The organism is Rhizobium sp. No.120, from assembly GCF_054558365.1.
The window spans coordinates 834,273-945,845 of sequence record NZ_BAAJNQ010000001.1; the positions used below are offsets into that span (position 1 = coordinate 834,273).

Here is a 111,573-nt window from a genome sequence, read left to right on the forward strand (position 1 = left end):
TTTTTATTGGGCACCTTTTGCATGCAGTATAATCAACCTTACGATCAAGCATCCAATCCAAACGCACCATACGTCAATGGCAATCCAGCAGCCGGCGTTCAGGGTTCCATTATCCCGGGGGCTGCCGTCGAGTATCCGCAGAGAGAGCTCGTCGCGTTGATTCAAGACGCTGGCCTGACACCAAGTAACGGCGATCTGTCTCAGGCAGCTAAGGCCATTCAATCCGGCAAACTCAACTATGCCGTCGCAGGCGGCTCTGCGAATGCTCTTACCGCAACGCTGACGCCAGCGCCGGATGCGCTCACGGCTGGCTTGCGGTGCTTGCTGTTAATTTCGACCGCAAACACGACTGCAGCTACGCTCAACGTGAACACCTTGGGGGCAAAGCCGATCACACGCGTCGGGGGAGCAGATCTACAAGCCAATGATCTCGTGCCAGGTCTTGCTGAGGTGAGTTACGACGGGACGCAGTTTGAACTCCTGCGGATCGGTCCAGGTTCCTCTGTCGCCCGCAATGTCCAAATTTTCAATGTTGCAGGCACTTTCTCCTTCACTGTCCCGGCGGGTATCTATTGGCTTTACCCCGAGTGTTACGGCGCGGGCGGTGGAGGGGCAATACAGAACATCGGCACAGGATCAGCGCACGGAGAAGGCGGCGGCGGCGGCGGGTGTGCCTTGGGCTGGATCGCCGTGGTGCCTGGGCAGGTCATCACAATTATTGTGGGGGCGGCGGGATCAAACAATCTTACAGGTGGCAACGGTACAGGCGGAGGAACATCATCTGTTGGCGCCTATATGTCGGCAACAGGTGGTACAGGCGCGACGAACGGTGGATCGCCGGGAGCCGGCGGCATGGGCATCGGCGGTCAAATTAATCTGGTGGGCGAGCCCGGCTTTGACGGAAACGATGCAGCGCTATCAATACCAGCTTCAGGCGGCAACGCGGCTGGTCCTTTAGGGGGCAAGGGAGGGCGTGTCATGGGCACTCCTGGACCGATCGCAACATGGCCAGGCGGCGGCGGCGGCGTTCAAGCGCTGGGCGCAGCGATGACCGAGGCTCCGCCGAATGTTGGCGGCGTGATTTTGAGGTGGTGAAATGAGCAAGTTTTTCGCGCGAATTGAAGGCGGAGCCGTCGTCGAGCTCATTACGCTTCCCGATGAAATCGAACTATCCGATGCTTTTCACTCCGAGATCGTGGCGACTATCATGGCCTGCGGTGAAGCGGTCAAACCGGGGTGGCGGTATGATGGCAACGCGTTTTCGGCGCCGGTAGGGCCATCATTTGTGGATATGAAGGCGCGGAAACAGGGTGCTGTTGAGGCGAAGGTCGTCTCGCTCCTCGCGGCCGGAGCGCCGGTCCCAGGAGGGCTTCATGTAGCGCTTGACGACAGCAGCCGCGCAGACATGGCGGCGATGGCGACAACTGCTATTGCCGCATCCGCCGGTGCCGTAGTTTGGCCGGACAGTTATAAAGAAGGTTGGATCTCGATCGAGAACAGCCGCATTCCGCTGGCGGCGCCCGCCGCTGGATTAGCGCTCGCTGCTGGCGTCGGAGACTATTATGCGAAAGTTCGTCAGAACGGCCGCACTCTCAAGGACGCCATCGCTGCCGCCGCGGACGAGACCGTGCTCGGCTCCGTCGACATTGGAAGCGGCTGGCCTGCGATCGCGGAATAGTTCGATGCGCCTGCAAGCCTAGCGATCAGTTGGACTTCCACGATTGATGCTGCGAACACCGCAGCCCGAGTTACGTGGCCGACACCTGCATCTTGATGCGTTCGGCAACGCCTTAGCGCCCAATCACAGGATAAAACAATGAATTTGAAGAAGCTGCTGCTTGCGGCCTCGCTGGCGTGCGCCTTTGCGACCGGCGCCTTTGCGCAATCGGCATCGGTGTCGATCAATAATCTTCCCTCCAGAAGTCTTTCTTATATCGTCGGTCACGACGGCAGCGGATCGGCCGGTAGAGAGCCAGTTACGGACTTCCTGAAGCCAGCCACGACGTCCCCCACCACGGGTAATTTGGCCTGCTGGGGGACGACTGCCAATCTCATTACGGATTGTGGTGCCGCTGGCTCGATGTCGCAGCAGAATGCGAACGCCGTCGCCATCACAGGCGGTGCCGCGACCTTCACGGGCGTCACGACTGCCCCGACGAAGTCTCAGGGCGACAATTCCACCAATGTCGCTACAACTGCCTATGTCGATATTGGCCTTGGCACAAAGGCCGGCCTTGTCGGTGGTGTAGTCCCGGTTGCGCAGGGCGGCACAGGTGCGCCGACAGCCGCCGGCGCACGCTCCGCATTGGGGGCGGCTGCTTCCGGAGCCAACGCCGATATCACATCGCTATCGAATCTGACGACGCCCCTGTCTGTGGCGCAGGGCGGCACTGGCACCACGACCTCGACAGGTACGGGTTCCGTTGTTCGCGGCACAGCTCCTTCGATCTTCAACCCCACACTGACGGGCACAGTCACAATCGGCGGCGTCACGCAAGTATTTCCCGCGTCAGGTTTGCTCGCCGGCACATCGGATACCCAGACATTCACTGGTAAGACCTTCGATACCGGCGGGTCCGGAAACGTCTTCAAGATCAACGGCACGCAGATCAGCGCAGTCACGGGCACTGGTTCTGCCGTACTGGCGATCAATCCCACGATCAGCGGTGCAGCGCTCTCGGGCGGCAGCATCAACAATGCGCCGATCGGGGCCACCATCCCCAACACAGGTTCGTTCACGACGCTTGCGCTGAGTGGTGCCACGACGCAATCTGCTACGAGCCAGTTCTATCAGAACTTTGGCGCGAACGTGAACCGCGTTAATGACCGTCTGTTTGTGGGGCCTGCGGCACTTAATAACGGGACGAACGTTGCATCGCAGCCTGATTGGCTTACGCAGTATCAGTTGGCGAAGGGACGCACTTACGGATATGTGCAAACGTCTCAGCTCGCCGTGCTGAATGCGTCTACCGCGAAAGACTCGCTCACGACTGCTGTATTTGGTGCTCAGACCACGGGGCGCACGACTTCCGGGTCTCAGGTAATTGCTGCTACCGGCATTGGGGTCAACAACAATTACGGCAACACTGGCGCGGCCGGCAACCAAGCGTGGGGCGGTTATTTCGAGGGATGGCGCGATACCTCGACCGCCGGCAACGGTGGCGCATACGGCATCGAAGCAGATTCGATCAATCTCGTCGGCGTGGCGGACACCGATCCGTACTTGCAGTCCAGCGACCAGACCGTTAGTGCGCAGCTTGCATCCGGCGGAGAGATTGTCGGAGCTTTCGACGCCACCGCTGCAGTAAATATCCAGAACAATGGTGCAGCCTACCGCAAGGGCATTGTTATCGGCTCGAATGCGATCAGCGGCGATGACGGCACCACTGGAGTCGGTATCGCAGTTGCTCTCGCCAAGGGACACACTATTCAATGGTATGCCCTTTCTGGCGGGGTGGGTGTTCCGACGTCCAGCATTTTGTCAAATGGAACTAACCAGGCTGCTGGCATCTCAGAGCTGTTCAGCGACAATATAGTTTCGTTCCGAAATGCATCGGGTAAGGCCATCCTGAACATTCAAGGCGTCGCCAGCGGCGTCAATGGTGTTCAAGCCCTCGGTGCGGCCACGGGACAGGCTGTGGCAGTCCAGGCGGTGGGAGACGACACGAATATCCCCATCCAGATCCAGGGCAAAGGCACTGGCGATGTACGGATCAAGGGTGCCGGAACAAACAGCAATGCTCAGACGGGAGACGTCGGCGAATATGTCTCGAACTCGACAACGGGCGTTTCGCTAACGAGTGCAACGACAGCCAACATCACGTCCATCTCTCTGACGGCTGGCGATTGGGACGTGACCGGCACTTGCACGTTCGTTCCTGCGAATACGACGGCGCCGACGCTCATGCAATGCGGCGCCAGCACGACGTCAGCTACTTTAGGCGGCTTGGGCCAAAATTCGTTTCTGGGTGTCACGTTCCCCACGAACGGTCAGAGCCAGGGTTTTGTTGCTCCCCGGCAGCGCATTTCCGTCGCATCGACCACAACGGTTTATCTAGTGGGGCAATCCTCGTTCACGGTCAGCACCATGACCGCGAACGGCTTCATCAGCGCCCGACGTGTCCGCTGATCGTTATCACCAGCGCTTATATCAGAGAGAGCTGGCTAAATAAGCTGATATTGTCGCCCACGGCGGGATGTAGTTTTGAAAATCTCTGCTCCTCTCGCCTTTGAACGACGCACCTTGATCATGTGTGGAGAAATGGTCACTTCGCCCATCGTATCGCCGAGTGCCATTTCCTCCATGAGATCTATGGCAAGGTTCGCGAGTGAGTGATGTCCTGCCCAAGGATGATCGGGGCTTTGATAATCCTTGAAAAAGCTCCAGCTCCAGTCTTCGATTATGTAAAGACCTTCTGGTCTCAGTCGGGGAAACGCAACCTTGAAGCTCTCCTTTGTCTGATCGTAAAAATGAGACGCGTCATCAACCACAAGGTCAAGTTGGCCGCCAAAGTCCCGCTCTACTATTTCTGCTAGGCGTTTCGCATCATCCTGCGACGTCCCGTAATGAACAGACGCTCGGCCGTTCCGCTTTTGCACGTAAGCATCGAGCGCGGGGATGGGAACCTCCGACAGTTCCACGGCGGAGATTTTGTCGGGCCTAAACACCTGGTCGAGGAAAACAAACGAACCGCCTTGGTATACGCCCAGCTCCAAAATCCGTCTGAAATCCTCTCCTTCGTGTTGAAGGTACTGAGTGAGGAATGAGCGGGACTTCATCATGGTGAAGTCAGACTGCGTCGACTTCCTTTTGCTGCCGCCATGTTCATAATTCAGGGTGATCTTATTTCCGCCTATCGCGAACGTTGCATCATCTAGCCATTCAAGTTTGGCCCTGCGGTCAGATGCTAGGCGGTTCAATACGTTCTGAAATTTCATGCTGCCCCCCTTAATCAACCTGAAGTCGGAGGAATTTCTACAGGCGCTGGAGACAATTTGCAACAAAGGGACGCAGATACTCAGTCTGACACAATAATACCGGTTGAATGCAAACGTTCTTGTAAACGAAAAGCAGTATCTGCTTAACAACCATCGCAGGCGTCCTTCGGGGCGCCTTTTTCATTGGAGCCTTAAATGGACCGATCGAAATTCTTCGACGCGGTGCGCATCGCTATTTTCGGCGGCCGCCTGTCGACAAATCAGGTCAATGGCACCGAGGCCATCATTGACGCTTGGCAGGCCAAGCCGTTCGACACACGATGGCTCGCGTATATGCTTGCGACCGTTTTTCACGAGGCGGACAACACCATGTGCGCCATCTCGGAAAACCTCAACTATTCTGCCTCGGGGCTTCGCGCGACGTTCCCGAAATACTTCACCGCCTATCAGGCCGTGGCATATGCGCGGCAGCCGCAGCGCATTGCGAACCGTGCCTACGCGAATCGCATGGGCAACGGCAATGAGGCCAGCGGCGACGGTTGGAAATATAGAGGCCGCGGTTTGGTGCAGATCACCGGGCGCGACAACTATGCGAAGTACGCCATTGCCGACGACCCGGACAAGGCGCTTGACCCCGTAAAGACCGTCGAAATTCTGTTTGATGGCATGACCAATGGCCGATTCACCGGCAAGAAATTGTCGGATTTCTTCAACGACACGAAGACCGATTGGCTCGGCGCGCGCCAGATCATCAATGGCACCGATCGCGCCGCCGATATTGCCGGCTACGCGAAAAAATTCCTAACAGCAATTGAAGGAGCGTCGTGATGGCAGAGCCAGGCATGATCTCTAAGTTCTTCATGGACCATAAGGCGTCCGGTGATTGGGCGGCCCGCCGTCGTATCATCTTCATCGCCCTGATTTGGTCCGGTATCGCTATGAGCGCGATCACTGGCTGGGCCATGTTCCATGTCCAGACCAATCCGCTGCTCGACACGGCCTTCATAAACCTGAACGGCCTCATCGGCCTGATCTTCGCCTCCTACGTCTTCGGTTCGATCGCCGACGACAAGAACAAGGCCAAGCAGCCCGGCGCGCCTGACAACACGGCGCCGTCGACATGATCGCATTTTTGAGCACAAGCATTGGGCGCTGGATCGTCGGCGCCCTGCTATCCGTCCTTGCGCTTGTCGGCGTCTATTTCGTCGCCGACCACCGCGGCTATCAGCGAGCCGAGACGGCCTATACTGCCCAGATCGAGCAGATGAAGGCTGACGCAGCGACGGCGCGCGCTAACGAAATCGAGCGCCAGGACGCCGCCAACAACGCCGCAAAGCAAGCCGAAGCCGCGCGCATCGCACAGATGCAGGCTGACGCCGACGCACTTCAAACCCAGATAGAGGAGCTCCAGCGTGAAGCTCATCAAGACCCTGACGCTGGTAAGCCTGCTCTTGGCGCTTCCGGCGTGCAGCGCATCAACAAGGTACGTTAGCCCACCGCCAGCGCCACAGCTGGCAAAACCGGATTCGGCACTGACAAAGGATTGCAACAATCCAGTCGACATCGGCGCCGGCGCATTGACGCAGGAGCAGACGGAAAGTTTTTGGATCAGAGACAGGCAGTCTCTGATCGACTGCAGACGCCGGCATGCCGCACTGCGGGATTTTTATGCTGAACGAGATAGCAGACTGGCAGGGCAGAAATGACGTCTGAGGACATCATAAAGTGGGTGATGTTTTTCCTGGCTGTATCCGGCGCGGGTTGGGGCGTCTGGTGGAAGATCGACGGTAAGGTCGAGAAGGTGAAAACCGAAGCAACCGAAAAAATCGACAAACTGAATGCCGATCTCCAAGAATCCAAAGAAGAGCTTGCCGACCACAAGCTGCACACCGCCGAGACCTACATCACCAAGCAGGGACTTCGCGAGACGACGGAGCAGATCATGGGCGCCATCAACGGCGTGAAGACTGCCGTCGAGAACATGACCTTGCGCGTCGATCGCATCGTCGAGAATCAGAATAAGCCGACACGGACGCGCTCAAGCTGAATCTAGCCCCTATCCTTCACAGGGTAGGGGCTTTTTTTGTTTTCGCCGTCAGAAAGCTCATGCTTCTCTAATCTCATTGGGAATCTGTCACCGGTTCGTTATGACAAACAGTTTGCGCAGCTCTCGATTAATGTATCGGCATCCACGCGACGGGCTATCAAGCTGGTTCCTTGAAGCTGACTTGCGTCGAGCGATTATGCTCTGAAGGGAGCTATTGGAGACAGCGGCAGGATATCGCTAGACGTAAACAGCCCCGCGGGGCAGGGCGCCCGGCCGAAGGCCGAATCGGCCAGATCTTTTTGCGCCACCGCTTTCACAAAAAAGCCCGACGTTAAGTCGGGCTAAATTTAGTGGGAAAATATCAAAATACGACGCCTCATCAGGCCTCTCGTAGTCTGAAATTGCCCTGCCAGGTGGGGCCAGGCAGGACGGCTACGTAGCACTATTTGCGCGAGTCGGGGGGGGCGAACGGGAGTTCAGTAACTTGCGCAAGTCGAAAGTATCACTCTGTATTGATTTTGTGAATAGCGTAAGTTGTTTCTGAAAAAGATCAGCGTATTTCGCTGCTAATTACGCCGACTATTCAGATCTCGCGGACCAATTTCGACCATCTATACATAGGAAACTCCAAGCGCGTGGGCCTTACAGACACGCGGCCGGATGCTGAGCGCATATCTGATCACGGGAATTTTGACAGGTCGCCATATCGCGGCTGGCGGTAGTCCAGCCAGCGATGCTCGAAGCAGAACCATTTCGTCTCGCCCTTGCCGATATCATAACCGAAGCCGCCCCACTGCTTGCAGCCGGGATGCTCGCAATAGTGATTGACGTGGACGGTATCCATCGGGCGTTCGAGTTCTTCGGCCATCTAGTTCAGATCGCCCCGAGTTGACCGGCTAAGCGATCCCTCCATATTTCCCGCGAAGTTTTCCAGGGTCTTCATGGCGTATGCGAAGCGCGTCGCTTGTGAAGGGCCGGAGGCCTCTGAAGCCGCTTGGATGTCGCGCACGACATTGCCGATCACGTTTCCAACGAAACCCTTTATGTCGCCGGTGCTTGAGCCAATGCTACCTAGCAAGTGAGCTATCAGCAGCTCGTGCATCACGCAGCGACCATCGAGTTCGGCAACTCGTCTTTCAAGCTTTTCGATTCTTTCGTCGGTCATTTTTCACCTCCTGCGGTTTTCACGGCTGATAGCAGTACCAGTTCGTCATCTGGCAACGGCCGCTGAAGCGCCTTCGCTTCCTCCCATGGCGCGGTAAGCCAGGTCTCGACTTCATCCTGGTTGCGAAGGATGGCAGGCATTGCCTTGTAGTGGATAGGTTCGACGATGGCGTTCGGCTTGCAGGTCAGGAATCCATAGAGATCGACCGTGATCTCTCCCTCCTTGACCTTCCTCACAGAACGCCATTGTGGCACCCATAGGCCCGCAAAGAACATCAGCGGCTCGTCCGCGCTGCCTGCGAACCAGGCGTTCGGCGTCCTTCCTCCCTCGACCTTGCTTGCCGGATCTGGCTCGGCAAAACGCGTGAAGGGCACGACGCAGCGGTTTTCGACGCCAAACCACCGTTTCCAGTGTTTGCTGTCAATGTTGCGGACGTTCGTCACACCGCCATCAGGCTCCATCCTCAGAAGCTCATCGAAGTTCACTTGCTTGCCCTTGGCGCGCAGCTTATCGGCACGCTTCGTGGCGGCGTCGAGAAGCACATTTTGAGGAGAGGGAAGACCCCAGCGGACCTTGACCATTTCCCGGCCGGCCGGCGTATTCCGCACGATCGGCCCCATCTGGTCCGGATAAAGATCAAGCTCCGGCTCAAGGTTGCCAATGCTGTCGATCATCGCTCGCGAGATCTGCCGAATGGCTTCCTGGTTGGTCGTGACATTATAAAGGTTGCACATGGTCTTTCCCCCTAATCCCGTGGCGGCGAGCGGACGATGATCTTTGCCGAACCTTTGACGCCGCATTTTTTGCAGACAAGCTTGCCGGCGGCGTCAGAAATCAAGGCTCCCTTTCCCAACGATTTCTCAAGTCGCTCACGATCGAGCTCGTTTTTTCGTCCGCAGCTGCAATGCACGTAGAGCCTATGCCATTGGCTCAGATCGGAAAAGCGAAGTTCTCCACGCTTCTGCTCTCGGGGATCGATGTACCCCATGCGCTCCGCCCATTCGCCTGGCGAGAAGTGAAAATGCATCTTGCATCGGTCATAGAACGCGTTCTCAGTGCGCTTGCACCCCAGCGACTTCGCGACCAGCGGCGGGAGCGATGGCATAGTCAGATTGCCATGCGCCTCCAGGAGAGCGGACGGCTTCAAGCGCTTCAGGATCTCGCAATCCTCGCAGATGAAATCGACCGTTTCCCCCTTATGATCTGCGAGCATGTTTGGTGGGGAAGTGGCAGGTTCAACGTTGCGCACGTCTCCGCTCCCGCCGCAGCGCGGCGAGCCTTCTCTTCATGTTTTCTGTCTATCTTAGGCGGCGTTCAGGTCTGCGATTTCGCCATGCTTCGCGAGCAGCCGGGGCGACGACATATCGCCGGTCTCTTCGTCGACCATGACAGCATAGGCCGCAACGCCGACAAAGCGAGCGGCCATTGCCGAAGCGATCTTCTCCGCAGATGGAATGCTGGTCGCCTGCCGCATCTCACCCGGCACAAGGTTGCCACGGTTTTTTCGATACGGCAGAACAATGAATTTCTCGGCGGTACTCATGGCGTCTTCCCTAGTTTGTTCTATAAATGTTCTCATTTTGCAGAAGAGTCAATATCCACCGGAAAAACCGATTCTTTGCGGCGTGGCGTTTTACGGGCCCATTGATTCTAAACGGCTTTTTCCGGCGCGAACGGCAGGGTTTTACAACTAAGTGCTTGCGACCATATGCATTAGATCGAGCTTCCCAAGCTGATGATGAAGCGGCTAAATGCTTAAATCGGTTATTCACTAGGCGGAATGCAAGGCGGCATTCGCTTGTGATTATCTCGCAAGCTGTGGTTGCTAACGACATCTGAAATGTGTTCGTTGTGCTCAAATCTACTTAACGGAACAAATGTCAATGGACGAACAAAATGCAGAAATTTGCTACACAATCGTCCTTCCGGTCAGAGGACCGATCGAACCGACGCTTTACATTGTGGATGGCAAGCAGATCCGTGTCAGCTATCCCTCCGAAATTCAAATCGACTCGTCGTGGACAATTCAATTGCCTACAACCAGTACAAGATTTGATGTGACGTGGAGGGACAGGAAAAATCGGACACGCGCTCGGCTTGAAAGCAACAGTTTTGAGCGCTACTTACCGCTGCAAGATGCGTTATATGCTGCCAACAAGCTTATCGAAGCTTTTAAGCTCGTAAGGGTAGGGCATGCTGATGGATTGCGGCTCCGCTCGGTTGGCAAGGGAGATACTCTTTTCTATACAGTGACAGTAAATGGCGCTGGTATTGGGATCGTAAACCTCGCACTAAACCTTAGCGGCAACTTCGATCCTCACGGCACGACTGAGTTGGCCAAATGCCATGTGGCAGGTGATTCTTTCGTCTTGGGGAGAAGATATCTCCGATCTTTCGACCTAGCTGATCATGGCTATCATTCCGAGGCCGTGATTATCGCCCATTCAATTTTAGATGACACCGTCCAGACGATGATTGAAAATCTGTTAGCGTCCAAAGGCTTGGTTGATTCTGATGCGCGCGATCTTATAGTCCGCGGAATAAAGGAAAGGCGACTTAAGACTTACCTTGGGCCGCTTCTCAAAATCCTGGTCGGCAAGTCCATTAGCGATATGTGGGCAGATGCAGATGCCTGCCTTGATTGGCTGAATAAGGTTCGAAACGGAATTGCGCATCGAGGGGGCGTGTGTACGTATAGTGACGCCGCCTGGGCAATTTTTGCATCAATGCGCATTGTGTCTGTACTTGCGCACAATAACGCCGTTTTGGCAGAGTTCCCACAGGGCATGATGCGCCACGCGCGCATAGAAGCCAGCTGGACCATCAGCCCGCCATCGTGGGTACCGACGTCAGATCAAGTCGAAATTGACGAATTTGATCCGCATTCAGCCGCTTGAAGTTGCCGCGTCGCGTTTTCGGCGGCCAAAGCCCCACCGAGACGGGCCAGCGCTACCAATACACTGTTCTCGGTACCTCTCCGGTGCGGCCAGAATGATGCTATAGAACAGAGATGAGAATCGCCGCCGCCACCATTGTCGCCCTTATGTTCGCAAGCCCGGTTTATGCGGGTAAGCCGGTCACGGCACAGATCTCTGTCTGCTTCACGCCTGGCGAACAGTGCGAAACCAAGATCATCGATGCGATCGACCGCGCTCGCTCATCCATCCGTATCCAGGCATATGGCTTCACGTCCTTCCCCATTATCCATGCGCTGCAGCGCGCCGCGGGCAGGGGCGTCGAAGTCCTCGCGATCCTCGACAAGACAAATGAGCGGAAATATTCGGGCGCGACACTGCTCGAGGCGGCCGGCGTTCCGGTCTGGATCGATTTCGAACCTGCGATTGCCCACAACAAGGTGATCGTGATTGACGGTTATCTGACTATCGGCGGGTCGTACAATTTCACCGCCGCAGCCCAGAAGCGGAACGCAGAGAACGTGACGTTCACGGAAAGCACGGAGCTCGCGCGTCAGTTCATTTCGAATTGGGATAGCCGACTAAAGGTATCGAGAGCTTTCGAGCAGCATGGCCAGGACAACTGAGCTCATGTAAAACAGCGAGAAGTGTAAGCCAGAGAAGGCCAGGCAATGCAGGCGGGAATTGGGTTTATCAATCGCATTTTCGCGTTTACGTTGGCCTTCGCGCTCCTGGCACTTCTAATCCTGCTCGCGGTCGCCTTTTTGGCATTGGTTACGGCCGCACAGGTCGTCTGTCCCTTTGCTCAATGCACCGGCGAGGCACAGGATCTCTGGGGATATGCGGCGCTTTCCAGTATCGCCGGTATTCCTACAATTTTGCTTCTGGCTTTGATGTTTTACTTTGGCCGACGTCGTTGAAGGTTGGTGGTGCTCGCCGATTCCAGCGACAGTCCGGGACGTGGAAGGTACACTCAGTTCTCAATTTGGTTTGCCACCTCGTTTTTTACGATTGGGCAGCCAATCCTTCAGTTTAAGGCCATTTACTGCGCTGCCGCCGACCGCAACAGTCAACATTCCCAAAATCATCATGAGCCAATCACGTGGGTATATCCAGAGTGCCAAGTAGGAGCCGACAAATAGGAGAATAAAGTATCTCCAGGTGAGCCATGCCCTACGCAATATACCTCTGAAATTCAGCTGGTTTCGCTTCGGCCACATTTAACGAATCCCTCGGGCGGCGTGATAATTGAGCAAGAGTTTTTATAGCAGTCTGGTTGTTACCGCTGGCCATATGCAGACAATTGCTAATTAGGAGAGCCGGTTGAAGATGTTGGAGTGCTGATCTGTCATTCAATATTGTATTTGGCCGCTACAGTGGGGCAGAGTAATTTGAATTGCGCTACCAGCGGCGGCATGCCGGACGCGCATGATGTGTCCGCATCCTCAGGCAAGGGGAACGATACCGTTCTGGGGTTTCGCTTAGGTGAGAAGAATGTAAGCTCTCTTGTAGAGCAGTTGGCGACCGATCGATAGCTCTGATTGCCTACCTCGTGCTGATACTGGGATATACACTGCTCGACCGTGAGCTTGCCGCCATACTTTATTGTCTCGCCGCCTGGGTCCCGCTCGCAGTACTCGGCGAAATCCGCTTGGGTGACTATTCCCGTTATCAAGGCTCGCTTGCTATCTACGCCGGAGCGCTGGACTAAGGTTGCGCCCCATCCACTGCAAGATGCGAGTGGAAAGTCTGCGGCGTAGGCTGAGGATGACAAGCCGAAGAGTATTGTTGCAATGATAGATAGACGAGATTTCATTCATCCCTCCAGTTCAATCGTGCCGCATATAGCTTTTTTTCCCCTCATGGGTGATACAGAAGCGGCCGCCGCGGGGACCTATGCAATATTTGCCGCTATCGCAGGAACAATCTCCCGTCTCTGTCGGCGCCATCTCAATCGACCCTGATCCCATGAGGCCCGCAGCTATCCCGAGGCCGCTAGTGTAAGCTGGGCAGGATTTTTTGCTCCCGCTAACTGATCCGTCGTTACAGACAAAGGTGTTTCCCTGGCAATGGTTGATGCCGCCCTTGTGTCCGCTGCAGGGGGTGTTGGTCGCTTCCGCTTGCGCCGAAATTCCTAGCGCGACGGCCAAAGCAATAAAAACAGTGATTTGCAGAATAAGCCTCGACTATACACCTTCTCAGTGAACCGACATTTCATCGGAATCGCGTTAAAGTCGAGAATAATTTACAGCATATGAAATCTGAACCGGGATACCGGACCGGTCTCGCGAGCTTTTGAGAGATCAACCAGCTAGGCTGATATTTTGCGGAAGGCGAGGAGGTTTCTAGAAAAGGGCAGGGTTGGCGGCTACCCTCGAAGGGGTAGCGTTCAAGAATTCGCGCCGGTGTCGGGCGGAAGCTCAGGGCCTCAACGAAAAATACTCGCGATAAATTTCTCGTGCTGATCTTACACTTCGCTTTCGATCTCGCTCTTATCGCTACGAACGCGAATATTATCAGCAACGTATTCGTAGCCGTTCCAAAGTTTCCCACCCTCATTTCTTTGGATGAACATACCGCCGCCATTGATCCTGCTCACGATATTCGCGTGAAGGGTCTGACTGATACGGAACTGTGTCGGCTCGATATACGCAAGCACAGCCGGATCATTAATTTTGTCAGCCATCAGATCGATGTATTCGTTCCGTCTGATTCCGATGTCCAAAACCGGCTTGCCAGCCAAGCCCTCCGCTAGACTGTCGAATGACATTATTTTCAGATCATCGCTTTGCTGAGCCATGATCTTCGTCCGCCTTAGGTCGTTTCCTTCATACTCATCGCGGCGGCCATAGACGATGACGTACTTATGCTTGATGGGATTCTTGGCCATGTGGCTGGGCACCAGCAGCGCCGATAGCGAACTCCGAAATGACTGCTCGTTTTCGCGAATAAACCATGCTTTCCAGTCCGTGATCTGATGCAGGGCGCGTTGGAAACCAGGGGCAAACTCGTTGGTGTTACCTTTGAAATATTTGGAAGACGGCTTCTCGATTTCGATGTGAACGGCATTCCAATGCGTCGTGCTTTTGGAGAGGAAGAAGAAGTCGGACTTATAGTCGGACCCCAGCGCTAGCTTCCGCAGCACCACGCGGCAGGAGACGCCGTGATTCTGAATGAACTCCCTCGGGATCAACCGAGTGTTTGCCTCCATGTACTTTTGATAGACCTGCTCTTTCTCGTTCTTGTCCAATAACTCGAGATATTCGACTCGCAAAGCTTCTAGTTCATCGGGTGTAGATGCCAACATTGTGCTCCTCCGAGTGGCGACGACCTGTAGTAAGGGAGGCGCATGAGCGCTGCAATCTCGATTTCTGATCGGGCGAGTTGCGCCGAGCTCATGGAAATCGACGAGAATCTGCAGCGCGCAGAGCTTTCACCAGCGCAGGAGGCTGCGCACGTAGCTCGGCGCAAGGCGATTTATGAAGAGATCTACGGCCCAGCAAAAGCCGTTGGTGGTAGAGCATCCGCGCTTGCCCAAGGAAGATCAGTAGCAAACGCAGAATCTGCGTTTGCTACGTCAACCGCCGAAACCAGTGGCAGGTCCGTTAAGGCAATACAAGTTGCAGCGCAGCGCGGCACTGCCCTTGGCGCCGATATCAACCGCATCGCTAACACGAGCCTCGACAAAGGCGTCGAGATGGACGCGCTTATCAAACTCCGCGAAACTGAGCGTGCGGACCTGATTGCCCGTGTTGAGGCGGGCGCAAGCTAGGAGCCGCGGCGCGACCTCAACCTTCCTTCATCGGTATCTTGGCTTCGTTGACGGCATCGATGAACGCTCGGCGAGCATCCTCTGGGGTTCGCTTGCCGCTGATTACGTCGGCGCAGACGGACAAGGCACGATCCAGCGCGGGGGCTTCCTCAAGCGGCCAGTCCTCGATCATTGCCCAGGAGGCTGCTTGGGTCGTGTCGATGATGACCCATTCGTCGGGGCTCTCAAGAGCGAGCGTGACCGCCTTGCTCCATTTTCTGTGCGTCATGGGGAAACCTCGAATTTGTGGCTGCTTGGCATCGGCTCATAGGCGGAATTTCGTACGTTGCCACCCACTTTGATGATGTCGATTCGGCAACGCCACGGTACGCGGCGGCTTCCGTTGGGCTGATGGGGCGGGGTTGGTTGTTCATTTCTTCTTTCTCGCCTTCGCCTCGGCCAGCCGCGCAGGGAGCTGAGCTGAAAAATAGCCATCGTTTGCAGTCGCTCGCTCGATTGACAGCTGGAGCTTCGTTTTCCGTGTCGATTGCCGCGCGGTAGACGGTCCACTCGGCATCAAGTCCCGTTTGGAATGGCGCTTTAGGAAGCTCTCCACCTCTTCTGGCGCTATCGCCACGTGATTTCGCTCTGTGCCTCGACCAACTTTGACGTAAACAAGTTCGCCATGGCGGATCAGATCGCGGATCGTCGAAACGGAAGTCGCCAGGAGCTCGGCAACCTCGTCGATCGGGAGTAGCCGGCGAATAGGTTGTTCGCGCGCTCCGGCCATGAAGGCAAGCTGCACGTCCTCAAGGCGCCAGCCCCGATCTGGGTCAAGGGGCTCGGTGAAGCGGACGTAATATTGCGCTGACTTCTGAATCCAGGCTTCGTTTTTCATATCACCCACCACACAACCAATTACGTCTGTTGTCGTCAGCACGAATGCCGATCGCCTTTGCCCCGGTGGTGGACGGGATGCCTTTGCGGATTGGTGGGCCGCGAATGGAAGCTATTGCGCGGAGATCAGGCGGTCAAGAAGTCGGTGCGGTTTTTCACGCTTGGGGGTGATTCCTCACCGCGATCGCCAAATCGATCAGTTGTATCTGGCCGCCAGCGCGGGACAAAAACATTCTCAGTATGTTCAAGTCGACCTTCAGTCCTAGCGATCCAGCTTCCCTCAGCATGTTGTTAAACGAGCGCATCGCGCCGACAATATCCCGGGTCATCTCGGCCTGTTCATCGGTCATCAAAGACCGCTGATGTATCCACTCATCGGGTAGGTTCCAATCATCCGACATCGCGATTCCTATCCTCTTCAGCCGCCCGCGCCGGGCGGCGCGTCATTTTCAAGATTCTCGGGGTATTGAACAACTTCGCTTTCGTCGACGTCAATTGTTGTGCTGTTTGGCTTATGCAGTGAGACGCCTGGTCCGCTCGCGACGCCGCCAGCCTCTAGGAATTTGACGCCCGCCGTTTCGAGTGCCGTGCGGACAGCGGCAACGTTGTTCCGCATGCCGGTGGCCGCGCCTTCGCTTGCCTCCATGCGCTTCAACGTCGGCACGGAGATGTTCGCCGTTAGAGCGAGTGTTGCCTGCGACATGCCAATGAGAGCGCGGGCGGCCGAAATTTGCCTGCCAGAGAGCATGAAATGATCCTTTAGTATCAAAGATATCCAAAGGTGTTGACTAACGCATCACCTTGAGCTAAAGGTATCACGTAGCCACCACAGTGACAATGAGGAGCGATACAGTGCAAGCGCATACGCATCCAGAAAGAACTCTTTTGCCGCGCGGTCTAATCGGCAGACGACGCCGCGTCTACACCGCCGACTGGACTTTTAAATTAGACAATTTTGTCGACTACCACGGAGAGAGCGCCGTCGTGGTCGGCCGCCACCGCACGATTATGGGCGTCGAGATTTACGCCATTATTCCTGTGACCACAGCGCCAAGCCGAAAATACGTCTGTGGTCGATCCCTCAAGCATATTCATTGATTTTTGAACTCTGCGCGCCGCGCTGATCCACTAAGCGCCTTGCCCTGGGCGCCGGCCTGTCGCTGTTCGCCGCAATGTCGGCGGCAGGCCACCAATACCACCGCCACCACAAGCGCGCCGCCGGCCTCACCAACCGGCGGTTTTTTGGTCGAGATGTGTTACCGTTCTCCAATGAAGACGGCTCTGAAACGACGCTATTTGCTCACGCTCTTCGCAAAGCAGGACGGAAGATGCTGCTATTGCGACAGGCATGTCATTCTTTCCTATCGCTGGCGCGACCAGCAGAGGCCCGACGCCGCCGCCATCGAGCACCTGCAGCGCCGGGCGGACGGTGGATCTAACCACCCAGATAACCTGGCTATGGCGTGCAAGGAGTGTAATGACGGCAGAGGAGAGGTTGACTGGTTGACCTACCGTTCTTTCAAGCGGGGCGAGATCAGCAAGTTCGTGAGATGCGTCGCGCCGCGCTCATCACCAGCCCGGTCACCACCAGCGTGAGTCATTTGACGCCGCGTCACGGCCCATGACATAGCCGATTGCGAAAGCGAGGGCGCCGATCGTCAATACGATCCCGGCGGCCGTGCGCGGATGCTCAGCGGCGCCCGTGGCTACTGCCGTGCTTTCACGCACAACAGCGTCCCTGGCATCCCTTGCGACCTTCCGCGCGCCTGTGGGCGGCTCTGTCGGTTTGCCGGTGAAGCCGGCACTTAGTTCGTCGGTCATGATGTCCTCCTTCTTTGTGGGAAGGAAAACACGTGTGGGGGAGGGATGTTCCAGCGAAAGTGAGGGCAATAGAGTGGCGCACGCCAACTGGCGAAACGAACGCTGCCGGCAGCTCCTGGCGCGTGCCGAGCGGTAGTGCCGCAGTCGACCCTTCCCGGTTGGGGATTCGAACAGCGGGAGACCGGGCGCGGCCTTAGATTGTTGCATTCCTGAAATCAGCCCTGTAAACGCCTGGGCCGGCAGTAGGGCGCCAATCCGAGGGGAGGCCGACGCGCCCCGACCATATGGAGCGCTGGATATGCTACCAGCGCCGTCGGCTAAACCCGGAGGGTAGCCCGGCAATAGTTTATACCGGCACTGCGAACGCTAAGCCGCGTGGTCTATCGCACCAACGTGCCCCACTCAGGTAGCCACATAGAAACATCGTCTATGATCACCGCAACGTGGCTGAATGGTGTTTGAGGCAGAATTGATTGGCTTGGGAAAGTGCGGCGGAAACCGGGTATTGGTGATTCCTGTTGGCTTTGTAGAATTTTCCATCTGGATGCTGAAATGTTGGAAAATCGATTGATGCGCCCAGCTTGCCATCGACGTTCGTAATGCGAACGGTGATCGCGTCGTCGGCCAAAGCATTCACATGATTGAATGTGTTGCTAGATGCCATAGGTGCCCTCGACAATTTAGGCTCCAATATCGCTACCATACCATCGTGAAGCTGCATATCAACGCATTTGTCTACAACTTAAAATATTAACCTAAGATCATAAGAAAATTGGGGGTAGCTACCAAAGGATCTGGATTGCCTGATCGTTAGGCAAGACTGCAGCGCCGCCCATAGGCCGAGCTTCGGCGAGGCTTTCCGGCCTTACGACTTGGAAGGCCCTTGGTATCGCAAAGTGTAGATCGCGGGATCTTCACCGCTTTCTATGCGGCGGATCATCATGCTCAAGGAGCTCTTGGCGCCTTCAAGTGAGCCCGCAGATCCCGCGAACCTCCCGCTTGACGAGCGTAACCACCAATACCAGCCGCCGTCAGTTTGGGGAGACAGACCTCCCTCGTATCCAGCTCTTATGAGCCGGAGATCATTTTTACCAATCTTGGTGAACTCGATAGGTGTGGTATTCATTGACGATAATCAGCTTCGCTTCCGGCAGGCTGTTAAACGCACGGCATGAGTGTGATCGAGCTTCGAGGGATAATCAATACAATCCCTCAGCCCAAGTAGAGCATGGAATTTGTTCGCCGCCCGATCAGCATAACTGCTGGTCGGGCTTATCGTTTGGAGAGTAAGGTTCGCGTCTGCGCAAACTTTTTCAGAGTCCGGGTATTGGGTGTTGTGGGCTGGGCAAGTGCAATTGCTTCGCCAGCTTTTGCGTTTCCTCATGAAGTTCTTTGGCTTTCGTCTGTATATCTTGTGGCGATGGGCCAGGGGTGACTGCAGAAAGAGGATTAGGAAAATTGAGACCCGGCGGCGGGTGGTTAGCTAAATCTTCTGCCATTTTGGCAAGTTTGTCGGCCTGCCTATTTATTTCTGCAGCGCGGTCGCCAAGCATATCCGCAATGTTAGGCGGAAGCGCAGGCAGAGGAAGCTTCATGAAGTTTCCCCAATTTGGAATATTGTCGCGCATATAGTCAACGGCGGTAATTACAAGGTAAACGACAACCAGAAAACGGATAAGTCGAAACATTTCCGGTGGCCCTCCCGGTTAAATACTCAACTTATACTACGGATCATTTGTACGAGAAAGGGTGGCCAGGCAGGGCTAGGCCCTCCTCGTGGCCCAATCCCACTCAGCGAAATCGGTAAGAGCTGACATCTATCAGCCATCGCTACGGCGAAGCTTCCCGACCAACGTCCCCCCGATGGAGAGTGAGCTAAACCTCCATTCACAAATATCGGTTGCTGCGATCGTTGCAACGGGGAGCCAGTTCTGGCCATGGCTTCACTCGTGGCAGAAGATGCCACGCTGCCGCTCCGGGATTAGCCACCCTTCATAACAGGTGCTAAACGGATCAGTCTTGAATACGCTTGACGACATCGACTCGCTGACATGTGCCGGTGGCCGGAACGACATCGAGCTTTTGCCCGACCGCAAAATTGTCGTTCGGCACGCCCAACTCGATTATCATTTCGCATGGAAATGATTTTCCTGCATGCCTGCGGGTGAATTCGATTCGACCTTCCGTTATGGTTTTACGCCCAGTCTCACGGCCTAATCGATCTGTCATAATGGCCTCCCGGTTCCATACTTCCGCGATAGTCGCGACTGCATGCGGGAAGTGACTGATACGCCATGACCAGATCCCAAAGACAAGAATCCCGAAGATCAGACAGCTTCCGGCAACCACAGCAAGTAGCCATAGTTGCCCAGCGGACTCGTCGCGCGGAGCGTCTTCGATCGCTTCTCTCATCTCGATGAAATCGATGTTGGGATCGGAAGGATCGTTCATGCCATTTTCCCTACCGCAGCTTTTTCGTGCCGAGCTCCAGGAAAGTCGCGCAAACGTTGACTGAAGGCAAGACGGTCGAACCGAGCGTCATGAAACTAACTCGGCCAGCATTTCAGCCAGAAATTGAAAGAAGAGTGCGGGTGAATATGCCGCCGGCCAGCTGACCACCAGACCAACAAACCCAAGCGCGATCGCCGCAACCAGTCCATGCTTATGCCAGCCCCATGCTGCACCGAACCCTACAGCTGCAGAAATTACGCCGAACGCCCAAACACACCGAAAAATGATGTTCAAAAGCTTTGGCATTTCTGCGCCCTCAGCGTTTGCGATTTGTGGGAGCCGTCGCGGGGGAGGGCGAGAGCGCCGGAAAGCCCTGCGGCGTTAGGACTTGCTGTCAGGTGAAGGTAGAAGGTGGTGAAGAATGCCGACCCCCTTGTCAGAATAGCTCGGTAGTTTGGGTCAAAAGCGCGGCGCGACGAACTTCGATCGCGGCGTTGAGGGCGCGAGTGATATTTGTCCCGCTGAAGTGCATACCAATAATTCTGACTTGGTCCCATTCCTGTACTGGGCTGGTAATTCTCGCAAACAAAGGCCCCCAATCCGATGATCCGATTTTAAAAATCGATGTTAAACCAAGCGTTTCGAACACGAAAACGTTGGCGCCGTCGACTTCCCCATAGAACGGTGACTGTGCGATCACTCGTGATAGATCAGCACCCTCCGCAACCAGTGCGCGGTGACAGCCCAGAACCTTCAGGTCGACAAACCTAGAAAGCTCGTCGCTGACACGATTCGCCAGGAGAGAATCGATGGTCATCTTTTCAATTTCAGCTCCGAGCTGAAGCCCCGGGTGCCGGTCAGAAAACGAGAACCGAAGCAAGCTAACCAGGAGGCCCAAAAAGAGATCCGAGACGGTGCCTTCAACCCGATAGAACACCAAGTCTTCCCGGCGCCAAAACTGATGAGATCTGGCCGGAAGGTCAGCCCACCTTGACAACAGTTCGACCAGCTTTTTGTCGAATTTGCCAAGATAAGCATCGCAGCTTGCGCACAAAATTTTCCTGTCTGAGGACAATGTCTGGGTAGAATATGAGCGTGGCGACTCCAGATGGACTGATTGCACGGCGGCACCAGGTGCTTTGAAGTCGACGATCAGGCGCTTCATGCTATCAGGCAGCAAATGCGCGTTGCAGAGCGGCTCTTCTTTACCGCAGAATTTGCAATAGCCGAACCACTTGCCGGCTCGTATTTCTTTCATTGTGGCCTCAGATGGCTGAGCAAAGCATAGCGCACAAGGAACAGCCGCGCATCGCAGTACTACAGCTAGCGTGCGCGCGGACATCAGCAATGGTGCGAGAAAGCCCTCCCACTTGAATAAGCAGGAGGGCTTCGCATTACAGACCGAAGAAGGCAATGATCGAAGCCATGCTGATCTTCAGATCAAGCTTCAATCGAAATGACTTCGTCGACTGACTGGCTTCGAGAACCAAAGAAGCGTTCATACGCATCTCCTATCCCTTTGTGCGAAGTCCTTGGTGAACCGCGTATCGCACGCCAGACTTTATTGAGGTTTTTTCCGTTTCCTCGCTAACAACGCTTATCGCATTGGTGCTTTTCAGCCCGGGGCTACCTCAAGCGCGCGGCTGTCTGTCGTACACTACGATGTGGAGGCCGCAACTCAGCCGTTCAATACCGCGTTGCAAAAAAAATGCTCCATAGATGGTCTCAACATCTTTTAAAGGACAAATTCCCTCTTGGCGCGAACTATTCAGTTTACCATTTCGCTATTATGGTCGTCGGATATTGAATCGCGACTGGCATCGTTTCGGAGAAGAAGATGGGCGTCATTTCCGCTAGTTGCACTGAGTGCAAAGCTAACGATGTGTCCATGCGAATTACTGGACATTCTTCCCCTCAGATGACTGGCAACCAAGTCGGCCGTTACCCTTTCGGATACGTTATGGTGGTTTGTTCGCGATGTGAAAAGCCGTCGCTTTTTGTCGTCGACTATAAAGGTACAGCAACCTGGCAAGGAGTGGCGAATTCGCTGCAACAGGCAATGGTGGCCCCGCTAACGAATAATCTTTCTGCCACGGAGCATCAGATATCCAGATTTAAGGTGAACGTCGCCGGCTCGCCGTTCCCCGATCATCTTCCCGACGATGTTTTGAAGGCTTTTCAGCAGGCCGAAACAAACTTCGACCTTGAGAACCACGAGGAAGCCGCCGCTACAATGTATCGGCGAGCGCTTGAGCGAGCTTTGAAGTTTAGTCACCCTGCCTTGACCGGTACCCTTGCCGCAAAAATCAAGACGCTAGTCAGTAATGGCGAACTGCCGAGGTCCTTGGGCGATTGGGCGGATGAGATCCGACTCATAGGAAATGATGGGGCACACGATGACGGCGTAACCCGCGAAGAACTGAAGGCGGCGCGAATGTTCTGCGATTCGTTCCTTCGGTATCTCATCACCCTTCCTACCGAGGTCGCTTCAAGGCGGGCTCAACCGAGATGATGACGAATCTGCGATATCTCGCGGCCACGTTGGTGTGCGCGCTTTCCCCCAAGTAGGAGGTGCCTCTTGGAGGCGGCTTCACTCGGATTTTGATGGTGGCTGGCCGGCGCTCGCTTTGAAAAATGTGTATGCAGTCTCAATCCATTGAGCGCCCGGGACCTTGCTTACGATGGGTACTAATCCGGCGGCTCCGGCGATGAGTACCGCCAAAAGTGCTTTTGCCGCCTGCTTTTTTGCTTCGGACGCAATCTCGCCGCCAAATGACAAAACGCGTCTCGTAACTGAAGACCAAATGTTCTCCACGGTTCGCACCAGAGAGAACACATCTCGCTTATCAGGCGGCGTTTGATCGCTAACCCAACCTGTAACGGTTTCAAGCGCATCTGCTACGGACGGGTCCGCAGCTTCCGTCTCCCTCAATTGCTCGGCCAACCGCAAAGTGTTCTCGGTCATTTTCGCGATGGTGCCTATATCGAGATGCAGTGACATTGCGTTCTCGCAGTATATGCGCCATTCTTCGAATTGAGAGAGCGCGGCGAAAACCATTTCGATGTGCCCGATCAGGAGACCGAAAAGGGCGGAGGACATCTCTCCCACGTCAGCATTTACAAGTCTATTGCAGATCTGTGCATTTGCTCCGACCTGAACAATATTTCGGTTGGACGCTAGGCTGGACTGAAGTCTTAAGAACGCGTCTCGGAGGCGAGGAGATGCATTCGTCCCGGCGAGATCTCTATTAACGTACTCTCCGTGCTCAAAAGCAGTTTCAAGTGCGGCAAATGCGATATCCTTTTCGCGTTCATGCGGCTTTATGGGCTGATCTACAACTGCGAGCACTTCTTTTTCGAAAGCAAATTTGAAGGCGGCTGTCTTTTGGCCAGGAGTTGCCTCAAGGACGTCCTTTGGTCCAATTTGATTCAGGCCAATCTTAAGGCCAGCGCTTAGGTTTAGAAGGCCCAGATTATCTAAAGCGATTGCCCTCATGACGGTAATCAGACGGTCGTCGCGCAAATGCCCGCTCATGGTGCGCCGAGCAACTTCTCGCAATTCTTCAATTTGAGTTTCTAGCTTGGCAACTCCATCAACTCGAAGGGAATCGACTTTACTGAGCAGCCTTCTGACTTCAGATTTCAATGTAATGAGTTGTTGTAGAATCTGATGAGTGCCATCTCGAGAGCCGTCTATCTCGAGCACGGACTTCTCGACACGTATAAGCCTCTTTTCCATCTCTTGCAGAAGATTACGAAGCTTATCCGCCTTCATCTCTACCGCCTTTAGCGCTTCAACATGAGGTTACTCGCTTGAGCGAGTAGACGCTAGCGGAACTACTGAAAGAGCATATTGTCCACAGAAAGTTGCTAACGGTGGCCGCTACATCGTAATAATGTCTAGCCACTTCCATCCGGCGTACTTGTCGCCTACCTCCTTGATGTCGGTGTAGCGCTTTAGCGAATTCCAGGTCCGATGACCGGAGACACTGGCGGCAAGCGGGATGGTTCGACCCATTTCAAATAAGCGCGAAATGCCCTCATGCCGCAAAGAGTGAAATACCAAACGCTCTTCGTCCGGAGTTTCCTCCGTATTGATGCCCAGGAAGGCGGTAGCGCGTGTGAAAGCGGCGCTGATCGTATCGGCGTTATATGGAAATATCTCCTTGCTCGTCTTCGGCATTGATTTGATGATGGCCATTGCCTCAGGCACCAATTCGCACCAGACGTTATTTCCCTTTTTCTGGCCTGGATGCTTTAAATCGCGAACGAGTACACGGCTGTGCGCCTCATCCAGATCATCCCAGGCGATGCGTGTGATCTCTTCCTGGCGCCGGGTGGAGAAAATTGCAAAAGCGATCAGCTTGCACATCGGAGCAGAATCTGGGGAGCGGATCTGACGATCGGCAAAATGCTGCATGAGAATATCAAGTTCATCGAGGGTAGGGCGGCGCACGCGCTCTTCCGACTTGGAGATTTTCTCCAATCGTTTCAGCGTACGCTGCGCAGTCTGCATCTCGGCGTAGTCGAGATCGATGTCCCAAGCTGCCTTGGCATCTCGAAATACGGCGGCCAGGTGCGAAATGTAGTTGCCTACCGTCTGAGGCTTTCGGCCGCCTGCGAGCAGTTCGTCTGCGAATCCAACGATGTCATTGCTGCGGATCGTTCGGCTGGCCTTCAACGCAATAGGGTAGGTTTTGATGCTTCTTAGCACCTGCTCCTTTGTTCGGCCGATTGTCCGCTTCGCAGCAACATACTTGTCTATGGCATCAGCCAGGGTCGCATCTTCTTTGGAGAGCTGCTCAATAGCACCAGGCTTGTCAAGTTCGGCTTCCCGCCAACGTATCCATGCCTTGGCCTCGCGGTCCTTATCGAAAGTCTTTGCCTCGCGCCAAACTATGACTCCACCTTTTTTTCGGAGTATTTGCGCGGTATACCCGGTTGAGCCATCCTTGCGTTTGCGTGCGTTTATCGTTCCCATCGGTACAACATTCCTGCGCTTAAGTGCTACATTGTTGTACCGCAGGCTGAAAAGCGCTGCAACGGCAAGAAAAAGCCTGACAGAAAATGACAAACGACAACGGTGTCAACGACTTGAATTTATACGAAAAATCCAGGAAAACTGGCCGCAAGATCTTTGCGGTAGCCCCTATGATCGACTGGACTGACCGCCATTGCAGGTACCTGCATCGGCAGATAAGCCGGCATGCGCTTCTCTATACCGAGATGGTGGTGGCCGATGCGATCATTCACGGGCCGCGCGACCGGCTGCTGGGGCATGATGTCAGCGAGCATCCCGTTGCACTGCAACTCGGTGGCTCCGATCCGGCCAAGCTTGTCGAGGCGCTGCGGATCGCGGAAGCCTATAACTATGACGAGATCAACCTGAATGTCGGCTGTCCCTCGGATCGGGTACAGTCAGGCACCTTCGGCGCCTGCCTGATGCTGACGCCGGAGACGGTGGCATCCTGTATCGCCGCGATGAAGGCGGTATCGAAGGCGCCCGTCACAGTGAAATGCCGGATCGGCGTCGATGAGCAGGAGCCGGAAGAGGCCTTGCCGGAGCTGATGACGCGCGTGCTCGATGCCGGTGCGGACGCGATCTGGATCCATGCGCGCAAGGCTTGGCTGAAGGGCCTGTCGCCGAAGGAGAACCGCGAGATCCCGCCGCTGGATTATGACATCGTCTATCGCATGAAGCAGCGTTGGCCCGAGGTCTTCATCGGCATCAATGGCGGCATCCAGAGGCTGGATCAGGCGGAAGTGCATCTCGCCCATGTCGACGGCGTCATGCTCGGCCGCGCCGCCTATCAGAATGCCGCCATTCTTGCAGACGTTGACCATCGCTTTTTTGGCGAACCGGCCGCCGAGGCTGACTGGAACGGGCTGCGCGACCGGATGACGGATTACGTGGAGCGCCATATCGCCAATGGCGGCCGCCTGCAGCATGTCGCGCGGCATATGGTCGGCCTCTTCACCGGCCTGCCGGGCTCACGCCGCTATCGCCAGATCCTATCCACCGACGCCAACAAGACAGGCGCGGGGCCGGAGGTGATTGCGGCCGCCTTCGCGGCAGTGGATTTCAGCGCTGAGTCGGAGCGGGTCAGCGCTTGAGATAGAGCCCGAGCCTGCCACAGAACTCGTCCGGGTAAACGAAAAACGGCGCGGTTTGCACCGCGCCGTCCGAAACCTTATTCAGGCAGTCACCCGAGGCTTAGTTAGCCTGGATGTTGACAGCCTTCGGGCCCTTGCCCATGCGATCCGGCTCGGTGTCGAAGGTTACCTGCTGGCCTTCGCGCAGCGACTGGATGCCGGAAGCCTGAAGAGCGGAGATGTGGACGAAAACGTCCTTCGCGCCGCCGTCAGGAGTGATGAAACCAAAACCCTTGTCCTGGTTGAAGAATTTTACGGTGCCCTTGGTGGCCATGGGGGATAGTCCTTTACCCATCAGTCTTAGTTTATCCGGATGAACCCGGACGGCTTTGCTTCCGCAACATGCGAAAGCCAGTCGAGAAGTCACGTACGGGGAAAGAACGTCTGCGCGGGTCAGAAGACCCAACCGCTGCCTGCCGCAAGCGGATCACCAAATCAGTCCAGTCACCGGCATGCAAATGCCCGAGCATGCATATGGGTGACAGGGTTTGTGGAAAAAGGCAAGAGGTGTTTTAGTCGGCAGCCGTAATGAAAGACAAATCAATAGGTTGAAAGGCGATCGCCTCGATTGCCCGACGAATCCACTATTTGCAGCCCATATAATGAGGAAGCTGCCTATTCCTGAAACTTAGGTCAAAATTGATTTTGTAAGAGAGGCAGCCGTTGCAGGTCTTGTAAAAGTCGGTACTTTCCAAGGTCACAACCTTTGATAAGGACGCTTAGGTGGGCGCATGGCAGAATTGAGCGATGTTGATGTGATGGGGCTGGCTTTGGAAGAGGCAGAAGCCGCTCTAGAGAAAGGCGTCTTTCCCGTTGGCGCCGTCCTAGTGGCGGGAAGCCGGATTTTGGGGCGGGCGCATAAAACCATGATATCGAATCACCTGAATCATGCGGAAATGAACCTGTTTCATCAGGTATTTACTGGTGATTACACCTTGTCGCGAAGCGATAAGCTGACACTTTATACAACGCTGGAACCTTGCATCATGTGCTTCGGCACTATGCTCCATTTGCCTATAAGCCGCCTCGTCTTTGCCATGTCCGATGCATATGGTGGTTGTGCGCATACGAAACTGGAGAATTCTCCCCCTAGGCATATTTCAAGAGCGGTAGAAGTCGTCGGAGGCGTTCGCCGCCAGGAAGCGTGCGAGCTGTTTGCGAAGTTTCTTGAGACGACGACCGAGGAATTCTGGCTGACGGGCGGTGCTTCGCATTTTCAGGCAGCCGTAAGAGCCGATCTTCCCGCCTTACAAGGTTGACGCATGCTCCTGGACGGGCGTTGGGGAATACCAACGCTAGCTCGGTGTAAAGACCGTGCAAGGCTCCGCAATCCCTCGCAGTTCATGATTGCCCAAGGCCAGCAGGGGCATCGCCGTCTCGGCCGCGACCGACCCCGAAACGAGGATATTGTGTCCGAGCGGCTTGCAGAGGCCCTCCAGTCGGCTGACGAGGTTGACGGCGGGGCCGATCGCGGTGAAGTCCAGCCGGTCGGCGGCGCCGATGTTGCCCCAGAGCATGTCGCCGAAATGCAGCGCGACGCCAAAGGGGAGCGACGGCAGACCCTGACTTACCCGCGTCGCATCGAGATGTGCCATGCCGGCGCGTATGGCGGTGGCGGCGCGCAAGGCGGCTTCGCAGGCTTCCTTCGGTGTTCCAGTGACTGGGAAGATTGCCAGTACGCCGTCGCCCATGAATTTCAGCACTTCGCCGCCGAAGGCATGCACGGCGCCGGCGACGCGATCGAACCAGGCATCGAGTGACGCGATCATGACGGTCGGTTCCGTCGCTTCGGAAAGAGCGGTGAAATCCCGCAGATCGGCGCAGAGCAGAGCTGCGCGGATGGTCTCGCCGCTACTGCGGCTGAGCGCGCCGGCCTGCACGCGCGCCGCACTTCGGCGGCCAAGATAGGCTTCGAGCAGGGTCGATAAAGTGGCGCGAGCGGCCAATCCCGCCAAGGGGGCTGCCGCAAATCGGGCGATCTCGCGCAGGTTTTCTGCTTCGGAGGCGCTGAACGGCCGTGTGCCGGCCCATGCAAGCACGGAATTGCCCGGCGCAATCCCGATCGTCTTCTCGCATATCGGGCCGAAATCGCCGAGCCAATCGCGACCGGCCTGTCCGAGTGCTGTGCCGGCGAAGCCGAGAGCTTCGGTCACCGCGCCGGTTTCGGCACGCCAGAGCCATGTATGCTGCGTAATGATCGGATGCGGTGCGGCCAGCGTCAGGGCACTGCCGGCAAGCGGGAGGCCGGCAGCCGACAGGTGTCCGCCCAGATCAGCCAAGAAGCGTTCGGGGCTGGGCGAGGTACCGGCTTCGTCAACCAGCCAGGCAAGGGGCGCGGGCAAATCCATGCGGCGATCATGCCATGGAGCTTGCCGGCTGTCATCCGTGCCGGTGAGGCCATGCCGACGGCTTTGGAAAACAGAATGACACTGGCAATTGCTGTCTCTAGTCGGTGATATCGCGGATATCCGAGCATCTAGCCCGATGGCGCCGCGCTCAGATTTCCGTCAGCTCCTGCCGTCGTGACCGCGCATGGGGTCCGGACCGGGATCGCGTCCTGCGGCCACTGCGGCCATGCGATCGAGATAATGCGCCCAACCTTTTGCATGCGCTTCGCATTGTTCGACGGTCGGCAGGCCGGTATGGGTGAGACGCACCAGCGTCCCGTCGGGTTGCTCGATCAGATCAATCTCTACAAGGGTCGATTCGGGAGGCACTTCCTCGCTGCCTTCCCAGCCGAAGCTGTAGGCGAGGCGATGAACCGGCACGACTTCGCGGAAAGTGCCCCGCGCGGCACGGGCGCCAGTGACGTTGACGAGATAGATGCCGCCGGGCTCCGGCTCCGTCCGGGCTTCCGTGCCCATCCAGCGCAGGATCTTTTCGGGGTCGGTCAGCAGTGCGAATATCGCAGCAGGCGGCGCCGAGACATGGGTCTCGCGACGGACGATCAAAGGCTCGGACATCGGTCTTTCTCCCAGGTTTCTATCGCTTCCCATCGGACCGGTATGTGCTCAAACGCCTTCCGTCTCCTCCGTGGGTCTCCTCATATGATGGCATGTAGCGGCTGCGGCTTCGTCAGCAAGGCATTGCTCCATGCTTGAAGGCCCCAGTCTTCATAAAATCGGCAGCATCGGGCGGATAGACACCTGATGGACGCCGTCGCTCATCGCCCAGGCCGACCCGTCTTGCCTTTCGTCCGCCCTTTACGCTGCTTCTCGTCCACCGGGTCCTCATAGGAGCCGACGCCCGGTTTTGCCCGGGTGATCGGCTTGTCGGGCAACTTGCCCGTGACAGGCTTTTCGGTGCGGCCGACGGTCATCTCGTCCAGCGTATTCTTGCGGAAGAGCGGCGTGCCGGCATCGCCGCCCGGACCCATTTCGTCAAGGCTTGGCTTGGCGAAATAGGAGCGAGAATCCGGCGCCGGCGGTGCGCGCTTGCCCGTTGCAGAACCGCGACTTTCAAGGCTCTTCGCCTCCTCGCGGGCGAGCGGGTCGTCCATAGCGGCGAGTTCGACGGCCTTGAGGCGCTTGATCTCGTCGCGCAACCGTGCCGCCTTTTCGAAGTCCAGATCGGCGGCGGCATCGCGCATGGATTTTTCCAGCGCATTGAGATGGGCCTGTAGATTGTTGCCGACGAGATGGCCGCCATCGGCAAAGCCCTTGCCGGAGGCGCCACCGATATCGGCGCGGACATGGTCCTTCTCGTAGACGCTGTCGAGGATGTCGGAAATCTTCGCCTTGACCGATTCCGGCGTGATGCCGTGTTCCTTGTTGTAGGCCATCTGCTTTTCGCGGCGGCGATTGGTCTCGTCCATGGCGCGCTGCATCGAGCCGGTAATGGTATCGGCATAGAGGATGACCTTGCCGTCGACGTTACGCGCGGCGCGGCCGATCGTCTGGATCAGCGACGTTTCCGAGCGGAGGAAGCCTTCCTTGTCGGCATCGAGGATGGCGACGAAGCCGCATTCCGGAATATCGAGACCTTCGCGCAGCAGGTTGATGCCGACGAGCACGTCGAAGGCACCGAGGCGAAGATCGCGGATGATCTCGATGCGCTCCAGCGTGTCGATGTCGGAATGCATGTAGCGCACGCGCACGCCCTGTTCATGCAGATATTCCGTCAGGTCCTCGGCCATGCGCTTGGTCAGCACGGTGCAAAGCGTGCGATAGCCCTTGGCGGCGGTTTCGCGGATTTCGCCGAGCACGTCGTCGACCTGGGTGCGGGCCGAGCGGACCTCGACCGGCGGATCGATGAGGCCTGTAGGCCGGATGACCTGTTCGGCGAAAACACCGCCGGATTGCTCCATTTCCCAGCCGCCGGGCGTTGCCGATACCGCGATCGTGTCCGGGCGCATGGCATCCCATTCCTCGAAGCGCAGCGGGCGGTTGTCCATGCAGGAGGGGAGGCGGAAGCCGTATTCGGCCAGCGTCGCCTTGCGGCGGAAGTCGCCTCTGTACATGCCGCCGATCTGCGGCACGGTGACGTGGCTCTCGTCGATGAAGATGATGGCGTTGTCGGGAATATATTCGAACAGCGTCGGCGGCGGCTCGCCGGGATTGCGGCCGGTCAGGTAACGCGAATAGTTTTCGATGCCCTGGCAGGAGCCGGTGGCCTCGAGCATCTCGATGTCATAGCGGGTGCGCTGCTCCAGGCGCTGCGCTTCCAGCAGGCGGCCGGCCCTTTCCAGCTCGGCAAGGCGGAGTTTCAGCTCTTCCTTGATCGCCTTGATGGCGCCGTTCAGCGTCGGGCGCGGCGTGACATAGTGGGAATTAGCGTAGATCTTCACCGATTTCAGGTCGCCGGTCTTCTGGCCGGTGAGGGGATCGAATTCGGTGATGGCGTCTATTTCGTCGCCAAACATGGAGATACGCCACGCGGCATCCTCCAAGTGGGCCGGGAAGATTTCGATCGTGTCGCCGCGAACACGGAAGGAGCCGCGCGTGAAGTCGATGTCGCGGCGCTTGTATTGCTGCGCCACGAGGTCGGCTAGCAACTGCCGCTGATCGAGCCGGTCACCCACATTCATTTGGAAAGTCATGGCGGTGTAGGTCTCGACCGAGCCGATACCGTAGATGCAGGAGACCGAGGCGACGATGATACAATCATCGCGTTCCAGCAGCGAACGCGTCGCCGAGTGGCGCATGCGGTCGATCTGCTCGTTGATCGAGCTCTCCTTCTCGATATAGGTGTCTGAGCGCGGCACATAAGCTTCCGGCTGGTAGTAGTCGTAGTAGGAGACGAAATATTCGACCGCGTTATCCGGGAAGAAATTCTTGAATTCGGAATAGAGCTGCGCCGCGAGCGTCTTGTTCGGCGCGAGGATCACGGCTGGGCGCTGCGTCGCCTCGATGACCTTGGCCATGGTGAAGGTCTTGCCCGAACCGGTGACGCCGAGCAGCACCTGGTTGCGATCACCGTTTTGCAGCCCTTCGACGAGGTCGCGGATCGCCGTCGGCTGGTCGCCAGCCGGCTTGTATTCCGAAGCCATGCGGATCTGGATGCCTCCTTCGGATTTTTCCGGCCGGGCAGGGCGGTGGGGCGTCCAGATCTTGCCGTTCTTATGCAGTGGGTTGCCGCTCTCGATCAGCTTCGACAAGGCTTCCACCGTCGCCGTTACGCCGCCGGTCGAAATCTTGTCGGCATCCTCAAGTGCGATATCGAGGCCGGAGACCGGATTGAGGCCGGCGGCGGCACGCGTCTTGGGGTCGGTCGAGCCGCCCATGGAGACGCCGCGCGCGGTCTTTCCGGCGGTGATTTCCACCTTCTTGCGGTGCTTGCCTGCCTTCGAAGCGATCTCGCGCTGGGTTTCGACGCTGGATGCTTCCGCATCGGCTTCGAGCTGCTTCACCCAATCGGCAACGCTGCCGCTGAGTGGCGCACCTTCGAACGGTGCCTGCGGCGCCTCTTCGAAACCGGTCGGGGCGGGGGATTTTTTCGATGATTTGGCCATGAGGCGAATATGGCGACAGATCGCGCGGATGTGAAGGGGCAAAGAGTACAAAAGGGAAACAAGATGGCGGATTTTTCCATTCGCCGGCGATGTCAAATATGTTACAACCCAAGGGCGGCCGATGCGTTATCGCTGATCCAAAGTCCGCATAGCGCGATCCTCGCAGGCGCCAAGGGAGGAGCCAGCCGCAACGTCGACATACCCGGCCAGCGCCGGGTTCCCCCAGCTTCGACGGCATCCGGTATTGCCCGCCTCGCCGCCGCCATCCGGTCGGAGGATCATGATGACCGCATTGGATAGCTTACGTTCTCTGTCCCCTCAGCAACGAAACACCGTGATCGCAGCCTATCTGGGCTGGACGTTGGACGCTTTCGATTTCTTCATTTTGGTTTTCGTTCTCAAGCATATAGCCGAAGAATTTCACACGGATGTCCCCGCGGTTGCCGTGGCAATCTTTCTTACCCTCGCCATGCGGCCAGTCGGCGCCCTGATCTTCGGGCTCGCGGCGGACCGTTTTGGGCGGCGCACGACCCTGATGGTCGACGTGCTGCTTTATTCCGTCTTCGAATTCCTGACCGGCTTTTCGACCGGCCTGACGATGTTTCTCGTGCTGCGCGCCCTCTTCGGCGTTGCCATGGGCGGCGAATGGGGTGTGGGTGCGTCACTCGTTATGGAGACGATACCGGAGGATTCCCGTGGTCTGGTATCGGGTATCCTGCAGGCCGGCTATCCCTCGGGCTATCTGATCGCGTCGATCATCTTCTTCCTGTTGTTTCCTATCATCGGCTGGCGCGGCATGTTCTTCGTCGGCGCGGTGCCGGCGCTGCTGGTGCTCTATATCAGGCGCAATGTGGAGGAATCCCCGGCCTTCCTGCAGCGGCGGGCCAAGCCGCAGCGACCGTTTCTTACCGTGCTGCGCGAGAATATCCCGCTCTTCCTCTGGGCGGTGCTTTTGATGACCGCGTTCAATTTCTTCAGTCACGGAACCCAGGATCTCTATCCGACCTTCCTGGAAACCCAGCGGCAATATGATTCCTACACGGTCGGTGCCATCGCCATCGCCTACAATATCGGTGCGATTGTCGGTGGTCTGACCTTCGGGTCCCTGTCGCAGCGCTGGGGCAGGCGGCGGACTATCGTTATCGCGGCGCTGCTGGCCATACCCGTCGCTCCGCTCTGGGTCTGGGGTCAGGGGCCGGTCATGCTCGCGATCGGCGCCTTCTTGATGCAGTTGTTTGTCCAAGGCGCCTGGGGCATCATTCCCGTGCATCTCAACGAATTGTCGCCGGATGAGGTCCGCGGCACCTTCCCCGGATTTGCCTATCAGCTCGGCAATCTGCTGGCCTCGGGCAATGCCTCGATCCAGGCGGGGCTGGCCAAGCGATGGAATGGCGACTATGCGCTGGCGTTGTTGATCGTGGCCTGCATCGTCGCTGTCGTGGTCGCCGTTTTTGCCGGCTTTGGCTTCGAGAAGAAAGGTGTTCGGTTCGGGGACAAAGATGCAAGCCAAGCAGACAGTACCGTCCGAGCCTGAACAGGCTCGCCGTCATGGTTAGCAAGGGCCGACCGATACCGCCGGCCCTTCTTCACTTTCCGCAGATTTCCGAGATCTTGGCCTGGGCGAAGCCGCGGGCGAGCTCCTGCAGTCCACCGACCGAGGATATCAGCTCACCGATCGGGCCATTGATGCCGAGATGCAGGTCGGTGATGTGGCATGCGCCGACATCGACGGTCATGGAGGCGTCGAGCTCACCCTTGATCGTCGTCTTCAGTACGCCGTGCGATTTGCAGGCCATCTCTGCGTGGGCATTGATCTGGACGCCACCGTTCGGACCGTCGCAGACATCGAGCGATTTCACCTCGAACTTGTCCTTGTGATCGACACCGGGCAGTTTCTTGCAGGGATCGGCCTCGTTCACGGATTTCTCGATCTCCGGGCCAAATTTGCTCTGCAGGAGCGACCAGCATGAGCCGGGCGCGGCCTCCGCCGTCATAGCCGCCATCGGAAGCGGAGAAAGCGGCAGCACGATCGCTGCCGTCAGCAAGGCCATACGAAGCGGCGGTAGGAGCGAGACGGGGAACATGGGATGTTTCAGGTTCACGACGATCTATCCTCTCAAGGGAAGAAGCAGCCAATCAGGCCTGGTGTTGCCACACTCTTCCATCTCTTCCTTCGCCAAGGCAATCCCTTGACGTGACGATGACCTATGCCGGATATCCCAAGCTTGGGAGCAGGGGCAACGATCGACAGGGCATAAGGAGTTACCGGTCGGCAGTACCGCGCTCAAATCGGAATGGTCTGTCCGCCGGAGGGAGCTTCCGGCGGCTCCGTATCTGCGTCGTAACCCAGATGCTTCGCCTTACGGAACCATTCTGCCGCCTTGCCCGCGTCCGCGGTGACGCCATCGCCGTCGCGGTACATCATGGCGAGATTATAAGCCGCACCGGCATAACGGTGCTCCGCCGCCCTCTCGAACCAATAGACGGCGCGATGACCATTCTTGGGAACGCCTTCGCCATCGCGGAACATGACGCCGAGGTTGTATTCGGCCTCGACATCGTTCTGCGCAGCTGCCTTCAGGAACCATGCGATCGCCTCGGGCTGATCCTGTTTGATCCCGTCGCCATCGGCATACATGGCTCCGATGTTGAACTGCGCGCTGGCATCGCCTTGGTCGGCTGCCTTCTTGAACCAGGAGAAGGCGACAGTGCCGTCTCTGGCGACACCTTCGCCGTCGCGATACATGATGCCGAGATTATATTGCGCCTCGACTTTTCCCTGTTCAGCCGCCTTGCGATACCAGATAATGGCCTTGCTCTTGTCCTTGCCCGTGCCATCGCCCTGGTCGTACATGGTGCCGACATTGAACTGCGCATCGGCGTCGCCTTGTTCGGCGGCCTTGCTATACCAGGCAAATGCTTGCGGCTTGTCCTGGGCTACACCTTGGCCCGTATCGTAGACGACGCCAAGATTGTATTGCGCGTTGAGGTACCCTTGTGCCGCAGCCTTCTTGTACCAGATAACGGCCTGGCTCTTGTCGGCGGTAACGCCTTCGCCCTGATCGTACATGGTGCCGACGTTGAATTGCGCTTCGGCATTGCCCTGATCGGCGGCCTTCTTGTACCAGCTGAGGGCGAGCGTCAGGTTCTTTTCGACGCCATTGCCCTCCTCATACATTCGCCCGAGTTTCAGTTGCGCGGCGGGATTGCCCTTGTTTGCCAGCGGACGCCAATAATCCAGGCCGGATTTGATATCGCCGCGATCGTAGCTGTTTCGTCCGACATCGGCTTGTGCGACTCCCGCAAACGCCAGCGCGAAGAGCAAACCTGTTGCCGCTTTCTTCCAGTTCACAATCTACCCCGCAGTCGAAATCCGTTGAATGTCGAGCGCTTCGCAACCGCTAAGGCACGAGCACCATCAGCAAATGGAACAAGAGCCAGCCCGTGCTGACGCCTGAGCCTTTTTTATCGCCGGCCCCTTGTCCCAGCGGTCCGAGATCTTTGATCGGGCCGTCGCCATTGGCTTCCATATAACTGAGTCCGTGTTGTGCTTCCGGCAATCCTTTGGCCGCCGCCTTGTTGAACCAGTCGGCACCGATCTTGGAGTCCTTTGGCACGCCATAGCCGTTATAATACAGATATCCAAGACCGTATTCCGCCCGAGCGTCGCCCTGACCGGCGGCTTTGCGAAACAGAGTGGCTGTTTGGCCATAGTCTTTAGGAACACCGGCGCCCTGATAATAAAGGTAGGCGAGGGCATATTCGCCCTGTGAATTGTTCTGGTCGGCCGCCTGGCGATACCAATTTGCGGCGGCGGATTTGTCAGCCGTCGTCCCCTGACCGTTCTCGTACATGTAGCCGAGTGCATATTGCGCATCGGCATGACCCTGACTCGCTGCCTTCTGGTACAAATCAAAGGCTTTGCCATAGTCCCTGCCAACGCCGCGGCCGGCCGCATACATGTAGGCGAGGGCGTATTGACCTTGTGCGTCGCCTTGTTCGGCCGCCTTGCGATACCATCTCACCGCGCTGTCATCGTCAGTCTTCACGCCTTGGCCGTTGGCGTAGAGATAGCCGATGGCATATTGCGCATCGGGGCGGCCCTGATCGGCAGCTTTGCGATACCATTGCAGCGCCTGCCTATAGTCTCGGGCGACGCCTATCCCGTTTGCAAGACTGTAGCCAACGGCGTATTGCGCGTCAGCGCGGCCTTTCATCGCCGCCTTCATATACCAGGAATAGGCTTCGGCATCGTTCCGTGCGACACCCTTGCCGTTAGCATAGGCATAGCCGACCGCATACAGGCCTTGCGCACTCCCTTGGTCGCCAGCCTTTTTATACCAGGCGACGGCCTGCTCCTGGTCTTCTTCCGTGCCACGACCGTTGTCGTACATATAGCCGACGGCGTATTGAGCATCGGGCCGACCCTGGTCGGCAGCTTTGCGATACCAGGCGAGTGCGATCGCCTCGTCCTGATGCACCCCGAGGCCATTGGCATACATGTAGCCGAGGGCATATTGCGCCTGGGCCTGCCCCTGAGCGGCGGATTTCTGGTACCAGGTGACGGCGTCTTCATTATTGACAGCCATGCCGCGGCCATTGGCATAGGAATAGCCGATGGCATATTGGGCATCGGCATTGCCGGCCTGTGCCGCCTTCAAATACCAGTCATTTGCTTGTTTCAGATCGGTGTCGACGCCGCGGCCGCTGGCATACATGTAGGCCAATGCATATTGGGCCTGTGCATTGCCTTGGTCGGCCGATTTCCGATACCAATCGACGGCCTCAGCGTCATCCTGCTCCACGCCCTGACCATTGGCGTAGCGGTAGCCGAGACCGTATTGGGCCGCCGAATTGCCCTGTTTTGCGAATTCCACCCAGTATTTCAGATCGATTTTCGTATTGGCGGGGCCAGGGGCAGGATCCTCGGCATGAGCAAGCCAGGGCAGCGAAAGAGCGAGCGCCAACCCCAATGCGTAGCTCTTTGTCTTCAAGGCTTCAGTCTCCACCTGCGTCCCAGACCGTAATCGATCTGAACAATATGGCGATGTCTTGGTCAAGGGATCGCAGGAACCCAAATAGCAGTGGATTTAATACCCCCGGACGATGGGATCGCTATACCGGGAGCACGTCGTAAAGGCGGAAAATCCATGTGATCTGATAGATCAGCTCGACGATCACGAACGCCGCCTGAAAGCGTCGGTTGGCGGTGATCGAGGCAATGATGCATAGGATGACATAGACGACATTGCGTATTGGATATTCCCAGCCGAGCGAGCGGAAATAGGCTTCACCCTTCAACAACGTGTCGATGAGGTCGACGGCGTAGGTGACGGCGAGCAGGCCGAAGAACCAATGGCGGCGGGAGATGAAATATTCCTCGAAGCCGCCATAATCTTCGACCGACGGCGGATTGAGCAATACGCACAGGAAATAGAAGAGGCAGCAGAAGCAGATGAGGAAGAGATAGACGCCGAAATTGATCTGCGCGACCGATTGCAGCCGGTACTCCCACCACCAGAAATGGATGATGAAGAGGAACATGGACAATACCCAGCCGATATGGACCGGGTAGATCTTGTTCTTGCCCGGCGACTGCACAAAACCGGCGAGCCGGGTCAGAAGCTGAGCCAGCGAAAGGCCGATCACCATGCTCATGACCGTCCTGATATAGACGTAGACTTCCGGTGTGTGCGCGGAATCCATCGCGTCAGCTCTCCTCCGGTACGGCCTTCGGCAAGCCGCTTTCATCGAGCGCGACCATGATGAAGGTCGCAGCCGTGACTTTCTCCAGGCTGTTATAGCGGGCGCGGTGCGCCCATGCTTCGACGCTCAGCGTGATCGAAGTGCGGCCGACGCGTTCGATGTCGGTGAAGACGCTCAGCGTATCACCGATCTTGACCGGCAGTTCGAAGGCCATCTCCTTGACCGCCGCCGTGACCACGCGCCCGCGGGCGCGTTCAGCAGCGCGGATGCCGCTTGCCAAGTCCATCTGCGCCATGACCCAGCCGCCGAAAATATCGCCGGCAGGATTGGCGTCGGCGGGCATGGCAAGCGTGCGCAATGTGAGCTCGCCTCTCGGTTTGACGCTGTCATTCATTCTTCTGCTCCTGTTCACGGTCGATTCCGACAATCAGCCTATGCAATCCGGACGCGATGGAAAAGCCATACCCGCATTTCCAAGGAGGACTCCTGTGGGTGCTTTGCTTCAACCACTATGCGGTGACGTGGTGCCTGCGTGAAACACCGAGATCAGCCTGCAGTAAGCTTTCGTTCACCCTTCCCATTTAGAATTTGTAATCCTTACCGACCGTGGCTGGGGCAGCGGATCAGGACTATGGCCATTTTACCCATTCTACGGCGGGTCGCGCTGCCATTGCTGTTGTCGTCGGCGCTGGTCGCCTGTACGGCAGATAGCCTCGTGCCGCCTTCTGGCATCGACAGCTCCTCGCGCGTCGGCTCCATCAAGCCGCATCGCAGCGTGCCGCAGCGCCAATTTGCCTATCAAGGGGTGCAGGATCCTGTCGTTTCCGCATCGAGCAGTTACAAGAGCGGCGGCCCGGTTCGTTCCAATGGAACCGGTGAGGCGGTGACGACCTCGGATGTCGAATCCGGTCTTGCGCAGCAATCGAACATTCCGTCGCAAGGCGTCAACATGGATGCCGAACTCGGCGTCGGCCCGAGTGAGGAGGCGCAATCCGCCTCGGTGGTCGGATTGGCGCAGGAAGAGCAGCAGAATATCGCCGAAGGTCAGTCCGATCAGCCCGTGGTCGATGGCATCGGCACCGATGCGCCGGTGCAAACCAACCGGTCGATTGTTCCGCGACCGGCGGCACAGGCCGAACTCAACCAGTCGCGGATACAGCGGCAATTGCCCGGAACGCAGGTCGCGATGCTGCCGCGTGTCGAAAATCCGATACCGCGCCTCGATCAGCAGTTTGAAGCGCCGCAATCGACGCCAGGCATGATGCCCCCTTCGGAAATCGCCTGCCGTCAGGAATTGCAGCGCATGGGCGTGGTCTATACCGACAAGCCGGCGATTTCGAACGGCCCTTCATGTCAGGTTCCCTATCCGGTTTCGCTGAGCGGTCTCTCCGGTAACATCGCAGTAAGGCCGGCAGTCACGTTGAATTGCCAGGTGACGCTTGCCTTCGCCAAATGGGTGAAGAACGAACTGGCGCCGGCAGCGCGTACCCGCTACTGGTCTGGCATCGGCACGATCGTGCCGCTCGGTGGCTATTCCTGCCGTCGCATGAACAATAGCCGGCAACGCTATAATCCGATGTCGGAACATGCCCATGGCAATGCGATCGATGTCGGCACCTTCGTGCTGAAGAATGGCCATGTGATCGACATACGTAAAAAGGGGCTCTTTTCCTTTCGCGAAGGCGCGCTGCTCAAGGCTGTGCGCAGCGACAGCTGCCGCTATTTCGATACCGTGCTTGGCCCGGGCAGCAATCCTGAACACTGGAACCACTTCCATTTCGACCTCAGGGACCGTCAAGGCGGCCGGCGCTATTGCAGCCTTTGATTGGCCTTTTGCCGGGACAGCATCCACCCTTGCCAAACGGGAAAGCTGATTTACCTTTCGGCGGAATCACGCTCGACTGCATGGGCTGAATGTCAGGGAGGGGTTCATGGAAGACGTACCGAGACGAAAGAGAAGCCTGGGAAGAGCGCTCCTTGCCGCTTTGATTGCCATCGTTATCGTTATCGGCGGCCGCTGGTATGCCTATGTCGCTTATGCCGATGACCCCTTCGATGAAGTCGGCATCGGCCTCAACTCCATGATGCCTGGACCTATTCGCGACAAGGGTTGCGCGATGTTGAAGGCCCGCTTCGAGCACAAGACGTTGCCGCCGGCGGGCTGCGGCGTAAACGGCAACTGGTAGGTTCTTTCCCGATCGTAAGCCGGCAAAAAAGAAAAAAGCCGGCGGAGCCGGCTTGAGTGGAGCATGGCAACGACGGGGAATCCTTGCCCGCTCCAGAAAAGAACTTCATGTTGCAATGATGCTGCATGCAATATGAATGCAAAGCAATAAATCGGCCAGTACGGCAGGCGCCGACGGTGTCGCCAAGAGGCGTTGGGCGGAGTTGCGACAAACGTTGCTCACCTAAGAAACTATATGCCCGACGAAGGTCACGATTTGATGACAGCTTATTTGCCCTGCGCGAACGCTGTGTTTCGCTACCGTGGGGTGGTCAAAGCTTAGAACCGGTTATATAGCGGGCAAACGCCGCGAAATTCATCACAAAAACCGGACTTTGCCTCATTATGGCTCCGATCATTTCTATCCGCAATCTTACCAAGACCTACTCCAACGGGTTTCAGGCGCTGAAAGGCGTCAGCCTCGATATCGAGCAGGGCGAAATCCTAGCGCTGCTGGGGCCGAACGGTGCCGGCAAGACGACGCTGATTTCCATCGTCTGCGGGATTGCCAATCCAAGCGGCGGAACAGTGACCGTCGGCGGCTATGACGTCGTGCGCGATTTCCGCGCCACACGCAGCATGATCGGGCTCGTGCCGCAGGAATTGACGACCGATCAGTTCGAAACCGTCTGGAACACGGTCAGCTTTTCGCGCGGGCTGCACGGCAAGAAGCCGAAGCCGGAATATATTGAGAAAATTCTGCGCGATCTTTCGCTTTGGGAGAAGAAGGATAACACGCTTCGCCAGCTATCCGGCGGCATGAAGCGGCGCGTGCTGATCGCCAAGGCGCTCTCGCATGAACCGGAAATTCTCTTCCTCGACGAGCCGACTGCCGGCGTCGATGTGGCCTTGCGCAAGGACATGTGGCATGTGGTCGAGCGCCTGCGCGCGTCCGGCGTCACGATCATTCTCACAACGCACTATATTGAGGAAGCTGAAGAAGCGGCCGATCGCGTCGGCGTCATCAATGGCGGAGAGCTGCTGCTGGTGGAGGAGAAGAAAACGCTGATGGCCAAGCTCGGCCGCAAGCAGCTAATCCTCGATCTGAACGAGCCGCTCGACGCCGTACCCCACTCTCTCGACGGAAACGGGCTTTCGCTTGGCCCGAACGGTCTGACTTTGATCTATGATTTCGATGCCCAGCACGAGCAATCGAGCATTGCGGCTCTGCTGTCGAAACTCGCTGCAGAGGGAATTCATTTCAAGGATCTTTCGACGCGTCAGAGTTCGCTCGAGGATATTTTCGTATCGCTGGTGGAGGCAGGCAAATGAACTTCGAAGCGATCAAGTCTATCTATTCGTTCGAAATGGCCCGCACGCGCCGCACTCTGCTGCAGAGCGTCGTCTCGCCGGTCATTTCCACGTCGCTCTATTTCATCGTCTTTGGTGCGGCGATTGGATCGCGCATCAACCTGGTCGAGGGCGTTTCCTATGGGGCGTTCATTACGCCCGGGCTGATTATGCTGACCTTGCTCGGCCAGTGCATCAGCAATGGTTCTTTCGGCATTTATTTTCCGAAGTTCACGGGCACGATCTACGAGGTGCTATCAGCGCCTGTCGCAATGGCCGAGATCGTTCTCGGTTATGTGGGCGCGGCGGCGACCAAGGGCATGCTGATCGGCTTGATTATCCTTGCGACGGCGAGCTTCTTCGTCGAGATCAGGATCGAACATCCCCTTATGATGATCCTGTTCTTCGTGCTGACGGCAGTCACCTTCAGCCTGTTCGGTTTCATGATCGGCATCTGGGCTGGGAATTTCGAGCAGCTGAACCTGATCCCGATGCTGGTCGTGCCGCCGCTGACCTTCCTTGGCGGCAGCTTCTATTCGATCAACATGCTGCCGCCCTTCTGGCAGGCGGTCAGCCATCTCAATCCGGTCCTCTATCTGGTCAGCGGCTTCCGCTGGAGCTTCTATGGCATTGCCGACGTCAATCCGGCGCTGAGCCTTGCCATGATCACGCTCTTTCTCGTCGTCTGTTTGATCATCCTGGGATGGATTTTCCGGACGGGATATCGCTTGAGAAATTGATGGCGGTGCGGGGCTGGCGGGCCTAAGAAGGCCTGCGGCTCTTGTAGCCGCAACAAAATGGTCCAGGAAAGCATTCGATGTCGCAGGCTCATCTCACACCTTCGCTGTCCCAGGCACTCTTCCGGCTCGATCAACTAACCAATTGGGAGCGCAAGCCGCGCGGGGAGATGCGGGTCGGGCTCGAGCCGATGTTGGATCTCATGCAGCGCCTGGGCAATCCGCATCGGAGCTTTCGCGCCATCCACGTTGCCGGCACCAAGGGTAAGGGATCGGTATCGGCGCTTCTCGAAGCGGGATTGCTGCGGGCCGGTTGGCGGGTCGGACGTTATGGGTCGCCCCATGTCGACCGGGTGAACGAGCGTGTCAGTATTCTTGGCCAGGAAGTCGAGGATGATGCGCTGGCGACGGCAATCATGCGGGTTCTGGACAGCTATGCGAGCGCGAAGCAGGCGGCAACCGCCGCCGAGGATGCCACCTGGTTCGATGTGATAACGGCTGCTGCTTTCGTCGTATTCAGGGATGCCGGTTTGGATTGGGTCGTGGTCGAGGTCGGGCTGGGCGGCAGACTAGATTCGACGAACGTGGTCTTCGGCGAAGTCGCGATCGTGACCAATATCGGCCTTGAGCATACCGAAATTCTTGGAAGCACGCGCGAGGCGATCGCACGGGAGAAGGTCGGTATATTGAAGCCGGGTGCGACGCTTGTGACAACGCTTGCCGCCGACGATGTCGCAGGACAGGTGTTGCAGCAGCGCGCCGATGAGCTGGGCTGCAGGGTGCTCCGGACCAATCTTCCCGAAGATGCGACGATTGCCGCGACGAATATCGCGCTGGTCGGCCTTGCATTCGACCATCTGGGTCGGCAGGGCGAGAGTGTGCGGGAGGGAAGCGAAAAGGCTCAGCTGATTGGCGCATGGCTGCTCGAACAAGCGGTCATCGATAAGGCCCGTTTGCCAGGGCGTATGGAGCGTTTCGATGTCTCTTTGCCGCCCTCAAAGGGACGGCAAAGCCTTCCCGTCATCATGGATGGCGCGCATGTGCCGTTCAATATCGAAGCTGTGCTGCGCGATATTAGGCGTTCCTCCTGGGTCAGCGGCGAATGCATTGCCATCGTTGCACTGGCATCCGATAAGGATGCGCCCGGCTTCTTGAATGTATTATCCCGATACGTGGCTTACGCTGTCTTTACGGAAGCCTCTGGATCGGGTCGTGCCCATGCGGCGAGCGAGCTGGAAGCGTTGGGGAAGTCCATGGGTATGGCTTGCGAAGCCGAGCCGGACCCGCATAAGGCCCTGGATCGGGCTATTATAAAAGCCGCCGAGCGCGGTGGCTGGATGCTTGTCACCGGTTCGCTCTATCTCGTCGGTGCGCTGCGTAGCGTGATCCTGAGAAGTACCCGATGACGGACATTGTGATCAGGCCTGCTCTTGCCGGGGATGTTGCTGACATCGCCAGACTGCATCGCTCGGTCTGGTGCGACACCTATCGCGATCTGGCGCCTGCTGAAGTTTATCGGATCCTCGATGAAGATTACCGCCGCGTGCGATGGGCCGATATGCTGGCCACTCCGCTTAGGGATCAGCGTGTGTTCCTGGCTGAACAAGGTAGGCGACTTGTCGGCATCGGCTCGATTGCAGCGTCGTCCGAGCCAGCATTTGAGGCGCGCGGTGACATAAAATCGCTCTATATCGATCCCTCCACCAAGCGTCAGGGACTTGGCCGCCGGCTCATGCAGACAATGATGGAAGAGTTTGCTTCCATGGGATATTCGGGCGCCGCGCTCGGCGTTGTCGTCGGCAACGAGCCCGCGATCGCTTTCTATCGCGCGCTTGGAGGGCAACTTATCGGCCGTTACACCGATCCGGGACCTGTCTGGCGATCCGACAATCTCATTTTCGCATGGGACGATCTGTCTCTTCTAAGCTGAGCGTCCCATATGAGCGGCGAACGTGATCGCCTTCTCAGGCCACGACCTTCCTGCGCGGTGCGATGGTCATTGCCATAACACCTCCCACGATACAGACAAGGCCGATGGCTGCCGTCGAGGAGAGAGGCTCACCGAGGAAGGCGACACCGATGCCGACGCCGATCGGGACGCGAAGATAGGCCTGCGCTGTCGTGCCGACCGAGCCCAAGGTCTGGATAAGCCGGAAATAGATGCTGAAGGCAAGCGCAGTGGAGACGACCGATAGGGCGAGCAGTGCCAGGATCGAGGCTGTCGACGGCGCAATCTGCCAGGGATGTTCGACAATCAGGCTCGCCGGGATCAGGAGAGCGGCACCGCAAAGCAGCGAGCCGGCTGCCGGCATCATCGATCCAGCCCTTTGAAATTTCGGCCGAACAGGGCGGCACATGCATAGCAGATGGATGCGGCGACAACGGAAAGTTGCGGCAATAATTGGCGGCCCATGCCATGCAGCGCGTCGAGGCCTATGATCAGGCAGATGCCCGCCATGCCGGCAATCACGCCGAAAAGCTTGCGTCCCGTCAACGGCTCGGTGCGCAGCAGGAAAGCGGCAATCAGGAAGGTGAAAATCGGTGTCGTGGAATTCAATATGGTCGCAAGACCGGCATCGACGGTCTGCTCTGCCCAGGCAATCAGCGTGAAGGGAATGGCGCTATTAAGGCAGGACTGAATGAGGAAGCGCTTCCATGTGGCGGCGTCTCTCGGCAGGCTCAGTCCGCGCCAGCGGATAATCGCAAGCAGGACAAGGCCGGCGATCAAGGTGCGGGCTGCAATTAGCGTGATTGGCGGAATGGTTGCGACGCCGATGCGGATAAAGGTGTAGGCGGCACCCCAGCAGGTGGCGAGGGCGAGGAGAAGCAGCAGTTCGGTCGTCAGGTTCGGCCTTGCCGGCGTCATGGATGTTCACTCTTATAAGGTTTGGACATGCCATCTTTTAGAGTGAAGAGACTGGCGAATGCTTCGCTCCCAACCGAACTATCGCGTTCGGTTCATCAGTCGCGCAGCCGAAGCTCGTCGGTTTGCATTTGCATTGAGCCGAGGGTTTCGAGAAAGCTCATCCCGAGCAGGCTTTGATCGAGCCTGCCCGCTTCTGCCACACTTGCTTGGACATCCCTGCGCTTGATCGGGCCGATTGCCACCGAGCCGAGTTCCACGGGAGCTGCTCTGGCGCGTCCATTGGCGGTCAGTACCGTCTGCGAATAGGTGAGGTTTTCCGGAAGGATGCCGACGCGCTCGGCGTCTTCCTGCGACAGGGCGATGGTGCTGGCGCCGGTATCGATCAGCATGTCGATCGGCTGGCCGTTGATCATGACTTCCGCTTCGAAATGCCCGTTGGAGCGCTTGTGAAGGATGACTTCCTGACCGCCTTCGCTCGTTGTGACGACGACAGCGTGGCCGGGCATCAGGCCGGCAAAGAGGCGGTTGCCAACCTGTTCGGCATCGCGGCGATAGATATATGCGGTCGCGAGAGCCATGATGATGACGAACCAGATCAGCAGGTTGCGGATCGATTGGCTGACTGTCTGCCGGCTCGCCCATACGGCGGCGCTCATCATCAGAGCGATCGGCAGGAGATAGACGACACGCGCGAAATCGTCGTTGCGCATGCCGAAGGTGGAACCCGTGTTGTTATTGAAAATGAGCAGTGCGAGGCCGATGCCGAGAATGGCGAGAACGATGTTCAGGCGGTTCATACGGCGCTACGCTCCCGTGCCATCCTTTGGCGGCGAGTTTCCCGGCGCGGCTTGCGCTCGACCTTCGTCAAGCGCTCCGGAAGCATTTCCATGATCTGACGGCGTTCGTCCTCGCTATAGCTCATCCACGCGCCGATCTCGGCCGATGTGCGGCCGCATCCGAAGCAATAGCCGGTATTTTGGTCGATGGAGCAGACGAGTATGCAAGGTGTCAGCATGGAATCATATATCGATGCTTCAAACGCACATGGCAAGGGTACAGAGGGACGCGATCTCGCAAATCTGCTGTGTCGCGCCGATCGTATCGCCCGTATGGCCCGCCAATTTTTGGCGGACATATCTTGTAGCAAGAAATGTCGCGATGCTCGTCGTGAGTAGGCAGCCAACCAGCGCCGGAACGCCGATTGCAGGAGCGACGAGCACTATCGCAAGGCCCAGTGTCGCAAGCAGCGCCAACTGCATGGCATCGCCATCCGGTTTGCCTGCTGATGCCGCGACCCCCTCCGATTTGGCCGGAGGCAGGGCGTACCAATGCCAGACCATGGCACCGCGGCTCAAGGCGGCCGCGGCGAGAATTGCGACGGCGGCGTCCTCAGGTGGCAGGTGCCGAGCGATGGCGGCAAGTGCCGCTGCTCGCAATCCGAACGACAGTATCAACGCCGCTGCCCCATATGTGCCGATGCGGCTGTCCTTCATGATTTCGAGCGCGCGCTCGCGGTTCTTGCCGCCGCCCAATCCATCCGCTGTGTCGCTAAGCCCGTCTTCATGGAGGGCGCCGGTCAGGGTCGTCTGCACCGCAAGCGACAGTAATGCGGCCATCAAAGGATCGGCGTTGAGCGCCAGCAAAACGCTGAATGTCAGTGCCGAGGGCAGGGCGACCAGTAGGCCGGCGACAGGAAAAGCGCGTGAAACACGCGAGAGCTTGCCGTCATCGCCTTCGAAGAAGGACGACGGCACGGGAACGCGGCTCAAGAAAGCGATGGAGCGCGCGATGTCACGCATATATTCCCGCATTTCTTCCTCTCCCCGCCATACGCGCGACAGCATCGGGCGCTTTTGGAGTTGTTCACGCCGATTCCCAGGACTAATAGAGTCGCACGCAAAGAACCCGATTTGAGACCAAAAGACAAGGAACGCATTCATGAGCGTCAGCGGCCTCCCATTCGACGATTTCCGCGCATTGTTGCGCGACCTTCCAGGCCCGGATGCCCGGGCGCTCGTGGCGGCGCGCGAACGTGATGCACAGCTCACCAAGCCGCCGGGCGCACTTGGAAGGCTGGAGGAGATCGCTTTCTGGCTGGCGGCTTGGACCGGTCGTCCGCCCGCCGTAACCCGGCCGCTTGTGGCGATCTTTGCCGGCAATCACGGTGTCACTAAGCAGGGAATTACGCCATTTCCGCCTTCCGTGACCCAGCAGATGGTGGAAAATTTCGCAGCCGGCGGTGCAGCCATCAACCAGATCTGTGTCGCCTATGACCTCGGCCTCAAGGTCTTCGACCTCGCGCTCGAGTTTCCGACCGGCGACATCACCGAAGAGCCGGCGTTAAGCGAGCGCGACTGCGCAGCCACCATGGCCTTCGGCATGGAGGCGATTGCCGGCGGTACCGACCTGCTCTGCATCGGCGAAATGGGCATCGGCAATACCACGATCGCCGCGGCCATTCATTACGCGCTCTATGGCGGCAAAGCCGAAGACTGGGTTGGCCCAGGCACCGGCTCGGAAGGTGAGATGCTGAAGCGCAAGATCGCTGCCGTCGAGAAGGCGGTGGCGCTGCATCGCGATCATCTCAACGATCCGCTGGAAATCCTGCGTCGGCTCGGCGGCCGTGAGATCGCGGCGATGGCCGGCGCCATTCTCGCCGCACGCATGGAACGTATCCCGGTTATCATCGACGGTTATGTCGCGACGGCTGCCGCTTCCATTCTCAAGGCCGCCAATCCCTCTGCGCTCGACCATTGCCTGATCGGGCACGTCTCGGCCGAGCCGGGTCATCTCCGCTCCATCGAGAAGCTTGGAAAGACACCGCTTCTGGCGCTCGGTATGCGGCTTGGCGAAGGCACCGGGGCCGCATTGGCGGCCGGCATCGTCAAGGCCGCAGCCGCCTGCCATTCGGGCATGGCGACTTTCGAAAGCGCCGGTGTTACGAACAAGCACTGAAAAATGGGCGGCAAGACGTTGAAAGGAACGTTTCGCCGCTCAATTTCCTGTAGACGATCGATTTTTCGTCATAAAACTGCAATGAATTCTGAGGCGGCGAGGACGTGTCGCCTTGCTTCGCCCACGGTGAGGCGGTATTCGCAAGGCATCCAGATGCAACCGGGACAATACGGGCGGAGCGCGAATGGCTGAGTTTTCAAAATCAGCGGTCAATAAAGAGACCGGGATTCGGCATTTTTTCGCCGCTGCAGGCTACTCTTGGGGCGGATTTCAGCGGCTGCTGCAGGAATCGGCCTTTCGCCAGGAACTCCTTTTTGCCGGTGTGGGACTGATCCTGTTGATTGCGGTCGGTGCGACCATCGGCGAGATCGTCATCGCCATGGTGCTGTTCCTCGCTGTCTTCGCAGTTGAGGCCATGAATACGGCGGTGGAAGAGGTGATCGACCGGATCTCGCCGGAGATTTCGAATGTCGGCAAGCATGCCAAGGATCTCGGCTCGTTTGCCGTGCTCTGCATGCTGGTCGCGTCCGGTATCTACCTTCTTTATGTCATGGGCAGCCATCTGCTGTTCCGCTAACGAACGGCATCCGAGCTTCGTTTACGCGAAGCTCTTCTTGCGCCGTTCGGCGAGCGGCGCGTCCTCGACCGCCGGCAGGCTTTGCAGCACGCGCTTGGGCGGCAGGATGGCGATGACCTCTGTGCCTTCCCGCAGCTTGGACTTAAGCATGAACTGACCGTCATGCTTGGCAAGAATGGCTTGTACGATCGGCAGACCAAGGCCCGTGCCCTGTTCGGCGCTCTTGATGGCGATGGAGCCCTGGCCGAAGGCGGACAGCACAATCGGGATTTCCTCCTCGGGAATGCCCGGGCCGTTGTCCTTGATAGCCACATATTCGCCGCCGCCGGCGGTCCAGCCGACCTTGACGCTGATCTCGCCGCCTTGTGGCGTGAATTTCACCGCATTCGACAGGAGATTGAGGATCACCTGGCGCATCGATTTCTCATCGGCCCAGACGGAAGGCAGCTGCGCTTCGAATTGCGATGAAATTGAAATGTTCTTGGCGCGGGCGCGCAACTGCACCATGCCGATGCAATCCTCGGCAATATCGAGAAGGGAAATCGCTTCCTCGTTCAGTTCATATTTGCCGGCCTCGATGCGCGAGAGGTCGAGGATTTCGTTGATCAGGTTGAGCAGGTGCTGGCCGGATCGATGAATATCACTGGTGTATTCGCGATAGGTCGGATTGTTGAGCGGTCCCATGACCTCCGCCGACATGACCTCGGAAAAGCCGAGGATCGCATTCAGCGGCGTTCTAAGCTCATGCGACATGGAAGCGAGAAAGCGCGATTTGGCGAGATTTGCTTCTTCGGCACGCCGGCGTGCCTCGTCAGACATCGATTTGGCGACTTCGAGCTCCGCGATCAGATCATCCTTCTCCGATTGGAAAGATAGGATCTTCAGGTTCGACTGATACATGCGGGTGGTGATGAAGCTGAAGAATATCACGGCAACGGAAATGGCTGCGGTGAGCGCGATATCGGAAGGTCTTCGCGTCAGGATAGCGGCCACGGCCAGCGCGACGGTCGCGGGTGCAAAGGAAAAGGGAACGGCCCGTGGCAGCATGAAGCTGGACATGGCCGTAATGCAGATTGCCGCAAGCAGCGTCGTCCCTTTGTAAAAGGCAAAACTGTCGCCGCCGCAGGTCGCACAATTTTGCATCGCAAAGAGCGCCCAACAGAAGCCGACGAGCAATTGCCCCAGTAAGAGCAGCTGTCGCCATTTTCTGGCGCTTTCGGCCGACATTTCCTGCTTCTTGGCGCGTCGTCCGATCAGCATGTTGATGGCATGCGCCGTCAGGATCGGAATGGTCCAGAAGAGAATGCCGGCATCATGCGTCAGGTAGACGCCGAGAACGGCAACGACGATGACGAAGACTGGCACCACGGCGGCACTCTGCCGTAAGGTGTCGACATGCATCATCATCAGTTCGCGGTCGAAATTGCGGCTGTGGCCGCTTTGCAGGCGCTCGCGCGTTTGCCGCACGGCCTTCGACACAGCCCGGTTACGGTGACTGCGCGATCGGTCGACAATGTTTTTATCTGTCGATGTGCTGACGCCGGTGCTCATGGTTACATTGAAACTTGGCCTGTCTGAGGCTACACACTAGCCTTCAAATCTTAAGAAGATGCTGCGCCGAAATGATTTGTTTGCCATCTTCGCCAAGGATTTGTTCTTAAAGGAGGCAACAACGTGATGCAGTCGCGCCGCCTGTTTCGTGACGGCGTGGTGACTTTTGCGCTGCTTGCCATTCTTGCATTATTCGCGTTGAATATGAACAATCGACCGGAAATCACTCAAAACGGCAACTTTTATGTCATCGACGGCGATACGCTTTCCGCCAACGGTGAGCGCCTGAGGCTGAAAGGTATCGATGCTCCCGAATATCGGCAGCGCTGCCAACGCAATGGCGCGGATTGGGCCTGCGGCGAAGAAGCACGCAAGGCGCTTGCCACAATGATTAAAACCGGAGCGCCCGAATGCCGGGGGCAGGCGAGGGATCGCTATGGTCGCCTGCTGGTGACATGTGTCACCGGCGATCTCGATATCAACGCCGCGATGGTGCGCAACGGCATGGCGGTTTCCTACGGTGCCTATGCGAGCGAGGAGCGCATCGCCCGGCAGGCGAAAGCCGGGCTTTGGGCCAGTGATTTCGAGAAGCCTGGCGACTATCGGCGCGAGGAGCATGTGGCCGATGGCAATGACAGCGATCCAATTGCCGGATTGTTCGGCTATTTGCGCCAGCTTGTCGGATGGAGCGCCCCATGAAGCAGGAGAGCGAATTGCACATCCTGCGTTCAGCGATTGCGGCCTGTCGTCTCTGTCGGGACGCACCGGCTAAGGGCGAGGCTGATCGCCTGCCGCATGAGCCGCGTCCGGTTGCGACGCTGTCGTCGACTGCGCGGATACTCATCGCAGGTCAGGCGCCGGGATTGCGCGTTCACGAGAGCGGTCTGCCCTTCAACGATGCCTCGGGTGATCGTTTGCGTCAGTGGCTCGCCGTAGATCGCGAGAGTTTCTACAATCCGGACCATTTCGCCATCATGGGCATGGGTTTTTGCTTTCCGGGTTATGACAAGGCTGGAAGCGATCTGCCGCCGCGCAAGGAATGCGCGCCTTTGTGGCGGCAGCGTGCGATGGATGCGATGCCGAAGATCGAATTGATCCTGACGATCGGTCAATATGCGCAGGCTTGGCATCTTGGAGCGGAGCGCATGGGTTCGATGACCGAGACGGTCGCGCAGTGGCGGCGCTATCTTTTAACCAACCGGTCGCCGTCGATCCTGCCATTGCCGCATCCGAGCTGGCGTAACAGCGGCTGGCTGAAACGTAACCCCTGGTTCGAAGCCGAGTTGCTTCCCATTTTGCAACAACGTGTGAAAAGCCTTCTTCCTTGAGAAAAAGTTTCTTTTCTATCGCTAAAAATAAGCTATAGAGAGAATATAATTCGAAGGGATGCTTTAAATGGACCGTCTTGACCGCAAAATCCTGCGCCTGCTGCAGGAGGATTCCACTCTGGCCGTAGCCGATCTCGCTAAGAAGGTCGGTCTCTCGACGACGCCCTGCTGGCGCCGTATCCAGAAGATGGAAGAGGATGGCGTCATTCGCCGCCGCGTGGCCTTGCTCGATCCCGAGAAGGTCAACACGAAGGTCACGGTTTTCGTGTCCATTCGCACCAACAGCCACTCCATCGAATGGCTGAAGCGCTTTTCAGAAGTGATCGCCGATTTCCCGGAGGTGGTCGAATTCTATCGCATGAGCGGCGATGTCGACTATCTGCTGCGCGTTGTCGTCCCGGATATCGCCGCCTATGACGCTTTCTATAAGCGCATGATCGCCAAGATCGAAATCCGCGACGTCTCCTCCGCTTTCGCGATGGAGCAGATCAAGTATTCGACGGAACTGCCACTCGATTACATGCTGCTGGAAAATGCCAAGTCCAACGAGGATTGAAAAAGACTGAGCGCCGCTTTCACGAGGCGCTCAGCAGAAGCCGCTGATTTCGCGGTGGCTCTTTATTTGTTGTCCAGGCGCGCAAGCAGCGAGGAGGTATCCCAGCGATTGCCTCCCATCGCCTGGACGTCGCCGTAGAATTGGTCGACGAGGGCCGTGAGCGGCAGCTTGGCCTGATTGCGGCGTGCTTCCTCGAGCACGATGCCCAGATCCTTGCGCATCCAGTCTACTGCGAAACCGAAATCATATTTGCCCGCATTCATGGTCTTGTGGCGGTTCTCCATCTGCCAGGAGCCGGCGGCGCCCTTCGAAATGACCTCCACCACCTTTTCGATATCGAGGCCGGCCTGCTTGCCGAAATGAATGCCTTCGGCCAGGCCCTGAACGATACCGGCAATGCAGATCTGGTTGATCATCTTGGTCAGCTGTCCCGCGCCGACAGGCCCCATCAGGCCGACCATGCGCGCATAGGCGTCGATGACGGGGCGAGCCTTTTCGAACACGGCTTCATCGCCACCGCACATGACGGTCAGCACGCCGTTTTCCGCGCCTGCCTGTCCACCGGAAACCGGGGCGTCGATGAAATCGACACCTTTTTCCTTGGCGGCTGCGTGGAGCTCGCGAGCGACTTCGGCGCTTGCGGTGGTGTTGTCGATGAGAATCGAACCGGCCTTCATGGCTGAAAGGACGCCGTTTTCGCCTGTCGTCACCGAGCGCAGGTCGTCGTCGTTGCCGACGCAGGTGAAGACGAAATCGGCACCTTCAGCGGCCTGGGCTGGGGTAGGGGCGAATTTCCCGTCATATTGCTTGGCCCATGCCTCTGCCTTGGCAGTGGTGCGGTTGTAGACAGTGACGTCATGCCCGCCTTTGACTTTCAAATGCCCTGCCATGGGATAGCCCATGACGCCCATGCCGATGAACGAGACCTTTGCCATTTCATAACTCCCTGGCCGAATTTGTCTCGAAGGCTTAGCCGAAAGGCCGGAGAGACGAAAGACCGATTTGTCGGCCAACTTGTCACCATGGCATGTGATTTGAAATCTGATTTCCGTTTTGTCCATTTATTGGAATGGAATTTCGCTGTAGTCGCGAATCTTCATAAATTCCTTTGTCGATATAATCTATGGATTTGCGATCTTAGGCCATCGACAACGAGCCAATGGCCGCGGAAGCGCCGAGGCCTTATGAAAAGGGATCTTCGATGATTTCGCGCAGACAGACACTCGGCCTTCTCGGTGCGACGGCGGCAGCTTTCGCTTTACCTTCCGTTCGACAGTCACGTGCCGCCGCGGCGACGACGCTTCGGATCGGCTGGCAGAAGAACAGCGTATTGGCATTGGCAAAGCGTCAAGGAGCATTGGAAAAGCGGCTTTCCGATCGCGGCATATCCGTGGAATGGTCGGAATTCACGTCCGGTCCGCCGTTGCTTGAAGCTCTCGGCGCCGGTGCACTCGATTTCGGTGCTACGGGCGATGTGCCGCCGTTGTTTGCGCAGGCTGCCAATGGCAATCTGCTCTATGTCGGCATTTACACCGGCAGCCCCGAAAGCTCCGCCATTCTCGTGCGCAAGGATTCGCCGATCCAGACGCTTGCCGATCTCAAAGGAAAGAAGCTTGCCTTCAAGCGCGGCTCCAGCGCCCACAACGTCGCCGTTAAGGCGCTTCGCAAAGGTGGGCTTGGTATCAACGATGTCCAGCCGCTCGATCTCGCGCCGCCGGATGCGTCTGCTGCGTTCAAGACGGGCGCGATCGACGCCTGGTCGATCTGGGATCCCTATCTCGCCATTGCAGAGGCCGATCCGGATACGCGCATCCTGGCGACTGCGCGGGGCATCGTCGATTCCTTCAGCTATTTCCTGGCGAACGGCGATTTCACCAAGAATAATCCGCAGGTGATTATCGACGTCATCGACGAACTGGCCAAGGTGGGGGCGGCGGCGCAATCGGATTTGGACAGCACCGTTAAGGCTATGTCCGAAATCACGGGCGTACCAGCCGAGGTGACGCGGGTGGTGCTGACGCGTCCGGGTGCGAATCTTGGCGGCGTCTCGACCATTACGGATGCGGCGATCGCCTATCAGCAGGGACTGGCTGACGAGTTCTATAATCTTGGCATTGTTCCGAAGAAGCTGAACGTTACGGACATCGTCTGGCGGCCGAAGGCGAGCTGAGGCTGACCAGATCCGCAGATATCGCCCGCGCCCGAAACACTACGGGCGTGGGCTTTATCAGGAAAAATATTTCGCCAGATACAGGCGATTAGAAAATCCATATTGTCGATATAATCCCTGGTCTATGCCACTATCCGGATCGAACATCGGGAGGTGGCTCCCGACCACGCGCATCCAGAAAGCAGGAAAGCTTCATGACCGCGACCGCAAAACCCATCGATTTCCTCTGGTTCATTCCGACCTCCGGTGACGGCACCTATCTCGGCACAACCGATCTCAATCGCGGGCCGGAGATCGGCTATCTTCAGCAGATCGCGCAGGCGGTCGACCGGCTGGGCTATACGGGCGTGCTTTTGCCGACTGGTGTTTCCTGCGAAGAGTCTTTCGTCACCGCTGCAGCGCTCTCGGCGCATACGCAGAAGCTTAAGTTCCTCGTCGCGATCCGCCCGGGTACGGCGTCACCGGCTTACTATGCGCGCCTTGCCTCGACGCTCGATCGTGTCTCGAATGGCCGCGTGCTGCTGAACATCGTCGTTGGCGGCAGCCCGGCCGAGCTCGCCGGTGATGGTATTCACCTCGAGCATGACGAACGCTATGCCCATGCTGATGAATTCTTCCACGTATGGGAAGAGCTTCTGGAGACGGGATCGTCCACTTTCGAGGGCAAGTATATCAAGGCCACCAATGCAAGGCTCGGGTTGCCGCCGGTGCAGGCGCCGCGCCCGCCGCTCTATTTCGGTGGTTCTTCCGATGCCGGCATCGAATTTTCGGTCGGTCGCGTCGACAAGTATCTGACGTGGGGCGAGCCGCCGGCGCAGGTCGCCGAGAAAATTGCAAAGGTGCGGGCGGCCGCTGCCAAGCGGGGACGTGAAGTCAGCTTCGGCATCCGTCTGCATTTCATCGTTCGCGAGACGGACGAAGAAGCATGGGCAGCGGCTGACAAGCTGATTTCCAAGCTCGACGACGAGACGATCCGCGAAGCGCAGGAGCAATTCGTCAACCAGTCCGATTCCGTCGGGCAGAAGCGCATGGCGGCGCTGCATGGCGGCCGCCGCGACAAGCTTGAGGTGTCGCCCAACCTCTGGGCCGGCGTCGGTCTGGTGCGTGCTGGCGCCGGTACGGCGCTTGTCGGCTCACCGAAGACTGTTGCCGCGAGGCTGCGGGAGTATCAGGAGCTCGGTATCGAAACCGTGATCGGCTCGGGCTATCCGCATCTGGAGGAAGCCTATCGTGTTGCAGAGCTTCTCTTCCCCGAGCTGGGGTTGAAGCGTGACGAGCAACGTGCCGGGTTCCGCAACGAATTCGGCGCCAAGCAGATTTTCGCCGGCGGCAGCCATGGCGGCAATCTGAAGGTCGTTTCCGGCTCGTAACGCCAGCTCAAAAGGGAGATCCCCATGTCGGCATTCGACACGTCCTTCGTCCGCGTGGCCTCGGAGCGGCGCACGCGCCAGGCAAGGGTCGCGCGGCAAGGCATCTCGTTCCAGAGATTTCTGCCGTTCCTGCTGCCGGTGGTCGTCATCGCGGCATGGCAGCTAGGCTCGTCGCTTGGATGGATCTCCACCCGTATTATGCCGTCGCCGGCGGCAGTCGTGGTCGCCTTCTGGCAGACCACGATTTCCGGGCAGCTGCCGAACAATATCCTTGTCAGCGCCGGCCGCGCCTTTGCCGGCCTGCTTGTCGGCGGTTCGATCGGCTTCCTCCTTGGTATCGCCAATGGCGTCTCGCGGCTGTCTGAACAGCTGACGGATACGACACTTCAGATGCTGCGCACCATCCCGCATCTCGCCATGGTGCCTCTCGTCATCCTCTGGTTCGGGATCGGCGAGGAATCGAAGCTTTTCCTGACGGCGCTCGGCGTGCTCTTCCCGATCTATCTCAACACCTATCACGGCGTGCGCAATGTCGACCGCGGATTGATCGAAATGGGACGGGTCTATGGCATGAGCAACTGGACGCTGTTTCGGAAGGTCATTTTCCCCGGCGCCCTTCCGTCCATCCTGGTTGGCTTGCGCTTTGCCCTCGGCATCATGTGGCTGACGCTAATCGTTGCCGAATCGATCGCGGCATCGTCGGGCATCGGCTACATGGCCAACAATGCCCGCGAGTTCGGCATGACCGATGTCGTGGTCCTGACGCTGGTCATCTACGCCATCCTCGGCAAGCTCGCCGATGTCGTCGCACGGGCAATCGAGCGCAGGGCCTTGCGCTGGAACCCGGCCTATCAGAATTGAGGAGCTTCCCATGAGCGTCAACACACTCGATCGCCCACGGGCGGAAGCCAAAAATGTCGCCTCCCAGGCTACGGGCGCCGCAGCCATCCATATCAAAGGTCTGGAGAAGAGCTTCGGCAACAACCGCGTTCTGCGCGGCATCGATCTCGATATTCCCGCCGGCCAGTTCGTGGCCGTCATCGGCAAGAGCGGCTGCGGCAAGAGCACGCTGCTGCGCATCCTTATGGGGCTGGAAGAGCCGAGTGCGGGCCATCTGCGCTTTGAGGCAGCCGACCGCAGTGACGCGCAACCGAATACGCGCATCGTCTTTCAGGAGCCGCGTTTGCTGCCTTGGCTTTCTGTCGCCGACAATGTTGCGGTAGGCCTGGGCGAGGGCGTCCTGCAGGATATCTCACGCAAGGAGACGGCCTCCGTTCTTTCTGAGGTGCAACTGGCCGAGAAGGCCGGCGAATGGCCGTCCAGTCTTTCCGGCGGACAGAAGCAGCGCGTGGCGCTGGCCCGGGCGCTTGTCAGCAAGCCCGGTATCCTCGCGCTCGATGAACCGCTCGGTGCGCTGGATGCTTTGACCCGCATCAGCATGCAGGAACTGTTGAACCGCGTCTGGCGCGAGCTCGGCTTTACCGCCGTGCTCGTGACCCACGATGTCAGCGAAGCCGTGCATCTGGCCGATCGCGTCGTGGTGCTGGATGAAGGCAGGATCGTGCTCGATCTTGCCATTCCCTATTCGCATCCGCGTCGCCATGGCAATCCGGCGCTCGCAGAGCTTGAAGGGCAGCTGCTGGCGGCAATCCTCGGTGACGCGCGGGCTTAATTTGACCTGCTATCGTCTCCCTCGACATAGAGCCTCAGGTTATCGAAGCCGATTTCCGTGCCCATGAGGCGCGAGCCGTTGTCGCTGTAGCCGTCGAGGAACACAACCTGCTCGACGAAGGTCATCTTCGTGCCGCCGGGTTCCGGGGCAAAATTTACCGTTGCGAGCGACACGGAAATTCTGATGTCATCGAGCATCATGTCGAAAGCGTAGATGAAGCGCTTGTTCCGGACGACATCAATATAGCGCGCCTGATAGGCGTGGATGACGCCGTCCGTCGAGGCAGTGCGGTTGCTTTCGCTGCCGCCGGTGCGGAAATCGAGCTGGAAATCCAGCTGCTTCCATTCGCCGTGACAGGCAAACCATTGCTGCTTCTGCTCCGGTATTGCCCAGGCGTTGAAGACCTTCGAAAGAGGGGCTTTGAAATGACGTTCTATGGTGATCGTCGTATGGTCTGTCGATCTTATGCTCATTCGTCCGTCGTCTCCGTCGATATGTCAGCGAGAAAGAGGTCGAGCCGGTCGAAGGTCCTATTCCAGGACGCCTTCCGCTCGGCAATCCACCGTTCAACGGCTGCCAGCGCTTCCTTGCGCAGATGATAGGTGCGTACCCGGCCGGTCTTTTCAGATAATACCAGTCCGCTCGTCTCGAGCACCTGCAGATGTTTCATCACGGTCGGCAGCGCCATGTCGAGCGGCTGTGCCAACTCGGTCACGGAAGCAGGACCACGGCCGAGCCTGTCGATCATGCCGCGGCGGCTTTGATCGGACAGGGCCTGAAACATGCGGTCGAGTGCTTGTGTTTCCTCAAGCATCCTGCTTTTCCGGCCGGAACTGCGACGGTAGCTTGTCACTATAAGGGTACATATGGAAATAAGGCATTGCTTCCTGTAGCACGCGGGCGAAAGACGGACGCTCGATAAGGCGCTGATAATATGCTCTCAGCCGACCATGCTCTTTGGCGAAGGGAACGAGCGTTTCAGCGTAGAACAGGGCCGGCGCGGCGGCGCAATCGGCCATGGTCACATTGTCCCCGGTGATCCAGATCTTTCCGTCCAGCTGCTTTTCGATCATGCCGTAAGCGGTGCCCAGCAAGGTCTTGGCGTCAGCAACGCTTTGCGGGCTCCGATTCTCGTCCGTGCGGCGGACATCTGCGACGATCGCTTGCATCGGCTCCTGCACATAGAGATCGAAGAAGCGATCCCAGAGCCGGACGCACAGGGCATCCGAAAGTTCGGTTGGCAACAGCTGCGTTGCGCCGGGATAATGCCGATCGAGATATTCTATGATGATGCTGGTTTCAGGAACAGTGCTGTCGAGGGCTTCGTCGCGAAGCACCGGAAATTTTGCGAGCGGCCAGAGGCGCACCAGCGAGGCGCGCGATTCCGCATTGCCGAGATCAATGATGCGGCTTTCGAAGGGGGTGCCGTTCTCATAAAGCGCCATCAAGACCTTGTGGCAGAACGAGGCGAGGGGATGCTGATAGAGAATAAGGGACATGCGACAACCTTCCGAGATCAATGTCCGAACTGATACTTACCTGAACGGCTAAGTATCAGTTCGCCAGCCGTCGCGCAAGGAAATAGTTATCCAAATGGATAACTATTTTCGGTGTGATGTACTTCGCTTCAATCGGCGAGACGGCGGGCGATGACCAGATGACCCGGCGTCGGCTGGCCATCTTCCATGCGGACATTGATGTCGGTGATTTCGACGAGTTCGAAGCCGGTCGCAGTCAGCCGCTCACGCACATAGGCTTCCGAATGGGCGAAACGCTGGTGAGGGCCGACCATATAGGGACGTCCAGCCATCGCCGCCTCAGGCAGGGTCTCCGAAGAGAAGATGAAGAGGCCGCCCGGCGTCATGTTTTCAGCAGTGCCGAAGAAGAGCGGTTCCAGCGCGCCGAGATAAGGCAGGACATCAGTCGCGGTGATCAGATCGAACGGTTCCTCGTCATTGTCGTCGAGGAAATCCTCGACTTCGGCGACGAAGAGCGTTTCGTAGATATCCTTCTCATGGGCGACTTCGATCATGTTCTCGGAAATGTCGATGCCGGTGATATCCTCAACGATATCGCGCAGCGTGCCGCCGGTAAGGCCCGTGCCGCAGCCGAGGTCGAGCATGCGCTTGAAGGGGCCGAGGCCGAGGGCTTGCAGGCGCTGGCGAACGAGGACCGGAACATGGTAGCAAAGCTGCTCCACCAGCACATCCTCAAAAACCTCGGCATGCTGATCGAAAAGCGTCTGGACATAGGCATCAGGCGCCTTGACCGGCGTCTCGCCGCGTCCCATCGAGGCGATGCGGACGGCGGCGCCCCCATGGTCTTCCGGATCGAGAGCCAGCACCCTCTCATAGGCCTGAACCGCAGCGTCGATATCGCCCGCCTTCTCCAGTTCCAGTGCCCGGTTATAGGCTTCCGCAAGCGCGTCTTCGTCGATCTTCTTCTTTGCCATGAGTGACAGCCCTTCCATTCGTCACGCAGGCATTAAGGCGCTTGATCGGCTTTTGCAATGCTTGCCGTGTCGTCCAATCGGTGCACTGGTGATGCCGAAGACCCGACGCGGGGCTAGTGTAGGATGAATTCTCCCTTTAGCGCTCGCCATTCGGTCGCCGAAATCAGCTTGCGGTGGACGTAGCGCACGGAATGCAGCGGGCCATCCAGCGTTTCCTGCCAGAATTTCAGGAAGCCGCGCATTTCCGGGAAGTTCGGGGCGAGATCGTAATCCTGCCAGATATAGGTCTGCAGGAATTGCGGATGATCGGGCAGTCGGTAGAAGATCTGCGCCGTGGTCAACCCATAACCCTGTAACTGCTTTTGCATGTCGTTGTGCATGAGCTTTCTCTTTCCGTTCCCATTCTTATTCGTGACTCACGGTCACTCAGATATGGAAACAACAGATGGTAAACTCAAGCTTTACAAAAATGTCATGGTGGAAATTTATTCACAGAAATCAATGTGTTAGCAGCGACAGCATAGGAGTGCTGCCAAGGCTGCGCCCAGGTGCAGCCTTGGCGCGATCAGCGCTTGAGGTGCCGTGTCAACCGGCCTTCCATCCATGCCCAGCCGTTTCGCATGAACTCGACGATCACGAGATAGAAGATCGCGGCCCAGAGATAGATCTGGTAGTCATAGGTCCGCGAAAACGCGTATCGCGTCTCGCCCATCAGGTCGAATACCGTGATAATGGAGACGGTTGCCGAACTCTTGATCAGCAGAATGATCTCATTGCCGTAGGGGCGCAGCGCTACGATGAGCGCCTGGGGAATGATAATCTTGCGGAAGGCAATCCAGGTGTGGATACCAAGCGCGCTGGCCGCTTCCCGCTGGCCTTTTGATACGCTCTGAATGGCGCCCCGGACGATTTCCGTCTGATAGGCCGCCGTGTTCAGCGTCATGGCGAAAACGCCGCAATAGAAGGGATCCTTGAAGAACCACCAGAGGCCGATATCCTCGAAGAACCAGCGAAAGCTCGGAAAGCCGTAATAGACCATGAAAATCTGCGCCAGCAGCGGCGTGCCGCGGAAGAGATAGACATAACAATAGGTCAGTGTGCTCAGAAATTTGTTGCTCGACATGCGGGCGAAGGCCAGCGGTATCGAGAGGATCGCGCCGAGGATGAAGGACGTGGCGACCAATTTGACCGTTATGCCCAGGCCACGAAGAAGCCGGGGGCCGTAGGTATCGAGCTTGTCAACGTCCCAGCCGAAGACGATCATCGCCAATAGCGAAATACCGAGAATGGCCCAGAGGGTCAGAAAGAAATAACCGGCGATGCGCGCTTTGGACAGTTTCCTGACCGTCTCCGGCGGTGCCGGTCGCGCTGCGATCAGAACTTCGGCATGGCTCATCGATGCACCTCCGCGCGTTTAGCCCATCGATCAAGATAGAAAAGGCCGACGGACGAGATGACGGCCAGTGTCAGATAAAACAGGCAGGCGATGGAATAGAAGGTGAAGGGCGCCTTGGTGGCACGCACGGCGATCCCCGTCTGTCTGATGATGTCGGCAAGGCCGATGATGGACACGTAAGACGTATCCTTCAGCAGGTTCATCCAGAGATTCCCGAGATTTGGCAAGGAAATGCGTACGAGCTGCGGCACGATGATAAGCCGCATGGTTCGCGCCCGATGAAATCCAAGTGCATCGCCTGCCTCATACTGGCCTTTGGGAATGGCCTTGAAGGCAGAGAGTAGCACTTCCGAACAATAGGCGGAAAAGACGATTGCCAGTGCCACCATACCGGCAGCGAAGGCATTGATTTCGACGGGTCCGTCATAACCGAATTTGGCGAGCACGGACTGTAGGAGGATCTGCATGCCGTAGTAGATGATGAAGAGCGTCAGCAGCTCGGGCAAGCCGCGGAAAATCGTTGTGAAGATGCCCGCAGCAAGGCGCAAAGACTTCTCTTCCGATTGCTGCGCCAGCGCGACGAAGAACCCGATGACGATACCGAGCGGCAGCGTCAGGACGGAGACTGTGATGGTGATCTTCAAGCCACCGGCAAGTTCATCGCCCCATCCCGTGTCGCCACAGGCGAGCATCGTATTTTGGCCGAACAGAGTGAATAGTCCGGCTGGACCACACAACGGGTCAAAAATCGTACTCAACCAGGTCCACAAGGAACCAAGGGCGGAAAACAATCCGCTCATGCTGTATTTCCCCTAGCGGCTTTTGCCGCGTTTCTGCTTATATTCTTCTCGTTGTCAAACAAAAACGGCGGAAGGGCAAGCTTCCGCCGTCGTCTTTTCCCAGGGAATCGACGGGCGATTAGTCGCCGTAGACGTCGAAATCGAAATACTTGTCCTGGATCTTCTTGTAGGTGCCGTCAGCACGGATCGCGGCGATCGCGGCGTTCAGCTTGTCCTTGAGGGCCGTATCGCCCTTGCGGATGGCGATGCCCGCGCCGACGCCGTTGATGACCGGGTCGCTTTTCAGCGTGCCGAGCATCTTGCAGCAGTTGCCAGCATCCGACTTCACCCATTCGGACAGCACGACGACGTCGTCGATGGCTGCATCGATGCGGCCATTGCTGAGGTCGAGCTTATATTCGTCAGCCGATGGATAAAGCTTCAGCTCGGCATCCTTCAGGTGCGCAGAGGCATAGTTTGCGTGCGTCGTGGACGACTGTGCGCCGATCGTCTTGCCCTTCAGGGCCTCATCGGTCGCTTCCTTGAGAGCGGAGTCCTTCGGAACGGCGATTGCCGGCGGCGTATTGTAGATCTTGTTAGTGAAGTCGACGATCTTCTCGCGCTCGGGCGTGATCGACATGGACGAGATGATCGCGTCGAACTTCTTGGCCTGCAGCGCCGGAATGATGCCGTCGAAATCCTGGTTCACGAAGGTGCACTTGACCTTCATGTGATCGCAAAGCGCATTGGTTATATCGATGTCGAAGCCGGTGAACTTGCCGCCGGCGTCAAGCGATTCGAAAGGCGGGTAGGTCGCGTCCGTGCCGAAGACGATCGTGTCGCCGTCGGCAAGCGCCGCGCCGGCGACGAGCGACATTGCGGCGAAGGACGCGGCGGCAAGAAGACGAGTGGAGATGCGCATATTGACCCTCTCTGTTGGTGGCCGGCAGCCCGTTATTGTTTTTGGCAGACGGCTCGAGTGGAGCGGGCCGATGGCCCGCCTTGCGGCGATATTCGTACTTTTTTTTCGGAAAATGCAACTGGAATTACGAAAGCAATCTGCCTTTGCGCAATGCCGCCGGAATGCATGCGCTGGACAGGGAAATCTGAATGAAAGCCATCCACTGCGTTCAGGCAGGGTTAATTACGGCAACCTAATAGTGCGGGAACATATAGCGGCTTGCCGCGATTCAGCCTCATGAGAACCGAAAATCGGCCGGGTTCCTGGGGCAATCGCCTTGCCCGCTGAGATTCGCAATTCGGCGGACAAAGATCATAAGAGGAGACCCCTATGGGAAAGCGATCCAGACTATTTGCCAGCGCCGCGTTTCCGCTGCTTTCGCTATCGCTCGCCTTCGAGCCGGCAGCGGCGGCGGCACTTCGCCAGCAGCCAATCGCGCCACTGAACAACGGACTCGGCGATACGGCGAGTTTCGAAGTGGCACAGCAGGAAGCGCCCGCAGCGCAGCCCGATGAAGAGCAGCTCAAGCACAAGAAGCCTGCCGAAGGCGGAGAGGGTCAGAAGCATCAGGGTGGCGGCGAACAGCAGCACCAGATGAAACAGGCCGAGCCCGAGGGCGAGCCGCAACAGAAGGCGCCAAAGCAGCAACAGCCGGAAGCCCAGCCGCCGAAGGCCGAACATCAGCAGCCCGCGGAGCAGGAGCAGCCGAAGCCGCAGAAGCAGCAGCCGGCCGCAGAAGCCCCGCCCGAGCCGAAGAAGCAGCGCCAGCAACCGGCTGAAGAGCAACCTCAGGCACAGCCCGAAGCCAAACCGCAGCCCAAGGCCGTCGCTCCGCAGGCAGAGCCAGAAGCCCTGCAGCCGAAGCAGAAGGCCCAGCAGCCGGAAGCAAAGCAGCCTGTGGAGCAAGAGCAACCGAAGCCACAAAAGCAGCAGCCGGCCGAAGCACCTCAGCCAAAGATAGAGCAGCAGCCTGCTATGGAAGCCCAGCCGCCGAAGGCCACGCCTGGTGCGAAGGCACAGCAGGCGGCCCCGGCCGAGAAGCAGGCTCCGGCCGCCAGCGAGCAGCCGAATCAGGAGGCCCAGCCTGGAAAGCAGGCGCAGCCGGAACAGAATGCCCATCCCAAGCCGCAAGGTCAGGCCGAGGCTCCAGGAAAGCAGCCCGCCGAGCAGCAGCCGGCACCGGCCGGTGAGCCTGCCCAGGGACATAAGGTACAGTCGGGAACACAGGCTCAGCCCCAGACGCAGGCGCAGCCTGAGGCCCAGCCCGGGACATCGGCGACACCTGGCGCTCAACAGGGGCAGAAGCAGGGTGAGGACAAAACCCACGGCAAGCAGCCGCAGACCCAACAGCAAGGCGAGCAGCCCGCCGTCAAGCCGCAGCAGCCGGCCCAGCAGGGCACGCCGCAGGGACAGCCAGCACAGGCTGGCAATCCGGCGACACCGCAGCCCGGCAAGCAACAGCCGTCTAATGGCGCCGCTGCGCCCGCACAAGGCGGCACAACAGCTCCCGCCGCTAACGGCAATGGCCAGCAGGCTGGTGAAATCCAGGTGCCTCCGGCCGAGCAGGTCTCGCCGCAGGAACTGGAGCGTCGCAAGAAGATTGCGGAAAACCCAGCCTCTGCCAATGGTCCCGTCATCCTGCCGGTCGAAAACGGAAGCGCGGTTCTGGACAGCCAGAAGGATGCGGTTCGTCGAGGCGAGCATCGGAATAACGGACAGAACCCCGCTGCTCCGGGCGCCCAGGGTGGTGGTGGACAGGCGGGTCAGGCTCAGCAGAGCGGACAGGCTCAGACCGCTCCGGCCCAGCAGCCACCGCCGGCTTATACCAAGCCGCCGACCTCTGACGCCGAGGCCCAGCGCGCGGCAGGCGGCGCTCAGCAGCAACCGCCGGTCAAGATGGAAGCCGTAACCAGCGAGCAGGGCCGCCGCATCGATCGCCGGCCGGATTTCGCCCCGCCGCAGGGAACGACGGTACAGACCATCATCAATCAGGACAACCGGACTATCGTGAATGTCGACAACACCTATGTCGTTCGTCACGATGACAGCGAGCGCTTTATCCGGGGTGGCGAGCGGCCGATCTACGAACAGTTGCCGCGCGACCGCTATCGCGAGACGATCGATCAGCCCGATGGCGATCGCGTCGTGACGATCCGCAACCGCTACGGCGACATCATCCAGCGCTCGCGGATTGACTCCAGCGGTCGCGAATATGTGCTGTTCTACTCGCCGGAACTGGAAGATCGTCCAGACAATGACGACTACTTCCGCGATCCGGGCGATAGCTTGCCGCCGATGCGACTGCTCATTCCGCTGAGCCAGTACATCATCGACACGGCATCGAACCGCAATGCCGACTATTACGACTTCCTGCGTGAGCCACCGGTCGAGCCGGTCGAGCGCATCTATTCGGTCAACGAAGTCCGTTATTCGGCTCGTATCCGTGACAAGATCCGCCGCATCGACCTCGACACGATCACCTTCGCAACGGGCAGCGCTGAGATTCCGATGTCGCAGGCGAGCACTCTTCGCGGTGTTGCCGATGGCATGTTGAAGATCATCAAGCGCGATCCGACGGAAACCTTCCTGATCGAGGGCCATACGGATGCGGTGGGTTCGGCCCAGAGCAATCTGATCCTGTCGGACCAGCGTGCGGAATCGGTCGCCAATGTACTGACAGATGTCTACGGCATTCCTGCCGAAAACCTCGTCACTCAAGGTTATGGCGAGCAGTATCTCAAGGTGAATACGCTCGGCCCGTCGCAGGAAAACCGCCGCGTCACCATCCGTCGCATCACGCCGCTGGTGCGTCCGGTCGCATCGAACAGGTAAGGATCAGCTTACAGCTTGACAGCGAGGGCCGCCGGAAAACCGGCGGCCTTTCTATTTCGGCTGGTCGCCGAGGCCCACTTTTGCAGTGATGAAATCAGCGATGGCGACCGTGTCATCGAGGTTGAAAACGGCGAGCGAACCAGCATCTTCGACCGGATGGTCCGCGGCTATGGCGACTATATGGGGATCCTGCGGGGCAAGCGGCTCGCGCTTCGCTGCTTCCCGCCGGCGCGCCTCGATCTTCGGAATGGGTTCGCGCTTGTAACCCTCGATCAAAACAAGGTCGCAGGGCGCGAGACGCGCCAGTATTTCTTCGAAGCTTGGTTCGGGCGCGCCGCGCAATTCGTGCATGATGGCATAGCGTGTACCGGAGACGATGGTGACTTCATGCGCACCCGCCTCGCGATGACGAAAACTGTCGGCGCCGACCTTGTCTATATCGAAGTCATGATGCGCATGCTTGATGGTGGAGATGCGATAGCCGCGCTGTGTGAACTCCGTGACCAGCCGCACGGCAAGCCCCGTCTTGCCGGAGTTCTTCCAGCCGGCGATGCCGAAGATTTTGGGCCGAGATTTCGTCATGCGATATCTTCCAAAGCTGCCAGCCATGTCTCCGCCTCGGCGAGATCGGCTGACCTATTGATGTTGAAGAAGGGGTCGAGGGCGCCGATTGCCGTTTGGATAGCGGGAAACTCCACCCGCCGCACTTTATGCCTGGCGAGGAAATCTCTGACGCGCCGCTTGCCATCCGAGACGATCCATCGCTCCAGATCGTCGGCGGCGGAGACAGGCCAGAGACCGAAAACAGGATGATCCTGACCCAGGGATGCGGCAATGGCAATTTCGTCGGAGCCGTGAATGACGTCGGCAAGGCGCGCGATAAGATCGGCCGGAAAAAAGGGGCTGTCTATGGGGAGGGTGGCGATATGCGAGACTTCAGGGTAACGCGACCGCGCGTCCTGCAGCGCAGCGAGCACACCTGTGAGCGGCCCTAATTTACCGGGAATTCTATCCGGGATAAGCCGCATCCCCATGGCGTCAGGCCAATCGGCATCTGCATTCAGTGCGATCGGTTTGCGTTGCCTCTCAGAGATCTTCGACGCGATGCGAGCCAGCAGGCTTACGCCGGCGAGCAGCGCAAAGGCCTTGTTGGCGCCCATGCGGCTGGAACGGCCGCCCGCAAGCAGAACTACGGGAACATCTTCCGGGTTGGCGATGAAGTCGGACATGATTTCGACCTCAGGCGGGAACGCGAGGTTCTGATTCCTGCGTGACGGGCTCCGCCGCCCGCCGTTTGCTTTCGCGATAGAAAGTATAGATGCCGGAGGCGATGACAATGGCAGCGCCGAAGACGGACCATCCATCCGGCACTTCGCCAAAGGCGATCAGTCCGAGCAGGGCCGACCAGATGAGACTGAGATAGCGGAAAGGCGCGACGAAGGAGATTTCGCCCGTGCGCATGGCCAGGATGACGCTCTGGTAGCCGATCAGCACCAGGACCGAGGCCAGCAGGATCTGCAGGAGCGATGTCGTGCTCGCCGGCTGCCAGCCGCCGAAGGGAACGATGCACAATGCTCCGAATATGGAAATGGAAATTGCGGTGCAGAGCGTGACCATCAGCGACGGCACGTTCTTGTCGATGCAGCGTGTCGCCAGATCGCGGGCGGCAGTCGCAAACATGCAGGCGATGGCAAGGAGGGCCGCCATCGTGAACCCGTCCCGGCCCGGCCTGATGATGATCAGCACGCCGACGAAACCGACGGCAATGGCCGTCCATCGCCTCCATCCTACTGGCTCTTTCAGGAAAATCATCGCACCGAGCGTCACGGCAAGCGGCACTGCCTGCTGGATGGCGGAGGCATTGGCGATGGGCATCATTCCAAGAGCGGTGATGTAGGTTGCTGCCGCCAGGGCTTCACAGGCGATGCGCAGCGCAATCATCGGCTGCAGGATGACGCGCCAGTTGCGCAGAGCGCCCATTCTTCGGGCGAGCAGATAGACGAAAAAACTCGTGAACAGGCCGCGGATGAAGATGATTTCGCCTGCGTTCATAGTGGCGATGACCGTCTTGGACAGCGCATCGCTGCAGGAAAAACCGGCCATGGCAGCGGCCATGAAGAGCGCACCCTGCGTATTCTTAGTCAGTCGCATGAGAGATGAGTCCCCGATATACTCATCTGGATTAGCGCTGTTTTCGGCAAATTGGAATCGGCTGTGCTTCCGCCGAAGTTGAATTCGTTTAAGCGCCAGTCAAATTCGATTGTGCATTGCGGAAGATTTGTCATTCATCGACGTAATTTTTCGCGTTGTGGTCGCGGAATGATACACCGGTTGCAAATTTTTTGTCGCTGCGAAGGCTTTTAAGGCGGGAATTAATGCTTATTCAATCTTATTTCCCGAGGCTCTCAGCGGTTTTGCATGAGGCAGAAGCACTTACCGCAGCGCAGCAGGAATGATGATCCCGCCTCCGCTGGAGATTTTTAATAATCCAGTTGAGGCGCCGCATGTTTTTCATTGATCGTCTTTTGCAAGGCCGCAGGATTGTCACCAAGGTTCTAATTTTCGTGGTGCCGCTGGTGGTTCTGATCGCCGGTGTCGGCCTTGTCGGCTATCACACGGCCAATATTCTGAACGGCCATATGACCGTGACGCGCGCCACGATCGAGAATATAAGCGATTTCGAAAACCTACAGGCCGCCCTCCAGGAATTCACGGGGTCACCTTCCGATGATACGCGCCAGGCACTGGCGGAAAAGATCGACGCGCAGGAGCGGGGTGTCCTTCGTTTGAGCGGACTTTTAAGCGACGATCAGCGCGCCAAGATCGTTCCGGTCAGCGAGCTTGCCGCCAAGATGCGGACACAGCAAGCCACGCTTTGGTCTATCAGGCAGAAGCAGGATAGCGATGTCCAGGCCATCCAGAAGGCAGTGCAGAACATCGAGGCGACCGCCAAGGCCGCTGGCAAGCAGATCGACATCATCCGCAAGGACTTCAGCGACAAGGAAACCTTCGCCAAGGAACTGCTCTATGATGCCGCCGCTTATAAGGGCCTTTCGGAGAAGATGAGCAATCTGCGCATCCAGGTGCAAATGGCTGCCGACTCCACTGAGGAGATTTCGGACGCGCGCACCTACGCCGATGCGATCTTGAAGCAGGTGACAGTTTCAAAGGCGCTGGTTTCGAAGCGCGGTGCCGGCCTCGTCGCGAACGCCTCCGATGCTGCCGACAAGCTCGACGCGGTGTTGAAGAGCTCCGGCACGCCGGACCAGAAGGTCGAGGCGATGGGGCCGATCTTGCAGAGCTTTGTGAAGATCGAAGGCGAGATGACCCTGCAGTCGGCCAAGAACAGCGATACCGCCGCCGATCGTTTCGTCAGCCTGGACAAGATCATCGATGGCCAGAAAGAGCTTCTGGATCACGTCGATCAGGCACTTAGTCTCGTCGATCGCCTGATATTGCATGCCTCGCGCATGGAAAACGTTCGCGATGCAGCCTCCCGCGAACCGGTACTTGCGGATCTCAAGGATCTGCAGAGCATTGCCGCAAGGATTTCGGAACTCGGCCCGACCAACGCCACCATGCGTGATTTTGCGGCTCACATGAAGCCGCTGATCGAGGGCTTGACCAATGGATCGGCCGATCTGCTTCAGACGGCCGCCGACTGGAAGACGACGCGTGTTCAGTCCAATACCCTGCTGGCCGATGCCATGACCTCGCTACGCGGCTTTGTCGCCCAGGCACAGGAACTCGGCAAGGAAGACAGCGAGCGCTCGGCCAATGTCTCGGTCATCGCCATGATCGTCGGCACGCTGCTTGCCATCATCGGCGGCCTCATGCTGGTGGAAACCCTGCGCGGTCCGCTGAAGCGCGTCACCGACGTCATGACGCGCCTTGCCAGCGGCGACTTGGAAGTCGCGATCGACGGCCGCAATCGCGGAGACGAGATCGGCGACATGGTGCGCTCCGTCAGCGTCTTCCGCGATGCCGCGCTTGAAAATGTCCGGCTGGAGCGGGAGGCTGAAAGCGCCCGTGCGCTCTCCGCCGAAGAGGCTGCCCGCCGCGCCGCCGAGCGCGCCCGCATCGAAGCCGAGCAGAAGCAGGCGCTCAATGCATTGGCCGATGTTCTCGCCAAGCTTGCTGATGGCAACCTGGAAGAGGGCATGCGTGAGGATCTTTCCGCCGATTTCGTCGAAATGGCCTTCACCTACAATCACGCTGTCGAAGCCCTGCGCGAGACGCTGACGGATGTTCGCTACACGGCTGAGGAAATCAAGGGCGGCACTGGCAATCTTGCCATGTCGGCTGACGATCTGGCGCGGCGCACCGAACAGCAAGCGGCGGCCCTCGAAGAAAGCTCGCGCGCGCTGCATCGCCTTAGCGACGTCGTGCGCTCGACCGCCGATCGCGCACGGCAGACGGCGACTTCCGTCAATGAGACGCAGGCTTATGCGACGCAGTCCGGCGAGGTGGTGGCCAAGGCTGTGGGCGCCATGAGCGAAATCAATCGTTCCTCCGAGAAGATCGCCACGATCATCGGCGTCATTGACGAGATCGCTTTCCAGACCAACCTCCTTGCTCTGAATGCCGGTGTCGAGGCAGCCCGTGCCGGCGAAGCGGGCCGCGGCTTTGCCGTCGTCGCCCAAGAGGTGCGCGAACTGGCACAACGCTGTGCCAATGCGGCGAAAGAGATCAAGGGCCTGATTTCGGCAAGCTCCACTCAGGTGCGGAACGGCGTACATCTGGTCGAGCAGACCGGCGCTGCGCTGGCTGAGATCATCAACCATGTGACCGGCGTCCAGAGGCTCGTTGCCGATATTTCCTCTGCAACGACAGAGCAGTCGACCGGTATTGAGGAAGTGACCCGCGCCGTCTCGGAAGTCGAGCTGATCACGCAGCGCAACGCGGCCATGGTCGAGGAGAACAACGCGGAGATCCACGGCCTTCGCCAGCGCGTCGACATGCTGTCGGAAAAGATTGATCGCTTCCGCACTGGGGATGGCGAGGCGGAATATGCAGGCTATGGCAGTGCGGATGCGCGCTATCGTGCTGCATAAGGCTGTATCGATAGAAAGACCATCATGAATCGAAAAGCGCCGGGCCAAAGGTCCGGCGCTTTCCATTGAAGTCTGCTTTCCAATTACTGAATAGCGAGCGAATTATTGGCCGAGATGGAGCGTCTCACCATCTGCAGGAATGAGCAGCCGCGAGGGTTCGAGACCGCCTGCCTTTGCAGTCCGACGGAGATCCTGGCGCGTGATGGTCGCGTGATCGAGTGCTTCCATATGAGTTGCGACGATAGTCGCTTGCGGGGCGAGGCGGCTGACTTCGAGCGTCTGTTTGTCGTCCATGACGATCAGATCGCCATCCCAACGGGCGCCGCAGGAATGGGTGACGATGATATCGGGCGAGAATTCACGGATCGTTTCGGCGACTGGAGGGTAAAGCACGGTATCGCCAGCCCAATAGACGGTGGGTTCGCCATCGGCCTCTAGCGTGAATCCGATGACCGGGCCCATCTTTTCCACTACCGGTCCGACACCGTGGCTGCCCTGCCGCGGCGTGATTGTCAGCCCTTGCCAAGTGATCGATTGCGCAAGCGGGGTGACGTTTGTGAAGCCAGCGTCGCGGATACGTCCTTCATCACCGGGTTGGCAAAGGATCGGCAGTGTCTTCGGCACCCGCTCCTTGGCCACAGCATCGAAATGATCGGTATGCAGATGCGATACGATCACTAGCTCGACGCCCTGGAGAATCTCGTCGATCGAACGCGGCAGTTCCGTCATCGGATTGGGAGAGCGGCCGGTAAAGGACGGGAGACTGTGGCGCGGTGCAAAGTAAGGGTCGATCAGCAACACATGGCCGCCATAGGTGATCTTCAGCGTCGCGTTGCGAATAAGCTCAAGCTGCATGTAGATTGTCTCGATTAATTTAGCCGCCGGTAACGCTCATATGGCGAGCAACCGCCGGGCGGTTGTGCGTGCGGTCGATGATGAAGTCATGACCTTTAGGCTTGCGGGTAATGGCTTCGTCGATTGCGGCGTGGAGCAGGGCGTCATCCTCGCTTGCGCGCAGTGCTGTGCGCAGGTCGGCCGCATCGTTCTGCCCTAGGCACATGTAGAGCGTACCCGTGCAGGTGAGGCGCACGCGATTGCAGCTCTCGCAGAAATTATGAGTCATCGGCGTGATGAAGCCGAGGCGGCCGCCGGTCTCTGTAACTTGGACATAGCGGGCAGGACCACCCGTCTGGTAGGGGATATCAGTCAGCGTGAACTGACGTTCGAGATCGGTGCGCAATTGGGAGAGCGGCAGATATTGGTCGGTGCGATCCTCGTCTATCTCGCCCATGGGCATGGTCTCGATGATAGTCAGATCCATGCTACGGCCGTGCGCGAACCGCAGCAGATCGGGAATTTCGGTATCGTTGAAGCCTTTGAGCGCGACGGCATTCAGCTTGATCTTCAAGCCGGCCTTCTGCGCCGCGTCGATGCCTTCCATCACCTTGGAGAAATCTCCCCATCGGGTGATCGTGCGGAATTTATCGGGATCCAGAGTATCGAGCGACACGTTGATGCGCCGCACGCTGCTATCGTAAAGTTCTTCGGCGTGGCGCGCGAGCTGAGAACCGTTGGTCGTCAGGGTCAATTCGTCGAGTGCGCCATTTTTCACGCTCTCGCCGAGTTTGCGGACCAGAAACATGATATTCTTGCGCACCAGAGGTTCGCCGCCAGTGAGCCTGATCTTGCGCACGCCCTTGGCGATGAAGGCGGAACAGAGGCGGTCGAGTTCTTCGAGCGTCAGCAGATCCTTCTTGGGCAGGAAGGTCATGTGTTCGGCCATGCAGTAGGTGCAGCGGAAATCGCAGCGATCGGTGACTGAAACGCGCAAATAGGTCACCGCGCGCCCGAAAGGGTCAATCATCGGGCTTCTATCCGCTGCCAGCGGCGAGGCGCCGCCTATCGTACCGACAATGCTGTTCACTCAAATCTCCATCACGCTGCTAATGTGTGCATAGGCGATTGTTGCGTCAAGGAAAATGACTTTCAATTATACTTGCGCGTGGAGCTGTGGCGGCATAATTCTCGAAAACACACTGAAAGGCATGGGAAAATCGATGAGTGACGTTTGGCCGACCGAATTGCGGGTTTCGAAGGATCGCCGTCACCTCATGGTGACGTTCGATAACGGCGCGAGCTTCGACTTGCCGGCCGAGATGCTGCGGGTGCTGTCCCCCTCCGCCGAGGTCCAGGGACATGGGCCGGGGCAGAAGGTTACCGTCCCGGGCAAGCGCAATGTCGGGATCATGTCGATGACGCCAACCGGCAACTATGCTGTTCGCATCGGGTTCGACGACATGCACGATACCGGCATTTTCACATGGTCCTATCTGCGCGAGCTTGGAGAAAAGGGTCAGGAGCTTTTCGCGGCCTACGAGGCTGAGCTGAAGGAAAAGGGTCTGAGCCGGGACCCGGTTGGAAAGCCGCACTAGAAAATCTCCAGTAACGGACAGGGGACGCAAGCATGATCCTTGGGGGTAGGGAAAACTGGCTTCGCGCCAAGGGCAGCAAGAACGAGAGCAAGGTTTCATTCGTCGAGCTGTTTTTCGATCTGGTCTTCGTTTTCTCGATCTCGCAGCTTGCGCATGCGCTGGCCGAGCATTTCACCCCACTGGGGGCGCTCGAAGCCATCATGCTGATCTTTGCCGTATGGTGGGTCTGGGTTTTCACCGCGTGGGTGACGAACTGGCTCGATCCCGACCGTATGCCGGTGCGTATCATGCTGTTTACGCTGATGTTTGCGGGGCTTATCCTCTCCGCCGCCATACCCGAGGCTTTTGGCGAGAAAGCAATTTTCTTTGCCGGCGCCTACATCTTCATGCAGGTCGGGCGCTCGCTGTTTACCGTCTATGCCCTCAAGAATGCCAGCGCGGCTAACCATCGCAATTTCCTGCGGATCACCTGCTGGCTCGTCCTGTCCGGCATTTTCTGGATTTTGGGCGCGCTGATCGAAGGCGAGGCTCGTATTGTGCTTTGGCTGATCGCTCTCGTCATCGAATATTCGGCCCCTGCGCTCGGCTTCCGGGTGCCTGGGCTTGGCAAATCGACGCCGGCGGACTGGAACGTATCGGGCGCCCATCTGGCCGAACGTTGCGCGCTGTTCATCATCATTTGTCTCGGCGAGGCCGTTCTGCAGGCGGGCAAGACCTTTGCAGAGCAGCCGGTCACGCCGTTGATCGTGGCGGTGTTCATCACCGCCTTCGTCGGCACGGTTGCGTTGTGGTGGATTTACTTTCAGTTTGGTCATGAAAGGGCGGCCCATCGCATCGAGCATGACGACACGCCCGGCAGCCTCGCGCGGCAGGCATTCACCTACGCGCATATTCCGATCTTAGCCGGTATTATCCTGAGCGTCGTCGGAGACGAATTTCTCTTTGCTCATCCCCATGATGCAGCCGACATGCATGCCGCAGCTGCGCTACTCGGCGGACCGGCGGTCTTCCTGCTTGGAAATCTCTGGTTCAAAGGGGTAACCACCGGCAGGCCGCCGCTATCGCATATGGCGGGGCTTGTTGGGCTGGCGCTGTTGCTGCTTACTTTGCCGATGGTCGTCGTCTATCAGCTCGGCATTCTCGCCACGGCCGTGCTCGTCGTCGTCGCGATCTGGGAATTCGCCTCGTTGAACCGGGTTGTTCCTTCGGCGCGCTCGGCCGGCGATCATTGATCGCCAGCGAGCTCCAGCGGTTCACGCTCTTCCTGTAGCAGGAGGCTGACGACGCGCTCCATATGCAGGGTGATCGATTCGCACTCTTCGATCGGCGCATCCGAGAGCATCCGGTCGATGAGCGCGGTCTGGATGGTCATGGCTTCCTCAGTTACACGGCGCCCTTCCTCCGTCAGGTAGAGGCGGAGTACCCGCTTGTCGAGACGGTCGCCACGGCGTTCGATCAGCCCGCGCTTTTCCATCTGCGGCAACAGCATGCTCATGTTGGAACGGCCGACCAATAGCTTGCGGGCGAGTTCCTGCTGGGAAATGCCTTCAAAGCGAAACAGGTTGACGAGAATGTCGAGGTGCGGCGGCTTGATGTCGAGATGCGCCAATGCCCGTCCGAGTGATTGTTGCATCAGCTGGCAGGCGCGCGCCACGGCGATCCAGCTTCGAAAACGCGGATGGTCCCAGGGGAGGGATTGATTTTTGTTCATCGCTGTACTTTATTGTTCATAGTTGAACATTTTCGGATTCCCACTATGCCATCCTTTGCGCTCAAGGTCACCCGGTCGGGTCTCGCCGGTCTCGAAAGGCTGTCTCCGCGGCTGGCCGGCAAGGCGGCTTTCCAGCTTTTCTGTCTGACGCCATCGCGTCGACCCCGCGGCTCGAAGGCCAAGGCGGCGCATATGGAGGGCAGGCAGCGTCTTCTCGCGGCAGAGCAGATGATGCTGCCGTTTCACGGTGGCCGTGCCATGGCTTACCGGTTCAATGGCGGAGCCAAAGGACCGCGTAAGCGCTATCTCGTAGTCCATGGCTGGGGTTCTAGCAGTGAATACATGTCCGAACTGGCTGCATCCCTCGCCGACGACGGAGCAGAAGTGATCTCGCTCGATCTTCCCGGCCATGGGCGATCGGCCGGTCGATTCCTCAATGTGCGTTTGGCCGTCTCCGCTATCGCGGCAGCGTCGGCCCGTTTCGGAGCCTTCGATGCCGCCATCGGACACTCCTTCGGCGGTGCATCTCTCGCACTGGCGTCCGCGGGTTTTCTGCCTGATATCGAGCCGCTTCGGTCGGGCAGGCTGGTGCTGATCGGTGCGCCGAGTGCCATGGGCTGGCTCTTCAAAGATTTCGGCCGTCTAATGCGGCTTGGGCCGGCAACTCAGGCGGCCCTCGAAGACGAGGTTCGTCTGGTAACGGGCAGGACGCTTGCTTCTTATGACCAAAAGCGCGACCGACTCGATCCGAGCCGGCCGGTTCTCGTCATCCATGCAGAGGACGACAAAGAAGTGAGCGCCGATCACGCGCGCGGCTATGCCGCTGAGGGTGCGCATGTCCGCCTCTTCTGGGCCAACGGTTTCGGGCACCGGCGCATTGTGAGTGCAGCACCCGTGCTTGACGCAATCAAGAACTTCCTTGCCGAAGACCTCGAAGAGGAAAATCCGCTCGAAAATCGTGACGGGACGGTGCTATCGTTTTACCGAACCCCACTGCGTCGCTCGTCATAGCACTATCAGCGCCGCGCAGGCTTCGGGGTCGATCGCCACAAGGAGACGCGAGCAGCATGCGTATTGTTACCTCGGTCGAGGAACTGGAAGAGCTCTATGGTGACGTCGGCGAAGCGTCGATCACCAAAGTAACGAGCGTTCTGACACCGCTCTATCGCCGGATGATTGAAGCATCGCCCTTCATGGCATTGGCAACCGTCGGGCCTGAAGGGCTCGATTGCTCACCGCGTGGTGATCTGGGCGGCGTGGTGCGGGTGGAAGATGAGAAGACCCTGCATCTGCCGGATTGGCGCGGCAACAACCGCGTCGACTCGCTTGCGAATATCGTGCGCGATCCGCGCATAGCGCTGATGTTTCTCATCCCGGGATCGAATACGACTATGCGTCTCAATGGACGGGCGGTCGTCTCGATCGAGCCGGCTTTGCTCGACAGTTTCGAGATGGACGGGAAGCATCCGCGCTGCGTTGTCGTCATCACGATCGAGGAAGTCTATTTCCAGTGCGCACGGGCGGTGATGCGGGCCGAGCTGTGGAATGCGGAACGGTTCGTCGATCCGGCAAGCCTGCCGTCGCCGGGTATTATGCTCAAGGCGGCGAAGCCCGATTTCGATCAGGAGACCTATGACCGCGAGGCGCCGGCGCGAGCCGCCAAGACACTCTGGTAAGCAAGCCGCCGGCATGTCTGGGACGACAGCACCGGCGGTTGGTTGGCCTTGATTCTAATTTTTATAGATGAGCCAACTTTTGGTGAAATCCTTTTGCATGCCTTCCTGATAGATGCTGCTGCAGTTGCGGCCAGCATTCTTGGCGCAGTAAAGCGCCAGATCGGTCTTGTTATACAGTTCTCCTGAATCGGCTGCTTCCGAAGCCATGCAGATGCCGAGGGAAAGGGTAATCCGACCATAATCGACCCTGGTGCGCGAATTCTTGAACGGCGTCACTTCGAGGGTGCGACGTATCCGTTCGCAAACCGTCGTAACGTCCTCGATGCTGGTGGCTTCCAGAATGAGAGCGAATTCCTCACCGCCGACGCGGGCGACGAAAACGTCGCGCCGGACATTGGTGCGGATGATGGAAGCGACGGTGGCGAGAATCTTGTCGCCAACCGGGTGGCCGAACGTGTCGTTGATCCGCTTGAAGTGATCGATGTCGGCGAGCACCAGCGCCGTGGTCGGCCGGGTAAGTTGGTTGTCGAAGATGGAGATCAGCCGGTCCTCGAAGGCACGGCGGTTCGAAAGCCGGGTCAGTGAATCAGTGTTGGCGATGCGCTTGTATTCGTCCAACTCCTTGCGGACCAGATCCATTTCCTGGCTGCGCTCGACGACATGCTCGACAGTCTTTTCACCATGAGCCATCGTATCGCCGGTTGCCGCCGCGAGTATGTCAATGGCGCTACGCAGCAGTTCGGCGCTGTTGTGGCTTCTGGAGCTTATGCTTTGGCTGGTTTCGCCGAGCAGGCGGTTGTAGCTTTCGAGTGTTGTCTGTTCTTGATGCAGCGCACGCAGAACGGCATCGAGTTCGGAGGTGAGGCGGGTATGCGCTTCGTCGAAGACGCGGCCCGCATGATGCGGAAAATATTTGGCGCCGATCGCGTCCAGCTCTTCCTGGGTGGCACTTTTGCCGAGAGCTGCCAGTTCACGCGTGAGAGTGGGGTTGGAGCCGATATAAGCTTCGTAGAAAAGTTCATAATTGCGCGGAATGGGTGCGACCCCCATGGATCGCATGGCGTAGATAATCTGCCCTGCCATGTCGGGAATTTGCGCCTTTGGCGCAATCGCCGTACTCATCGGTGAGCTCCGTAACATGTATTTGTTAAATCTCTTCTTTATCTATGCAAAGATTCTTTGAGAAAATATTAAGAGTGTGGTTATGAAAAATCCCCCGCACAATGGTTTATTCGAAAATAATTGCAGTTGCAGAGCGGTTTTACAGAAAAGGGCGCCGATGCGCCCTTTTCGATATACTCAATCCAAATTGGCTATTCTATCCAAGGTTAAGTTCCTGAAAGAAATCATTGCCCTTGTCGTCAATGACGATAAAGGCAGGAAAATCTTCGACCTCGATCTTCCAGACTGCTTCCATGCCGAGTTCAGGATATTCGAGTACCTCAACCTTCTTGATGCAATCCTGGGCTAGGCGGGCAGCCGGACCACCGATCGAACCGAGGTAGAAGCCGCCATATGTCTTGCAGGCTTCACGTACGGCACGCGAGCGATTGCCCTTGGCAAGCATGACCATGGAGCCGCCGAATGACTGGAACTGGTCGACGTAACTGTCCATGCGGCCCGCGGTCGTCGGGCCGAAGGAACCGGAAGCATAGCCGGCCGGCGTTTTTGCCGGGCCGGCGTAATAGACCGGATGGTTCTTCAGGTATTCCGGCATGCCTTCGCCCTTTTCCAGGCGTTCGCGGATTTTGGCATGCGCCAGGTCGCGTGCCACGATGATCGTGCCGGTGAGGGACAGGCGCGTCTTGACCGGATGCTGCGATAGCTCGGCAAGGATATCGGCCATCGGCCGGTTGAGATCGATGCGGACCATGGATTCCGAGAGCTTGGCTTCATCGATCTCGGGCATGTATTTGGACGGATCGGTCTCGAGCTGTTCGATGAAGATGCCGTCACGCGTGATCTTGCCCTTGGCCTGGCGGTCGGCGGAACAGGAGACGCCGAGACCGATCGGCAGCGATGCGCCATGACGGGGCAGGCGGATAACGCGGACATCATGGCAGAAATACTTGCCGCCGAACTGGGCGCCGACGCCGAGGCTCTGCGTGAGCTTATGGATTTCTTTTTCCATTTCGATATCCCGGAAGGCATGTCCGCTTTCGGAGCCTTCCGTGGGAAGACAGTCGAGATACCGCGTCGAGGCGAGTTTGACCGTCTTCAGGTTCATCTCGGCCGAAGTACCGCCGATGACGATGGCGAGATGGTAGGGCGGACAGGCTGCCGTACCGAGCGTCAGAATCTTCTCCTTGAGAAAATCCAGCATGCGATCGTGGGTCAGCAGCGACGGCGTGCCCTGATAGAGGAATGTCTTGTTGGCCGAGCCGCCGCCCTTGGCGACGAAGAGGAACTCGTAGGCGTCGGTGCCTTCCTCATAAATGTCGATCTGTGCCGGGAGATTGTTCCTGGTGTTCTTTTCCTCGAACATCTTGATCGGCGCGAGCTGCGAGTAGCGCAGGTTCTTCTTTTCATAGGCGTCGAGTACGCCCTTTGCCAGCGCGCCGCTGTCGCCCCCCTCGGTCCAGACGCGGCGGCCTTTCTTGGCCATGATGATAGCCGTGCCGGTGTCCTGACACATGGGAAGCACGCCGCCGGCGGCGATATTGGCATTCTTCAGCAAATCGTAGGCGACGAAACGGTCGTTATCGGTCGCCTCCGGGTCTTCCAGGATCGAGGCGAGTTGCTTCAGGTGGCCAGGGCGCAGCAGGTGGTTGATGTCGGCAAAGGCCGTTTCAGCCAGCAGACGAATGCCCTCGGGATCGACGGTCAGGATTTCCTGGCCCTTGAAAGTGTCGACGGAAACATAATCGCCGGAAATCTTGCGATAGGGGGTCGTGTCGTCGCCGAGGGGAAATAGATCGTCAGCCATGTGGGAAACCTTTCAAGCCGGATGGCGGGGAAGATGTTTGGAAACGATCTAAATCCGGCTTGAGGCAAAAGCAATTGCTTGGCTGATAAGTCGAAACTTCAAAGTGGGGTTCGTTGATTGAGCATACTCAGTTCAGATGGGTCTTCCAATGGCGAAACCTTGTGCCGGCCTCTCACCCTCTCGCCGCATTGCGGGAGAGGGTGAGAGGCCATGCAAACGACTGCAACACCGGAGAACATGTCTTGACGATCACCGTCCAGTCATATCACTTTGGCCCGATCATCGTCTCCGGCCGGACGATCGCATCATATTCTTCCGATGATACCAATCCGCTCGCCAGCGCTTCTTCCTTCAGGGTCGTGCCGTTCTTATGGGCCGTCTTAGCGATCTTGGCGGCGTTATCATAGCCGATCTTTGGCGCCAGCGCGGTCACCAGCATCAGGGAGCGCTCCAGGCCGGCCTTGATATTGTCTTCGCGCGCCTCGATGCCGACAACGCAATTGTCGGTGAAGGAGACCGCGGCGTCGCCGAGCAATTGCACCGACTGCAGAAAATTATAGGCCATCATCGGATTGTAGACGTTGAGCTCGAAGTGGCCCTGGCTGCCGGCAAAGGTGAGCGCGGCATTGTTGCCGAAGATATGAATGCAGACCTGCGTCAGCGCCTCGCATTGCGTCGGATTGACCTTGCCCGGCATGATCGACGAGCCCGGCTCATTTTCCGGCAGTGACAGTTCGCCAAGGCCGGAGCGCGGGCCGGAGCCAAGCAGGCGGATGTCGTTGGCGATCTTGAAGAGGGCGGCTGCTGCCGCGTTGATGGCGCCATGGCTGAAGACCATCGAGTCGTGGGCAGCCAGCGCTTCGAACTTGTTCGGGGCAGTAACGAAGGGCAGGCCGGTGATTTTGGCGATTTCGTCGGCAACCTTCTCGGCAAAGCCGATCGGCGCATTGAGGCCGGTTCCGACCGCCGTGCCGCCCTGCGCGAGTTCGCAAAGGCCCGGCAGCGTCAGCTCGATGCGCTTGATGGAGGAGGCGACCTGGGCAGCATAGCCGGAAAATTCCTGGCCGAGCGTCAGCGGCGTTGCATCCTGCGTATGAGTGCGGCCGATCTTGATGATATGGGCGAAGTCGGCGACTTTCTTTTCCAGGGCCGCGTGCAAGTGCCTGAGTGCCGGAAGCAGATGATGGACGATCTGTTCGGCGCAGGCGATGTGCATGGCCGTCGGATAGGTGTCGTTGGACGACTGGCTCATGTTGACGTGATCGTTCGGATGTACAGGCTTCTTCGAACCCATGACACCGCCGAGCATCTCGATCGCGCGATTGGAGATCACTTCGTTGGCATTCATGTTCGACTGCGTGCCCGAGCCGGTCTGCCAGACCACAAGCGGAAAATGCTCATTGAGCTTTCCGTCGATGACTTCCTGCGCCGCCGCGACGATCGCTTTGCCGAGGGTCGGATCCAACTGGCCGAGTTCCATGTTGGCGCGTGCGGCTGCCTGCTTGACGATGCCGAGGGCGCGCACGACCGATAGCGGTTGCTTTTCCCAGCCGATCTTGAAATTGCCGAGCGAGCGTTGCGCCTGCGCGCCCCAGTAACGGTCGCTGGCGACCTCGATCGGACCAAAAGTATCGGTTTCGGTGCGGGTGGACGGCATGTTCCTGATCCTGCTTTCCATTGAGACGGATAGCAGCTCATATAGGTCCGAAAGGGCCTCATGAAAATATTAAAGCGCCATTTGATGACTGACTTAGTCATGTTTCCGCCGGGTGCGACGTGCTCTTTTTAACACGCCCCGCATATATTAACGGACACGCATTTTCGGGTGCTTAAAAAGTCCTCGAAAATTCAATAAAGCATTAACCAATAATTTCATATTTTTGTGTGGACTGAGCCGCGAAAGACGCCACTGCTTCGTCACATGAAGTTGAGGCATTGAACGAAAGGCGGGCCTCGCCGTTTTCATAGTGTGAGTATACGATGTCGAAGACATCGCGGCAGAGTTGAAAACAGCACCGTCAAGCTCGAAGCTACCGCACGATACAGGGACTGATTAGAGAATGAAACTTGCCTCCAAAGCCACAGCATCTGTCCTGGCTCTTTCCTGCTGCCTTTCCTCGATAGGCGCAACCTCTGCAAGTGCCATGACCCTCATGGATTTCATCCGTGGCGGTCAGGGTCGTCAGCAGAGCACGCAGGTTTCAGCTCCTGTTCCCGTCAATCCTGTGCAGACGCTGGATCCTTCCCAGCCTCCGCGGGTCAAGCAGCCGCTGCCGACTGTCGATGCGCCGAAATATTATACCTATAAAGCCGACCAGATGCGCCTGGTGTCGACAGCGCATTTCGCGGATCCGGTGGTGACCGGTGCCGTTGCAGACGCTTCTCCCTCGCCGGTCGCAATCGATGCCGGGATTTCGCAGCGCCGCTATCTGGCAGATGCGCGCGTCATGGCAACGAACGATATCGCCAAGGCGATCGAAGCCTATTATGCCGATCAGAGCAAGCCGCTTCTCTGGGTTACCGATCACGCCGTCAGCGACAAGGCAAAGGCTGCCATGGCAACTCTTGCCGATGCGGGTTCCGTCGGCCTCGACCCCGCGGATTACGCCGTGACACTGCCCAGCGCCGATGTGGAAAATGCCGATCCGGTCATGCGCGATCGTGCGCTTATGCAATTCGAGCTGGCGCTGTCGAGCAAGATACTCATGTTCGTTCAGGATACGGTTCGCGGTCGCCTCGACCCGAACAAGATTTCCGGCTATCACGACTTCAAGCGCAAGGACGTCAATCTGACAGCGATGCTGGACGTATTGCGCTCCAGCCCTGATGTCGCAGCTTATCTTAACAGCCGCAACCCATCCAATCAGCAGTTCCTCGCTCTGAAGGCGGAACTTGCGAAGCTGCGTGCTGAATCCGGATCGGACGGCAGCCATATCTCCATTTCGCTGACGGGAACTCTGAAGCCGGGCGGCAGCTCCCCGGAAATGGCCAACATCGTCAAGGCGATCCAGCACCGCGGATCGGATGCGCTGAAGGCTGCCCATGCCGATCTTTTCGATGCCTATCTGGGTACGCCGGACTATACGCCCGAACTCGTGTCGCTGGTTGAAGACTTCCAGCGCGAGAAGGGTCTGACGGCTGACGGCGTGATCGGCTCGTCCTCCGTTCGCGCCATGGTCGGCGAGAACAATGACGTGAAGATCCAGAAGCTGGTCATCGCCATGGAGCAGCTGCGCTGGCTGCCGCCTGAGCTTGGCCCGCGCTATGTCTTCATCAACCAGCCGGCCTTCATGGTCTATTACTACAATAACAACCAGGAGCAGCTGTCGATGCGCGTCGTCGTCGGCAGCAAGCAGCACCAGACCTTCTTCTTCGAAAATCAGGTGCAGACGGTTGAATTCAATCCGTTCTGGGGCGTTCCGCAGTCGATCATCATCAACGAGATGCTGCCGAAGTTGCGTTCCGATCCAAACTATCTTGACCGGATGGGCTATCAGGTCGAAGTCGGCGGCCGTGCTGTCGCATCCTCCAGCGTCGACTGGTACGGCTCGACGAAGAGCATTTCGGTTCGCCAGCCGCCGAGCAGCGACAACGCACTCGGTGAATTGAAGATTCTCTTCCCGAATTCGCATGCGATCTACATGCACGATACGCCGCAGAAGAGCTTCTTCAAGAAGGATATGCGCGCACTCAGCCACGGCTGCGTCCGTCTTGCGGATCCGCGCGCGATGGCCGCCGCCGTGCTGAACACTACGGTCGATGATGTCGCCAAGCAGATCGCCACCGGCCAGAACAAGGCTGTGGCCGTGCCGCAGAAATTCCCGATCTACATCGCCTATTTCACAGCCTGGCCGAACAAGGACGGCGTCATCCAGTATTTCAACGACGTCTACGATCGCGATGCCGCCACGCTGAAGGCGCTCGATGCGACCTCAAAGGCACGCACTGCCCAGATCTAAAGTCTGTTCAGCGGAGAAAACGAACAAGGGCGGCCCCATCGGTCGCCCTTTTTGTCGTCTGTCGTAAGGGAATGTCACCCGGTTCTACCGGGCGATTCAGTTCAATTCTTCGCCTCGATTCGCCACTCCCGGCCGCCGAAGGTGACGTCGAAGCGCGAGAGGAAGGAGCGACCGAGCAGCCCGTCGACCTCCGTGCCAAGTGCTGCGTTGTCGTCGAGAACCACGGCCGTGATATCGCTAGCCTGGACATGCCCGACCTTCACAGTAGTCGCCGTTGTGCGTGTGGCTTGAGAGAGGCCGTTTGCCGTTTGAAGAGATATTCCATTGTCGCCGTCGACCGGCAGCTTGGCTCGCGCGGCGAAGGCTTTGCTCATCGCCACGAAGCTTGCACCGGTGTCGACGATGAAAACGCCCTCTGTGTCATTGACAAAGACCCTGGCAAGGATGACGTTCTTGCCCTGCGTCGGAAAGCGGTCGCTGCCGGTGGCGTAGGTCGAGGCGCATTTGCCCATGGTTTCATAGAGTTTAATGATCCCACGCACGACCGCTGTGTCATTGCGGTCGGGATTGGTGGAAACCCAAAGCTGAAGCGGCCCGATCGCCTCGCAATATTCACCAAGCTCGCGGTAGCTGGCGGAGATTCCCTCAAATACCGCGCTATTCAGTATCGCGATATTGTCGGTAAGGCCGATGACCGAATAGTAGTCATCGATGGCGTCCCGATATTTCTTGGCATTTTGGCGAATTCGCGCACGCTGGAAATAGAAATCAGGCATTCCCGGTGACATTGCTATCACTTGGTTCGAGACTTTCAGTGCTTCGTCGAAGTCGCTGAGATCGTCCAGAATTTGGGCGGCCGAGCTCAGGGCGATATTCGACGGTTTGCACTTGTCGGAGAAGGCAATGAAGACTTTGGCCGCTTCTCGGCGATAGCCCTGCTTCGCTAGCTCATCTGCGAATTTGTAAACTGCATTCCAATCACAATGCTCTCGCCGCAGCATATCGAGATCGGCTGCCATCGCAGGTCTGCCTGCAACAACGCTCGGCAAAGGTGCGATGTCAAAATGCTCATAGACCGCGGTCAGAGCGGGATCGGGTTTAGCGCCGGCTCCGGTTTCCGTCTCGACGTATCCTATAATGCGGTCGCCATAGATGTAGAACCAAATACCTGCGCATAGTCCAGCGCAGATGATCAGCGTTCGGACAATGGGCGCAAACCACCCCCTGCGGCTTGGCAATCTACCGGCATTGCGGTCTTCGGGATCTGCTACGAGCAAGGGGGAGCGCTCCGCTATCGAGTGATCGTCCCGCCTCGGCAACATCGCGCAGGGGGCGTTTCACCCGCGCGGTCTTGATACTGATAGCAGAACGTCGATAAGTTGTGATGGAGGCGCGTGAATCACGCAAGGCCCGTTACAACCGCGCCATTCGAACCAACAGGAATTTTAGTGTTTTCAGGCCGCCAGCAGTCCCTCGACCAGTTCCGGCGTTAGCTCGTCATAATGATAGATGATGCGGTTCGGGCCGAGCGTTTCCACGCCAACGTCGGAATAGCCGAAGGGGACGGCGACCGACGGCACGCCGGCATTGCGGGCGACGAGGATGTCGTTGATGCTGTCGCCGATCATGATCGTGCGGGCGATATCGCCGCCGGCGCGTTCGACCGTGCCGATCAGGTGCTCGGCATTCGGCTTGCGCACGGTAAATGTATCGCCGCCGGTAATGGCCTCGAAGTAATGGGTCAGCTTCAGCCGGTCGAGCAGGGTGCGCGCCAGCGATTCCATCTTGTTGGTGCAGACAGCGAGCTTGTAGCCTTGGCTCTTCAGCGTATCGAGGGCTGCGAGCAGCCCCGGGTAAGGCTGCGTGACCCCTGGCATCGTTTCGGAATAATGAGTGATGAAGCGCTGCAGGAGGCTGGGCAACTCTTCCGATGTCAGCGTATAGCCATGCAGCTTGCAAGCCCGCTCGATCATCACCTGCGCACCGTTGCCGACAAGATGCGTCACGTCGTCATAGCTGACCGGCGGAAGCTGGAGTGCGGCAATCGTATGGTTCAGGCTGACGATGAGGTCCGCATGCGTGTCGAGCAGCGTGCCGTCGAGATCGAATACGACAAGGGGAGATTTCACGAGGAATCGGCCTTTGCAGAGGAAAAAGTGCGTCTTTGGGAGTTAAAAGATCACGGGGGTAATTGCAACTGAAGTGCCGGAAAGCCTTGGCGGGAAGGGGCCGGGGATTTCTATGTCATGCCGTTATTTTGGCTTTCGTTTGGCTGGAGAGCCGTGTAAACAGCAGACCAACGTAACAATGGGAGCAGGTGGCGCATGGACGCCCGCCAGATGAAAATCGAGGCTGCCAGAGCCGCGCTCGCTCATGTCGAGAGCGGCATGCGGCTCGGGATCGGCACCGGCAGCACGGCGGAGGAGTTCGTTCGCCTGCTCGCTGAAAAGGTTGCGGCCGGCCTTACGATCCAAGGAGTTCCGACGTCCGAGAGGACAGCCAAGCTCTGCAACGAACTCGGCGTCCCGTTGAAATCCCTGGATGAGCTTCCGGAACTTGATTTGACCATCGATGGCGCCGACGAGCTGGATGGCGCGCTGACGTTGATCAAAGGTGGCGGCGGGGCGCTGTTGCGCGAGAAGATCGTTGCGGCGTCGTCAGCCCGCATGATCGTTATTGCGGATCAGAGCAAGGTTGTTGAGACGCTCGGCGCATATCCATTGCCTATCGAAGTCAACCCCTTCGGTCTCGTTTCCACTCGCGTCCTCATCGAGAAGGCGGCATCACGCATCGGTCTTTCCGGCGCGCTCAACATGCGCCGCTCCGGCGACAGCCTCTTTGTCACCGATGGGGGGCATTACATCGTCGATGCATCTTTCGGCCGCATTCCTGATGCAGAGGCGCTGTCGAACGAGCTCTATTCGATTCCCGGCGTTGTCGAACACGGGCTCTTTATCCATATGGCGACATTAGCGATCATTGCCGGTCCCGCCGGCGCGCGCACGTTGCAGGCGAACAATACATAGGAGCACTTATCTCATGATCAAATTTGCGGGTCTTGGCCGTCTTGCCGCTGCAACCATTCTTGTTTCCGGCATTGCCTTCGGTTCCGTCAACGCTCAGGAAGTTTCCGAGGATCAGATCAAGGCTGCCCGCGCCGCGATCAATGCTCTCGGCATCACCAACCAGTTCGACAATATTCTGCCGAACCTTGCCGAGCAGTTGAAGAGCACGATGATCCAGGCAAACCCGAATTTCGGCGATGCGATCAACTCGACCGTTGATGCCACCGCGCTCGCGCTCGCACCGCGTCGTGCCGATCTGGAGCGTGAAGCTGCCATCACCTATGCCAAGGCTTTCTCGGCCGACGAACTGAAGGCGATCGCCGATTTCTACGGTTCGCCGGCAGGCAAGAAGCTTCTCAAGGATGGTCCGCTCGCCACCCGCGAACTCTACAAGGCCGCCGATATCTGGAGCCAGGGCATTTCGCGCGATCTCGCAAAGCAGAGCAACGATGCCCTGCAGAAGGTCGTCAAGCAGCCGGTCGTTACACCGGATGCTGGCGCGGCCGCTCAGCCGGCTGGTGCTGCGACGCAGCCGGCAGGGAAGAAATAGTAAGTTGCAATTCCTTGGGGCGGCAGCACCTGGGCGAGTTTCAATTTGGAGCGTCATAGCCGCCAGTCACAAATTCGAAGCCCGGATCTCGATTCCGGGCTTTTCTTTTTATGTCCCGACTTCCTATATGAGTGCGACCCCCATTGGCGCCTCGCGCGCATCTGACGTCTACAGGAGCGATCCATGCCTTCGTTTGATTTCGACCTTTTCGTGATTGGCGGCGGCTCCGGCGGCGTGCGCAGTGCGCGCGTGGCCGCATCGCTCGGCAAGAAGGTCGGCATCGCCGAGGAATATCGCTATGGCGGCACCTGCGTCATTCGCGGTTGCGTGCCGAAGAAGCTCTTCGTCTATGCCTCGCAGTATAGCGAGCACTTCGAGGACGCGGCCGGTTTCGGCTGGACGGTCGGCGAAAGCAGCTTCGACTGGAAGAAGCTGATCGAGGCGAAGGATAAGGAAATTGCCCGCCTGGAAGGCCTCTATCGCAAGGGGCTCGATAATGCCAAGGCCGAGATCTTCGATACCCGCGCGGAGCTGGTGGATGCCCATACGGTCAAGCTGCTGAAGACAGGGCAGACCGTGACCGCCGAGACTATCGTGATTGCGACTGGCGGTCGGCCGAACCTGCATACGGCGCTGCCGGGTCATGAGCTTTGTATCTCTTCGAATGAAGCCTTCCATCTGAAGGAATTGCCGAAGTCCATCCTCATCGCCGGCGGCGGCTACATCGCTGTCGAATTCGCCAATATCTTCCACGGCCTCGGAGTCGAGACGACGCTGATCTATCGTGGCGCCGAGATCCTGTCACGCTTCGACCACGACCTGCGCAAAGGTCTTCATGAAGCCATGGAGGAGAAGGGCATTCGCATTCTCTGCCACGACATCATCGAGAATGTCGAGAAGGCGGAGGGTAGGCTCCACGTCCGGACGAAGAACGACAAGGTGCTGACGGTCGATACCGTCATGCTGGCGCTGGGTCGTACGCCGAACACCGAAAATCTCGGGCTTGAGGCCGCCGGCGTCGCGATCAACGAGCAGGGCGCCATTATCGTCGACGAATATTCGCGCACTTCCGTTCCGAATATCTTCGCTCTCGGTGACGTCACCGACCGGGTACAGCTTACGCCCGTGGCGATCCACGGGGCCATGTGCTTCATCGAGACCGTCTACAAGGACAATCCGACCCGGCCGGACCACGAACTCATTCCGACGGCCGTCTTCTCGCAGCCGGAGATCGGTACCGTCGGCCTGACCGAGGATGATGCTGCCAAGCGCTATCCTGAACTCGAGGTCTATCGCGCCCAGTTCCGGCCGATGAAGGCGACGCTTTCGGGCCGAGCCGAGAAGATGATCATGAAGCTGATCGTCAATACCGCGGACCGCAAGGTGATCGGCGCCCATATTCTCGGTCACGATGCCGGCGAGATGGCGCAGCTTCTCGGCATTACGCTGAAGGCGGGCTGCACCAAAGACGATTTCGACCGCACCATGGCGGTGCATCCCACGGCGGCGGAAGAATTGGTGACGATGTATTCGCCGAGCTACCGCATCCGTAACGGCGAACGCGTGTAACGCGTCTGTTTTCGCGCCGATTTCGGCTGCACCATAAAAGATTCGCACAGTAGTTTGCTGCCTTTGCAAGTTGGCGGCAAAGGTTTATAAGCGCGCGTTATTTACGACGACGGGCCGCCCGACCAAGATCGGGCGCATCAGCAGGTGAGTGAGATGGCACAGAATTGGACCCCGAGCAGTTGGCGGCAGAAACCGATCCAGCAGGTGCCGGATTTTCCGGACAAGGCAGCGCTGGCAGAGACCGAAGCCCAACTTGCAAGCTATCCGCCGCTCGTTTTTGCCGGTGAAGCCCGTCGCCTCAAGGCGCATCTCGCCAACGTCGCAGAGGGCAACGGTTTCCTGCTGCAGGGTGGCGATTGCGCTGAGAGCTTCGCCGAGCATGGCGCCGATACGATCCGCGACTTCTTTCGCGCCTTCCTGCAGATGGCGGTCGTGCTGACCTTCGGTGCGCAGCTGCCGGTCGTCAAGGTCGGCCGCATTGCCGGCCAGTTCGCCAAGCCGCGCTCGTCGAACATCGAAACGCAGAATGGCATCTCGCTGCCGAGCTATCGCGGCGACATCATCAACGGCATCGATTTCACCGAAGAGGCTCGCATTCCCAATCCGGAGCGTCAGATGATGGCTTACCGCCAGTCTGCCGCGACGCTGAACCTGCTGCGCGCCTTCGCGATGGGCGGTTATGCCAACCTCGAAAACGTGCAGAAGTGGATGCTCGGCTTCGTCAAGGACAGCCCGCAGGGCGAGCGCTACCGCAAGCTTGCCGACCGCATCGGCGAGACCATGGATTTCATGCGCGCGATCGGCATCACTGCCGAGAGCAATGCGAGCCTGCGCGAAACCGATTTCTTCACCAGCCACGAAGCGCTGCTGCTTGGCTATGAAGAAGCCTTCACCCGCGTCGATTCCACGACCGGCGACTGGTATGCGACCTCCGGCCACATGCTCTGGATCGGCGATCGCACGCGCCAGGCCGATCACGCCCATGTCGAATATTTCCGCGGCATTAAGAACCCGATCGGTCTGAAGTGCGGTCCTTCGCTGCAGGCGGATGATCTCCTAAACCTTATCGATATCCTGAATCCGGAGAATGAAGCCGGCCGTCTGACGCTGATCTGCCGTTTCGGTCACGACAAGGTTGCGGACAACCTGCCGCGCCTCATCCGTGCTGTCGAGAAGGAAGGCCGCAAGGTCGTCTGGTCCTGCGATCCGATGCATGGCAACACGATCACGCTCAACAACTACAAGACGCGTCCGTTCGAGCGTATCCTGTCGGAAGTCGAAAGCTTCTTCCAGATCCATCGTGCTGAAGGCACGCATCCGGGCGGCATCCATATTGAAATGACCGGCAAGGACGTGACCGAATGCACGGGCGGCGCCCGCGCCGTCGGCGCCGAGGATCTTCAGGATCGCTATCACACGCATTGCGACCCCCGCCTCAATGCCGACCAGGCGCTGGAACTTGCCTTCCTGCTCGCCGAGCGGATGAAGGGTGGCCGCGACGAGAAGCGTATGCGCGCGCATGGCTGAGTGAAGCCGCATTCATGATTTATCGGACGGGCTGGCGAAAACCGGCCCGTTTCGTTTGGAGCGATCAATCCAACTGAAAGGCGCTTCATTTCTTTGAGATTGACCCGAATGCCGTTCTCGGAAAGGCTGGCTCAAAACAAGGGAGCGATGATGAGCGACGAGCATACGGGGGCTTGCCTTTGCGGCAGCATACGTTTCAGGACACGCGGTAAACTGCGCGAGGTTGTTGCCTGCCATTGTTCGCAGTGCCGCAAGCAGACGGGGCTCTATTACGCCGCAACCAATGTTCCGCGCGAAAATCTCGTCATCGAGGGAGAAGAGGCGATCAGCTGGTATCGTGCCAGCACATTCGCCCGCCGCGGTTTCTGCAAGACCTGCGGCTCGGCTCTGTTCTGGGTAGCCGATGGCGTCGATGAGATATCGATCATGGCGGGACTGTTCGATCAGCCGAGCGGCCTTGAGATGGGCTATCATATCTATTGCGCCGACAAGGGCGATTATTACGAGATCAGCGACGGACTGCCGCAATATCGGCAGGGGCGACCGGGATTGCTGACGGCCGGTCCTTCAGATTGACCTTCACAAGATGCCTTTTTCGGCCATCAGCCCGAGCAGTTTGGCGATCTCTTCGCGGACGAGCTAACGGTTCCGTCAGCATCCGCATATCGACTTCAGAACGTGCTCTTATACCGCGCATGCGAGTGATGCGATCTTTGATAAATGCGCAAGAAGGAAGGCGGTTGCGGAACAAAGAGGGCATCGCTAAATGTATGGCATGACAGAGCAAAGCCAGATTACCCAAACCATCCGTATCGCCGTCGCGCAGCTCAATCCGACGGTCGGCGACGTCTCCGGCAATCTCGCCAAGGCGCGGGAGGCCCGCGCCGAAGCAGCGCGCGAAGGCGCGCAGCTCCTGCTGCTGACGGAATTGTTCATTTCCGGCTATCCGCCGGAAGATCTCGTGCTGAAGCCGGCCTTCATTCGCGCTTGTTGGAAAGCGGTCGAGGCTCTCGCTACGGATACGGCCGATGGCGGCCCCGGCGTCATTATCGGCTTTCCCCGGCAGGACGCTACGGGCCGCTACAATTCGATTGCCGTGCTCGACAGCGGCCAGGTGATTGCGGTCCGTGACAAGGTAGACCTGCCGAACTACGGCGAGTTCGACGAAAAGCGCGTCTTCGACCAAGGGGCCATGCCGGGCCCGGTCAATTTCCGTGGCGTGCGGCTGGGTATCCCGATCTGCGAGGACATCTGGGGCGAGCTTGGCGTCTGCGAGACGCTGGCCGAAAGCGGTGCCGAAATTCTTCTGTCGCCGAACGGCTCACCCTATTATCGCGGCAAGGTCGATGTGCGCCATCAGGTCGTGCTGAAGCAGGTTATCGAGACGGGCCTACCGATGATCTATGCCGCCCAGCTCGGCGGTCAGGACGAACTGGTTTTCGATGGCGCCAGCTTCGGTTTCAATGCAGACAAGACCCTGGCCTTCCAGATGAGCCAGTTCGAGACCGCGCTTGCAGTGACGACCTGGAAGAAGAACGGTGACGGCTGGCACTGCGCTGAAGGTCCGATGGCTCATATTCCGGAAGGCGAGGAGGCGGATTATCGCGCCTGCCTGCTGGGCTTCCGCGACTATGTCAACAAGAATGGCTTCAAGTCGGTCGTGCTTGGCCTGTCCGGCGGTATCGACTCTGCGATCTGCGCGGCCATTGCCGTCGATGCGCTTGGCGAAGAACGTGTGCGCACCGTCATGCTGCCCTATCGCTATACCTCGCAGGATTCGTTGAAGGATGCGGCCGATTGCGCCAAGGCACTCGGCTGCCGTTACGATATCGTGCCGATCGAGGATCCCGTCACCGGCTTCAGCTCGGCCTTATCAGATCTCTTTGAAGGCACCGAAAGCGGCATCACCGAGGAAAACCTGCAGAGCCGCGCACGCGGTACGATCCTGATGGCGATCTCCAACAAGTTCGGCTCGATGGTCGTGACGACGGGTAACAAGTCGGAAATGTCTGTCGGATACGCCACACTCTATGGCGATATGAACGGCGGCTTCAACCCGATCAAGGATCTTTACAAGATGCAGGTCTATGCGCTGTCGCGCTGGCGCAACCTGCATGTGCCGCCGGGCGCGCTTGGCCCCTCGGGCGAGGTCATTCCCCACAACATCATCGACAAGGCGCCTTCAGCGGAGTTGAGGCCAAACCAGACGGACCAGGATTCGCTGCCACCCTATCCGGTGCTTGACGATATCCTCGAATGCCTGGTGGAAAAGGAAATGTCGGTGGAGGAGATCGTGGCCCGGGGCCATGATGTCGCGACCGTGCATCGCGTCGAGCACCTGCTCTACCTCGCCGAATACAAGCGCCGCCAATCGGCGCCTGGCGTGAAGATCACCAAGAAGAATTTCGGTCGCGACCGTCGCTATCCGATCACCAACCGGTTTCGCGATCGCTAATCGCGGTATCCAGCGGCAAGGGAGAGGAAGAATGCGCAGCTCGGTCGAGATCTATAACATCCGCACGGGTACGAACCGGATCGTCTGGCAAACGGACCAGCTGATCGAGGCGCCGAACTATTCGCCTGATGGTCGCTATCTGCTGCTGAATGGCGACGGGCTGCTTTATCGGCTGCCGCTGAATGGCAGTGGGTTCGTCCAGGTCGATACCGGCTTTGCGACCCTGTGCAACAACGACCACGGCATCTCGCCGGACGGTTCGCTGATTGCGATTTCCGACAAGACGCAGCATGGCAAATCCTGCATCTATGTTCTGCCGGCCGAGGGCGGCACACCAAGGCAGGTGACGACCAATCTGCCCTCCTACTGGCATGGCTGGTCGCCGGACGGAAAGCGCTTCTCCTACTGCGGCATCCGCAACGACGTTTTCGATATTTATACGATCTCGATCGATGGCGGCGAAGAGACCCGACTGACGCATGGCGAGGGCCGCAATGACGGGCCTGATTTCTCCGCTGATGGGCAATGGATCTATTTCAATTCGAGCCGCACTGGCCTGATGCAGATCTGGCGCATCCATCCCGACGGCACCGGCCTTGAGCAGGTGACCCATGATAATTACGGCAACTGGTTTGCACATCCGTCTCCGAAGAACGACAAGGTCGTCTTGATCTCCTACGATCCTGATGTTTTCGATCATCCGCGCGATCTCAATGTGCGGATACGGCTGATGGATATGGACGGCGGCAATCTGACGACGCTGTTCGAGCTCTTTGGCGGGCAGGGGTCGATCAATGTGCCGAACTGGTCACCGGATGGAGACGAGTTCGCCTATGTCCGCTATGAGCCGGCCTAAGCTCTGGACAGAGCGCAACCGGCGCGATAGATCTGGATGCGTTCTCAGGGCGCATCCGATCCGCGGGAAGGGCTAGGCCCACCTGATGCATATAAAGTGAGACTGCCACACCTCTTTTCAGTCTGTGGGCGCGGATACCGGACATAAATGGAAGGAGGTCTACCGTGACCACGCGCTCCTTGGCGGTCGACGCCACTCTCGATTCCCTGAAAAAACGAGCCAAGTCTTTCCTCAAGGCCGTTCAAGCGGGTGATACTTCGGCGCGCAGCCGCGTTACGCCCTATTTTGCCGATATCGACAGCGTTGGGCTCCAGGACATTCAGCTCGTTCTTGCCCGCGAATTCGGCTTTTCCAGTTGGGCGAAGCTCAAGGCGTATCTGGAAAGCGGCGATCGCAGGCATGTTCCGCCAGATCAGCTCGCCAACCGTTTCCTGTCGCTGGCGACGGTTTCGTACTTTGCCAATATTCCCGCCGATTCCGCACGTTTCGATGAGGCGCTACGGCTGCTGGAAGCGCATCCGGAGATTGCCGGCGAAAGCATCCATGTCGCTGCAGCGCTTGGCGACGCCGACCGTGTAGCTCGCTGGCTTGATCGTCAGCCTCAGCTTCTCGATCGCAAGGGCGGGCCGCATGATCTCACTCCGCTAATGTACGCAGCCTATGCTCGCGTGCCGGGTCGTTCCAGCCTGCCGGCGGCCCGTGAGCTGGTCAGGCGCGGGGCCGATGCCAACGCCTTCTTCCTCGATGCCGGCCAATATCGCTTCACCGTTTTGACGGGCGTCTTCGGCGAAGGCGAGGCGGGGAAGGAGCGTCAGCCTCAGCATCTGGAATGCGAGGCATTCGCGCGGCTGCTGCTCGATGCCGGCGCGGAGGCGAATGACAGTCAGGCGCTCTATAATCGCATGTTCGAACGGGACGATGCATGCCTGAAACTGCTGATCGAATATGGCTTGTCCGCTAGGGACAAGAACAATTGGCTCGTACGCGAAGACGGAAAATTCGTAGCAAATTCGCAGACCGTTTTCGACTATCAGCTTGCCTGGGCGCTTGAGCACCGTATGAGCGAACGGGTACGCCTGTTGGTGGAGCATGGAGCGGATGTGCTGAAAGTGGTCAACGGAAGAACGCCGTTTGAGTGGGCTCGCCTTAGCGGTGACAATGAGTTGGCGATCTATCTGGTGCGCAAGGGAGCTGTGGCGGTTCGCCTTAAGCCCGAGGATTGGGCCTATATTCAAGTCAAGATCGGCGCCATCGATGCAGGGCAAATTAGGAAAATTTTCCGGCAAATGCCTGGCAGGCGCGATCTTGATATAGCCGTGGCGATACAGCAGGTTCACCCCACCATGCTCCACGACGCTGCCGGGGAAAACGATCTTGAAGCCGTGCGCCGCATGCTGGCTTTGGGCCTCGATATCAACGCCTTGACGAGCCGCACGCCGCTGCATAAGGCGGCGTTGCATGGCCATTTGGAGATGGCGAAACTGCTGATCGCGCACGGAGCCGATACCACCATTCGCGATCCTAATTTTCATGCGCCGCCAATCGGCTGGGCCGAATATAATGGCAAGGACGAAATGGTCCAGTTTCTGAAGGCCTATCCGCTCGATATTTTCGCGGCGGCCGCTTTCGGCCAGATCGACCAGCTTACGGCTATCCTCGATAAGCATCCGGAGCAGATGAATATCCGCTTCGGTGAATTCCGTTCGCATGGGCAGTCCACCGCTCGCGATTGGATGACGCCGCTCGGCTTTGCCATTGTCAATCACTGCGGCGAGGCGGTGCGCTTCCTGCTGGCGAAGGGTGCGAATCGCTCGGTCAGGGACGCCTCCGGACGATCTTACCGCGATCTTGCGCAGGAGACGGGTGACGAGTCCATCATCTCCCTGTTGCGCCGGTCGGGAGCGGCTTGAAACCTGGGGAGCATGGCGGTCAGGCGGAGATGAGAAACGCCTGGCCGCGCATTATTGCGTCGGCTGCGGCCCAGCATCTTTCGGATGCTTGAGGTCGATGCTGCCCTGGTCGGTCGCGAGGAATTGCGGGCCGACCTGGCGCACCTTATGGGCCGAGGGATCATAGGGGCGATCCGGCGGAAATTGCTGCGGCTGCGCCTGTGTTATCTTGGGCGCCACCGCCGGTGGTGCTTGCTTTTGTTCGAGGCTGGAATTCTTCTGAAGCCTTGGCGTCTCGATGACGGTAATGGAGCTTTCGGGCTTGGCCAGGGACTGCTCCTGTGGTGCATAAGCATCCATCTTCGTGTGGGTATCGATGACGATATCCGGAGTTGCCGAAGCCGGCAGGCTACAGCCGTTGCGCTGCATCGTATCCAGCAACCGCCGGCGCTGCATGGCAACGGCATCGACGCGGCCGACGCTTTCCTCGCGCTGATCCATCAGCTGAGAGAGATCCTGCCGCATCTGATCGATCGATTGCCTGATGTCATCGCAGACGCCCTGACTTTCCTGGCCGCCGAATACCCCATCGTCGCCTTCGGCGCAGCCCTGGTTGCGCAGGTCGCTCATCGTTCGACGGATCATCAGGTTCTGTTGCACGATGGCGCGCGAGAGCTGGCGTGTTTCCTGGCTGGCGCCGATCACTTCGCTGACGTCAACATAGCGGCCGCGCAGTTCGTCGCAGAGATCGACCTGTGCGAGCGCCGCCGATGTGGTCGTCAGCAGGGAAAAGAAGGCAAAGGAAGCTTGTTTTATGCCGCGGTTCACGGTTCTGCTCTCGAAAGCGGTTTTAAGTCGCTGAAGGTTACACGCTGCAGCTTAACAACGTATCCATGAAAAAGCACGGATTTCGAGAGGATTTTCGTGAAATTGCAGCTCGCAGCCGCCGATAGCCAGGAGATGAGCGGCACCGCGAATGCTTGAAACGCGGTGCCGTTGTGGCTGTGGTTGCGAGACGCGATATCAGGCGATCTGCGAGGCTTCGACGACGGCGAGTGCCGCCATGTTGACTACCCCGCGCGAAGTGACCGATGGCGAAAGAATGTGGGCCGGCAGCGCGGTCCCGAGCAGGATCGGGCCGACATGCAGCCCGTCGGTCATGGTCTTGACCACGCCGAGCGTGATGTTGGCCGCATCGAGATTTGGGAAGACCAGTAGATTGGCTTCGCCGGAAAGCGCGCTGTCTGGCATCACGTGCCGGCGCAGGCTCTCGGAAATGGCGCTGTCGCCATGCATTTCGCCGTCGACCTCCAAATCCGGCGCTGCCTCGCGAATAAGAGCCAGCGCTTCGCGCATCTTGGTAGCGCTTTCCGACTCCCGTGAGCCGAAGTTGGAGTGCGAAACGAGGGCAGCGCGGGGCTCGATGCCGAAGCGCTTAATTTCCTCGGCTGCCAGCCAGGTGGATTCCGCGATTTCCTCGGCGGACGGATTAAACGTCACATAGGTATCGGTATAGAAGGTTGCGCCGCGCTGCGAAATGAGCAGGCTCAATGCCGAGAAATCCCGAACATCCGGCCGCTTGCCGATGACCTGGCGGACGATGCGCAAATGACGCTCGTACCGGCCTTCGAGACCGCAGATAAGCGCATCGGCTTCGCCGCGCTTCAGGGCGAGCGCGCCGATGACGGTTGCGTTGGTACGGACGATGGTGCGCGCTGCTTCTGGGATGACGCCCGCGCGGCCGACCAGCGAGAAATAGAGCTCGACATATTCGCGGAAGCGCGGATCGTCTTCCGGATTGATGACGGCGAAATCCGTGTGCGGGCGGATCTTCAGGCCGTAGCGCTTCAGGCGCGTCTCGATAACAGAAGGACGACCGATGAGGATCGGGACGGCCGTACCTTCTTCAAGAAGAACCTGGGCGGCGCGCAGCACGCGCTCGTCTTCGCCTTCGGAGAATACGACGCGCTTGCGCTCGGCAACCTTCGCCGCGGCGAAGATCGGCTTCATGACGAAGCCCGAGCGGAAGACGAAGCGGTTGAGTTCGTCCATATAGGCGTCGAAATCCTTGATTGGGCGCAGGGCGACGCCGCTGTCTGCGGCTGCCTTTGCCACAGCCGGTGCAATACGCAGGATGAGACGCGGATCGAAGGGCGAGGGGATCAGGTAATTGGGTCCGAAGACCGGAGTTTCACCGGTATAGGCGCGGGCAGCGACATCGGAAGGCTCTTCGCGGGCAAGCGCGGCAATGGCGCGCACTGCGGCCATCTTCATCTCTTCGTTGATCGTCTTGGCGCCGCAATCGAGCGCGCCGCGGAAAATATAGGGGAAGCAGAGGACGTTGTTGACCTGGTTCGGGAAGTCCGAGCGGCCAGTGCAGATCATCGCGTCGGGGCGGGCGGCGCGGGCGAGGTCCGGCATGATTTCCGGCGTCGGGTTGGCGAGCGCCATGATCAGCGGCTTTTCGGCCATCTGCGCCAGCAGTTCAGGCTTCAGCACGCCGGCGGCGGAGAGGCCGAGAAAGACGTCGGCGCCTGGAATGGATTCGGCAAGCACGCGCTTGTCGCTATCCTGAGCGTAGACGGATTTCCACTCGTCCATCAGGACGTTGCGGTCCTTGTAGACCAGGCCCTCGATGTCGTGGACCCAGATGTTTTCGCGCTTGGCGCCGAGAATGACGAGCAGGTTTAGGCAGGCGAGTGCGGCCGCGCCCGCGCCGGAGGCGACGATCTTCACCTCTTCGATCTTCTTGCCGGCCAGTTCCAGTCCGTTGAGGATTGCGGCGGCGACGATAATGGCGGTGCCGTGCTGATCGTCGTGAAAGACCGGTATTTCCATCTTCTCGCGTAGGCGGCGCTCGACGTCGAAGCATTCCGGCGCCTTGATATCTTCCAGATTGATGCCGCCGAAGGTCGGCTCGAGCGCCGAAACGGTATTGACCATCTCATCGACGGTCGGTGCTGCGATTTCGATGTCGAAGACATCGATGCCGGCGAATTTCTTGAAGAGAACGGCCTTGCCTTCCATGACGGGCTTCGAAGCGAGCGGGCCGATATTACCAAGGCCGAGCACTGCGGAACCGTTGGAAATCACCGCAACGAGATTGGCGCGGGACGTATAATCAGCGGCCGTTTCCGGGTTGTCGCGGATGGCGATGCAGGGCGCAGCGACGCCGGGCGAATAGGCAAGTGCCAGATCGCGCTGATTGCCCAGCGGCTTGGTCGCCTGAATTTCCAGCTTGCCGGGGCGGGGATAACGATGGAAATAAAGCGCCTGCTCGTCGAAATTTCCGCTCGCCATGTTCTTGGCTGCTTTCGAAGTGTCGTTCGTATCCAACTTGCGTCTCCATTCCTGCCTGCGCTTTGAGTCTTCTGCATACATCAATCGCTTCGCCTTCACAGTATGGAATTGAGGTCACAAGGCGTTTTTGTAGTGGCAAAACTGAATTGCCTTTTCTGCAAGAACCGAGCGGCGCATGGCCCTTGGATAGAACGCTGCGTGCGCCGGTGAGCCGCCAAGCACAGGGTTTGTCATCTTCCTGAAACACGAGTCTGGTTTTGGAGTAGCCAACGTAGGATAGGGCACGGACATATAGTTCGTGAATGAAAACATGGACCCCCGGCATTTCCGAACGCTATTCATTTCTGACGTGCATCTCGGCTCGAAGGCTGCCAAGGCGGACTACCTGCTCGATTTTCTCCGTTATCACGACGCCGATACCATCTTTCTGGTCGGCGACATCGTGGATGGCTGGAGACTGAAGCGAAACTGGTACTGGCCCCAGAATTGCAACGACGTGATCCAGAAGCTCCTGCGCAAAGCGCGCAAGGGCACGCGTATCGTGTATATCCCGGGCAATCACGACGAATTCCTGCGTGATTTTCCCGGCATGCATTTCGGCGGCATCGAGGTGGCGCAGCGCGCCATGCATGAAACGGCCGACGGCAAGAAATATCTCGTGCTGCATGGCGATGAATTCGACGTCGTCGTCCGCAATGCCCGTCTGCTCGCCTATCTGGGCGATTGGGCCTACGACATGGCCATCATGATCAATATCGGCCTTGCAGCGGTACGCCGACGCCTGAATATGCCATATTGGTCCTTCTCGGCCTGGGCGAAGCTGCAGGTCAAGCATGCTGTCAATTTCATCGGCGAGTTTCAGCGAGTGGTTGCCGAAGAGGCCAAGCGCAGCAATGCAGATGGCGTGATTTGCGGTCATATCCACCATGCCGTGATCGAGGACCTCGATGGCATCCGTTACATCAATACGGGCGATTGGGTGGAAAGCTGCACGGCGATTGCCGAGCACGAAGACGGGACGTTCGAGCTGATCACCTGGCAGAATATTCTCGAGACGCAGCCTGTTGGCTCGCCGGTCGAAGAAATGTCGCAGGCACTTGGGGCGCAGGCGGCGTAATTCCCGCGTCTCTTCACAGGCTTGCTAATAGCTTGTCATAATTATTGAACGGCAATGGCTTCGGTTTTTCCGAAACGGTACGCTTTCGGCCACTTCTCGCCATAGTCGTATTCTCGATGGCATGATAGGGAAAACTAAGTTCCCCTTCAGGTCTGTCATGATTCCCGCGATCAAGTCCTTCCAGGGCGAGGGTGCGCCTCCATATTTCCGCTTGCGCACTGCCTTGTCCTACTGCGCTCCGTTGTTCGTCAATGGAATTGCTCTGCCGTTTTTTCCCGTCTGGTTGGCAGGGCTGAATTTCAATGATCATGAGATCGGCCTGGTGCTCGCCATTCCCATGGTCGTGCGGGTGCTTGTGACACCCGTCATCGCTGTGCTCGCTGATCACATGTCGGAGCGGGCGGATGTGCTGTTGTGGTCGGGTGCACTGTCGCTGCTGACGGCTGTCGCGCTCTATTGGACGAGCGACTTTTGGCCTGTGCTTCTGGTCTACGGCATTCAGGGGGCCACCTACGCGCCTTATGTGCCCGTGGTTGAGTCGATCGCCATGTCGGGCGTGCGCCGCTGGGGCTTCGACTATGGCTCCATGCGGGTCTGGGGATCGATCACATTTATCCTGTCGACCCTTCTCGGTGGCCAGCTGATCGGCATGTGGGGCGGTAACACCGTCTTGCCTGTCATGGTGGCCGGATTCATTCTTACGACGCTGATGGGCTTTTTCGCCCCGCGCATCGGGCCGACGCGCCGGCGCAACCAACCCATTAATCTGCAATCGCCGACCGGAAATCTGCGATCGCCGCAATTGCTCATCACCATGATCGGGGTGTCGATACAGCAATCGAGCCATGCGATGCTCTATACGTTTGCATCGATCTATTGGCATAAGCTTGGTTTTTCAGGCGCGCAAATTGCAGTTCTATGGAGCATCGGCGTTGCGGCCGAAGTGATGGTTTTCTTCCTGTCGAAGAAGCTCAGTCGGCGGTTCAGCGCCTGGACATTGATCTTTTTGGGCGCGACCATGTGTATTCTGCGCTGGATCCTGTTTCCGATTAATTTCGGCTTCCTCGGCTATTTCATCCTGCAGTGTTTTCATTCCTGCACCTACGCCTGCGTCCACACGGGCATTCAGCGTCGCATTGTGGCCTCAGTGCACGAAACGCAGGAATCATCGGCCCAGGGCGCCTACTATTTTTACAATGGCATGTTCCTTGGGCTGATGACGCTTGCATCCGGCTATCTCTATGCCTGGCTTGATCTGGCAAGCTACTATGTCATGGCTGGCATAGCAGCCTTCGGGCTTGTCATGGTCATTTTCGCCTATGGGCTGCAGGCGAGGAAGCCGGCAATCGGAGGCGGCGCTCACGGTGTATCCTGACGCGGTGCAACAAATTCATTTGGATATCAAAAAGCCGTGACATAAGTTGGCGCCGGCGCGAGATGGAAATTCCACGCATAGTCGGTGTATTAAGCATTGATCAAGCGGGCTCCCCCGAGTCGGCTTATGTTGTGCCAGATTTGAAAGACGCATGAGTTTGAAAGCAGCCGAGCAAAGGTCCGATGCACCGAAGATCGATGATGCGCCCGAAGGCGCAGGCCATCGCTATCGGCTGCAAGGCAATTGGCGCAGCGCCAATGTGCATGGCGTGCTGCGACAGATCGAGCAGCTGTCCAAGCGCAGCTCCGGCGGCGACGTCGTGATCGATCTTTCCGGTCTTTCGGATGTGGACACGGCGGGTGCGCTGCTGATCCGCCGGCTGAAGGAAAGCCAGGAAGCACACAAGGCCCATGTTACGATCGAAGGCTCCAATCCGCATATCGACGAATTGCTGACGACATTCGATACGCATCCGGACGATGAGACGGCAGCGGCGAAGCCGAGGAAATCATGGGCGGAGCGTATCTTCGCGCCTATTGGCGAAAGCGTTTACGATATCTGGGGCAACCTCATCGCCGCCATGTATATCCTGGGTTCAGCCGTACGCGGCGGTCAGCTCAAGTTCGGCCGCGGTAGCGGGGTTTCACCTGCCTCGATCATCAACCAGATCGATCACATGGCGGTGCGCGCGGTTCCGATCATCCTGCTGATGTCGTCGCTGATCGGCGCGATTATCGCCCAGCAGGGCGCTTTCCAGCTGCGTTATTTCGGTGCGGAAATCTTCGTGGTCGATCTGGTCGGCATTCTGCAATTGCGCGAAATCGGCGTGCTTCTTACCGCGATCATGATTGCCGGCCGGTCTGGCAGCGCGATTACCGCCGAAATTGGTTCCATGAAGATGCGCGAGGAAGTGGACGCGCTGAAGGTCATGGGCCTCAATCCCGTCGGCGTGCTCATCTTTCCGCGGCTTGTGGCGCTGACGGTTGCCTTGCCACTGCTGACGGTCATTGCCAATTTTGCCGCGCTTTTTGGCGCTGCCTTGGTATCCTGGGCCTATTCCGGCATCACGTTTGCGACCTTCATCTCGCGCCTTCACGAGGCCGTCAGCCTTTCGACCGTCATCTCAGGCATGATCAAGGCGCCGTTCATGGCATTGGTCATCGGCATCGTCGCGGCCGTCGAGGGGTTGAAGGTGGGGGGCAGTGCTGAGTCTCTTGGTCAGCACGTGACTTCGTCGGTGGTGAAGTCGATCTTCGTCGTAATCCTCATGGACGGGCTTTTTGCCATGTTCTATGCGGCAATCGATTTCTGAGGGAAGATGACGATGAGCGCGCTTCACTCGGAAATCCCGTTGGAAAAGGATGAGCACGGCAGGGACATCGTGCTGTCGGCCCGGGACGTCACCGTCGCTTTCGGCTCGAAAGTGGTTCTCGATAAGCTGAACCTTAATATCTATCGCGGCGAAATCCTCGGTTTCGTTGGTGCTTCCGGTGCCGGCAAGTCCGTGCTGCTGCGCACCGTATTGCGGCTCTTGCCGCGCCGATCGGGCAAGATCGAGATCCTCGGCGAAGATTACGACAAGCTCGATGAAGAGGATCGCAACCGGCTCGACATGCGGCTCGGCGTTCTCTTCCAGCAAGGCGCGCTGTTTTCCTCGCTGACGGTCAAGGAAAACATTCAGGTGCCGATGCGGGAATATCTGGATCTGCCGAAGGAGATGATGGACGAGCTGGCGCTGATGAAGATCCGCATGGTGGGTCTCGCCGCTGATGCCGCCGACAAATATCCTTCCGAGCTTTCGGGCGGCATGATCAAGCGCGCGGCGTTGGCCAGAGCCCTGGCGCTCGACCCGGACCTCGTTTTTCTTGATGAGCCGACGTCGGGTCTCGATCCGATCGGTGCGTCGGAGTTCGACGAACTGATTGCCAAGCTGCGCGACACGCTTGGCCTGACCGTTTATATGGTGACTCACGACCTCGACAGCCTGTTTTCCGTCTGCGACCGTATTGCTGTCCTCGGACAGAAACGGGTATTGGTGGAAGGTACGGTTGAGGACATGCTCGCCTGTGATGACCCCTGGGTGCAATCCTACTTCAGGGGCAAGCGCGCACGATCGATCGTGCCGCGCGAGGACATCAAAGGGCAGCACAACGACGACAAAGGCGCAGGCGCCCACAGCCGCGAGAAGTGACTGGAGACAATGGAAACCAAAGCCAATTACACGATCGTCGGGTTCTTTACGCTGGTTGTCATCGCGGCCGCTTTCGGCTTCGTCTACTGGATGGCGGAATATGGCCGCGGCGGCCCGATGGTCGAGCTCGTCGTACGCATTCCAGGCTCTGCAAATGGCTTGAGCGTCGGCTCGCCGGTTCGCTTCAACGGTATTCAGGTCGGCTCGGTACAGGGGCTTTCGATCGACGCCGACGATCCTAACTATTCTCTCGCCTTCACGCAGGTGCGTGCCGATGCACCGGTCTACACCTCGACGAAGGCCATTCTTGAGATTCAGGGCCTGACGGGTGCTGCCTATATCGAGCTTTCGGGCGGCCGCAATAGCGACGAAAACATCCTGAAGCGCTCGATCGACACGGGCAAGCGCGCAGTATTGCTCGCGGATCAGTCGAGCGTCACCAACCTATTGACGACGGCCGATAAGATCCTGAACCGCGCCAACGACACGATCGGCGACATTCAGGGCTTTGTCTCGGATTCGCGCGGACCTCTGACGGATACCGTGCGCAATGCGCAGAAATTCTCCAAGGCCATCGCCGACAATTCCGACAATATCGACAAGTTCCTGGCAAGCGTTGGGCAGCTTTCCGATACCTTCAAGACGGTTTCGGTCCGCGTGGATTCGACATTGGATGCGATCGAGAAGTTGGTGCGTGCGGTCGATGCCCAGAAGGTCAACGACGTCATCGCCAATGCCGATAAGATCACGGCCAATGTCGCCGACGCGACGACCGACTTGAAGGCGACGATTGCGAGCTTCAAGCAGACGGCCGATACCTATACGACTTTTGGTCAGAACGCACAAAAGACGCTGGATCGAGTAGACGCGATCGTCGCGCAGATCGATCCGGCCAAGATCAAGGGATCGGTTGACGATATTGCCGATGTGACGAAGCAGGCTCGGACGGCGGTCGCATCGATCCGGGACGTCGCCAACTCGGTTGCTGCGCATCAGCAGGATATCGACCAGACGATTGCCAATGCCCGAGAGATTTCAACCAAGCTCAATGCAGCGTCCGGCAAGGTTGACGGCATCCTGACCAAGGTCAATTCTCTACTCGGCGACGACAGCACGAAATCGTTGTTCGCAGAAGCCAAGGACACGCTCGAATCCTTCAAAAAGATGGCGGATAATCTCAATTCCCGCATCGGCCCGATCGCCGACAATCTGCAGAAATTTTCCAGCAGCGGCTTGCGCGATGCCCAGACCCTCATCAACGACATGCGGGGCACGGTTGACAATCTGAACAGTACAATCACTAATTTCGACCGCAATCCGCAACGACTGATTTTCGGCGGGGATACGGTCAAGACTTACGACGGCCGCGCGCGGCATTGATGAAGAGCGATATCTCCAGGGGATAAGCGAAATATGGTCAGTTGCGTATCGAGTGGGCGTCATCAGGTGTGGAAAGCTGTCATCGCGTTGCCGTTGTTCGCGGCCCTACTGGGAGGCTGCGGCAGTACAAATAATGATACTTATGATCTTTCCGCATCGGTGAAGGCGAACGGACCATCGGTTAAGAGCCGCCAGATCCTCATTCCGCCGCCGACGGCACTGCAGGCGCTGGACAGCAATCAGATCGTCATTCGCGTCTCGGGCTCTGAAATTCAGTATCTCGGCAAATCGCAATGGAGCGACAAGCTGAGCAAGATGGTGCAATCGAAACTGGTCGAAGCCTTTGAGAATACCGGAAAGCTCGGCGGCGTCGGCGTACCCGGGCAGGGGCTCGCGATCGACTATCAGATCGTCACCGATATCCGGTCTTTCGAGATCAATGCATCCGGCGGCCAGAAGACAGCAATCGTCGAAATCTCCGAAAAGATCCTCAACGATCGCACCGGCACGGTTAAGGCGCAGAATGTCTTTCGTAAAGTCGTACCGGTCAGTGGCGGCAGCAATCCGGATTTCGTCCGCGCGCTCGATGCAGCGTTTGCAGGCGTGGCCGGCGAGCTCGTCGATTGGACGTTGCGTTCGCTGTGAGGGCGATCAGCGCTCCATCAACTCGCTCAGCGCCTCCAGATCGCGCATGACATGCGCGGCATCGGCCGTGAATTGCTCTGCCTCCATGCCGGGTAGCTGGAGCACGGTGAACATGACCTCGCAACCATCGCCGTTCGGTACGACGCGTAAGGCATTGTAGACCTGCAGATCCGATTCCAGCGTGACCCAGTGGTCGATGACACCAAAGTCGTTGCGAGGTGCGAAGCGGATCCGTGCATTGCCGAGCACGCCTTCGGCGATCCAGTCATCGCCATCCTGCGTCAATCCGGATGCAAGGCCTGAGGCCCAGAATGGCATGTTTTCCGGGCGGCTGGCGTAGTCGTAGACCTCCCTCCAGTCGCGATCGATGGAGATATGCACGATCATTGCATTCATGGTCGACATGGCGTTTTCCTCCTCTATATCACCGTCAAAGTGCTGCGATCAGCTGCGCAAACAAGGGTTCGCACGCGAATGAATCGCGGATTCGGCAAGATTGTTGCACAGTCCTGCAAAGGGAACGATTCACGGCTTTCGAAGGCTTGCCGTTTTCCGCCCGGAGTGCAACAACTGCCCCCAACGCAGGGCTGCCGCCCGTCACGTCGAGCTTCGGCGGCATTGCGTCACATCGGATGTTGCTGCGTTTTCAGGGTGGGCTGAGCGCAGTGAACGACTCATTGGAGGATTGTCGTGGAAAAGGCAGAAATCGGGCTAATCGGTCTCGCGGTGATGGGATCGAATCTGGCGCTCAACATTGCTGAAAAAGGCAACAAGATTGCAGTGTTCAACCGTACTCCTCAGGTGACGGATGAATTCTATGCGAATGCGGGCGCGCTCAAGGACAAGATCATTCCCTGCAAGACGATCGAGGAGTTCGTCGAGGCAATCCGTCCGCCGCGGCCGATCATCATCATGATCAAGGCCGGCGAGCCGGTCGACCAGCAGATGGCGGCGCTGCAGCCGCATCTGGACAAGGGCGACATCATGATCGACGCTGGCAATGCCAATTTCCGCGACACGATCGCCCGTTTCGACCGCCTCAAGGACACCGGCCTGACTTTCATCGGCATGGGCGTGTCCGGCGGCGAGGAAGGTGCGCGCCACGGCCCCTCCATCATGGTCGGCGGCACGGAAGACTCCTATAAGCGTGTCGAGAAGGTGCTGACCTCGATTGCCGCCAAATACAACAACGATCCGTGCGTGGCCTGGCTCGGCAATGACGGTGCAGGCCATTTCGTCAAGACGATCCACAATGGCATCGAATATGCCGATATGCAGATGATCGCCGAAATCTACGGCATCCTGCGCGACGGTCTCGGCAAGAGCGCCGCCGAGATCAGCTCGATCTTCGGGGAATGGAACAAGGGCCGCCTCAATTCCTACCTCATCGAGATCACGGAAAAGGTTCTTGCGGCGAAAGACCCTGCAACCGGCAGCGCCATGCCGGATGTCATTCTCGACAAGGCGGGCCAGAAGGGCACCGGCAAATGGTCCGTTATCGAAGCCCAGAACATGGGCATTCCTGCAACGGCCATCGAAGCTGCCGTTGCCGCCCGCAGCCTCTCGGCCATCAAGAGCCAGCGCGAGGCCGCCGAGGGGATCTTCGGTACGCCGGACTATAAGTTTCCGATCGCCTTCGGTCCCGATCTCTTGAAGGATCTGGAGCTGGCGTTGTTCGCCGCTAAGATCGGCGCTTATGCGCAGGGCTTTGCCGTCATGGCCGAGGCCTCGAAGGAGTTCAACTGGTCGCTGCCGATGCCCGTCATCGCCAAGATTTGGCGCGCCGGCTGCATTATCCGTTCGCAGTTCCTCGACGAGATCACCAGTGCCTTCACCAAGACGCCGGATGCGGCGAACCTGATCGTCACGCCGGCCTTTGCGGAAATGGTCAAGGAATCGATCCCGTCGCTGCGCCGCATCGTTTCGGCTGCGACGGCTGCCGGCCTGCCGGTTCCCGCGCTTGCGTCCGCCTTGACCTATTTCGACGCGTATCGCCAGGCGCGCGGCACCGCCAACCTGATCCAGGCGCAGCGCGACTTCTTCGGCGCTCACGGCTTCGATCGTGTCGATGGCAAGGATATCCACCACGGCCCGTGGGGCAGCGGCGCTCAAGGCTGATAAAGCAGTCGGATATCATTATCGAAAGGCCTGCCGGGAAATCTTGCAGGCTTTTTCCTTATCAGCTGTTTGACCATATGGCTGGGCTGATGCTTTGCAGAAGCTCAGGCTCCACGCCGTCGATGCGCGCGATGACGGCCTTGGCGAGTTCCCGACCGGCATGGCGGAAGTCTTCCGATGCCGTGATGATCTCGGGCCTGATCCAGCTCAGTACATCGGTCGATTGCTTGGCGACCATGTCGATGTCACGGCCGAGACGAAAGCCAGCGGCCTCGATTCCGCCATTGACGGCAATGGCGCCGCCGCTGCTGGAGCAGACGAAACCATCGGGTGCGTGCGGAGAGCGCATCAGGGCCTCGACCGTATCCTTGATCTCGGCAAGGGTATTGTCGGTGGTGATCCCGAGGGGGATCTCTTCCGCGCCATATTGATGCAAGCCCGTCTGGAATCCGATACGGGTATGCGAATAGTAGGTCAGCTTGCTGGAGGGCTGCAGAAGCGCCAAGCGGCGTCGTCCTTTGGCGACCAGCGCCCGCACGGCTTCGTGCGCGAAGGCTTCATTGTCGAAATCATGGAAGGGGTGAACGATGCCCATGTCCGTCCGCCCATGCGTGGCGAAAGGCATGCCACGATCATGCATGAGCGCAACACGGGTATCATTGGGTTCAGTGCGCGATATGATGACGCCGTCAGCTGAGCCCGTATCGAGGATGTAGCGTACCGGAACGAGTGGGTCCTTGCTATGCGAATGCGGTGTGATGACCAGATGATACTGGGTACCGGCAAGAACCTCGGAAATGCCGAAGACGATGTGGCTGGTAAAGCCCATGATATCTTCGTGCATGCTTAGCACCAGGGCGATAACGTTGGTCTTTCCGGTCCTGAGACGTACGCCGGCGCGATTGGGATGATATCCCAATTGCCGTGCGACCATGCGCACCCGCTCTTTTGTCTCGGCGCCGATGTCTGGAGCATCTTTCAAGGCGCGAGAGACGGTGGTTATCCCGAGCCCGGTCATAAAGGCGATCGTCTTGAGCGTCGGCCGTTCATGCGTGGATTGCGCTGTGCTGCTGCCGGAAATCTTCTTACTGTCCATGTCCTGCAATGCTGCCTCCCGCGACCAACCGCCTATATTGCCTGCGGCATTGCTGCAAGCATATTTGTGATGTGGTCGCCCCTTCCTCGTCTCGAAAATCTGTAACGATACAGTAGAAAAGTCGAGCACTTTTTCTCGTATCGAGAAAACTAATATATGCGAGGGTTTAATCCTTATCTTTTTTCCAAAATGCACAGATGCATGAGGAGGTTTCACGCGTTGAGTGAATGGTGTCGAAAATAGACGAAAATAATCAGTAAGTTAAACTTTCCTTCCGCTTTCGAATGGTGGGATGAATGGTAAGCGTTTTGGCTTATTCGAAAGAGGGTATATAATTTCAGGCGCCATATTTGAGTTTGCTGAAAAATTTTATGGGCGGGCGGTTGCGCGTTCAAAATGATTCGACTACGTTTTTCCGGCAACGTTTCAGTGAGGGAGGAGAACTCATGAATATTCGTTTGATGGCCGTTATGCTGGCCGCTTCAGTTGCGCTACCGCTGAGTGCGGCCAAGGCAACTGACCTGGAAGTAACGCATTGGTGGACGTCCGGTGGCGAAGCTGCCGCCGTGGCGGAATTGGCAAAGGCGTTCGACGCGACCGGCAATCACTGGGTCGATGGTGCGATCGCCGGCTCGGGCGGTACTGCTCGTCCGATCATGATCAGCCGCATCACCGGCGGCGATCCCATGGGTGCCACCCAGTTCAACCACGGTCGTCAGGCCGAGGAGCTGGTGCAGGCCGGCCTGATGCGCGATCTCACCGACGTCGCGACGCAGGAGCATTGGAAGGATATCGTCCGTCCGTCGAGCCTGCTTGATTCCTGCACGATCAACGGCAAGATCTATTGCGCGCCGGTCAATATTCACTCCTGGCAGTGGCTCTGGCTTTCGAATGCCGCTTTCAAGAAGGCCGGCATTCCGGTTCCGAAGAATTGGGATGAATTCGTCGCTGCCGCTCCCGCGCTGGAGAAGGCCGGCATCGTTCCGCTTGCCGTCGGCGGTCAGCCCTGGCAAGCAACGGGCGCTTTCGACGTGCTGATGGTCGCTATCGCCGGCAAGGACGTCTACCAGAAAGTATTCGGCGAGCGGGATGCCAAGTTGGCGGCTGGCCCGGAAATTGCGAAGGTCTTCAAGGCCGCCGATGACGCCCGCAAGATGTCCAAGGGCTCCAACGTTCAGGATTGGAACCAGGCCACGAACTTGGTCATCACCGGCAAGGCCGGCGGCCAGATCATGGGCGACTGGGCGCAGGGTGAATTTGCGCTCGCAGGTCAGAAGGCAGGCACCGATTACACCTGCCTTCCGGGTCTCGGCGTCAACGAAATCATCTCGACGGGTGGTGACGCGTTCTACTTCCCTCTGCTGAAGGATGAGGCGAAGTCGAAGGCTCAGGAAGCTCTCGCCAAGACGCTTCTCGACCCGAAGACGCAGGTTGCCTTCAACTTGAAGAAGGGCTCGCTGCCCGTGCGCGGCGACGTTGATCTTGCGTCCGCTAACGACTGCATGAAGAAGGGCCTGGAAATCCTGAAGAAGGGTAACGTGATCCAGGGTACGGACCAGCTTCTGTCTGCCGACACGCAGAAGCAGAAGGAAGATCTGTTCTCCGAATTCTTTGCCAATCCTTCGATGACGCCGGAAGCGGCCCAGAAGCGCTTCGTCGACATCATCGCTGCGGCCGAATGATCTCAATATTCTCGCTGTAGCGATACCGGCCTCCTCGTGGGGCCGGTATCGCGACCGGAACGCATCTCGCTAACCGGAACTACGGCGCTTCTTATCGGCAATCGACCCGCAGGATGTGATGGTTGACCGCCGGCGAGGAGGGAGCGGCAGGAACTGCGGTCTTTGACCCGGTCCTGATCATCGAAGCAGTCGCGCTTCAGAAAGAGGTAAAATGACGGGTCATGCGAAAGCCGGCCGGCCAAATCAATATCTGCGCAATTTGAATTCGAAGATTGCATCCATTCCAATGATCCTGACAGCTGTCGTCATCTTTTTGGGCGGCACGATCTGGACGGTCGTTTATTCCTTCACCAATTCCAAACTGCTGCCGCGCCTCAGCTTCGTGGGGCTGGATCAATATTACCGCCTGTGGGCAGCGCCTCGATGGAGCGTGTCCATCGAAAATCTGGCGGTTTACGGCATCTTGTCCCTGATCTTCAGTCTTGTCATCGGCTTCGTGCTGGCTGCGCTGATGGATCAGAAGATCCGGTTCGAAAACACCTTCCGCACGATTTTTCTTTATCCCTTCGCTCTCTCCTTCATCGTCACCGGCCTCGTCTGGCAGTGGCTGCTCAACCCCGAATTCGGCATCCAATCCGTCGTGCGTTCGCTCGGCTGGACGAGTTTTACCTTCGATCCGCTCTATACGCCGAGCATCGTGATCTACGGCGTGCTGATTGCGGCTCTTTGGCAGGGCACGGGGCTCGTGATGTGCCTGATGCTCGCAGGCCTGCGCGGCATAGACGAAGATATCTGGAAAGCGGCGCGCGTGGACGGGATTCCGATGTGGCGGACCTATCTTTTCATCGTCATTCCGATGATGCGCCCCGTCTTCATCACCACGCTGGTCATCATCGCCAGCGGTATCGTCAAGGTCTACGACCTCGTCGTCGCGCAAACAAGCGGCGGACCTGGCATCGCTTCCGAAGTCCCGGCGAAATACGTCTACGACTACATGTTCCAGGCGCAGAACCTTGGGCAGGGGTTTGCTGCTTCCACCATGATGCTGGTGACCGTTGCGATCATCGTCATCCCCTGGGCTTATCTGGAATTCGGCGGAGGGCGCAAACGTGTCTAATCCTGTTACTCTCAAGAATGTAGACGGCGGTGCCGCCTTGACGGAGAAGACGTTCTCCGGACCGAGTGGCCGCAAGCCGCGCCGGGTGATTTCCGGCCGCAATATCATGCTCTACGGAACGCTCTTCGTTGCCGCGGCCTATTACCTGTTGCCGCTGTATGTGATGATCGTCACGTCGCTGAAGGGGATGCCTGAAATCCGGCTCGGCAACATCTTCTCGCCGCCGCTCGAGATCACTTTCGAACCATGGGTGAAAGCCTGGGCAACGGCTTGTACCGGCCTCAATTGTGACGGTCTTTCCCGCGGTTTCTGGAATTCCGTGCGCATCACCGTGCCGTCGACGATCCTGTCGATCGCGATTGCTTCGGTCAAC

113 protein-coding genes and 2 pseudogenes (1 of these 115 cut by a window edge) are annotated in these 111,573 nt (G+C 58.2%); 58 read left to right on the plus strand and 57 right to left on the minus strand.

From position 1 onward, the window contains the following. The first annotated feature begins 21 nt into the window (after positions 1-21). From ACYJRZ_RS04165 to ACYJRZ_RS04175, 3 genes are all read left to right on the plus strand, one after another. Positions 22-1,095, plus strand: a complete 1,074-nt coding sequence (locus ACYJRZ_RS04165) for a glycine-rich domain-containing protein (RefSeq protein ID WP_459456359.1) — start codon at positions 22-24, stop codon at positions 1,093-1,095. Position 1,096: 1 nt separating this feature from the next. Then, entirely contained in the window at positions 1,097-1,678 is a 582-nt protein-coding gene (locus ACYJRZ_RS04170) for a DUF4376 domain-containing protein (RefSeq protein WP_459456361.1), read from the plus strand. Between the two features lie 138 nt (positions 1,679-1,816). Beyond that, positions 1,817-4,129: a beta strand repeat-containing protein gene (locus tag ACYJRZ_RS04175; RefSeq protein ID WP_459456363.1), complete on the plus strand. Its 2,313-nt coding sequence runs from the start codon at positions 1,817-1,819 to the stop codon at positions 4,127-4,129. A gap of 35 nt (positions 4,130-4,164) precedes the next feature. Here ACYJRZ_RS04175 and ACYJRZ_RS04180 read toward each other — a convergent pair whose 3' ends face one another. Next, positions 4,165-4,938, minus strand: coding sequence for a class I SAM-dependent methyltransferase (locus ACYJRZ_RS04180; RefSeq protein ID WP_459456365.1), 774 nt, complete (start codon positions 4,936-4,938; stop codon positions 4,165-4,167). Positions 4,939-5,133: 195 nt separating this feature from the next. Here ACYJRZ_RS04180 and ACYJRZ_RS04185 point away from each other — a divergent pair, with 195 nt between their 5' ends. The 4 genes from ACYJRZ_RS04185 to ACYJRZ_RS04200 all read left to right on the plus strand — a co-directional run bounded on the left by ACYJRZ_RS04185 (position 5,134) and on the right by ACYJRZ_RS04200 (position 6,985). Further along, the gene (locus tag ACYJRZ_RS04185; RefSeq protein WP_459456367.1) at positions 5,134-5,766 is read left to right on the plus strand and encodes a hypothetical protein; all 633 of its coding nucleotides are present in this window, start codon (positions 5,134-5,136) and stop codon (positions 5,764-5,766) included. Continuing rightward, positions 5,766-6,062: a hypothetical protein gene (locus ACYJRZ_RS04190; RefSeq protein ID WP_459456368.1), complete on the plus strand. Its 297-nt coding sequence runs from the start codon at positions 5,766-5,768 to the stop codon at positions 6,060-6,062. The genes ACYJRZ_RS04185 and ACYJRZ_RS04190 overlap by 1 nt, the downstream gene beginning before the upstream one ends. A gap of 8 nt (positions 6,063-6,070) precedes the next feature. After that, the gene (locus ACYJRZ_RS04195) at positions 6,071-6,430 is read left to right on the plus strand and encodes a hypothetical protein (RefSeq protein ID WP_459456369.1); all 360 of its coding nucleotides are present in this window, start codon (positions 6,071-6,073) and stop codon (positions 6,428-6,430) included. 210 nt (positions 6,431-6,640) lie between these two features. Next, positions 6,641-6,985, plus strand: coding sequence for a hypothetical protein (locus ACYJRZ_RS04200; protein ID WP_459456371.1), 345 nt, complete (start codon positions 6,641-6,643; stop codon positions 6,983-6,985). Positions 6,986-7,664: 679 nt separating this feature from the next. Here ACYJRZ_RS04200 and ACYJRZ_RS04205 read toward each other — a convergent pair. From ACYJRZ_RS04205 to ACYJRZ_RS04225, 5 genes are read right to left on the minus strand one after another with little or no spacing between them, the layout of a single operon-like run. Continuing rightward, positions 7,665-7,853 carry a hypothetical protein gene (locus ACYJRZ_RS04205; protein WP_459456373.1) on the minus strand — a complete coding sequence of 63 codons (189 nt, stop codon included), beginning with the start codon at positions 7,851-7,853 and terminating at the stop codon, positions 7,665-7,667. Continuing rightward, a complete protein-coding gene (locus tag ACYJRZ_RS04210) occupies positions 7,854-8,150 on the minus strand; it encodes a hypothetical protein (RefSeq protein WP_459456375.1) in 297 nt (98 codons plus the stop codon). It abuts the gene before it with no gap. Beyond that, the gene (locus ACYJRZ_RS04215) at positions 8,147-8,884 is read right to left on the minus strand and encodes an SOS response-associated peptidase (RefSeq protein ID WP_459456377.1); all 738 of its coding nucleotides are present in this window, start codon (positions 8,882-8,884) and stop codon (positions 8,147-8,149) included. The genes ACYJRZ_RS04210 and ACYJRZ_RS04215 overlap by 4 nt, the downstream gene beginning before the upstream one ends. 11 nt (positions 8,885-8,895) lie before the next feature. Then, on the minus strand, positions 8,896-9,399 hold the full coding sequence (locus tag ACYJRZ_RS04220) for a hypothetical protein (protein ID WP_459456379.1): 504 nt from the start codon (positions 9,397-9,399) through the stop codon (positions 8,896-8,898). 54 nt (positions 9,400-9,453) lie between these two features. Beyond that, on the minus strand, positions 9,454-9,693 hold the full coding sequence (locus ACYJRZ_RS04225; RefSeq protein WP_459456381.1) for a hypothetical protein: 240 nt from the start codon (positions 9,691-9,693) through the stop codon (positions 9,454-9,456). A 340-nt stretch (positions 9,694-10,033) separates the two neighbouring features. Here ACYJRZ_RS04225 and ACYJRZ_RS04230 point away from each other — a divergent pair, with 340 nt between their 5' ends. The 4 genes from ACYJRZ_RS04230 to ACYJRZ_RS04245 all read left to right on the plus strand — a co-directional run bounded on the left by ACYJRZ_RS04230 (position 10,034) and on the right by ACYJRZ_RS04245 (position 12,776). Continuing rightward, positions 10,034-11,047 carry a hypothetical protein gene (locus ACYJRZ_RS04230; RefSeq protein WP_459456383.1) on the plus strand — a complete coding sequence of 338 codons (1,014 nt, stop codon included), beginning with the start codon at positions 10,034-10,036 and terminating at the stop codon, positions 11,045-11,047. Positions 11,048-11,160: 113 nt separating this feature from the next. Further along, positions 11,161-11,691: a phospholipase D family nuclease gene (locus tag ACYJRZ_RS04235; protein ID WP_459456385.1), complete on the plus strand. Its 531-nt coding sequence runs from the start codon at positions 11,161-11,163 to the stop codon at positions 11,689-11,691. A 45-nt stretch (positions 11,692-11,736) separates the two neighbouring features. Beyond that, positions 11,737-11,985: a hypothetical protein gene (locus ACYJRZ_RS04240; protein ID WP_459456387.1), complete on the plus strand. Its 249-nt coding sequence runs from the start codon at positions 11,737-11,739 to the stop codon at positions 11,983-11,985. Between the two features lie 632 nt (positions 11,986-12,617). Beyond that, the gene (locus ACYJRZ_RS04245; protein ID WP_459456389.1) at positions 12,618-12,776 is read left to right on the plus strand and encodes a hypothetical protein; all 159 of its coding nucleotides are present in this window, start codon (positions 12,618-12,620) and stop codon (positions 12,774-12,776) included. Positions 12,777-13,532: 756 nt separating this feature from the next. Here ACYJRZ_RS04245 and ACYJRZ_RS04250 read toward each other — a convergent pair. Continuing rightward, entirely contained in the window at positions 13,533-14,372 is an 840-nt protein-coding gene (locus tag ACYJRZ_RS04250) for a Shedu anti-phage system protein SduA domain-containing protein (RefSeq protein WP_459456391.1), read from the minus strand. Positions 14,373-14,414: 42 nt separating this feature from the next. Here ACYJRZ_RS04250 and ACYJRZ_RS04255 point away from each other — a divergent pair, with 42 nt between their 5' ends. Beyond that, positions 14,415-14,837 carry a hypothetical protein gene (locus tag ACYJRZ_RS04255; protein ID WP_459456393.1) on the plus strand — a complete coding sequence of 141 codons (423 nt, stop codon included), beginning with the start codon at positions 14,415-14,417 and terminating at the stop codon, positions 14,835-14,837. 16 nt (positions 14,838-14,853) lie between these two features. Here the strand turns inward: ACYJRZ_RS04255 and ACYJRZ_RS04260 are convergent, their stop codons facing one another. From ACYJRZ_RS04260 to ACYJRZ_RS04275, 4 genes and pseudogenes are all read right to left on the minus strand, one after another. Next, on the minus strand, positions 14,854-15,105 hold the full coding sequence (locus tag ACYJRZ_RS04260) for a DUF982 domain-containing protein (RefSeq protein ID WP_459456395.1): 252 nt from the start codon (positions 15,103-15,105) through the stop codon (positions 14,854-14,856). A gap of 141 nt (positions 15,106-15,246) precedes the next feature. Next, positions 15,247-15,756: a helix-turn-helix domain-containing protein gene (locus ACYJRZ_RS04265; protein ID WP_459456397.1), complete on the minus strand. Its 510-nt coding sequence runs from the start codon at positions 15,754-15,756 to the stop codon at positions 15,247-15,249. A 112-nt stretch (positions 15,757-15,868) separates the two neighbouring features. Further along, positions 15,869-16,063, minus strand: a complete 195-nt coding sequence (locus ACYJRZ_RS04270; protein WP_459456399.1) for a hypothetical protein — start codon at positions 16,061-16,063, stop codon at positions 15,869-15,871. 182 nt (positions 16,064-16,245) lie between these two features. After that, positions 16,246-16,461, minus strand: a pseudogene (locus ACYJRZ_RS04275) (helix-turn-helix domain-containing protein); the annotation flags it as partial. Positions 16,462-16,565: 104 nt separating this feature from the next. Between ACYJRZ_RS04275 and ACYJRZ_RS04280 the strand changes: the two are divergent. Both ACYJRZ_RS04280 and ACYJRZ_RS04285 read left to right on the plus strand, forming a co-directional pair. Further along, positions 16,566-16,811: a hypothetical protein gene (locus ACYJRZ_RS04280; RefSeq protein WP_459456401.1), complete on the plus strand. Its 246-nt coding sequence runs from the start codon at positions 16,566-16,568 to the stop codon at positions 16,809-16,811. 171 nt (positions 16,812-16,982) lie between these two features. Continuing rightward, complete coding sequence (locus tag ACYJRZ_RS04285) at positions 16,983-17,309, plus strand: HNH endonuclease (protein ID WP_459456403.1); 327 nt, start codon at positions 16,983-16,985, stop codon at positions 17,307-17,309. On the opposite strand, the gene ACYJRZ_RS04290 is transcribed toward ACYJRZ_RS04285, so the two are convergent. From ACYJRZ_RS04290 to ACYJRZ_RS04315, 6 genes are all read right to left on the minus strand, one after another. After that, positions 17,295-17,537 carry a hypothetical protein gene (locus ACYJRZ_RS04290; RefSeq protein WP_459456935.1) on the minus strand — a complete coding sequence of 81 codons (243 nt, stop codon included), beginning with the start codon at positions 17,535-17,537 and terminating at the stop codon, positions 17,295-17,297. The genes ACYJRZ_RS04285 and ACYJRZ_RS04290 overlap by 15 nt on opposite strands. A 430-nt stretch (positions 17,538-17,967) precedes the next feature. Beyond that, positions 17,968-18,198, minus strand: coding sequence for a hypothetical protein (locus ACYJRZ_RS04295; RefSeq protein WP_459456405.1), 231 nt, complete (start codon positions 18,196-18,198; stop codon positions 17,968-17,970). Between the two features lie 649 nt (positions 18,199-18,847). After that, a complete protein-coding gene (locus ACYJRZ_RS04300; protein ID WP_459456407.1) occupies positions 18,848-19,222 on the minus strand; it encodes a hypothetical protein in 375 nt (124 codons plus the stop codon). Positions 19,223-19,547: 325 nt separating this feature from the next. Beyond that, positions 19,548-19,985 (minus strand): hypothetical protein, encoded by a 438-nt coding sequence (locus tag ACYJRZ_RS04305; protein WP_459456409.1) that lies wholly within the window; start codon positions 19,983-19,985, stop codon positions 19,548-19,550. An 87-nt stretch (positions 19,986-20,072) separates the two neighbouring features. Next, positions 20,073-20,291: a hypothetical protein gene (locus ACYJRZ_RS04310; RefSeq protein ID WP_459456411.1), complete on the minus strand. Its 219-nt coding sequence runs from the start codon at positions 20,289-20,291 to the stop codon at positions 20,073-20,075. 130 nt (positions 20,292-20,421) lie between these two features. After that, complete coding sequence (locus ACYJRZ_RS04315) at positions 20,422-21,243, minus strand: hypothetical protein (RefSeq protein WP_459456413.1); 822 nt, start codon at positions 21,241-21,243, stop codon at positions 20,422-20,424. Positions 21,244-21,822: 579 nt separating this feature from the next. On the opposite strand from ACYJRZ_RS04315, the gene ACYJRZ_RS04320 reads away from it, so the two are divergent. Then, entirely contained in the window at positions 21,823-22,497 is a 675-nt protein-coding gene (locus ACYJRZ_RS04320; RefSeq protein WP_459456415.1) for a DUF4145 domain-containing protein, read from the plus strand. A gap of 78 nt (positions 22,498-22,575) precedes the next feature. Here ACYJRZ_RS04320 and ACYJRZ_RS04325 read toward each other — a convergent pair whose 3' ends face one another. Next, positions 22,576-23,760, minus strand: coding sequence for a hypothetical protein (locus ACYJRZ_RS04325; protein ID WP_459456417.1), 1,185 nt, complete (start codon positions 23,758-23,760; stop codon positions 22,576-22,578). Between the two features lie 108 nt (positions 23,761-23,868). Continuing rightward, positions 23,869-24,966, minus strand: coding sequence for a site-specific integrase (locus ACYJRZ_RS04330; protein ID WP_459456419.1), 1,098 nt, complete (start codon positions 24,964-24,966; stop codon positions 23,869-23,871). 86 nt (positions 24,967-25,052) lie between these two features. On the opposite strand from ACYJRZ_RS04330, the gene dusA reads away from it, so the two are divergent. Then, positions 25,053-26,099 (plus strand): tRNA dihydrouridine(20/20a) synthase DusA, encoded by a 1,047-nt coding sequence (gene dusA / locus ACYJRZ_RS04335; RefSeq protein ID WP_459456421.1) that lies wholly within the window; start codon positions 25,053-25,055, stop codon positions 26,097-26,099. Positions 26,100-26,199: 100 nt separating this feature from the next. Here the strand turns inward: dusA and ACYJRZ_RS04340 are convergent, their stop codons facing one another. Beyond that, entirely contained in the window at positions 26,200-26,412 is a 213-nt protein-coding gene (locus ACYJRZ_RS04340; RefSeq protein ID WP_004109325.1) for a cold-shock protein, read from the minus strand. Between the two features lie 457 nt (positions 26,413-26,869). Here ACYJRZ_RS04340 and ACYJRZ_RS04345 point away from each other — a divergent pair, with 457 nt between their 5' ends. Further along, on the plus strand, positions 26,870-27,397 hold the full coding sequence (locus ACYJRZ_RS04345) for a nucleoside deaminase (protein WP_459456424.1): 528 nt from the start codon (positions 26,870-26,872) through the stop codon (positions 27,395-27,397). 36 nt (positions 27,398-27,433) lie between these two features. On the opposite strand, the gene ACYJRZ_RS04350 is transcribed toward ACYJRZ_RS04345, so the two are convergent. From ACYJRZ_RS04350 to uvrB, 3 genes are all read right to left on the minus strand, one after another. Further along, complete coding sequence (locus ACYJRZ_RS04350) at positions 27,434-28,486, minus strand: adenylate/guanylate cyclase domain-containing protein (RefSeq protein ID WP_459456426.1); 1,053 nt, start codon at positions 28,484-28,486, stop codon at positions 27,434-27,436. 159 nt (positions 28,487-28,645) lie between these two features. After that, positions 28,646-29,101 carry an SRPBCC family protein gene (locus ACYJRZ_RS04355; protein WP_459456428.1) on the minus strand — a complete coding sequence of 152 codons (456 nt, stop codon included), beginning with the start codon at positions 29,099-29,101 and terminating at the stop codon, positions 28,646-28,648. A gap of 200 nt (positions 29,102-29,301) precedes the next feature. Then, the gene (uvrB, locus tag ACYJRZ_RS04360; protein WP_459456430.1) at positions 29,302-32,088 is read right to left on the minus strand and encodes an excinuclease ABC subunit UvrB; all 2,787 of its coding nucleotides are present in this window, start codon (positions 32,086-32,088) and stop codon (positions 29,302-29,304) included. A gap of 283 nt (positions 32,089-32,371) precedes the next feature. Here uvrB and ACYJRZ_RS04365 point away from each other — a divergent pair, with 283 nt between their 5' ends. Next, positions 32,372-33,622, plus strand: coding sequence for an MFS transporter (locus ACYJRZ_RS04365; protein ID WP_459456937.1), 1,251 nt, complete (start codon positions 32,372-32,374; stop codon positions 33,620-33,622). Positions 33,623-33,674: 52 nt separating this feature from the next. Here ACYJRZ_RS04365 and ACYJRZ_RS04370 read toward each other — a convergent pair whose 3' ends face one another. The 5 genes from ACYJRZ_RS04370 to ACYJRZ_RS04390 all read right to left on the minus strand — a co-directional run bounded on the left by ACYJRZ_RS04370 (position 33,675) and on the right by ACYJRZ_RS04390 (position 38,188). Then, complete coding sequence (locus ACYJRZ_RS04370) at positions 33,675-34,190, minus strand: hypothetical protein (RefSeq protein ID WP_459456432.1); 516 nt, start codon at positions 34,188-34,190, stop codon at positions 33,675-33,677. Positions 34,191-34,372: 182 nt separating this feature from the next. Then, the gene (locus ACYJRZ_RS04375) at positions 34,373-35,440 is read right to left on the minus strand and encodes an SEL1-like repeat protein (protein ID WP_459456434.1); all 1,068 of its coding nucleotides are present in this window, start codon (positions 35,438-35,440) and stop codon (positions 34,373-34,375) included. Positions 35,441-35,489: 49 nt separating this feature from the next. After that, the gene (locus tag ACYJRZ_RS04380; RefSeq protein ID WP_459456436.1) at positions 35,490-37,082 is read right to left on the minus strand and encodes an SEL1-like repeat protein; all 1,593 of its coding nucleotides are present in this window, start codon (positions 37,080-37,082) and stop codon (positions 35,490-35,492) included. A gap of 121 nt (positions 37,083-37,203) precedes the next feature. Then, complete coding sequence (locus ACYJRZ_RS04385; protein ID WP_459456438.1) at positions 37,204-37,794, minus strand: hypothetical protein; 591 nt, start codon at positions 37,792-37,794, stop codon at positions 37,204-37,206. 4 nt (positions 37,795-37,798) lie between these two features. Continuing rightward, positions 37,799-38,188, minus strand: coding sequence for an acyl-CoA thioesterase (locus ACYJRZ_RS04390; RefSeq protein ID WP_069613114.1), 390 nt, complete (start codon positions 38,186-38,188; stop codon positions 37,799-37,801). A 237-nt stretch (positions 38,189-38,425) separates the two neighbouring features. Here ACYJRZ_RS04390 and ACYJRZ_RS04395 point away from each other — a divergent pair, with 237 nt between their 5' ends. The 6 genes from ACYJRZ_RS04395 (at position 38,426) to ACYJRZ_RS04420 (ending at position 43,975) form a co-directional block, all read left to right on the plus strand. Beyond that, positions 38,426-39,619 carry an extensin-like domain-containing protein gene (locus ACYJRZ_RS04395; RefSeq protein ID WP_459456440.1) on the plus strand — a complete coding sequence of 398 codons (1,194 nt, stop codon included), beginning with the start codon at positions 38,426-38,428 and terminating at the stop codon, positions 39,617-39,619. A 106-nt stretch (positions 39,620-39,725) separates the two neighbouring features. After that, complete coding sequence (locus ACYJRZ_RS04400) at positions 39,726-39,980, plus strand: hypothetical protein (RefSeq protein WP_459456443.1); 255 nt, start codon at positions 39,726-39,728, stop codon at positions 39,978-39,980. A 383-nt stretch (positions 39,981-40,363) separates the two neighbouring features. Further along, entirely contained in the window at positions 40,364-41,290 is a 927-nt protein-coding gene (locus tag ACYJRZ_RS04405) for an ABC transporter ATP-binding protein (protein ID WP_459456445.1), read from the plus strand. Beyond that, positions 41,287-42,048, plus strand: a complete 762-nt coding sequence (locus ACYJRZ_RS04410; protein WP_459456447.1) for an ABC transporter permease — start codon at positions 41,287-41,289, stop codon at positions 42,046-42,048. Before ACYJRZ_RS04405 ends, ACYJRZ_RS04410 begins: the two co-directional genes overlap by 4 nt. A gap of 77 nt (positions 42,049-42,125) precedes the next feature. Beyond that, a complete protein-coding gene (locus ACYJRZ_RS04415) occupies positions 42,126-43,451 on the plus strand; it encodes a bifunctional folylpolyglutamate synthase/dihydrofolate synthase (protein ID WP_459456449.1) in 1,326 nt (441 codons plus the stop codon). Next, positions 43,448-43,975, plus strand: a complete 528-nt coding sequence (locus ACYJRZ_RS04420) for an N-acetyltransferase family protein (RefSeq protein ID WP_459456451.1) — start codon at positions 43,448-43,450, stop codon at positions 43,973-43,975. The genes ACYJRZ_RS04415 and ACYJRZ_RS04420 overlap by 4 nt, the downstream gene beginning before the upstream one ends. Positions 43,976-44,009: 34 nt before the next feature. On the opposite strand, the pseudogene ACYJRZ_RS04425 reads toward ACYJRZ_RS04420, so the two are convergent. From ACYJRZ_RS04425 to ACYJRZ_RS04440, 4 genes and pseudogenes are all read right to left on the minus strand, one after another. Beyond that, positions 44,010-44,911 (minus strand): annotated as a pseudogene (locus ACYJRZ_RS04425) (DMT family transporter). A gap of 95 nt (positions 44,912-45,006) precedes the next feature. After that, positions 45,007-45,708, minus strand: coding sequence for a retropepsin-like aspartic protease family protein (locus tag ACYJRZ_RS04430; protein ID WP_459456453.1), 702 nt, complete (start codon positions 45,706-45,708; stop codon positions 45,007-45,009). Beyond that, positions 45,705-45,926, minus strand: a complete 222-nt coding sequence (locus ACYJRZ_RS04435) for a DUF1289 domain-containing protein (protein WP_459456455.1) — start codon at positions 45,924-45,926, stop codon at positions 45,705-45,707. Before ACYJRZ_RS04435 ends, ACYJRZ_RS04430 begins: the two co-directional genes overlap by 4 nt. Positions 45,927-45,945: 19 nt before the next feature. Further along, positions 45,946-46,722, minus strand: a complete 777-nt coding sequence (locus ACYJRZ_RS04440) for an adenosylcobinamide-GDP ribazoletransferase (protein WP_459456457.1) — start codon at positions 46,720-46,722, stop codon at positions 45,946-45,948. 127 nt (positions 46,723-46,849) lie between these two features. Here ACYJRZ_RS04440 and cobT point away from each other — a divergent pair, with 127 nt between their 5' ends. Then, positions 46,850-47,866, plus strand: a complete 1,017-nt coding sequence (cobT, locus tag ACYJRZ_RS04445; RefSeq protein WP_112411863.1) for a nicotinate-nucleotide--dimethylbenzimidazole phosphoribosyltransferase — start codon at positions 46,850-46,852, stop codon at positions 47,864-47,866. A 184-nt stretch (positions 47,867-48,050) separates the two neighbouring features. Beyond that, positions 48,051-48,443: a diacylglycerol kinase gene (locus ACYJRZ_RS04450; protein ID WP_459456459.1), complete on the plus strand. Its 393-nt coding sequence runs from the start codon at positions 48,051-48,053 to the stop codon at positions 48,441-48,443. Between the two features lie 21 nt (positions 48,444-48,464). Here the strand turns inward: ACYJRZ_RS04450 and ACYJRZ_RS04455 are convergent, their stop codons facing one another. Continuing rightward, on the minus strand, positions 48,465-49,994 hold the full coding sequence (locus tag ACYJRZ_RS04455; protein WP_459456461.1) for a sensor histidine kinase: 1,530 nt from the start codon (positions 49,992-49,994) through the stop codon (positions 48,465-48,467). 123 nt (positions 49,995-50,117) lie between these two features. Between ACYJRZ_RS04455 and ACYJRZ_RS04460 the strand changes: the two genes are divergently transcribed. The 3 genes from ACYJRZ_RS04460 to ACYJRZ_RS04470 all read left to right on the plus strand — a co-directional run bounded on the left by ACYJRZ_RS04460 (position 50,118) and on the right by ACYJRZ_RS04470 (position 51,878). Further along, positions 50,118-50,693, plus strand: coding sequence for a thermonuclease family protein (locus ACYJRZ_RS04460; protein ID WP_459456463.1), 576 nt, complete (start codon positions 50,118-50,120; stop codon positions 50,691-50,693). Further along, positions 50,690-51,322: a uracil-DNA glycosylase family protein gene (locus tag ACYJRZ_RS04465; RefSeq protein WP_459456465.1), complete on the plus strand. Its 633-nt coding sequence runs from the start codon at positions 50,690-50,692 to the stop codon at positions 51,320-51,322. The genes ACYJRZ_RS04460 and ACYJRZ_RS04465 overlap by 4 nt, the downstream gene beginning before the upstream one ends. 67 nt (positions 51,323-51,389) lie before the next feature. Further along, positions 51,390-51,878 (plus strand): Lrp/AsnC family transcriptional regulator, encoded by a 489-nt coding sequence (locus ACYJRZ_RS04470; protein ID WP_069613098.1) that lies wholly within the window; start codon positions 51,390-51,392, stop codon positions 51,876-51,878. A gap of 62 nt (positions 51,879-51,940) precedes the next feature. On the opposite strand, the gene ACYJRZ_RS04475 is transcribed toward ACYJRZ_RS04470, so the two are convergent. Continuing rightward, positions 51,941-52,813, minus strand: a complete 873-nt coding sequence (locus tag ACYJRZ_RS04475; RefSeq protein WP_459456468.1) for an NAD(P)-dependent oxidoreductase — start codon at positions 52,811-52,813, stop codon at positions 51,941-51,943. A gap of 266 nt (positions 52,814-53,079) precedes the next feature. On the opposite strand from ACYJRZ_RS04475, the gene ACYJRZ_RS04480 reads away from it, so the two are divergent. The 4 genes from ACYJRZ_RS04480 to ACYJRZ_RS04495 all read left to right on the plus strand — a co-directional run bounded on the left by ACYJRZ_RS04480 (position 53,080) and on the right by ACYJRZ_RS04495 (position 57,090). Then, positions 53,080-54,048 carry an aliphatic sulfonate ABC transporter substrate-binding protein gene (locus ACYJRZ_RS04480; protein ID WP_459456470.1) on the plus strand — a complete coding sequence of 323 codons (969 nt, stop codon included), beginning with the start codon at positions 53,080-53,082 and terminating at the stop codon, positions 54,046-54,048. A 194-nt stretch (positions 54,049-54,242) separates the two neighbouring features. Continuing rightward, on the plus strand, positions 54,243-55,418 hold the full coding sequence (gene ssuD, locus ACYJRZ_RS04485) for an FMNH2-dependent alkanesulfonate monooxygenase (RefSeq protein WP_459456472.1): 1,176 nt from the start codon (positions 54,243-54,245) through the stop codon (positions 55,416-55,418). A 24-nt stretch (positions 55,419-55,442) separates the two neighbouring features. Next, positions 55,443-56,279 (plus strand): aliphatic sulfonate ABC transporter permease SsuC, encoded by an 837-nt coding sequence (gene ssuC / locus ACYJRZ_RS04490; RefSeq protein ID WP_152096070.1) that lies wholly within the window; start codon positions 55,443-55,445, stop codon positions 56,277-56,279. Between the two features lie 10 nt (positions 56,280-56,289). After that, on the plus strand, positions 56,290-57,090 hold the full coding sequence (locus ACYJRZ_RS04495; protein WP_459456474.1) for an ATP-binding cassette domain-containing protein: 801 nt from the start codon (positions 56,290-56,292) through the stop codon (positions 57,088-57,090). Here ACYJRZ_RS04495 and ACYJRZ_RS04500 read toward each other — a convergent pair. The 8 genes from ACYJRZ_RS04500 to ACYJRZ_RS04535 form a co-directional block, all read right to left on the minus strand. Further along, positions 57,087-57,563, minus strand: coding sequence for an SRPBCC family protein (locus tag ACYJRZ_RS04500; protein ID WP_459456476.1), 477 nt, complete (start codon positions 57,561-57,563; stop codon positions 57,087-57,089). The genes ACYJRZ_RS04495 and ACYJRZ_RS04500 overlap by 4 nt on opposite strands. Continuing rightward, positions 57,560-57,904, minus strand: coding sequence for an ArsR/SmtB family transcription factor (locus tag ACYJRZ_RS04505; protein ID WP_459456478.1), 345 nt, complete (start codon positions 57,902-57,904; stop codon positions 57,560-57,562). The genes ACYJRZ_RS04500 and ACYJRZ_RS04505 overlap by 4 nt, the downstream gene beginning before the upstream one ends. Next, positions 57,897-58,589, minus strand: coding sequence for a glutathione S-transferase family protein (locus tag ACYJRZ_RS04510; RefSeq protein WP_459456480.1), 693 nt, complete (start codon positions 58,587-58,589; stop codon positions 57,897-57,899). Before ACYJRZ_RS04510 ends, ACYJRZ_RS04505 begins: the two co-directional genes overlap by 8 nt. A 128-nt stretch (positions 58,590-58,717) precedes the next feature. After that, the gene (locus ACYJRZ_RS04515) at positions 58,718-59,542 is read right to left on the minus strand and encodes a methyltransferase domain-containing protein (protein ID WP_459456482.1); all 825 of its coding nucleotides are present in this window, start codon (positions 59,540-59,542) and stop codon (positions 58,718-58,720) included. Between the two features lie 113 nt (positions 59,543-59,655). Next, a complete protein-coding gene (locus ACYJRZ_RS04520) occupies positions 59,656-59,922 on the minus strand; it encodes an usg protein (protein WP_015340141.1) in 267 nt (88 codons plus the stop codon). 185 nt (positions 59,923-60,107) lie between these two features. After that, positions 60,108-60,938: an ABC transporter permease gene (locus ACYJRZ_RS04525; protein WP_459456484.1), complete on the minus strand. Its 831-nt coding sequence runs from the start codon at positions 60,936-60,938 to the stop codon at positions 60,108-60,110. After that, positions 60,935-61,738, minus strand: a complete 804-nt coding sequence (locus ACYJRZ_RS04530) for an ABC transporter permease (protein ID WP_459456486.1) — start codon at positions 61,736-61,738, stop codon at positions 60,935-60,937. Before ACYJRZ_RS04530 ends, ACYJRZ_RS04525 begins: the two co-directional genes overlap by 4 nt. A 118-nt stretch (positions 61,739-61,856) precedes the next feature. Further along, positions 61,857-62,639 carry a lysine/arginine/ornithine ABC transporter substrate-binding protein gene (locus ACYJRZ_RS04535; RefSeq protein WP_459456488.1) on the minus strand — a complete coding sequence of 261 codons (783 nt, stop codon included), beginning with the start codon at positions 62,637-62,639 and terminating at the stop codon, positions 61,857-61,859. 369 nt (positions 62,640-63,008) lie between these two features. Here ACYJRZ_RS04535 and ACYJRZ_RS04540 point away from each other — a divergent pair, with 369 nt between their 5' ends. Continuing rightward, positions 63,009-65,510, plus strand: a complete 2,502-nt coding sequence (locus tag ACYJRZ_RS04540) for an OmpA family protein (RefSeq protein ID WP_459456491.1) — start codon at positions 63,009-63,011, stop codon at positions 65,508-65,510. Between the two features lie 51 nt (positions 65,511-65,561). On the opposite strand, the gene mobB is transcribed toward ACYJRZ_RS04540, so the two are convergent. From mobB to ACYJRZ_RS04555, 3 genes are read right to left on the minus strand one after another with little or no spacing between them, the layout of a single operon-like run. After that, entirely contained in the window at positions 65,562-66,092 is a 531-nt protein-coding gene (gene mobB, locus ACYJRZ_RS04545; RefSeq protein ID WP_459456493.1) for a molybdopterin-guanine dinucleotide biosynthesis protein B, read from the minus strand. Further along, the gene (gene mobA, locus ACYJRZ_RS04550) at positions 66,089-66,739 is read right to left on the minus strand and encodes a molybdenum cofactor guanylyltransferase MobA (RefSeq protein ID WP_459456495.1); all 651 of its coding nucleotides are present in this window, start codon (positions 66,737-66,739) and stop codon (positions 66,089-66,091) included. The genes mobB and mobA overlap by 4 nt, the downstream gene beginning before the upstream one ends. A 10-nt stretch (positions 66,740-66,749) precedes the next feature. Next, a complete protein-coding gene (locus tag ACYJRZ_RS04555) occupies positions 66,750-67,661 on the minus strand; it encodes a DMT family transporter (protein WP_459456497.1) in 912 nt (303 codons plus the stop codon). A 353-nt stretch (positions 67,662-68,014) separates the two neighbouring features. Here ACYJRZ_RS04555 and ACYJRZ_RS04560 point away from each other — a divergent pair, with 353 nt between their 5' ends. After that, positions 68,015-70,564: a methyl-accepting chemotaxis protein gene (locus ACYJRZ_RS04560; RefSeq protein ID WP_459456499.1), complete on the plus strand. Its 2,550-nt coding sequence runs from the start codon at positions 68,015-68,017 to the stop codon at positions 70,562-70,564. Positions 70,565-70,666: 102 nt separating this feature from the next. Here the strand turns inward: ACYJRZ_RS04560 and ACYJRZ_RS04565 are convergent, their stop codons facing one another. After that, positions 70,667-71,419, minus strand: coding sequence for an MBL fold metallo-hydrolase (locus ACYJRZ_RS04565; protein ID WP_459456501.1), 753 nt, complete (start codon positions 71,417-71,419; stop codon positions 70,667-70,669). A 19-nt stretch (positions 71,420-71,438) separates the two neighbouring features. Beyond that, positions 71,439-72,488, minus strand: coding sequence for a GTP 3',8-cyclase MoaA (gene moaA, locus ACYJRZ_RS04570; protein WP_459456503.1), 1,050 nt, complete (start codon positions 72,486-72,488; stop codon positions 71,439-71,441). Between the two features lie 133 nt (positions 72,489-72,621). On the opposite strand from moaA, the gene ACYJRZ_RS04575 reads away from it, so the two are divergent. Then, positions 72,622-72,996, plus strand: a complete 375-nt coding sequence (locus ACYJRZ_RS04575) for a gamma-butyrobetaine hydroxylase family protein (protein ID WP_112334830.1) — start codon at positions 72,622-72,624, stop codon at positions 72,994-72,996. 32 nt (positions 72,997-73,028) lie between these two features. Next, positions 73,029-74,228, plus strand: a complete 1,200-nt coding sequence (locus tag ACYJRZ_RS04580; protein WP_459456505.1) for a low temperature requirement protein A — start codon at positions 73,029-73,031, stop codon at positions 74,226-74,228. Here the strand turns inward: ACYJRZ_RS04580 and ACYJRZ_RS04585 are convergent. Next, positions 74,222-74,707 (minus strand): MarR family winged helix-turn-helix transcriptional regulator, encoded by a 486-nt coding sequence (locus ACYJRZ_RS04585; protein WP_145630981.1) that lies wholly within the window; start codon positions 74,705-74,707, stop codon positions 74,222-74,224. The genes ACYJRZ_RS04580 and ACYJRZ_RS04585 overlap by 7 nt on opposite strands. Before the next feature lie 45 nt (positions 74,708-74,752). On the opposite strand from ACYJRZ_RS04585, the gene ACYJRZ_RS04590 reads away from it, so the two are divergent. Together ACYJRZ_RS04590 and ACYJRZ_RS04595 are read left to right on the plus strand one after the other, a co-directional pair. Beyond that, a complete protein-coding gene (locus ACYJRZ_RS04590; RefSeq protein ID WP_459456508.1) occupies positions 74,753-75,718 on the plus strand; it encodes an alpha/beta hydrolase in 966 nt (321 codons plus the stop codon). A gap of 56 nt (positions 75,719-75,774) precedes the next feature. Then, positions 75,775-76,383 (plus strand): pyridoxamine 5'-phosphate oxidase family protein, encoded by a 609-nt coding sequence (locus ACYJRZ_RS04595; protein ID WP_459456510.1) that lies wholly within the window; start codon positions 75,775-75,777, stop codon positions 76,381-76,383. A 54-nt stretch (positions 76,384-76,437) separates the two neighbouring features. Here the strand turns inward: ACYJRZ_RS04595 and ACYJRZ_RS04600 are convergent, their stop codons facing one another. From ACYJRZ_RS04600 to fumC, 3 genes are all read right to left on the minus strand, one after another. Beyond that, a complete protein-coding gene (locus ACYJRZ_RS04600) occupies positions 76,438-77,505 on the minus strand; it encodes a GGDEF domain-containing protein (RefSeq protein WP_459456512.1) in 1,068 nt (355 codons plus the stop codon). Between the two features lie 196 nt (positions 77,506-77,701). Continuing rightward, positions 77,702-79,309, minus strand: a complete 1,608-nt coding sequence (locus ACYJRZ_RS04605; protein ID WP_459456514.1) for a fumarate hydratase — start codon at positions 79,307-79,309, stop codon at positions 77,702-77,704. A gap of 265 nt (positions 79,310-79,574) precedes the next feature. Further along, positions 79,575-80,966, minus strand: a complete 1,392-nt coding sequence (gene fumC / locus ACYJRZ_RS04610) for a class II fumarate hydratase (RefSeq protein WP_459456516.1) — start codon at positions 80,964-80,966, stop codon at positions 79,575-79,577. A 403-nt stretch (positions 80,967-81,369) separates the two neighbouring features. Between fumC and ACYJRZ_RS04615 the strand changes: the two genes are divergently transcribed. After that, on the plus strand, positions 81,370-83,268 hold the full coding sequence (locus tag ACYJRZ_RS04615; RefSeq protein ID WP_459456518.1) for a L,D-transpeptidase family protein: 1,899 nt from the start codon (positions 81,370-81,372) through the stop codon (positions 83,266-83,268). 101 nt (positions 83,269-83,369) lie between these two features. Here the strand turns inward: ACYJRZ_RS04615 and ACYJRZ_RS04620 are convergent, their stop codons facing one another. Further along, positions 83,370-84,545 (minus strand): TIGR02281 family clan AA aspartic protease, encoded by a 1,176-nt coding sequence (locus ACYJRZ_RS04620; RefSeq protein WP_459456520.1) that lies wholly within the window; start codon positions 84,543-84,545, stop codon positions 83,370-83,372. Positions 84,546-84,722: 177 nt separating this feature from the next. Next, a complete protein-coding gene (locus ACYJRZ_RS04625) occupies positions 84,723-85,397 on the minus strand; it encodes an HAD family hydrolase (RefSeq protein ID WP_459456522.1) in 675 nt (224 codons plus the stop codon). Positions 85,398-85,592: 195 nt separating this feature from the next. On the opposite strand from ACYJRZ_RS04625, the gene rpiA reads away from it, so the two are divergent. From rpiA to ACYJRZ_RS04665, 8 genes are all read left to right on the plus strand, one after another. Further along, positions 85,593-86,294 carry a ribose-5-phosphate isomerase RpiA gene (gene rpiA, locus ACYJRZ_RS04630; protein WP_459456524.1) on the plus strand — a complete coding sequence of 234 codons (702 nt, stop codon included), beginning with the start codon at positions 85,593-85,595 and terminating at the stop codon, positions 86,292-86,294. A gap of 13 nt (positions 86,295-86,307) precedes the next feature. Continuing rightward, entirely contained in the window at positions 86,308-86,883 is a 576-nt protein-coding gene (locus ACYJRZ_RS04635; RefSeq protein ID WP_459456526.1) for a DUF2059 domain-containing protein, read from the plus strand. Between the two features lie 183 nt (positions 86,884-87,066). Continuing rightward, positions 87,067-88,452, plus strand: coding sequence for a glutathione-disulfide reductase (gene gor / locus ACYJRZ_RS04640; protein WP_459456528.1), 1,386 nt, complete (start codon positions 87,067-87,069; stop codon positions 88,450-88,452). A 153-nt stretch (positions 88,453-88,605) separates the two neighbouring features. Continuing rightward, on the plus strand, positions 88,606-89,979 hold the full coding sequence (locus ACYJRZ_RS04645) for a class II 3-deoxy-7-phosphoheptulonate synthase (protein WP_459456530.1): 1,374 nt from the start codon (positions 88,606-88,608) through the stop codon (positions 89,977-89,979). 150 nt (positions 89,980-90,129) lie between these two features. After that, on the plus strand, positions 90,130-90,555 hold the full coding sequence (locus ACYJRZ_RS04650) for a GFA family protein (protein WP_459456939.1): 426 nt from the start codon (positions 90,130-90,132) through the stop codon (positions 90,553-90,555). A 199-nt stretch (positions 90,556-90,754) separates the two neighbouring features. Then, positions 90,755-92,434, plus strand: coding sequence for an NAD+ synthase (locus ACYJRZ_RS04655; protein ID WP_459456941.1), 1,680 nt, complete (start codon positions 90,755-90,757; stop codon positions 92,432-92,434). Between the two features lie 31 nt (positions 92,435-92,465). Further along, positions 92,466-93,290 carry a TolB family protein gene (locus ACYJRZ_RS04660; RefSeq protein WP_459456532.1) on the plus strand — a complete coding sequence of 275 codons (825 nt, stop codon included), beginning with the start codon at positions 92,466-92,468 and terminating at the stop codon, positions 93,288-93,290. A 164-nt stretch (positions 93,291-93,454) separates the two neighbouring features. Beyond that, the gene (locus ACYJRZ_RS04665) at positions 93,455-95,200 is read left to right on the plus strand and encodes an ankyrin repeat domain-containing protein (protein ID WP_459456534.1); all 1,746 of its coding nucleotides are present in this window, start codon (positions 93,455-93,457) and stop codon (positions 95,198-95,200) included. Between the two features lie 51 nt (positions 95,201-95,251). Here the strand turns inward: ACYJRZ_RS04665 and ACYJRZ_RS04670 are convergent, their stop codons facing one another. Beyond that, the gene (locus ACYJRZ_RS04670; RefSeq protein ID WP_459456536.1) at positions 95,252-96,007 is read right to left on the minus strand and encodes a hypothetical protein; all 756 of its coding nucleotides are present in this window, start codon (positions 96,005-96,007) and stop codon (positions 95,252-95,254) included. A gap of 195 nt (positions 96,008-96,202) precedes the next feature. Then, positions 96,203-98,479, minus strand: a complete 2,277-nt coding sequence (locus tag ACYJRZ_RS04675) for an NADP-dependent malic enzyme (protein WP_459456943.1) — start codon at positions 98,477-98,479, stop codon at positions 96,203-96,205. Between the two features lie 310 nt (positions 98,480-98,789). On the opposite strand from ACYJRZ_RS04675, the gene ACYJRZ_RS04680 reads away from it, so the two are divergent. From ACYJRZ_RS04680 to ACYJRZ_RS04705, 6 genes are all read left to right on the plus strand, one after another. Continuing rightward, positions 98,790-99,596, plus strand: a complete 807-nt coding sequence (locus ACYJRZ_RS04680; RefSeq protein ID WP_459456945.1) for a UDP-2,3-diacylglucosamine diphosphatase — start codon at positions 98,790-98,792, stop codon at positions 99,594-99,596. A 157-nt stretch (positions 99,597-99,753) separates the two neighbouring features. Continuing rightward, positions 99,754-100,971 (plus strand): MFS transporter, encoded by a 1,218-nt coding sequence (locus ACYJRZ_RS04685; protein WP_459456538.1) that lies wholly within the window; start codon positions 99,754-99,756, stop codon positions 100,969-100,971. Between the two features lie 151 nt (positions 100,972-101,122). Next, positions 101,123-102,283, plus strand: coding sequence for an MlaE family lipid ABC transporter permease subunit (locus ACYJRZ_RS04690; RefSeq protein WP_459456540.1), 1,161 nt, complete (start codon positions 101,123-101,125; stop codon positions 102,281-102,283). A gap of 12 nt (positions 102,284-102,295) precedes the next feature. Further along, positions 102,296-103,162 carry an ABC transporter ATP-binding protein gene (locus ACYJRZ_RS04695; protein ID WP_459456542.1) on the plus strand — a complete coding sequence of 289 codons (867 nt, stop codon included), beginning with the start codon at positions 102,296-102,298 and terminating at the stop codon, positions 103,160-103,162. Between the two features lie 9 nt (positions 103,163-103,171). Further along, on the plus strand, positions 103,172-104,542 hold the full coding sequence (locus ACYJRZ_RS04700; RefSeq protein ID WP_459456544.1) for an MlaD family protein: 1,371 nt from the start codon (positions 103,172-103,174) through the stop codon (positions 104,540-104,542). Between the two features lie 33 nt (positions 104,543-104,575). Further along, entirely contained in the window at positions 104,576-105,187 is a 612-nt protein-coding gene (locus ACYJRZ_RS04705; protein ID WP_459456546.1) for an ABC-type transport auxiliary lipoprotein family protein, read from the plus strand. Between the two features lie 6 nt (positions 105,188-105,193). On the opposite strand, the gene ACYJRZ_RS04710 is transcribed toward ACYJRZ_RS04705, so the two are convergent. Then, positions 105,194-105,592, minus strand: a complete 399-nt coding sequence (locus tag ACYJRZ_RS04710; RefSeq protein ID WP_459456548.1) for an SRPBCC family protein — start codon at positions 105,590-105,592, stop codon at positions 105,194-105,196. 285 nt (positions 105,593-105,877) lie between these two features. Between ACYJRZ_RS04710 and gndA the strand changes: the two genes are divergently transcribed. Further along, entirely contained in the window at positions 105,878-107,305 is a 1,428-nt protein-coding gene (gene gndA / locus ACYJRZ_RS04715) for an NADP-dependent phosphogluconate dehydrogenase (RefSeq protein ID WP_459456550.1), read from the plus strand. Positions 107,306-107,366: 61 nt separating this feature from the next. Here gndA and ACYJRZ_RS04720 read toward each other — a convergent pair whose 3' ends face one another. After that, positions 107,367-108,401, minus strand: a complete 1,035-nt coding sequence (locus tag ACYJRZ_RS04720) for a LacI family transcriptional regulator (RefSeq protein ID WP_459456552.1) — start codon at positions 108,399-108,401, stop codon at positions 107,367-107,369. 446 nt (positions 108,402-108,847) lie between these two features. On the opposite strand from ACYJRZ_RS04720, the gene ACYJRZ_RS04725 reads away from it, so the two are divergent. The 3 genes from ACYJRZ_RS04725 to ACYJRZ_RS04735 form a co-directional block, all read left to right on the plus strand. Further along, the gene (locus ACYJRZ_RS04725; RefSeq protein WP_459456554.1) at positions 108,848-110,083 is read left to right on the plus strand and encodes an ABC transporter substrate-binding protein; all 1,236 of its coding nucleotides are present in this window, start codon (positions 108,848-108,850) and stop codon (positions 110,081-110,083) included. A gap of 211 nt (positions 110,084-110,294) precedes the next feature. Continuing rightward, complete coding sequence (locus ACYJRZ_RS04730; RefSeq protein ID WP_459456556.1) at positions 110,295-111,200, plus strand: carbohydrate ABC transporter permease; 906 nt, start codon at positions 110,295-110,297, stop codon at positions 111,198-111,200. 37 nt (positions 111,201-111,237) lie between these two features. Next, a protein-coding gene (locus tag ACYJRZ_RS04735) for a carbohydrate ABC transporter permease (protein WP_459456947.1) crosses the window boundary here: on the plus strand, positions 111,238-111,573 show its beginning. 561 nt of this gene lie beyond the right edge of the window; the window shows 336 of its 897 coding nt (coding positions 1-336); it begins with the start codon at positions 111,238-111,240; the stop codon falls past the right edge of the window.

Bases quoted from the DNA above. Each gene is read 5' to 3' on its own strand.
- ACYJRZ_RS04165 (WP_459456359.1), top strand. From the start codon at position 22: ATGCAGTATAATCAACCTTACGATCAAGCATCCAATCCAAACGCACCA.
- ACYJRZ_RS04170 (WP_459456361.1), top strand. From the start codon at position 1,097: ATGAGCAAGTTTTTCGCGCGAATTGAAGGCGGAGCCGTCGTCGAGCTC.
- ACYJRZ_RS04175 (WP_459456363.1), top strand. From the start codon at position 1,817: ATGAATTTGAAGAAGCTGCTGCTTGCGGCCTCGCTGGCGTGCGCCTTT.
- ACYJRZ_RS04180 (WP_459456365.1), bottom strand. From the start codon at position 4,938: ATGAAATTTCAGAACGTATTGAACCGCCTAGCATCTGACCGCAGGGCC.
- ACYJRZ_RS04185 (WP_459456367.1), top strand. From the start codon at position 5,134: ATGGACCGATCGAAATTCTTCGACGCGGTGCGCATCGCTATTTTCGGC.
- ACYJRZ_RS04190 (WP_459456368.1), top strand. From the start codon at position 5,766: ATGGCAGAGCCAGGCATGATCTCTAAGTTCTTCATGGACCATAAGGCG.
- ACYJRZ_RS04200 (WP_459456371.1), top strand. From the start codon at position 6,641: ATGACGTCTGAGGACATCATAAAGTGGGTGATGTTTTTCCTGGCTGTA.
- ACYJRZ_RS04205 (WP_459456373.1), bottom strand. From the start codon at position 7,853: ATGGCCGAAGAACTCGAACGCCCGATGGATACCGTCCACGTCAATCAC.
- ACYJRZ_RS04210 (WP_459456375.1), bottom strand. From the start codon at position 8,150: ATGACCGACGAAAGAATCGAAAAGCTTGAAAGACGAGTTGCCGAACTC.
- ACYJRZ_RS04215 (WP_459456377.1), bottom strand. From the start codon at position 8,884: ATGTGCAACCTTTATAATGTCACGACCAACCAGGAAGCCATTCGGCAG.
- ACYJRZ_RS04225 (WP_459456381.1), bottom strand. From the start codon at position 9,693: ATGAGTACCGCCGAGAAATTCATTGTTCTGCCGTATCGAAAAAACCGT.
- ACYJRZ_RS04230 (WP_459456383.1), top strand. From the start codon at position 10,034: ATGGACGAACAAAATGCAGAAATTTGCTACACAATCGTCCTTCCGGTC.
- ACYJRZ_RS04235 (WP_459456385.1), top strand. From the start codon at position 11,161: ATGAGAATCGCCGCCGCCACCATTGTCGCCCTTATGTTCGCAAGCCCG.
- ACYJRZ_RS04240 (WP_459456387.1), top strand. From the start codon at position 11,737: ATGCAGGCGGGAATTGGGTTTATCAATCGCATTTTCGCGTTTACGTTG.
- ACYJRZ_RS04250 (WP_459456391.1), bottom strand. From the start codon at position 14,372: ATGTTGGCATCTACACCCGATGAACTAGAAGCTTTGCGAGTCGAATAT.
- ACYJRZ_RS04255 (WP_459456393.1), top strand. From the start codon at position 14,415: ATGAGCGCTGCAATCTCGATTTCTGATCGGGCGAGTTGCGCCGAGCTC.
- ACYJRZ_RS04260 (WP_459456395.1), bottom strand. From the start codon at position 15,105: ATGACGCACAGAAAATGGAGCAAGGCGGTCACGCTCGCTCTTGAGAGC.
- ACYJRZ_RS04270 (WP_459456399.1), bottom strand. From the start codon at position 16,063: ATGACCGATGAACAGGCCGAGATGACCCGGGATATTGTCGGCGCGATG.
- ACYJRZ_RS04285 (WP_459456403.1), top strand. From the start codon at position 16,983: ATGAAGACGGCTCTGAAACGACGCTATTTGCTCACGCTCTTCGCAAAG.
- ACYJRZ_RS04295 (WP_459456405.1), bottom strand. From the start codon at position 18,198: ATGGCATCTAGCAACACATTCAATCATGTGAATGCTTTGGCCGACGAC.
- ACYJRZ_RS04300 (WP_459456407.1), bottom strand. From the start codon at position 19,222: ATGTTTCGACTTATCCGTTTTCTGGTTGTCGTTTACCTTGTAATTACC.
- ACYJRZ_RS04305 (WP_459456409.1), bottom strand. From the start codon at position 19,985: ATGAACGATCCTTCCGATCCCAACATCGATTTCATCGAGATGAGAGAA.
- ACYJRZ_RS04310 (WP_459456411.1), bottom strand. From the start codon at position 20,291: ATGCCAAAGCTTTTGAACATCATTTTTCGGTGTGTTTGGGCGTTCGGC.
- ACYJRZ_RS04315 (WP_459456413.1), bottom strand. From the start codon at position 21,243: ATGAAAGAAATACGAGCCGGCAAGTGGTTCGGCTATTGCAAATTCTGC.
- ACYJRZ_RS04320 (WP_459456415.1), top strand. From the start codon at position 21,823: ATGGGCGTCATTTCCGCTAGTTGCACTGAGTGCAAAGCTAACGATGTG.
- ACYJRZ_RS04325 (WP_459456417.1), bottom strand. From the start codon at position 23,760: ATGAAGGCGGATAAGCTTCGTAATCTTCTGCAAGAGATGGAAAAGAGG.
- ACYJRZ_RS04330 (WP_459456419.1), bottom strand. From the start codon at position 24,966: ATGGGAACGATAAACGCACGCAAACGCAAGGATGGCTCAACCGGGTAT.
- dusA (WP_459456421.1), top strand. From the start codon at position 25,053: ATGACAAACGACAACGGTGTCAACGACTTGAATTTATACGAAAAATCC.
- ACYJRZ_RS04340 (WP_004109325.1), bottom strand. From the start codon at position 26,412: ATGGCCACCAAGGGCACCGTAAAATTCTTCAACCAGGACAAGGGTTTT.
- ACYJRZ_RS04345 (WP_459456424.1), top strand. From the start codon at position 26,870: ATGGCAGAATTGAGCGATGTTGATGTGATGGGGCTGGCTTTGGAAGAG.
- ACYJRZ_RS04350 (WP_459456426.1), bottom strand. From the start codon at position 28,486: ATGGATTTGCCCGCGCCCCTTGCCTGGCTGGTTGACGAAGCCGGTACC.
- ACYJRZ_RS04355 (WP_459456428.1), bottom strand. From the start codon at position 29,101: ATGTCCGAGCCTTTGATCGTCCGTCGCGAGACCCATGTCTCGGCGCCG.
- uvrB (WP_459456430.1), bottom strand. From the start codon at position 32,088: ATGGCCAAATCATCGAAAAAATCCCCCGCCCCGACCGGTTTCGAAGAG.
- ACYJRZ_RS04365 (WP_459456937.1), top strand. From the start codon at position 32,372: ATGACCGCATTGGATAGCTTACGTTCTCTGTCCCCTCAGCAACGAAAC.
- ACYJRZ_RS04385 (WP_459456438.1), bottom strand. From the start codon at position 37,794: ATGGATTCCGCGCACACACCGGAAGTCTACGTCTATATCAGGACGGTC.
- ACYJRZ_RS04390 (WP_069613114.1), bottom strand. From the start codon at position 38,188: ATGAATGACAGCGTCAAACCGAGAGGCGAGCTCACATTGCGCACGCTT.
- ACYJRZ_RS04395 (WP_459456440.1), top strand. From the start codon at position 38,426: ATGGCCATTTTACCCATTCTACGGCGGGTCGCGCTGCCATTGCTGTTG.
- ACYJRZ_RS04400 (WP_459456443.1), top strand. From the start codon at position 39,726: ATGGAAGACGTACCGAGACGAAAGAGAAGCCTGGGAAGAGCGCTCCTT.
- ACYJRZ_RS04405 (WP_459456445.1), top strand. From the start codon at position 40,364: ATGGCTCCGATCATTTCTATCCGCAATCTTACCAAGACCTACTCCAAC.
- ACYJRZ_RS04410 (WP_459456447.1), top strand. From the start codon at position 41,287: ATGAACTTCGAAGCGATCAAGTCTATCTATTCGTTCGAAATGGCCCGC.
- ACYJRZ_RS04415 (WP_459456449.1), top strand. From the start codon at position 42,126: ATGTCGCAGGCTCATCTCACACCTTCGCTGTCCCAGGCACTCTTCCGG.
- ACYJRZ_RS04420 (WP_459456451.1), top strand. From the start codon at position 43,448: ATGACGGACATTGTGATCAGGCCTGCTCTTGCCGGGGATGTTGCTGAC.
- ACYJRZ_RS04430 (WP_459456453.1), bottom strand. From the start codon at position 45,708: ATGAACCGCCTGAACATCGTTCTCGCCATTCTCGGCATCGGCCTCGCA.
- ACYJRZ_RS04435 (WP_459456455.1), bottom strand. From the start codon at position 45,926: ATGCTGACACCTTGCATACTCGTCTGCTCCATCGACCAAAATACCGGC.
- ACYJRZ_RS04440 (WP_459456457.1), bottom strand. From the start codon at position 46,722: ATGCGGGAATATATGCGTGACATCGCGCGCTCCATCGCTTTCTTGAGC.
- cobT (WP_112411863.1), top strand. From the start codon at position 46,850: ATGAGCGTCAGCGGCCTCCCATTCGACGATTTCCGCGCATTGTTGCGC.
- ACYJRZ_RS04450 (WP_459456459.1), top strand. From the start codon at position 48,051: ATGGCTGAGTTTTCAAAATCAGCGGTCAATAAAGAGACCGGGATTCGG.
- ACYJRZ_RS04455 (WP_459456461.1), bottom strand. From the start codon at position 49,994: ATGAGCACCGGCGTCAGCACATCGACAGATAAAAACATTGTCGACCGA.
- ACYJRZ_RS04465 (WP_459456465.1), top strand. From the start codon at position 50,690: ATGAAGCAGGAGAGCGAATTGCACATCCTGCGTTCAGCGATTGCGGCC.
- ACYJRZ_RS04470 (WP_069613098.1), top strand. From the start codon at position 51,390: ATGGACCGTCTTGACCGCAAAATCCTGCGCCTGCTGCAGGAGGATTCC.
- ACYJRZ_RS04475 (WP_459456468.1), bottom strand. From the start codon at position 52,813: ATGGCAAAGGTCTCGTTCATCGGCATGGGCGTCATGGGCTATCCCATG.
- ACYJRZ_RS04480 (WP_459456470.1), top strand. From the start codon at position 53,080: ATGATTTCGCGCAGACAGACACTCGGCCTTCTCGGTGCGACGGCGGCA.
- ssuD (WP_459456472.1), top strand. From the start codon at position 54,243: ATGACCGCGACCGCAAAACCCATCGATTTCCTCTGGTTCATTCCGACC.
- ssuC (WP_152096070.1), top strand. From the start codon at position 55,443: ATGTCGGCATTCGACACGTCCTTCGTCCGCGTGGCCTCGGAGCGGCGC.
- ACYJRZ_RS04495 (WP_459456474.1), top strand. From the start codon at position 56,290: ATGAGCGTCAACACACTCGATCGCCCACGGGCGGAAGCCAAAAATGTC.
- ACYJRZ_RS04500 (WP_459456476.1), bottom strand. From the start codon at position 57,563: ATGAGCATAAGATCGACAGACCATACGACGATCACCATAGAACGTCAT.
- ACYJRZ_RS04505 (WP_459456478.1), bottom strand. From the start codon at position 57,904: ATGCTTGAGGAAACACAAGCACTCGACCGCATGTTTCAGGCCCTGTCC.
- ACYJRZ_RS04510 (WP_459456480.1), bottom strand. From the start codon at position 58,589: ATGTCCCTTATTCTCTATCAGCATCCCCTCGCCTCGTTCTGCCACAAG.
- ACYJRZ_RS04515 (WP_459456482.1), bottom strand. From the start codon at position 59,542: ATGGCAAAGAAGAAGATCGACGAAGACGCGCTTGCGGAAGCCTATAAC.
- ACYJRZ_RS04520 (WP_015340141.1), bottom strand. From the start codon at position 59,922: ATGCACAACGACATGCAAAAGCAGTTACAGGGTTATGGGTTGACCACG.
- ACYJRZ_RS04525 (WP_459456484.1), bottom strand. From the start codon at position 60,938: ATGAGCCATGCCGAAGTTCTGATCGCAGCGCGACCGGCACCGCCGGAG.
- ACYJRZ_RS04530 (WP_459456486.1), bottom strand. From the start codon at position 61,738: ATGAGCGGATTGTTTTCCGCCCTTGGTTCCTTGTGGACCTGGTTGAGT.
- ACYJRZ_RS04535 (WP_459456488.1), bottom strand. From the start codon at position 62,639: ATGCGCATCTCCACTCGTCTTCTTGCCGCCGCGTCCTTCGCCGCAATG.
- ACYJRZ_RS04540 (WP_459456491.1), top strand. From the start codon at position 63,009: ATGGGAAAGCGATCCAGACTATTTGCCAGCGCCGCGTTTCCGCTGCTT.
- mobB (WP_459456493.1), bottom strand. From the start codon at position 66,092: ATGACGAAATCTCGGCCCAAAATCTTCGGCATCGCCGGCTGGAAGAAC.
- mobA (WP_459456495.1), bottom strand. From the start codon at position 66,739: ATGTCCGACTTCATCGCCAACCCGGAAGATGTTCCCGTAGTTCTGCTT.
- ACYJRZ_RS04555 (WP_459456497.1), bottom strand. From the start codon at position 67,661: ATGCGACTGACTAAGAATACGCAGGGTGCGCTCTTCATGGCCGCTGCC.
- ACYJRZ_RS04560 (WP_459456499.1), top strand. From the start codon at position 68,015: ATGTTTTTCATTGATCGTCTTTTGCAAGGCCGCAGGATTGTCACCAAG.
- ACYJRZ_RS04565 (WP_459456501.1), bottom strand. From the start codon at position 71,419: ATGCAGCTTGAGCTTATTCGCAACGCGACGCTGAAGATCACCTATGGC.
- ACYJRZ_RS04575 (WP_112334830.1), top strand. From the start codon at position 72,622: ATGAGTGACGTTTGGCCGACCGAATTGCGGGTTTCGAAGGATCGCCGT.
- ACYJRZ_RS04580 (WP_459456505.1), top strand. From the start codon at position 73,029: ATGATCCTTGGGGGTAGGGAAAACTGGCTTCGCGCCAAGGGCAGCAAG.
- ACYJRZ_RS04585 (WP_145630981.1), bottom strand. From the start codon at position 74,707: ATGAACAAAAATCAATCCCTCCCCTGGGACCATCCGCGTTTTCGAAGC.
- ACYJRZ_RS04590 (WP_459456508.1), top strand. From the start codon at position 74,753: ATGCCATCCTTTGCGCTCAAGGTCACCCGGTCGGGTCTCGCCGGTCTC.
- ACYJRZ_RS04595 (WP_459456510.1), top strand. From the start codon at position 75,775: ATGCGTATTGTTACCTCGGTCGAGGAACTGGAAGAGCTCTATGGTGAC.
- ACYJRZ_RS04600 (WP_459456512.1), bottom strand. From the start codon at position 77,505: ATGAGTACGGCGATTGCGCCAAAGGCGCAAATTCCCGACATGGCAGGG.
- ACYJRZ_RS04605 (WP_459456514.1), bottom strand. From the start codon at position 79,309: ATGGCTGACGATCTATTTCCCCTCGGCGACGACACGACCCCCTATCGC.
- fumC (WP_459456516.1), bottom strand. From the start codon at position 80,966: ATGCCGTCCACCCGCACCGAAACCGATACTTTTGGTCCGATCGAGGTC.
- ACYJRZ_RS04615 (WP_459456518.1), top strand. From the start codon at position 81,370: ATGAAACTTGCCTCCAAAGCCACAGCATCTGTCCTGGCTCTTTCCTGC.
- rpiA (WP_459456524.1), top strand. From the start codon at position 85,593: ATGGACGCCCGCCAGATGAAAATCGAGGCTGCCAGAGCCGCGCTCGCT.
- ACYJRZ_RS04635 (WP_459456526.1), top strand. From the start codon at position 86,308: ATGATCAAATTTGCGGGTCTTGGCCGTCTTGCCGCTGCAACCATTCTT.
- gor (WP_459456528.1), top strand. From the start codon at position 87,067: ATGCCTTCGTTTGATTTCGACCTTTTCGTGATTGGCGGCGGCTCCGGC.
- ACYJRZ_RS04645 (WP_459456530.1), top strand. From the start codon at position 88,606: ATGGCACAGAATTGGACCCCGAGCAGTTGGCGGCAGAAACCGATCCAG.
- ACYJRZ_RS04650 (WP_459456939.1), top strand. From the start codon at position 90,130: ATGAGCGACGAGCATACGGGGGCTTGCCTTTGCGGCAGCATACGTTTC.
- ACYJRZ_RS04655 (WP_459456941.1), top strand. From the start codon at position 90,755: ATGACAGAGCAAAGCCAGATTACCCAAACCATCCGTATCGCCGTCGCG.
- ACYJRZ_RS04660 (WP_459456532.1), top strand. From the start codon at position 92,466: ATGCGCAGCTCGGTCGAGATCTATAACATCCGCACGGGTACGAACCGG.
- ACYJRZ_RS04675 (WP_459456943.1), bottom strand. From the start codon at position 98,479: ATGGCGAGCGGAAATTTCGACGAGCAGGCGCTTTATTTCCATCGTTAT.
- ACYJRZ_RS04680 (WP_459456945.1), top strand. From the start codon at position 98,790: ATGGACCCCCGGCATTTCCGAACGCTATTCATTTCTGACGTGCATCTC.
- ACYJRZ_RS04685 (WP_459456538.1), top strand. From the start codon at position 99,754: ATGATTCCCGCGATCAAGTCCTTCCAGGGCGAGGGTGCGCCTCCATAT.
- ACYJRZ_RS04690 (WP_459456540.1), top strand. From the start codon at position 101,123: ATGAGTTTGAAAGCAGCCGAGCAAAGGTCCGATGCACCGAAGATCGAT.
- ACYJRZ_RS04695 (WP_459456542.1), top strand. From the start codon at position 102,296: ATGAGCGCGCTTCACTCGGAAATCCCGTTGGAAAAGGATGAGCACGGC.
- ACYJRZ_RS04700 (WP_459456544.1), top strand. From the start codon at position 103,172: ATGGAAACCAAAGCCAATTACACGATCGTCGGGTTCTTTACGCTGGTT.
- ACYJRZ_RS04705 (WP_459456546.1), top strand. From the start codon at position 104,576: ATGGTCAGTTGCGTATCGAGTGGGCGTCATCAGGTGTGGAAAGCTGTC.
- ACYJRZ_RS04710 (WP_459456548.1), bottom strand. From the start codon at position 105,592: ATGTCGACCATGAATGCAATGATCGTGCATATCTCCATCGATCGCGAC.
- ACYJRZ_RS04720 (WP_459456552.1), bottom strand. From the start codon at position 108,401: ATGGACAGTAAGAAGATTTCCGGCAGCAGCACAGCGCAATCCACGCAT.
- ACYJRZ_RS04725 (WP_459456554.1), top strand. From the start codon at position 108,848: ATGAATATTCGTTTGATGGCCGTTATGCTGGCCGCTTCAGTTGCGCTA.
- ACYJRZ_RS04730 (WP_459456556.1), top strand. From the start codon at position 110,295: ATGACGGGTCATGCGAAAGCCGGCCGGCCAAATCAATATCTGCGCAAT.